85 protein-coding genes and 1 tRNA gene (1 of these 86 running past the window's edge) are annotated in these 110752 nt (G+C 34.0%); 34 read left to right on the top strand and 52 right to left on the bottom strand.

Translation table 11 applies throughout. The annotated features are described in order from the left end of the window. From AAGV28_RS11185 to AAGV28_RS11225, 9 genes are all read right to left on the bottom strand, one after another. Nucleotides 1-203, bottom strand: partial view of a 2Fe-2S iron-sulfur cluster-binding protein gene (locus AAGV28_RS11185; RefSeq protein ID WP_373406894.1) — the 5' portion only. Its footprint begins 130 nt before the window's first position; the window shows 203 of its 333 coding nt (coding positions 1-203); its start codon is at nt 201-203; the stop codon falls past the left edge of the window. A 278-nt stretch (nt 204-481) separates the two neighbouring features. Continuing rightward, a complete protein-coding gene (locus AAGV28_RS11190) occupies nt 482-892 on the bottom strand; it encodes a BrxA/BrxB family bacilliredoxin (protein WP_128193153.1) in 411 nt (136 codons plus the stop codon). Between the two features lie 244 nt (nt 893-1136). Continuing rightward, nucleotides 1137-2291, bottom strand: coding sequence for a lycopene cyclase family protein (locus AAGV28_RS11195; RefSeq protein ID WP_373406895.1), 1155 nt, complete (start codon nt 2289-2291; stop codon nt 1137-1139). A gap of 35 nt (nt 2292-2326) precedes the next feature. After that, entirely contained in the window at nt 2327-2791 is a 465-nt protein-coding gene (locus AAGV28_RS11200; protein ID WP_373406896.1) for a thioredoxin family protein, read from the bottom strand. Between the two features lie 133 nt (nt 2792-2924). Further along, nucleotides 2925-4997 (bottom strand): TonB-dependent receptor plug domain-containing protein, encoded by a 2073-nt coding sequence (locus tag AAGV28_RS11205; RefSeq protein ID WP_373406897.1) that lies wholly within the window; start codon nt 4995-4997, stop codon nt 2925-2927. A gap of 166 nt (nt 4998-5163) precedes the next feature. Then, entirely contained in the window at nt 5164-6372 is a 1209-nt protein-coding gene (locus tag AAGV28_RS11210) for a hypothetical protein (protein WP_373406898.1), read from the bottom strand. Between the two features lie 139 nt (nt 6373-6511). Further along, on the bottom strand, nt 6512-7099 hold the full coding sequence (locus AAGV28_RS11215; protein WP_373406899.1) for a type 1 periplasmic binding fold superfamily protein: 588 nt from the start codon (nt 7097-7099) through the stop codon (nt 6512-6514). A 32-nt stretch (nt 7100-7131) separates the two neighbouring features. After that, the gene (locus AAGV28_RS11220; protein WP_373406900.1) at nt 7132-9516 is read right to left on the bottom strand and encodes a TonB-dependent receptor domain-containing protein; all 2385 of its coding nucleotides are present in this window, start codon (nt 9514-9516) and stop codon (nt 7132-7134) included. 66 nt (nt 9517-9582) lie between these two features. Beyond that, nucleotides 9583-9927, bottom strand: a complete 345-nt coding sequence (locus AAGV28_RS11225; RefSeq protein ID WP_373406901.1) for a hypothetical protein — start codon at nt 9925-9927, stop codon at nt 9583-9585. Nucleotides 9928-10070: 143 nt separating this feature from the next. Between AAGV28_RS11225 and AAGV28_RS11230 the strand changes: the two genes are divergently transcribed. From AAGV28_RS11230 to AAGV28_RS11240, 3 genes are all read left to right on the top strand, one after another. Next, on the top strand, nt 10071-10454 hold the full coding sequence (locus tag AAGV28_RS11230; protein WP_373406902.1) for a Fur family transcriptional regulator: 384 nt from the start codon (nt 10071-10073) through the stop codon (nt 10452-10454). Nucleotides 10455-10540: 86 nt separating this feature from the next. Then, on the top strand, nt 10541-12412 hold the full coding sequence (locus tag AAGV28_RS11235; RefSeq protein ID WP_373406903.1) for an Nramp family divalent metal transporter: 1872 nt from the start codon (nt 10541-10543) through the stop codon (nt 12410-12412). Nucleotides 12413-12505: 93 nt separating this feature from the next. Beyond that, nucleotides 12506-13159 (top strand): metal-dependent transcriptional regulator, encoded by a 654-nt coding sequence (locus tag AAGV28_RS11240; protein WP_373406904.1) that lies wholly within the window; start codon nt 12506-12508, stop codon nt 13157-13159. On the opposite strand, the gene AAGV28_RS11245 is transcribed toward AAGV28_RS11240, so the two are convergent. From AAGV28_RS11245 to AAGV28_RS11290, 10 genes are all read right to left on the bottom strand, one after another. After that, the gene (locus tag AAGV28_RS11245; RefSeq protein ID WP_373406905.1) at nt 13156-13284 is read right to left on the bottom strand and encodes a FeoB-associated Cys-rich membrane protein; all 129 of its coding nucleotides are present in this window, start codon (nt 13282-13284) and stop codon (nt 13156-13158) included. The two genes, AAGV28_RS11240 and AAGV28_RS11245, sit on opposite strands and share 4 nt — an antisense overlap. A 4-nt stretch (nt 13285-13288) precedes the next feature. After that, a complete protein-coding gene (locus AAGV28_RS11250) occupies nt 13289-13774 on the bottom strand; it encodes a PAS domain-containing protein (protein ID WP_373406906.1) in 486 nt (161 codons plus the stop codon). A gap of 64 nt (nt 13775-13838) precedes the next feature. Further along, nucleotides 13839-15938 carry a ferrous iron transport protein B gene (gene feoB / locus AAGV28_RS11255; protein ID WP_373406907.1) on the bottom strand — a complete coding sequence of 700 codons (2100 nt, stop codon included), beginning with the start codon at nt 15936-15938 and terminating at the stop codon, nt 13839-13841. Next, nucleotides 15938-16177, bottom strand: a complete 240-nt coding sequence (locus tag AAGV28_RS11260) for a FeoA family protein (RefSeq protein ID WP_373406908.1) — start codon at nt 16175-16177, stop codon at nt 15938-15940. Before AAGV28_RS11260 ends, feoB begins: the two co-directional genes overlap by 1 nt. A 142-nt stretch (nt 16178-16319) precedes the next feature. Then, nucleotides 16320-16988, bottom strand: a complete 669-nt coding sequence (locus AAGV28_RS11265; protein ID WP_373406909.1) for an SCO family protein — start codon at nt 16986-16988, stop codon at nt 16320-16322. Between the two features lie 48 nt (nt 16989-17036). After that, nucleotides 17037-17981: a DMT family transporter gene (locus AAGV28_RS11270; protein WP_373406910.1), complete on the bottom strand. Its 945-nt coding sequence runs from the start codon at nt 17979-17981 to the stop codon at nt 17037-17039. Further along, a complete protein-coding gene (locus AAGV28_RS11275; RefSeq protein ID WP_373406911.1) occupies nt 17981-18805 on the bottom strand; it encodes an NAD(P)H-binding protein in 825 nt (274 codons plus the stop codon). Before AAGV28_RS11275 ends, AAGV28_RS11270 begins: the two co-directional genes overlap by 1 nt. Nucleotides 18806-18975: 170 nt before the next feature. Then, the gene (locus AAGV28_RS11280) at nt 18976-19293 is read right to left on the bottom strand and encodes a hypothetical protein (RefSeq protein ID WP_373406912.1); all 318 of its coding nucleotides are present in this window, start codon (nt 19291-19293) and stop codon (nt 18976-18978) included. Nucleotides 19294-19792: 499 nt separating this feature from the next. Then, nucleotides 19793-20578, bottom strand: a complete 786-nt coding sequence (locus tag AAGV28_RS11285) for an alpha/beta fold hydrolase (RefSeq protein ID WP_373406913.1) — start codon at nt 20576-20578, stop codon at nt 19793-19795. Between the two features lie 439 nt (nt 20579-21017). Beyond that, nucleotides 21018-21593: a porin family protein gene (locus AAGV28_RS11290; RefSeq protein WP_373406914.1), complete on the bottom strand. Its 576-nt coding sequence runs from the start codon at nt 21591-21593 to the stop codon at nt 21018-21020. Nucleotides 21594-21878: 285 nt separating this feature from the next. Here AAGV28_RS11290 and AAGV28_RS11295 point away from each other — a divergent pair, with 285 nt between their 5' ends. Next, nucleotides 21879-23840 (top strand): transglycosylase domain-containing protein, encoded by a 1962-nt coding sequence (locus AAGV28_RS11295; RefSeq protein ID WP_373406915.1) that lies wholly within the window; start codon nt 21879-21881, stop codon nt 23838-23840. Nucleotides 23841-24065: 225 nt separating this feature from the next. Here AAGV28_RS11295 and AAGV28_RS11300 read toward each other — a convergent pair whose 3' ends face one another. The 3 genes from AAGV28_RS11300 to AAGV28_RS11310 all read right to left on the bottom strand — a co-directional run bounded on the left by AAGV28_RS11300 (nt 24066) and on the right by AAGV28_RS11310 (nt 26943). Next, entirely contained in the window at nt 24066-25103 is a 1038-nt protein-coding gene (locus AAGV28_RS11300; RefSeq protein WP_373406916.1) for an NADP(H)-dependent aldo-keto reductase, read from the bottom strand. A 77-nt stretch (nt 25104-25180) separates the two neighbouring features. Next, nucleotides 25181-26122 carry an OmpA/MotB family protein gene (locus tag AAGV28_RS11305; RefSeq protein WP_373406917.1) on the bottom strand — a complete coding sequence of 314 codons (942 nt, stop codon included), beginning with the start codon at nt 26120-26122 and terminating at the stop codon, nt 25181-25183. 56 nt (nt 26123-26178) lie between these two features. Continuing rightward, complete coding sequence (locus AAGV28_RS11310; protein ID WP_373406918.1) at nt 26179-26943, bottom strand: exodeoxyribonuclease III; 765 nt, start codon at nt 26941-26943, stop codon at nt 26179-26181. 139 nt (nt 26944-27082) lie between these two features. On the opposite strand from AAGV28_RS11310, the gene AAGV28_RS11315 reads away from it, so the two are divergent. Next, complete coding sequence (locus AAGV28_RS11315) at nt 27083-28894, top strand: GNAT family N-acyltransferase (protein WP_373406919.1); 1812 nt, start codon at nt 27083-27085, stop codon at nt 28892-28894. A gap of 72 nt (nt 28895-28966) precedes the next feature. On the opposite strand, the gene AAGV28_RS11320 is transcribed toward AAGV28_RS11315, so the two are convergent. Continuing rightward, nucleotides 28967-29914 carry a 2-hydroxyacid dehydrogenase gene (locus AAGV28_RS11320; RefSeq protein ID WP_373406920.1) on the bottom strand — a complete coding sequence of 316 codons (948 nt, stop codon included), beginning with the start codon at nt 29912-29914 and terminating at the stop codon, nt 28967-28969. A 557-nt stretch (nt 29915-30471) separates the two neighbouring features. On the opposite strand from AAGV28_RS11320, the gene AAGV28_RS11325 reads away from it, so the two are divergent. Then, on the top strand, nt 30472-31512 hold the full coding sequence (locus AAGV28_RS11325; RefSeq protein ID WP_373406921.1) for a glycoside hydrolase family 43 protein: 1041 nt from the start codon (nt 30472-30474) through the stop codon (nt 31510-31512). A 61-nt stretch (nt 31513-31573) separates the two neighbouring features. Here AAGV28_RS11325 and AAGV28_RS11330 read toward each other — a convergent pair whose 3' ends face one another. The 11 genes from AAGV28_RS11330 to AAGV28_RS11380 form a co-directional block, all read right to left on the bottom strand. Next, complete coding sequence (locus AAGV28_RS11330; protein WP_373406922.1) at nt 31574-32170, bottom strand: hypothetical protein; 597 nt, start codon at nt 32168-32170, stop codon at nt 31574-31576. Between the two features lie 181 nt (nt 32171-32351). Further along, nucleotides 32352-33131: a pyrroline-5-carboxylate reductase gene (gene proC / locus AAGV28_RS11335; RefSeq protein WP_373406923.1), complete on the bottom strand. Its 780-nt coding sequence runs from the start codon at nt 33129-33131 to the stop codon at nt 32352-32354. Between the two features lie 21 nt (nt 33132-33152). Beyond that, nucleotides 33153-34505, bottom strand: a complete 1353-nt coding sequence (mgtE, locus tag AAGV28_RS11340; RefSeq protein ID WP_373406924.1) for a magnesium transporter — start codon at nt 34503-34505, stop codon at nt 33153-33155. Beyond that, entirely contained in the window at nt 34495-35274 is a 780-nt protein-coding gene (gene rsmA / locus AAGV28_RS11345) for a 16S rRNA (adenine(1518)-N(6)/adenine(1519)-N(6))-dimethyltransferase RsmA (protein ID WP_373406925.1), read from the bottom strand. The genes mgtE and rsmA overlap by 11 nt, the downstream gene beginning before the upstream one ends. Nucleotides 35275-35665: 391 nt before the next feature. Beyond that, nucleotides 35666-35977, bottom strand: coding sequence for a DUF4286 family protein (locus AAGV28_RS11350; RefSeq protein WP_373406926.1), 312 nt, complete (start codon nt 35975-35977; stop codon nt 35666-35668). Between the two features lie 134 nt (nt 35978-36111). Next, a complete protein-coding gene (locus AAGV28_RS11355) occupies nt 36112-37890 on the bottom strand; it encodes a tetratricopeptide repeat protein (protein ID WP_373406927.1) in 1779 nt (592 codons plus the stop codon). Nucleotides 37891-38012: 122 nt separating this feature from the next. After that, the gene (gene serS, locus AAGV28_RS11360) at nt 38013-39284 is read right to left on the bottom strand and encodes a serine--tRNA ligase (RefSeq protein WP_373406928.1); all 1272 of its coding nucleotides are present in this window, start codon (nt 39282-39284) and stop codon (nt 38013-38015) included. Nucleotides 39285-39600: 316 nt separating this feature from the next. Then, nucleotides 39601-40992 carry a sensor histidine kinase gene (locus AAGV28_RS11365; protein WP_373406929.1) on the bottom strand — a complete coding sequence of 464 codons (1392 nt, stop codon included), beginning with the start codon at nt 40990-40992 and terminating at the stop codon, nt 39601-39603. A gap of 181 nt (nt 40993-41173) precedes the next feature. Beyond that, entirely contained in the window at nt 41174-41713 is a 540-nt protein-coding gene (locus tag AAGV28_RS11370) for a DMP19 family protein (protein WP_373406930.1), read from the bottom strand. 107 nt (nt 41714-41820) lie between these two features. Then, nucleotides 41821-41991 (bottom strand): hypothetical protein, encoded by a 171-nt coding sequence (locus AAGV28_RS11375; RefSeq protein WP_373406931.1) that lies wholly within the window; start codon nt 41989-41991, stop codon nt 41821-41823. A gap of 129 nt (nt 41992-42120) precedes the next feature. After that, nucleotides 42121-42726 carry a hypothetical protein gene (locus AAGV28_RS11380; RefSeq protein ID WP_373406932.1) on the bottom strand — a complete coding sequence of 202 codons (606 nt, stop codon included), beginning with the start codon at nt 42724-42726 and terminating at the stop codon, nt 42121-42123. A 275-nt stretch (nt 42727-43001) separates the two neighbouring features. Between AAGV28_RS11380 and metG the strand changes: the two genes are divergently transcribed. From metG to AAGV28_RS11405, 5 genes are all read left to right on the top strand, one after another. Then, nucleotides 43002-45062 carry a methionine--tRNA ligase gene (gene metG, locus AAGV28_RS11385; RefSeq protein WP_373406933.1) on the top strand — a complete coding sequence of 687 codons (2061 nt, stop codon included), beginning with the start codon at nt 43002-43004 and terminating at the stop codon, nt 45060-45062. A 60-nt stretch (nt 45063-45122) separates the two neighbouring features. Continuing rightward, on the top strand, nt 45123-45809 hold the full coding sequence (locus tag AAGV28_RS11390; RefSeq protein WP_373406934.1) for an HAD family hydrolase: 687 nt from the start codon (nt 45123-45125) through the stop codon (nt 45807-45809). A gap of 45 nt (nt 45810-45854) precedes the next feature. Beyond that, nucleotides 45855-47360, top strand: a complete 1506-nt coding sequence (locus AAGV28_RS11395) for a hypothetical protein (protein WP_373406935.1) — start codon at nt 45855-45857, stop codon at nt 47358-47360. 257 nt (nt 47361-47617) lie between these two features. Continuing rightward, complete coding sequence (locus AAGV28_RS11400; RefSeq protein WP_373406936.1) at nt 47618-48136, top strand: ferritin; 519 nt, start codon at nt 47618-47620, stop codon at nt 48134-48136. Nucleotides 48137-48215: 79 nt separating this feature from the next. Beyond that, the gene (locus AAGV28_RS11405; RefSeq protein WP_373406937.1) at nt 48216-48401 is read left to right on the top strand and encodes a hypothetical protein; all 186 of its coding nucleotides are present in this window, start codon (nt 48216-48218) and stop codon (nt 48399-48401) included. A 63-nt stretch (nt 48402-48464) separates the two neighbouring features. Here the strand turns inward: AAGV28_RS11405 and AAGV28_RS11410 are convergent, their stop codons facing one another. Next, nucleotides 48465-48797: a single-stranded DNA-binding protein gene (locus tag AAGV28_RS11410; protein ID WP_373406938.1), complete on the bottom strand. Its 333-nt coding sequence runs from the start codon at nt 48795-48797 to the stop codon at nt 48465-48467. A gap of 217 nt (nt 48798-49014) precedes the next feature. On the opposite strand from AAGV28_RS11410, the gene AAGV28_RS11415 reads away from it, so the two are divergent. The 5 genes from AAGV28_RS11415 to AAGV28_RS11435 all read left to right on the top strand — a co-directional run bounded on the left by AAGV28_RS11415 (nt 49015) and on the right by AAGV28_RS11435 (nt 54886). Further along, complete coding sequence (locus tag AAGV28_RS11415) at nt 49015-50544, top strand: carbon-nitrogen hydrolase family protein (RefSeq protein ID WP_373406939.1); 1530 nt, start codon at nt 49015-49017, stop codon at nt 50542-50544. A 95-nt stretch (nt 50545-50639) separates the two neighbouring features. Beyond that, entirely contained in the window at nt 50640-51383 is a 744-nt protein-coding gene (locus tag AAGV28_RS11420; RefSeq protein WP_373406940.1) for a hypothetical protein, read from the top strand. Nucleotides 51384-51395: 12 nt separating this feature from the next. Then, nucleotides 51396-51743, top strand: coding sequence for a hypothetical protein (locus AAGV28_RS11425; RefSeq protein ID WP_373406941.1), 348 nt, complete (start codon nt 51396-51398; stop codon nt 51741-51743). A 24-nt stretch (nt 51744-51767) separates the two neighbouring features. Continuing rightward, nucleotides 51768-54176 (top strand): M20/M25/M40 family metallo-hydrolase, encoded by a 2409-nt coding sequence (locus AAGV28_RS11430; RefSeq protein ID WP_373406942.1) that lies wholly within the window; start codon nt 51768-51770, stop codon nt 54174-54176. 80 nt (nt 54177-54256) lie between these two features. Further along, on the top strand, nt 54257-54886 hold the full coding sequence (locus AAGV28_RS11435) for an MCP four helix bundle domain-containing protein (RefSeq protein ID WP_373406943.1): 630 nt from the start codon (nt 54257-54259) through the stop codon (nt 54884-54886). 197 nt (nt 54887-55083) lie between these two features. On the opposite strand, the gene radA is transcribed toward AAGV28_RS11435, so the two are convergent. From radA to panC, 4 genes are all read right to left on the bottom strand, one after another. Continuing rightward, entirely contained in the window at nt 55084-56445 is a 1362-nt protein-coding gene (gene radA / locus AAGV28_RS11440) for a DNA repair protein RadA (RefSeq protein ID WP_373406944.1), read from the bottom strand. Between the two features lie 2 nt (nt 56446-56447). Next, nucleotides 56448-57587, bottom strand: coding sequence for an alpha/beta hydrolase-fold protein (locus tag AAGV28_RS11445; protein WP_373406945.1), 1140 nt, complete (start codon nt 57585-57587; stop codon nt 56448-56450). Nucleotides 57588-57726: 139 nt separating this feature from the next. Beyond that, nucleotides 57727-58077, bottom strand: coding sequence for an aspartate 1-decarboxylase (panD, locus tag AAGV28_RS11450; RefSeq protein ID WP_373406946.1), 351 nt, complete (start codon nt 58075-58077; stop codon nt 57727-57729). Nucleotides 58078-58091: 14 nt separating this feature from the next. Next, nucleotides 58092-58970 carry a pantoate--beta-alanine ligase gene (gene panC, locus AAGV28_RS11455; protein WP_373406947.1) on the bottom strand — a complete coding sequence of 293 codons (879 nt, stop codon included), beginning with the start codon at nt 58968-58970 and terminating at the stop codon, nt 58092-58094. Nucleotides 58971-59049: 79 nt separating this feature from the next. On the opposite strand from panC, the gene AAGV28_RS11460 reads away from it, so the two are divergent. The 7 genes from AAGV28_RS11460 (at nt 59050) to AAGV28_RS11490 (ending at nt 69963) form a co-directional block, all read left to right on the top strand. Further along, entirely contained in the window at nt 59050-59853 is an 804-nt protein-coding gene (locus tag AAGV28_RS11460; protein ID WP_373406948.1) for a glycogen/starch synthase, read from the top strand. Nucleotides 59854-59873: 20 nt separating this feature from the next. Then, nucleotides 59874-61529 carry a DUF4270 domain-containing protein gene (locus tag AAGV28_RS11465; protein WP_373406949.1) on the top strand — a complete coding sequence of 552 codons (1656 nt, stop codon included), beginning with the start codon at nt 59874-59876 and terminating at the stop codon, nt 61527-61529. A gap of 11 nt (nt 61530-61540) precedes the next feature. Next, complete coding sequence (gene glmS, locus AAGV28_RS11470; protein WP_373406950.1) at nt 61541-63385, top strand: glutamine--fructose-6-phosphate transaminase (isomerizing); 1845 nt, start codon at nt 61541-61543, stop codon at nt 63383-63385. 249 nt (nt 63386-63634) lie between these two features. Further along, nucleotides 63635-66517 carry a TonB-dependent receptor domain-containing protein gene (locus tag AAGV28_RS11475; RefSeq protein WP_373406951.1) on the top strand — a complete coding sequence of 961 codons (2883 nt, stop codon included), beginning with the start codon at nt 63635-63637 and terminating at the stop codon, nt 66515-66517. 331 nt (nt 66518-66848) lie between these two features. Further along, nucleotides 66849-68360, top strand: coding sequence for a F0F1 ATP synthase subunit beta (atpD, locus tag AAGV28_RS11480; RefSeq protein WP_373406952.1), 1512 nt, complete (start codon nt 66849-66851; stop codon nt 68358-68360). Nucleotides 68361-68437: 77 nt separating this feature from the next. Then, entirely contained in the window at nt 68438-68719 is a 282-nt protein-coding gene (locus AAGV28_RS11485; RefSeq protein ID WP_373406953.1) for a F0F1 ATP synthase subunit epsilon, read from the top strand. Nucleotides 68720-68781: 62 nt separating this feature from the next. Then, on the top strand, nt 68782-69963 hold the full coding sequence (locus AAGV28_RS11490) for an aminotransferase class I/II-fold pyridoxal phosphate-dependent enzyme (protein WP_373406954.1): 1182 nt from the start codon (nt 68782-68784) through the stop codon (nt 69961-69963). A gap of 55 nt (nt 69964-70018) precedes the next feature. Here AAGV28_RS11490 and katG read toward each other — a convergent pair whose 3' ends face one another. Further along, nucleotides 70019-72349 (bottom strand): catalase/peroxidase HPI, encoded by a 2331-nt coding sequence (gene katG / locus AAGV28_RS11495; RefSeq protein WP_373406955.1) that lies wholly within the window; start codon nt 72347-72349, stop codon nt 70019-70021. Nucleotides 72350-72556: 207 nt separating this feature from the next. Here katG and AAGV28_RS11500 point away from each other — a divergent pair, with 207 nt between their 5' ends. From AAGV28_RS11500 to AAGV28_RS11515, 4 genes are all read left to right on the top strand, one after another. Next, nucleotides 72557-72961 (top strand): DUF2007 domain-containing protein, encoded by a 405-nt coding sequence (locus AAGV28_RS11500; protein ID WP_373406956.1) that lies wholly within the window; start codon nt 72557-72559, stop codon nt 72959-72961. A 65-nt stretch (nt 72962-73026) separates the two neighbouring features. After that, nucleotides 73027-73644 (top strand): dethiobiotin synthase, encoded by a 618-nt coding sequence (gene bioD / locus AAGV28_RS11505; protein WP_373406957.1) that lies wholly within the window; start codon nt 73027-73029, stop codon nt 73642-73644. A 102-nt stretch (nt 73645-73746) separates the two neighbouring features. Then, nucleotides 73747-75018, top strand: a complete 1272-nt coding sequence (bioA, locus tag AAGV28_RS11510; RefSeq protein ID WP_373406958.1) for an adenosylmethionine--8-amino-7-oxononanoate transaminase — start codon at nt 73747-73749, stop codon at nt 75016-75018. Between the two features lie 195 nt (nt 75019-75213). Further along, entirely contained in the window at nt 75214-76380 is a 1167-nt protein-coding gene (locus AAGV28_RS11515; RefSeq protein ID WP_373406959.1) for a beta-ketoacyl synthase N-terminal-like domain-containing protein, read from the top strand. Nucleotides 76381-76478: 98 nt separating this feature from the next. Here the strand turns inward: AAGV28_RS11515 and AAGV28_RS11520 are convergent, their stop codons facing one another. Then, nucleotides 76479-76955 carry a regulatory protein RecX gene (locus AAGV28_RS11520; protein ID WP_373406960.1) on the bottom strand — a complete coding sequence of 159 codons (477 nt, stop codon included), beginning with the start codon at nt 76953-76955 and terminating at the stop codon, nt 76479-76481. Between the two features lie 281 nt (nt 76956-77236). On the opposite strand from AAGV28_RS11520, the gene AAGV28_RS11525 reads away from it, so the two are divergent. The 3 genes from AAGV28_RS11525 to AAGV28_RS11535 all read left to right on the top strand — a co-directional run bounded on the left by AAGV28_RS11525 (nt 77237) and on the right by AAGV28_RS11535 (nt 86178). Continuing rightward, a complete protein-coding gene (locus AAGV28_RS11525; RefSeq protein ID WP_373406961.1) occupies nt 77237-80446 on the top strand; it encodes a T9SS sorting signal type C domain-containing protein in 3210 nt (1069 codons plus the stop codon). Between the two features lie 161 nt (nt 80447-80607). Next, complete coding sequence (locus AAGV28_RS11530; protein WP_373406962.1) at nt 80608-81090, top strand: hypothetical protein; 483 nt, start codon at nt 80608-80610, stop codon at nt 81088-81090. 777 nt (nt 81091-81867) lie between these two features. Continuing rightward, nucleotides 81868-86178, top strand: a complete 4311-nt coding sequence (locus AAGV28_RS11535) for an Ig-like domain-containing protein (RefSeq protein ID WP_373406963.1) — start codon at nt 81868-81870, stop codon at nt 86176-86178. A gap of 211 nt (nt 86179-86389) precedes the next feature. On the opposite strand, the gene bioB is transcribed toward AAGV28_RS11535, so the two are convergent. The 3 genes from bioB to AAGV28_RS11550 form a co-directional block, all read right to left on the bottom strand. Further along, the gene (bioB, locus tag AAGV28_RS11540; protein WP_373406964.1) at nt 86390-87475 is read right to left on the bottom strand and encodes a biotin synthase BioB; all 1086 of its coding nucleotides are present in this window, start codon (nt 87473-87475) and stop codon (nt 86390-86392) included. 264 nt (nt 87476-87739) lie between these two features. Beyond that, nucleotides 87740-88177: a hypothetical protein gene (locus AAGV28_RS11545; RefSeq protein WP_373406965.1), complete on the bottom strand. Its 438-nt coding sequence runs from the start codon at nt 88175-88177 to the stop codon at nt 87740-87742. A 112-nt stretch (nt 88178-88289) separates the two neighbouring features. Further along, on the bottom strand, nt 88290-89219 hold the full coding sequence (locus AAGV28_RS11550) for a bifunctional riboflavin kinase/FAD synthetase (protein ID WP_373406966.1): 930 nt from the start codon (nt 89217-89219) through the stop codon (nt 88290-88292). 210 nt (nt 89220-89429) lie between these two features. Here AAGV28_RS11550 and AAGV28_RS11555 point away from each other — a divergent pair, with 210 nt between their 5' ends. Continuing rightward, nucleotides 89430-92093, top strand: a complete 2664-nt coding sequence (locus AAGV28_RS11555; RefSeq protein ID WP_373406967.1) for a reprolysin-like metallopeptidase — start codon at nt 89430-89432, stop codon at nt 92091-92093. Between the two features lie 193 nt (nt 92094-92286). Here AAGV28_RS11555 and pth read toward each other — a convergent pair whose 3' ends face one another. From pth to AAGV28_RS11570, 3 genes are all read right to left on the bottom strand, one after another. Continuing rightward, nucleotides 92287-92961 carry an aminoacyl-tRNA hydrolase gene (gene pth, locus AAGV28_RS11560; RefSeq protein ID WP_373406968.1) on the bottom strand — a complete coding sequence of 225 codons (675 nt, stop codon included), beginning with the start codon at nt 92959-92961 and terminating at the stop codon, nt 92287-92289. Nucleotides 92962-93143: 182 nt separating this feature from the next. Next, nucleotides 93144-93755, bottom strand: coding sequence for a 50S ribosomal protein L25/general stress protein Ctc (locus AAGV28_RS11565; RefSeq protein WP_373406969.1), 612 nt, complete (start codon nt 93753-93755; stop codon nt 93144-93146). A 145-nt stretch (nt 93756-93900) separates the two neighbouring features. Further along, entirely contained in the window at nt 93901-94842 is a 942-nt protein-coding gene (locus tag AAGV28_RS11570; RefSeq protein WP_373390319.1) for a ribose-phosphate pyrophosphokinase, read from the bottom strand. Nucleotides 94843-95130: 288 nt separating this feature from the next. On the opposite strand from AAGV28_RS11570, the gene AAGV28_RS11575 reads away from it, so the two are divergent. Next, nucleotides 95131-95210 (top strand) — tRNA-Leu (locus tag AAGV28_RS11575). Between the two features lie 242 nt (nt 95211-95452). Here the strand turns inward: AAGV28_RS11575 and AAGV28_RS11580 are convergent. The 5 genes from AAGV28_RS11580 to AAGV28_RS11600 are packed head-to-tail and all read right to left on the bottom strand — an operon-like array spanning nt 95453 to nt 102767. Beyond that, the gene (locus AAGV28_RS11580; RefSeq protein WP_373406970.1) at nt 95453-98134 is read right to left on the bottom strand and encodes a DEAD/DEAH box helicase; all 2682 of its coding nucleotides are present in this window, start codon (nt 98132-98134) and stop codon (nt 95453-95455) included. Nucleotides 98135-98178: 44 nt separating this feature from the next. Beyond that, on the bottom strand, nt 98179-98853 hold the full coding sequence (locus AAGV28_RS11585) for a DUF4276 family protein (RefSeq protein ID WP_373406971.1): 675 nt from the start codon (nt 98851-98853) through the stop codon (nt 98179-98181). A gap of 1 nt (nt 98854) precedes the next feature. Continuing rightward, complete coding sequence (locus AAGV28_RS11590) at nt 98855-99961, bottom strand: AAA family ATPase (protein WP_373406972.1); 1107 nt, start codon at nt 99959-99961, stop codon at nt 98855-98857. A gap of 11 nt (nt 99962-99972) precedes the next feature. Then, entirely contained in the window at nt 99973-100980 is a 1008-nt protein-coding gene (locus tag AAGV28_RS11595) for a virulence RhuM family protein (RefSeq protein ID WP_373406973.1), read from the bottom strand. A gap of 17 nt (nt 100981-100997) precedes the next feature. Further along, a complete protein-coding gene (locus AAGV28_RS11600) occupies nt 100998-102767 on the bottom strand; it encodes a site-specific DNA-methyltransferase (RefSeq protein WP_373406974.1) in 1770 nt (589 codons plus the stop codon). A 512-nt stretch (nt 102768-103279) separates the two neighbouring features. Here AAGV28_RS11600 and lacZ point away from each other — a divergent pair. Continuing rightward, complete coding sequence (gene lacZ, locus AAGV28_RS11605) at nt 103280-106399, top strand: beta-galactosidase, LacZ type (RefSeq protein ID WP_373406975.1); 3120 nt, start codon at nt 103280-103282, stop codon at nt 106397-106399. A 185-nt stretch (nt 106400-106584) separates the two neighbouring features. Further along, nucleotides 106585-110655 (top strand): hybrid sensor histidine kinase/response regulator transcription factor, encoded by a 4071-nt coding sequence (locus tag AAGV28_RS11610; protein WP_373406976.1) that lies wholly within the window; start codon nt 106585-106587, stop codon nt 110653-110655. Nucleotides 110656-110752: the final 97 nt, after the last annotated feature.

Here is a 110752-nt window from a genome sequence, read left to right on the forward strand (position 1 = left end):
GTTGAATTTCCTGTAATTCCGCTTGTTTTTACTACACAGGTTGCACATCGGCCTACGCCGCCACATTCGCCAAAACTTTCCAATTGTAATTCTTCCTTAAGCAAATACATGAGATTAGGATAGCTGCCACGACGCGTTGCAATCGGAGTTTGAATTCCGTTTTCAATAACAGTGAATGTGATGGTTTTGAGTTTCTTTTCCATTTTTTTAAACCGCAAGGTTCGCAAAGTTTTACGCAAAGTTCGCAAGGTTTTTTAAATAAACCATTAAGGCATTAAGTTTAGTTAAGAAGAGTTCTTTTATGTTTTATTTTTTCAGTATTCTTTGCGCAAAACTTAGCGGTTAGAGACTAAATACTAAATTTACTTAATGCCTTAATGGTAAAAAAACAAACCGCAAATTCACATTAAAAAATCTGTGAATCTGCGGTTAAAATCTTTGCGAACTTTGCGTAAAACTTAGTGCTCTTAGCGGTTAAGTATTAACAATATTCGTTGTAAGCATCTTGCAAGTTCTCAGCAATCATTTCAGCTGGACGACCTTCAATGTGGTGACGCTCTAACATGTGAACCAATTCTCCGTTTTTGAACAAAGCCATAGATGGCGATGATGGAGGAAAAGGAAACATGTGTTGTCTTGCAGCATCTACTGCTTCTTTATCAACTCCTGCAAAAACAGTGATTAAATGATCTGGTTTTTTAGCACCTTCTAAGCTCAATTTTGCTCCCGGACGTGCATTTCTTGCAGCACAACCACAAACAGAGTTTACAACAACTAATGTTGTTCCTTCGGCTTTGATAGCATTTTCTACGTCTTGAGCACTATGTAAATCTTGAAAACCAGCTGTAGTTAATTCAGCTTGCATTGGAGTTACCATTTCTTGTGGATACATATCTTTTGTATTTTAATTTGTAATTTTTGAATAGGCAAAGTTACAAAGAATCTGTCGAACTCTTTGGTTTGGATTATAAAGTTTTGTTATAGTTTGATAGTCATTTTCGAAACGATAAAAGCCTATATAAATTTCTTGAAAAAAAGAAATTTTCTTTTTCCCCTTCCCTAAAGGGAGAAAAATTTCTTAAAAAATTCATCAAAATTACACCCTTTAGGGTTGGGGAAATTAATTTTGATGAATTTTAAACAAATCTAAAATAACGTCCTGATTTTAATAATGCTTTTATAAAAAGCATTTTAGGGCATTTTAGAATGACTTTGATATCTTCAAACAATGAAGTTTCTTCGTCCAGAAATTTAAAAATCAAAGCTGGGTTTCCATTTTTGAACATCGAAGAAAAAATACGAGAACCCAATTCGTTTTGTCGGTGTAGAATATCCAGTAAAAGCAAGTCGTAAAACCAGAATCTATTTTTGAGGTGAAATTTTCTAAGATCCGTTTCTTGTTGAAGAAAGGCAATTAATTGTGATGATTTTTTATCAGCGTTTTTAAAAGTATAACCCGTACTGGCTTTTGTCCATCCGCCCGCTGTGCCAATGTTGAGTACGCGTTTGCTGTTTTTTTGCCAAAAAGGATAACAGGTCATAGGGATACTGCCTTGTTCTTTTTCGGTTATTTCGAAATTTTGAATGCCAAGTTTCTGAATGTAATTTTCAATTTCGATTTCGTACTCCTCTTGTTTTAAAAGGTCAGCCGAGAAAAGCGTGTATTCAATCAGCGCTTCGTTTTTGGAAACGGGTAACACATACATGAATCTAGTATTGCCTTTTTGGGCAACCGAAAAATCCATAAAAGTAGCTTGTTCCGGATTGAAAACGGCTTCGGTTGATTGTATACTCCAACCAATAAAATGCTGTTGCAATACTGGGAATTTAGTTTGCTGGACAACAGTTGTTTTGTTGTAAATACTATTAAAAACTTGGTTGCAAGTAAACGAATTGTTTTCAGTAGCCACAAAAACGTGGTTTTCCAATTCATTAATATCAGTTACTTTTTCGGTGAAAAAAGTGATGTTTTTTTGTTTCGAAAGCCATTCGAAAACAAAATTATAAAAATCCAATCCTTGAATTTTATAGTATTGATACGGTTGTAAGTCTAATTTTCGATTAAAATTTTCATTGGCAAACAGGGCATAATCCCATTTTTTTGAAACAATAGAATTCCAGATTGAATTTTCTTTTTCCCAAAAACACCAAGTCCTGTCATTGCTTTTCTTTGGAGATTCATCCAATAAAAGTATGCTTTTATCATTATATTTTCCAGATTGTGCCATTTTATAGACCGTCAATAAAGCGGCTAAACCAGAACCAGTAAAAATATAATCGAAGTGTTTCATAGTATTGGAAGCGAATTCTTCTCAAAAGTAACCAATTATTTTATTTTTTCTAGAATAACAATTAAGTCCTTAGCATTTAGCAGCGAATGCTTTTGAAACACAATCGAAAAATCAGTTTGCAAAATGGTAACTGTTGGATAAACCACTTGCGAATTAATGGTGGCTAATGCTGTGGCGAGTTCGTGAATTCCAATATTTTGTCCTTTTGGTTTGAATTGAAACTTATGATTATTAAATTGAATGTCTTCTTTAGTTTCTGCATCCAATGAAATGAAGTAAAAATTTGAATTTAAAAGACTAATAATTTTAGGGTTTTTGAAAGTGGAATTTTCCATCATCTTACAGTATTTGCACCAGTCTGTATGTGTAAAAACTACAAATGGTTTTGGATTTTCCTTGGATAATATTTCGGCTTCCTCGAAAGTATAGGTTTTCAGTTGAGCAAAACCAGATGGAATTGTCCAAAAGAAAATCAATAGGATGTAAATCGCTTTTTTCATTTAACCTTTTTAGTTTTTTGCTATGGATTTAAATAATTTTTAAAATTCTGTGTAAATCTGCAAAATCTGCGTGCCAATTTTTCTCACGCAGATTTTGCAGATTTACGCAGATGTTAATCTTAAAATTTACTCACTAATAAAAATTATAACGCAATCCAAAGAAACCTCTAATTCCTTGGTTTGGGCCGTAAACATAAGCTGTGTCAAATGTTAATCCATAAGGATTATCAGCTGTTGCTACTACTTTTCCGTTGTTGTCATATTGTACATTTTTATCAAAAGGATCTTGTGCTCTGGAAATCAAGAAAGGATTATTTCGTTTTGGAGTAAAATTAAGCAGATTTTTGATGCCAGCATACAACTCAAAATTTTTCCAGCCTGAATAAGTGCATTGAATGTTTTGTAAACTGTACCAAGGCGAATTTGGATTTCTTGGATCGGTTTCGCTTAATAATGGAAGTTTCATCGGACTGTAAACATTTCCGGTGTAATCAATGGCTACATTAATGGGGGTTATTTTATACGAAACCGTCCAAGTTCCAGTAAAGTTTTCGGTTAGAAGAGGTCTTGTTTTAATCCCGTTTTCAACATTGGAAACATCCATATAAGTAGCACCCAAAATGAATTTTAAACCATTGGTAAAATTAATGTCCGTATTACAGCTGATTCCCTGACTTAAAGCATAACCATCAATGTTGTTGTAAATGATTTTATTGGGGTCGGTTTCATAATCCGATACAATTTTGTTGCTGAATCGGGTGTAGAAAGCTGTAGTTTCAATTCCAATAAAAGTACTATTGTCCAAATAAATTTTCTTGATGTAGTTCAAATTAGCATTGATGGATTTTTCGGGGTCTAGATTTTCAGCAATTTCCACTTTGCGTGAGCCTGTCAAAGCAGCGTGATCTTCGGTAAAGAGATTAACCACCCTAAATCCAGTTCCTGCATTCAATCGAAGAATATTATTGTCATTGAATTTTACTTTATAGGCAAATCTGGGTGTAACAATGTTTCCGTGAATCGAATTGTAATCGTATCGAATGCCTAAAAGCAGTTTATGTTTATCGTTAAAAGTGATTTCATCTTGGAGAAATATTCCAGGAAGCCAGGTTTTTTCAGGATTATTTTCGTTTAAAATTGCCGTTGCTGGCGTATTGTCGTCATAATAGGTATATCGTGAAGCAAGACCAGCCAGCAAATCATTTTTACCTATTTTCTTGTCCCAAGTCAGTTGTAGAAATCCAATTTTTTGATTCGCAATATAAGAAGTTGTTCCGTAGCGACTGTCTTGAAAATGAGCTGTTCCCGAGAAGGAAAGCATTAGTTTTTCGGTGGTGGGTAATTGATAACTTCCGATTAGTTCGCCCCGTTTTGTGTAAATACTTTCGCCATAAATTGCATCACCACCTCGGTATTTTTTCTCCCAACGAACATCGCCACCCCAACGATCTTCATACATTCCGCGAACCGCAACCGTAAATAATCGGTTTTGATTGCGAGAAAAATTCCATTTATTAAAAACCGAAATTCTATTTTGTGCCGTTACATCGGTAAATCCATCATTATCATTATCAATGGTTTGGTCGTAATTGTAATAATTGATTCCTAATAGGGAAGTTGTTTTTTTTACATTGAATTTCACGCCCAAATCCGCATTCGTTTCCAGCCAAGAAGTGGTAAATACATCGGCAGAAAATAGAGGAGCATTGCTTGGGTTTTTGGTAATAATGTTGATTAAGCCTCCCACAGCTTCACTTCCGTACAAAGAAGAAGCGGGGCCTTTCACAATTTCGATGCGTTCTACCAATGAATTCGGGATTCCAGACAATCCATATACGGTCGATAAACTACTAACAATCGGCATTCCGTCAATCAATACGGAAGTATAAGGACCTTCGAGTCCGTTGATGTGAATGTCACCTGTGTTGCAAATGCCACAGTTGAGTTGCGGTCTTACACCGTTTACATTTTGCAAAGCTTCATAAATACTAGCTGTTGGATTTTTCTTAAAAAACACTGGTGTATAGACTTCAACAGGAACGGTACTTTCGAGCCTTCTAACAGGTTTTAAAGTTCCAGAAATCACCACTTCATTCAATTCATTTTGACTGTCTTTTTTAGCAATCGAATCCTTTTCTAGATTTGGAATTTCGCTTTGCGAAAACATTATATTGCCCAATAATAATGCTGAAAATAAATATTTCATTGAAGTAAATTAAATTTTAGACAAATCTAAAAATAATATTTGATTAACAAAACATATATTTAAAATAATTCAGAAAACCAATGGTTTAAGTAAGATAATAGTGTTTTAATATATGAAAAAGGCATACAAAAACTGCATGCCTTTAAAATGTTTATCCTTTACAACATTAATGTGCCACGCTATTTTCATGACCAAAAATGGTGATTCGGTAAGGTGTAGCAGATGTTTTTATTTTCTTCACAGCCAAAGTTGAAAGGTTCACTTGAAGCAATTCTCCAGCAGTTGGTAAAGTGATGTAAGCAAATCGTTCTGTCAATTCCAATTGCGGTTTTTGGGTTGATTTTGTATCAGTTTCGGCAATTATAGTCGCGCTTTTGTCCAATGACAAACTGTTTAAATCAAATAGTTTAAATTCACCTGAATGCAACAAAACACCAAGTTTCTTTTGATTATAGCTTACTTTACCTTGCATGATTGTAGTATTTTCAAAAATTGGAGTCACGCTATTTGCTACAACATCAATCAAGAAAGCTCCTTTGGCAGCAGTAAAACCTACAAATTTTCCTGGGTAAGCCGTTTCTAAAATTGTACCAAACCAAGCCGTCCCAAAATCAGTAGGGTGAGCAATGTATTTTTGATCGCCGTTGCTTTCTACCACAAGAATGCCACTTGATGAACCAAAAACCGCATAGGTTCCATCGGTTGCATTTCCGTGGATTCCTTTGGTTACTAATTTTGCAGCATGAAGTGTTTTCCCGGTGTTATCAATAATTTTTACTTTTTCAGGAAGTGTTCCTGCAATAGAATTGTCTTTTTCAGTAATGGCGTAAGTTCCATTTGAAAAAGTGGCCATTGCACCGTGATGCGCCAAAAGACCTGCGTTAATAGTTGTAAACTTAGCACCTAGAGTATGTACATCAGATTCTTTGGCTACAGCTAAAGTGCCATCACCATCATTAAAAGTCAATATTTCTCCTAATTTACTTTTGAAATGAGTGGGTAAAAGTGAACTCCCTGTCAAGAATCCAAATTTTGGAGTTCCTTTGGTATCTACGTGGTCGCCATGGAATTCAAATCCGCTGTCAAAAGTTTCAACCGTGTTATCGGCTCTGTGGATGATTCCAGCAAATCTGCCTGATTCAGTAGTATATAATGCCGATTTTGGAAATTTAGCATTAAAGAATGTTGCTGTTCCATCGACTGGATTAACCAATGAAAGTTCAGTCGTTTTTTCATCAGAGACTAATATTCTCAGGTAGGTGTGTTCTTGATTGGTTTCTTGCGAATGCTCATCGTGATCGTCATCAGTACTACAAGAGACTGCAAAAGCAGATAAAGCGAATAAAAATAATAGTTTGTGAAATTTGTTTTTCATAAGTAATGGTTTAAATTAAATGTTTATGTTGTTGATTATCAATGTTTTTTATCTTTTTTAGATGTTAAAAATTAGGCATTAGATATCCTCAAGACCTCAAAAAAGGTCTTGTAGGAAACAATCAAAATCAGTTATTTTTTTATAAAACTGAAATAGAGAAAGTAACTTCGGCATCGGTTGAACCGCCTGCATTAGTGATGTCTCCAGAAGCCACATTTGCAGCTGATTTATTCGGCTCGTGTCTTAAAGTGATGGTCAAAGTTCCCGAAGCAGCTTCGGTAGTTACAAAAACGGATTGTAAACCAATTGGTTTTCCATTGGTGTCAAAATTACTAGCCGCAGTACCATAAGTAAAAGCATTTAATGTTCCTGTTGTTTGATAAAAAAGTTGGTGATCTAGTCCTTCTTCAAGAATTTCAGGTGTGATGTCTTCAGCAGGATTTGCTAGATCGTTTTTAAAAGTGACAGTGCCATTGTAGGTTTTGTTTTTTGCAAATGGACCTGAAACTGTAATTACAGGAGCATTTGCACCTTCGCCATCCAAATCTTTGTATTGCAAAGTAATAGCCGTTCCGCCGCCTACTGGAGTGTAAATTGCCGTAACCGTAGTAATTAATTCTTCTTCATTTACTGGCTTTGGTGTGTCATCATCGTTGCTACAAGAAGAGAATGTTAAGGCAGTTACAAGTGTAAGAGCATAAAGTTTGAAATTTTGAATTGTTTTCATTTTGTTTGAATTTAAATTAAAGGTATAAAAGTTTAATAATTGAATTTGAGTTGAATTTGAATGCTTCGCCCGATTTCATCCGCAAAAAAGCGTTGACGGTTTAAATAATCCCGGTACGAAACATTGAAAATATTTTGAACAGAAAAAGCTAATGTTGTGGTTGTATTCTTGAACGTTTTGAATTTCATCTCCGAATAAAAATGCAATAAATGATAGGCTGGAGGAGGCGTGCTGATATCGACCAAAACCGATTCAAATTCGTTGTCTTTGATAATATTGGTAAAAAAATTATTGTCAGGGTATTGGTTTTGTTGAAAAACCACTTCGCTTTTTAGTTCCAAAATAATTGCGTTCCATTCTTTTTTAGAAAAACGAATTTTATTGTTCCAATTCAATGGAGGCATATCAATTAGAGGTTCGTTTTGGCGAATGTCTTTTCCGTTTACATACCCCATCGAAAACGAGTGTTGCCATTGGTTGCTAATATCCCAATGCGTTTGAACATCGATTCCTAAAAGTCGGGCATTAGTTTGCTGGTATTCCCAAACAGGGAAAGCACCACGAATGGTAGTTTCAAAACCAACAGGTTTCAAAAAGATATAGTCCTGAATCTGATTGATATAAGGGTTGATTTCAAAAGAAAATGTATTGATTTTTTTTTGGATGTTTACTGATAATTTGGTCGATTGTTCTTTGTTTAAATTCAAATCACCCAACTCAATCACGCCAGTAGAATGATGCAAACCGTCACTAAAAAACTCTGAAGGATTGGGATTTCTAGAAGCAAAACTTAGATTCGTGTACAATTGCCAGTTGTTTCTCCATTTTTTATGAAAACCTGCACTTGCCGAAGCATTGTGAAAAGTAAAACTCGGTTTGGTAAGCCATTGTGTGCCAAAATCGCCAACTATAAATTTTGAAAATTCCTCATTGAAGCCTCGTTCGTCCCATCTTGATTTTTGGTAAAATTTAGTCGCATCAATTTTCGAAAAATCATACCGCAATCCACCATCGAAAGAAAAACTGTCCGAAAAATTATAATTTACAATTCCGTACGCGCCAAAATCAATTTTGTCATAATTAGGAATCAACGGGCGAATTCCTGTTGCCGGATTCGCATAATTATTTTGTGAACTGGCACTAATTCCTGATTTTAAATCCCAATCGTGTTCCGTTTTCTTATAGTCAATATTTAACGAATGAGTTTTTAAGTCCAAATCTAAAGCAGCAGTATTTTTATAATCGCCTCTTCTTACATCATATTCTAATCTTTTGTTGAATTGAAAAGCATATTGAAATGATACAAATGCCGATTCATTGAAGGAATAATTGAAATTGAATTTGGTAATTTGATGTTCGACATCTTGTTTGGGATTTTTGATGTTAAACGTAAAATCATTGATAACTGATGGCACTTTATTGTTAATCGATTGGTACAAGTCATTCACATTTCCAGTATGCGAAGCACTCAAAATTCCAATTACCGATTTGTAATAGCTATAAAAAGCTGTTGCATTGTATTTTTTTGCTGTGTATTTAATATCGCCCGAAAAGTTGGCTTCTCGATTGCCTGTATTAGATAAAACATAATCTACAGCTTGCTTGTCGCCCATGTATTTGAGAGTGGTCAAAGCATTCCAGCTAAAACCTTGATTGTTTCCTTTGTGAATGCTAGAACTAACCGAACCGCCTTTGCCATTAGAATCATAGTTTAAAATTGTTTTTCCAAAAAGCGTGTCTTTTTTCACACTTACAGGTTCAATAATTACTAAACCACCAATGGCATCGCCGCTGTATTGCAAGCCCGAAGCGCCTTTTATCACGGTAATTTTGCTCGCCGAGTTAACATCAAAGTTGGGTGCATGTTCTGTTCCCCATTGTTGATCTTCTAGTTTCACATTGTTATTAATTACAGGAACTCTGCTTCCGTATAAGCCATTGATGATGGGTTTTACAACCGTATTCCCTGTTTTTAAACTCGAAATTCCAGCTACTTCTTTCAATACATCACCTAAGGATTGATTGCTGTATTTTTCAATAGTTGCTAATTTTATTTGCTGTTCTACGACCGATTTAGTACTGTTATTGTTTTTTTGCTGTATTATGACTTCATGTAGTTTGGTTGTGTGGAGCTTCAATTTAAAATCAATTTTCAAATCGCTTTTTAGGTCAATAATGGTATCTATGGATTGGTATCCAAGGTGTGAAATAAATATTTTTGTTGCGCCATTAGGCAAGTTATTGACACTATAATTCCCTGCAGCATCACTACTACTAATTTTTTGACCAATATGAATATGAATCCCCGAGAAGTTTATGGGTTCGTTGCATGTTATTTTTCCACTTATTGTGTTTTGCGAATAAATACTATTGGCAAACAGAATAAGCGAGAAAAAAACGATAATTTTCTTCGACATTATTATAGTTTAAAATATATAAAAGCAATATCATTTTGGTATAAAATGATTTGTTCTTTAGCTATTTTAAAATATGGGTGGTCCCCGAAGCGAGAAAAGACTGCCTTTAAAAAAAGAGGAAGGTTGTGGAGTAAAGTTTGAAATGGAAGTCCCTACTACATTATTTTTATTGAAAGGGAATACGTAAAAATCAGTGGTAGTGAAAGAACTAAAACTAAAATCGCAAGTGAAACATTTTTCAGAAATGCTGTGATTATTGCTAATATCAGCTTTGTTTTTAGAATGTTGATGCGAATGTTTTGCACCCATTTGTTCAGAATGATGATTATAAGCATGTACTGACTGAAACAGTATTGAGAACAATACTGCTATTGACAGAAGAACATTGATTATGATATATTTTTTTTTCATTCCCGAAAAACGGATAATTTTTTAATCGACTAAAAAAAAGATCAATTATTGTCTTTTCTTGTATATTTGCTTAATGCAATTCTGTTGCAAATATAGAGATCTTATTCTTAAACGCAACAATGTTGCGATTTATTTTGTGAAAAATGAAAAACACTCGAAATACTACTGCTAAATCAGCTATTCTAGAATTGATAAAAAATTCTGAAGTAGCGTTGTCGCATGCTGAAATTCAAAAACTGAATCAGGATTTGTGCGATAGAGTAACTATTTATCGAATTTTAGATCGTTTGGTTGCCGAAGATGTGATTCATAAAATTGCCACTCCTGACGGAACGATTAAATATGCTGCCTGTCATCATCATCATGACAATCATCAACACACACACAATCATGTCCATTTTAGTTGCGAAAAATGCCATTCGGTTACTTGTTTAGATTCCGTTGAACCTTCTTTCAACGTTCCTGAAAATTATTTGGTTAAGGAAGTGAATTTTACATTATCTGGTTTGTGTCCAGAATGTATTTGACATGTTATTTCAATTTTAGACTTGACTAAAAAAAAGATTTGATTAATATAATTTTTATATATTTGCGTAATTAGTTTAGAATTACAATGGGAAAATCACTTGAAGAAGTTCATCAGTCGGTTTCGACACAGAATAAAAAATCTGTTTTTAGAAAGATACTTGCTTTTTTTGGTCCTGCATATTTGGTAAGTGTGGGTTACATGGATCCAGGAAACTGGGCGACGGATATTGCGGGAGGAAGCCAGTTTGGGTATTCTTTACTGTGGGTTTTGTTAATGAGTAATTTAATGGCGTTGTTGTTGCAAAGTTTAAGTGCGCGACTTGGAATCGTTACTCAACGGGATTTGGCTCAAGCTTCAAGAGAAACGTACTCCAAAGGAATTAATTATATATTATACTTTTTAGCCGAAATTGCTATTGCAGCCTGCGATCTTGCAGAAGTATTAGGAATGGCAATCGGGATTAATTTACTATTTGATATTCCATTAATCGAAGGAGTTCTAATTACGGTTTTAGATACTTTTTTACTGCTTTTTTTAATCAACAAAGGCATCCGGAAAATGGAAGCTTTTATTATCGTATTGGTCGCTATTATTGGTTTTTCTTTTATTTTCGAAATGATTTTTGCCCAGCCAGAACTGGATAAAGTAATTTACGGTTTGATTCCTTCGATACCTACTGAAACTGCTTTATACATTGCTATCGGAATCATTGGTGCAACGGTAATGCCGCATAATTTATACCTTCATTCGTCATTGGTACAAACCCGAAAATTTGACCGATCTCGAGCAGGAATCAAGCAGGCTTTGAAATACAATTTTATCGATTCGACTATTGCTCTGAATTTAGCTTTTCTAGTAAATGCAGCTATTCTAATTTTGGCAGCAGCCACATTCTATAAAAATGGCATGTTTGAAGTGGCCGAAATTCAAGACGCACATCAGTTTTTAGAACCACTTTTAGGAAACAAATGGGCTCCTATTTTATTTGCCGTTGCCTTAATTGCAGCAGGACAGAGTTCGACAATTACGGGAACTTTAGCAGGACAAATTGTAATGGAAGGCTATTTGAATTTACGAATCCAACCTTGGGTAAGACGAATTATCACACGCTTAATTGCCATTACTCCTGCTGTAATTGTGATTTTAATTTATGGAGAAAGTGTCACTGGAAAATTATTGATTTTAAGCCAGGTAATTTTGAGTTTACAACTCGGTTTTGCTATTATTCCGTTGATTCATTTTGTGAGTGATAAATCGAAAATGAAAGGATTTCATGTTTCGAAAACCACTCAGGTTGCCGCTTGGATTATTGCTACAATTATCGTTTCATTGAATGCTAAATTGGTGTATAACGAAATAACCGGTTGGCTAGAAATTTCTGAAAACCCGATTATTTTGTGGTTAACGGTAGTTCCACTAGCATTTTTTTTCCTAGGATTGTTACTGTATATTGTTTTCAAGCCTTTTATTACCAAGGCAAAGCAGGACATTCAAAACCATTCGCCACACAATTTAAAACTGCAATTTTCTAAATCAGAAAGTTATATCAAAAAGAATATTGCTGTTTCGGTTGATTTTTCAGATGCCGATGAAATTGCTTTAAATAGTGCTTTTGAATTGGGAGGAATGGATGCAAAATACACTCTAATTCATGTGGTAGAAACGGTTGGAGCCATGGTTTATGGAGAAAATATTGACGATCATGAAACCAGTATTGACGAAAAATTACTGTTAGAATACAAGCAAATACTTTCGGAAAAAGGATTCCATGTAGTAACAGAGCTTGGATTTGGTGCGCCTAACAAAGTGATTCCTGCTGTTGTTAACAAAGGTGATTTTGATGTTTTAGTGATGGGAACTCACGGTCATACGGGCTTTAAAGATTTGATTTTTGGAACTACCGTTGATAAATTGCGTCACAAAATTTCAATACCTTTGTTGATTGTAAAAAAATAAGTTTAAACACAAAGCTCATAAAGAGGGCACAAAGTTCACAATATTCTGTGAAAATCTGCAATCTAAAATCGTTAATCTGCAATCCTAAATCAAATGACTTTTTCAGAAGAAAATTATCTAAAATCAATATACCATTTAACTTCATCGTCTGATGCAGGAGTGAGTACCAATGCTATTGCCGAAATGATGGAAACCAAAGCATCTTCTGTTACGGATATGCTTAAAAAATTGGCAGAAAAAGATTTAGTCCATTACAAAAAATACCAAGGTGTTTCCCTTACTGCAAATGGAAAATTGGCGGCCAAAATGATTGTGAGAAAGCACCGTTTATGGGAAGTTTTTCTGGTCGAAAAATTAGATTTCTCCTGGGATGAGGTACATGATATTGCCGAACAATTGGAACATATAAAATCAGAAAAGTTGATTAATAAACTGGATGATTTTCTAGGTAATCCAACCGAAGATCCTCATGGTGATCCCATCCCAGATGCGCAAGGAAAAATTATCAATACCGAAAAACACTTGCTTTCTGAATTATTGGAAAATCAAAAAGGGATTTGTGTTGGTGTGAAAGATACTTCATCTGAATTTCTAAAATATTTAGATAAACAGGAAATCTCGTTGGGTTCTAAAATTGAAATTATCGGAAAAGAAAGCTTTGATTTGTCTCTAAAAATCAAATTGAACAATCAGGAATTAACCATTTCGAATAAAATTGCGAGTAATATTTTTGTAAAAGTGGTTTAGTTACAACCACAATCGCCACTACCACAATTAGTATCTGATTTTTTCTTTTTGAAAAAGTATTTTTTAATAAGGTATCCAATGGCAATTCCAAGGATACTAAAAGCTATAATTTCTTGAAAACTCATATTTTTAAGAGGCTATTTTTTCTAAAGCAATGTAGTTTTGGAATTTTCCTTTTTGGTCAAACATTGGATAAGCTTCGATTTCACACCAATAAGAATCTCCATTTTTTCGGTAGTTTAAAATAACTTCTTTGAATGGTTTTAAATGGGTTATTGCTGTTTTAATCTTTTCTCTAGTTGCTTTAGAAGTTGCTTTACCTTGAAACATTGACGGTGATTTTCCAATTATTTCATCGGGTTCATAGCCACTAATTTTTGAAATAGTTTTAGAGACAAATACAATTTTAAAATTAACATCGGTAATAATGATTTCTCTGTTATCTTGTTGAGACAGTTTCAAAAAATCCTTTTTATTGCTCCAATTGGACTGCATTTTTTTAAACAAAAAGGCGTCCGAAAAATAGGTTTTTCTAAATTCCCATAACGTCGGTGGTAGCGACTTCAATTTAAGTTTGCTGTAATATCGTGCACAAGCATTTTCGTAATTTCTCATAATACAACGGTTTGTTTTTAAATCTGAATTTACTCGAAAGTGTAATTAAACGAAAGATACGGTTTTATTTTAAAATTTGATAAGCAATTAAAGCCACAAAATAAGCCAGTCCGCTCATAAGAACGAGTTGCATTGCAGGCCATTTCCAGCTGTTGGTTTCTTTTTTAGTGATAGCCAGTGTACTGGCACATTGCATGGCAAAAGCATAAAAAAGCATCAAGGATATTCCTGAAGCAAAATTGAATATTTTTTCACCTGTTTCAGGATGTACTTCGGCTGCCATTTTATTTTTTATAGTATCTTCATTATCGCTGCTTCCTACACTGTAAATCGTGGCTAAAGTACCTACGAAAACTTCTCTCGCCGCAAACGAACTGATAATAGCAATTCCTATTTTCCAGTCGTAACCTAAGGGTTTTATGGCTGGCTCGATGGCTCTTCCCATTAATCCGATGTATGAATTTTCTAGTTTTTGAGAAGCAACTTCATTTTCAAACTGGGTTTTGTCTAAAGTGGTGTTAGCAAATCTTTCTTTTACGATGCTTTCGGCTTCGTTAAAGTTTTTCCCAGGTCCGTAAGATGCTAAAAACCATAAAATAATGGATATTGCCAAAATGATTTTACCAGCACCAACAACAAACGCTTTTGTTTTTTCGACCACATTGATCCCCACGTTTTTGAAAAGCGGTAATTTATAACTTGGCATTTCAACCACAAAATAGGTTTTGCTCTCTAGTTTTAATATTTTATTCAAAATATGAGCCGATAAAATGGCTGTTCCAAATCCTAAAAGATACAGTAACATTAACGATAATCCCTGCATATTTAAAATCCCAAAAACACGTTCATTAGGAATTACCAAAGCAATTATTATAGCATAAACAGGCAATCTTGCCGAACAAGTAGTGAATGGTGTTACCAGAATTGTAATCAAACGTTCTTTCCAGTTTTCGATATTTCGAGTAGCCATAATCGCTGGAATAGCACAAGCTGTTCCTGAAATCAATGGAACGACGCTCTTTCCCGAAAGCCCAAAACGGCGCATGATTTTATCCATCAAAAACACCACACGACTCATATAACCGCTTTCTTCCAGAATAGAAATAAACAGAAATAAAAAGGCAATTTGTGGAATAAAAATCAAGATTCCGCCGATTCCAGGAATAATTCCCTGCGAAAGCAAATCGGTTAGAATACCACTTGGTAATGTTGTTGCAGTCCAACTGCTTAAAGCCGCAAAAGTTCCGTCAATAAAATCCATTGGAATGGTCGACCAACTAAATATCGATTGGAAAATGACAAATAAAATAGCTAAGAAAATGAAATAACCCCAAAATTTGTGCGTCAAAACATTGTCAAGTTTGGCTCTAAAATCGGTTGCGGTTGAAGCGTCAATTTTCAAACCTGCTTTTAAAACATCATTGATAAATTGATATCTTTTGATGGTTTCTTTTTGTTGTAAACGTTTTAGTTCCGAATGCGATTTGGTAAATGTACTTCGGATTTCATTTCGCTCTAAATTCAAAAAATTGACATCTTGTGTAATGACCAACCATAATTTGTACAACAACTGATTTGGAAAAGCTTCCTGCAAACTTTGAAAATATTCCGTGTCAATTACAGAAGCATTCAAACACGGTTCGTGCGGAATGGTTTTATAAGAAACAATTAATTCTTTTAATTCTTCAATTCCTAATCCTTTTCTGGAACTTACTAAGGCAATTTTAGTTTTCAATTGCTCTTCAAGAAACGGAATATCAAGTGTAATTCCTTTGGTTTCCATACGATCCGCCATATTAATGACTAAAATCGTTGGGATTTCAAGGTCTTTTATTTGGGTATAAAGCAGTAAATTTCGTTTCAAATTTTCCACATCGGTAACTACAATAGCTACGTCTGGATATAATTTGTCATTTTTGTTTAGCAACAATTCGATGACTACACTTTCGTCCATCGAACTGGCATTTAAACTATACGTTCCTGGTAAATCCAGAATATTCGCTTTGATATTATGAGGTAGTTTGCAAAAACCTATCTTTTTCTCAACCGTAATTCCAGGATAGTTCCCCACTTGTTGGTTTAAACCCGTCAACTGGTTAAAAACCGATGTTTTCCCTACATTGGGATTTCCAATTAAAGCTACGTTAATATTTTGATGAATCATTAAAGCGCAGTTTTGATACGTTCTACTTCAATTTCTTTAGCGGTTTCTACACGAATGGCTACATGAGAACCATTGACATCTAAGTACAATGGATCTCCAAAAGGAGCAATTTGAAGTAATTCGACAATATTTCCAGGCAAGCAACCCATTTCGAGTAACTTTAACGGAATGATGTCAATATCAAAATCTTTGATAATTGCTTTTTCGTTTTTTTTTAAAGAATGTATAGTGGTTCGCAAGACTTATTTAGATTGAATTAATATTACAAAAATACATATTAAATTGCTAATTTAAATTATAATTGCCAGTTTTATGCTTTTAAACAACGTTAATTAAAGTATAAAACAGACTATTTTTGATTGATGTGTTTTTTTGAATAGATTATTTTTCGTTGCTCAAAAACTCAATATCTTCAATTAGTTTTTGAACTTCTTCTTTTTTAGTTCCATCATAAAAACCACGAACTCTTCTTTTAGCATCCACTAAAACAAAATTTTCAGTGTGAACCATATCGTATAATTCGCTTGGTTTTCCCATTTTCACAGCTAAATAGGATTTCCTTGCCATAGCATAAATTTCTTTTTTATTTCCTGTAACTAAGTTCCATTTACTGTCTACAACGCCATGTTCTTCAGCATAAGCTTTTAATACTTCTACATTGTCTACTTCGGGGAAAACAGTATGTGAAAGCAGCATTACTTTAGGATTATTGATAATAGCTTTTTGAACTTCCACTAAATTTGTTGTCATTTTTGGGCAAATAGTTCCGCAGGTGGTAAAGAAAAAATCAGCTACATAAATTTTTCCTTCGTAGTCTTTTTGAGTGATGGTTTTTCCGTTTTGATTGGTAAACGAAAAATCAGCAATCGTGTGGTATTTGCTCACATATTGAATGGTGCTATCTACTAATTCCGGATTTACATCGGCAGGATTGTATATAGGAAGCATTTTTTCAGGTTTCAAAGCATTATAAAAAAGACTAAGCGTAATTGCCGAAAAAATAAGAAAGATACCAATGAAAATTCGGTATTTGTATAAAACAGATTTCATGATTTTTTTTTGCAAAAATACAAAAACTGTATTGGAAATCAGGAAGCATTACTTAATTAAAATGTTTGTTTTTTTACGGCTTTTTCTCAAAGATCGATTGACTAAATACAAACCAAATAAAGTGACAAATCCTCCTATTGCAATTGAAATGCTTAGTGCTTCGCCAAAAATAATTGAGCCTAAAAGCACAGCAACTACTGGATTCATGTAAGCATAAATACTACTAACTTCGGGCGGAAGGTGTTGCAATGAATAGATGAAAATGGTAAAAGTAATCAGTGAACCCACTACTACCAAATAGGCTATGGCAAGCCAAGTATTTAATGGGATTTCGCTCAAACTCACCGAAATCCCTGTTGCTCCATTATAAGCAAATAAAAGAATACTCGAAATAAACATTTGGAATCCTAAACTGTAATATGGATTGTATGATGCTGCTTTTTTCTTAGTGTACAAAGTACCAAATGCCCAGGTAATAGTCGCTACAACCGACAGGAAAATTCCGAATCTAAAATCGGGAATCAGGAAATCAGACAAGTATTCGTAAAAGATGACACAAACTCCACCGAAGCTAACAAAAACACCAATTACTGCCAATTGAGCAATTCGTTCTCCTCTAAAATACGAAATAATAACTATCCAAATAGGGAAAATAGCAGCAATAATAGCCCCAAGTCCGCTACTAATATATTTTACGCCAGCGGTACTCAAACCATTACTCAGCGAAAAATTAAGAATAGCCAAAATAACAATGGTTTTCCATTGCTTGCCTTTAGGCCACGGTGCTTTGGTAAACAAGAAAAAAAGAATATAAAGTAATCCTGCTGCAAATTGTCGTATGGCTGCCATTTGGATTCCAGGAATATAACGCACGCCTTCCTTAGAAGCAATCCAGGTAGTTCCCCAGAAAAAGCCAACCCAAATAAGTGCTAAAACAGGCAATCCAATAGCATTTATTCTGGTCGAAGCAGCAGTTTTGAGTTTGTTAATCACTACAAATCGGTTTTAGTAAAAGTATAGTTTAATTTTTCAATCAAATAATCACTCGAAATCGTTTTTCCAATAGAAGGAATTTCGTTGTTGAATGTTGGCGGAATCAGATTGGATGCTAAAGCTTTTTCTGTATAATAGTTTTCTCTACTCGGATGAAAAGGCGTCACGGCATTTAACGTGGTATTCCAACAATTTGTAGCTATAATTTTTTGGATAATTCCAATACAATCTTCCAAATGAATTAAATTGATGGGTGCTTCAGGATTGGGAACATTTTCCTTTCCAGCTAAAAATCGCGCGGGATTTCGGTCTTCGCCAATTAATCCACCAAAACGTAAAATAGTAGTTTTAAAATCAGTATTGGCTAATAATAAGTTTTCGATTTCGAGTAATTGCTTTCCACTTTCGGTAACAGGAACAGCAATGGTTATCTCGTCCACTACAGTATTGGCTTCGCCATAAACGGCAGTTGAACTGATAAACAGTACATTTTCTACTGTTGATTTTTGGATAAGTGGCAAAATGTTTTCTATTTTCTTGACAAACGAATTATTTGCAGCATCTGAGTAATCCTTGTTTTTCCCTCTCAGTTTAGGCGGAATGGCAATAATAAGTATTTGACTTCCATCCAAAAAATCACTCAAAGTATCTGGAACTGCGTTAGTTTCTAAAGCCAAAACAAAACTTTGAATTCCGATACTTTCCAAATTTGTCAATTTTTCTACTGATGTTGTAGAACCTTTTACCGAAAAACCGTCTTTTAACAGTGCTTTCGCCAAAGGAAGTCCAAGCCATCCGCAACCTAGAATGCTAATTTGTTTCATTTCTATAATGAGTTATTTCAAGTTGCAAATTTCCCATAATTATTCGAATTTTAGGGTAACAGAAGGTTCTTTTTTTTAAGATACAGTGTTAGAGGAGAATTCAGTATGTAACATAAAAAAAAACCACTCCTTTAGTTGTAGAGTGGTTATGGTAATGAGTGATGTGTTATTTAATTTTTTGTTAGTGTGAGTTTCATTTCCTCACTGTCTAATATTATTTGATCGTCTGTAATAGTACTTTCAAAAGGGAATGGTGTGCCATTATCGTCTTTAATTACAAGGCTTTTTCCTTTTTTTGTCAAAGCAAAAGTGCCATCATTTATATCGTTTTCTATATGTCCTGTAACATGTCCATCTTTAGTGAATGTTAATTTTCCATTAGCTAAGATGTCATTTTTTACAGAATCTACATGAGGTGTTTTGGCTTCTACTTCAGTAATTTTCCAGGAGTCGACCAAATTATTTCGCTTGTTATTACAGGACACCATTAATACTGTCATTAGAACAACTCCAAAAATAAATAGTTTAGATTTTTTCATAATTTTATAATTATTAGGTTATAGTAAGAACAAGTTACAAAAAATATGAATTAAAAACACTTAAAATTCAATTATTTATAGCTCAAAATCCGCAAATATAATAATGAGAAAGAATGTTGTTTAATTGATTTAATGATAGTTTATTAAAAATCCGATAGTGCAGGAATTTGCCTGTGACCACAAAGAGGAGCAAATACAGCAAAAAAGTTGTAGTCCTATAAACGCTACAGCTTTTTTGTTTATTTTAAATGACTATTGGTTCTTATAACAATGCGTTCAGAATGTAACAACTTTGGAAGTGATTTTTGTTAGTTTTGTTTTGACAATCTTTGTGGACAAAGCTAAATTAGCTGTCTAACGATGGTGGTGAAAACTCACTCTCTAAGCCAACTTAAGCCTAAAAGCATCCATAAAATTAGAAGATTTAACAATAAAAAAACAGTACAACTCAGTCTCTCTCCTTCAAATAAGCAATCACTGTTTTATTAAAAATCGCGGCTTGCTCCACATTCACTACATGACCACAGTTTTGAATGATAAAAAGTTGGGCCGTTTTCACATGCTTGGCTACCACTTGCTTTACCGAAGGCAAAAACATATAATCTTCTTCGCCCATAACGTATAATGTTGGGATATTTAGTTCTACTTGTCGGAACCATTTTAAAACAGGATTGATTTCGGCAGTCAATTTGAACCATTTGATAAATTCTTTTTGGTACAACTTCTTGGCTTCGTTGATAAACAGCAAACGGGACTGTTTGTGATTCTTTTTTGGCATAATGACAAAAGCAAAAAAACGATACAAAATCAAGTAGGGCAAGACATATTTAAATGTATTTCCTAATTTCATTAAAATTTGGGAACGAAAATTCATTTTTAAAATAGCGCCACCTAAAATCATTGTTTGTACTCGATCGGGATACATTTCTGCCAATTGACGAATTACAATAGAACCCAACGAAATACCTATAAAATGGGATTTTTCAATTTGTAAATGGGCCAAAACTTGGTGAATATCTTCTGCTATGGTTTTGAAGGTATATTTTTTTTGGATAGCATTTTTTAGTGGATTTTTAGAGCTTCCATGTCCCCGCAAGTCGAGCAATAAAACATTGAAATGCTTTTGAAATTCCCGTACTTGTTTGAACCAGATAGACGAACTTCCTCCTGCTCCATGAACGAAAGTGACCCATTGAGTAGTGGCTGAATTTTGGTGTATAGTGAAGTTAATCAAGAGTTCTAAATTTTCTCAAATATAGTGTTTTTTTGTAGGTACACTGGTTAAACAAAATCTAAATCTTAGGATGCATTAACGTATGTAAAGGAGCCCCCGAAGCATCGCAAACAATGTTATTAAGTGAAGCCGTTTTATTCGCTGCTTCGAATTATTTTATACATGAATGCGATGGTTACAGTGTATAAAATGGCATCGAGCAGTCCTAAAGATAGCAGGCTTTTCGATGCTTCGTTACAATTTTATATCGCAAATTATAACTCAATTCGAACAGATTAATCTTTTTGTATAGGACTTGAGTTAAAACTAAAGATCTATATTTATGCTAAATGCACAATCGCTCGGATGTTAGTCAATTAAATTCCTGATGGAAAACATTTTTGTGTATAAAAAAACCACGCAATTTGCGTGGTTCTCTATAAGTATTTCTAGAAGAATATTAGAATTTATATCCTACAGAAGCTTGAACTCCAAAACGATTGTTTCCTGATTGCCCATAAGCTAAATCTAAGAAGTTATAAATATATCTTGCTTGAATAAATGCTCCTGAGTTAAAATCATAAGCCAATCCTGAAACTGAGGCAACATTATATTTTCTCAAGTTGGTGTTAGCATATACTCCATTTGCTTTAGAATCTATAATAGCACTTGCTTGAGGTCCCACTTCAATTGACAAACCTTTAACAAGATAGAATTTAGCTAAAACAGGTACAGCTATTTCGCTAATTTCTAAATCGCTACCGCTTGTGTTTCCGTTTCCATCAAATTTAAAGCTTGAGAATGAATACAAAGCTTCCGCTTGAAACGAAAATTCATCACACATTTTGAATTCTGCGACTAAACCAGCGTGGTAACCTACCTCTGGACGTAAATCATAAACTGAAACTGCACCAGTTGATAACCAATCGTAATTAGCACCGGCTTTAATACCTAATTTTACACTTTCTTTTGCTTCTTGAGCATTTGCAAATCCAAATGCAAAAACTGCTGCTAACGATAAAATAAATTTTTTCATGTTTTTTTTTTTTTGACAATGCAAAATTAAGTAAAAAAAATCCATAAAACCCAGTGTTTACAAGCGTTTCAAGCATTTTTGTGTAGTTGTCTAAGGTACAGTGTTTTACTACATATAAATAGGAAACAATTAACAAGACTATAAAAAAAGCTTGTAGGGTTTTGGGTTAAAAGTTGTTTTAGAAGCGAAGTGTTTTACTAAAGTTTTAAGTTAAGATTCTCAATCGAATTAGAAAAAGTTGTTATTTTAGCACCACTGCCTACATTCTATATACTCTAATGATCCATGAAGACCAGAAAACAAAAAATATTCTTAGTTACTAAAATAGTAGTTGCCTTTATCGTCATTGCTATTATTGGGATTTTTAGTTTTAGAGAAGCGCTTTTGAAGCAAATTATTGCCAAAACAACGACCAAAATGGAAGTAGACTACAGCAGTCGGTTTTTAGTAAAAAAAGCCAGTTTCGAAGGACTTTCAGGTGTTTATCTTACCGATGTAACTTTGGTTCCCAAAAATGCAGATACCCTTTTCAAGATTCAAAAAATAAGAACGAGTGTTAACATCTGGCGGTTGTTGGTCGGCGATATACAATTAGGAACTTTAGAAATCAAAAATGGTTATGTTCAACTGACTAAAAAAGGAAAAGTAAAGAATTTTGCTGCTTTTTTAAAAAGAAATAAGGACGAGGAAAATTCAACTAACAAAAGAGACTATGCCGCTTTTGCGTACCGAATTATTTCCAGGGTGCTGAATTTAATTCCGACGGATATGGATGTCGAAAACCTGAAATTCAAACTCGATGACAACGGAAAAAAAGCCACAATCGATATTAAAAAATTAGTGTTAGCCAACAAGGAACTCGAAACTTCGATTCATGTAAAAACCAATACGTTTGCCCAACGCTGGAAAATAAAAGGTTTTGCCGATCCTCGAAATAAAAAAGCCGATATTCGATTTTTTAATATTGATACAGGAGCTATCAAAGTGCCTTATTTTGATGAACGCTACAAGTTTATTTCTAGTTTTGACTCCATTCGATTAAATATAGAAAACATTGATAAAAGTGGTGACGAATTACATATTGACGGCTTTACTTCGATAGCCAATTTAAAAATTAATCATACTAGAATTGCTCGGAAAGTTGTGCTAATTAAAAACGCCCGTTTTGACTATCGATTGCTTTTAGGTTCTGTTTTTGTTGCGGTCGATAGCAGTTCAACCATGCAATTCAACAAAGTAAAATTCCATCCCTATTTGGCTTACGAAACCGAAGAAGATACCATTTACAAACTGAAAGTCAACATTCCAAAAATGAAAGCCCAGGATTTTATATCTTCTCTTCCGGATGGTTTGTTTACCAATTTTCAAGGTATGGAAGCCGAAGGCACTTTCGATTATAATTTAAATTTCGAATACAATAAAAACAAACCAAAAGACTTGGTTTTTGATAGTAATCTTAAGAAAGAAAACTTGAAAATTACCAAATACGGCGAAGCCAATCTCAACAAACTCAATGGCGAATTTATTTATCGCGCTATTATAAACAATGTGCTGCAACGACCGGTTTTTGTTGGAGCAGCTAACCCAAATTATACACCGCTAGACCAAATTTCGCCTTATTTACAAAAATGTGTCTTGACTACCGAAGATCCTTCGTTCTTTTCGCATCGTGGTTTTATCAATGAAGCTTTTAAGCAATCCATTATAAAAAACATTAAAACTAAGAAATTTGCTCGTGGTGCTAGTACCATTAGTATGCAATTAATCAAAAACGTTTTTCTAACCAGAGAAAAAACTTTATCCCGAAAACTTGAAGAAATTCTTTTGGTTTACATTTTAGAAAACAACCGAATTGCGAGTAAAGAACGCATGCTAGAAGTCTATTTTAATATTATCGAATGGGGGCCAAACGTGTATGGAATTGGAGAAGCAAGTCAGTTTTATTTCCAGAAAATCCCATCCGATTTGACTTTTAACGAATGCTTGTATCTGGCTCGAATTATTCCCAGTCCGAAAAAATTCATGTATCAATTTAATGAGGAAGGAAATCTAAGAGAATCGGCAGTGCAACAGGTTTCTTTTTTAACCGATTTAATGATTCGAAGAGGATTGTTGACTCCAGATGATACTGTTTTTAAAAGTCAGCCTACTGTTTTAACCGGACCAGCAAAATCGTTACTTCGTATAAAAGTAAAAGATACTACTGTTGTTGATTCTTTATTGGTAAAAGAGGAATTTGAGTTTTAAAATTTTAGTTAACCGCAAACCCGCCAGGATTTTTTTAATAAAAACATAGGAGAAATTAAATTTCATTAAGCGCTATTTTTAAAAAGTTCAAAAAAAACCGCAGATTCACAGATTACAATTTAAATCTGCGAATTTGCGGTAATTTTTTTGAGTATTCCTTTGTGTTTTTTGCGGTTAAGCAAAATAAACTGAATACTAAAAACTGGATACTGATTACTCTTTTAATTAAGGAGCAGGATCAGGAATCACCGCATGAACCGCATTAATTTCTTTGATGGTTTCATCGGATAAAACAACATCAATAGAAGCAATATTTTCTTTTAGTTGTTCTAAAGTTGTTGCTCCAATAATATTACTAGTTACAAAAGCTTGTTGGTTTACAAAAGCCAAAGCCATTTGGGCTAAAGACAAACCGTGCTTTTCAGCAATTTCAACGTATTGTTTGGTGGCTTCCGTGCTTTGTGCGCTGTTGTATCTGGAAAATTGTGGAAATAATTTTATTCTGGCTTTTGGATGACTTTCACCAGTTAAAAATTTACCCGAAAGTACGCCAAAAGCCATTGGAGAATAAGCAAACAAGCCAATATTTTCTCGTTTACAAATTTCAGCAGAGCCCACTTCAAATTGACGATTTAGTAATGAATACGGATTTTGAACCGTTTTAATTTTCGGCAAATTATTATACTTGCTTTCTTCCAGAAAACGCATCATTCCCCATGGTGTTTCATTCGAAAGTCCGATGTGTTTTATTTTTCCTTCTTTGATAAAACCGTCTAAGGTTTCTAATATCAATTGGATATTATCTTCCCAAGCGTCTTCTTGAACCACAAATCCTCTTTGTCCAAAGAAATTGGTTTTTCGTTCTGGCCAGTGCAATTGGTACAAATCAATATAATCGGTATGTAAACGTTGCAAACTTTTGTCCAAAGCATATTTTAAACTTGCTGGTGAAAAATCAAGTTTGTCGCGCATGTAGCCAAAATTAGGATTGGGTCCTGCAATTTTTGAAGCCAAAACAATTGCTTCTCTTTTGCCTGATTTTTTAAACCAGCTTCCTAGGATTTTCTCGGTACTTCCGTAAGTTTCCTCACGTGCTGGTACCGAATACATTTCGGCAGTATCAAAAAAGTTTACGCCATTTTCAATTGCATAATCCATCTGGGCGTGTCCATCTGCTTCGGTGTTTTGTTGCCCAAAGGTCATGGTACCTAGGCATATTTTACTCACTTTTATATCAGTATCGGGTAAAGTAGTGTATTTCATAAAGAGTAAAAGTTATAATAAAGTCGAAAGTCATAAAGTCGAATTCCTTTATGACTTTTGACTTTGGACAAAAAAAATTAATTTATTTCGTTTAACATGTCAGCAATTTCGTCTAATCTTGGCGTTAATATAATTTCGATTCTACGGTTTTTTGCTTTTCCTTCGGCAGTTTCATTAGTAGCTAAAGGCGAAAATTCTCCTCTTCCGGCTGCAGTCAAACTCTTTTTATTAATCGCTTTATTCTCACTCAAAATGGATACAATAGCTGTTGCTCTTTTAGTTGATAAATCCCAGTTATCAGCAATTGGACCTGAACCTCCATAAGGATCATTATCGGTGTGTCCTTCAATAAGTACTGATATATCTGGATTGTCACCTAAAACTTTTCCTAATTCTACTACTGCTTTTTTTCCTTCAGGACCTACTGACCAGCTTCCAGAATTAAACAGCAATTTGTTTTCCATAGAAACGTAAACTTTTCCGTTTTTTTGTTCTACGGTCAGTCCTTTTCCTTCAAATCCATTTAAGGCTTTTGATAAAGTTTCTTTCAGTTTTAGCATTGTCGCTTCTTTAGCAGCAATCATGTCTTCTAGTTCGTTTAAACGTTGTGCGTTTTTATTCAAACGTTCTTGTTCGATTGACAATGCTTTTTGTTTTGCTTCTAGTTCAGCTAATAAATCGCGATTCTTTTTTAGGTTGGCTTGCAAAGATTCGTTGCTGTTTTTTTCCAACGCTTTGTATGAATCTTGCAAAAGAGCCATTTTTTCATGCAACGCTTTTTGGTCAGCAGTCAATTTATCACGTTCTGATTTTAGTTTGCTCAAATCGTTTTTTAGAGCATCTCTGTCTAGTTCTAATTGATTTTTTGCTTTTAAAAGATCGGCGTTTTCGTCGGATAGACTTCTATTCTCTTTCTTTAAATCAGTATACTTGTTTTCTAAATCGGTATATATTTTTTTCGAAACACAGGAAGTCGAAAGTGCTATGACTAACAAGCCTAAGGAGATTTTCTTTATCATTTTTCTTTAATTTTATTTGAATATAACTGTTTTTTGACATTGTCATTGATATTACTCTATTCTATGTCTACAAGAACGGGACAATGATCAGAATGTTTTGCTTCGGGCAAAATAAGTGCTCTTTTGATACGGTCTTTCATAGGTTGACTCACTAAACAATAATCAATTCGCCACCCTTTGTTGTCTGCTCTTGCTGTTTTTACGCGTACGGTCCACCAAGTATAATTTCCAGGTTCTTTGTTTAAATGACGAAAACTATCAATAAATCCATTTTTCAAAAAAGCATCCAGCCAGGAACGTTCTGCCGGAAGAAAACCAGAAACTTTAGCGTTTCTAATAGGATCATGGATGTCGATAGCTTCGTGACAAATATTGTAATCTCCACAAATAATAAGATTCGGGATTTCCTGCTTCAAATTAGTAATGTAGCTTTGGAAATCATCCATAAACATAAATTTATGACTCAATCTTTCAATATTTGTACCAGAAGGTAAATATAGACTCATAACTGAAAAATCATCAAAATCTACACGTAGTGTTCGTCCTTCAAAGTCCATGTACTCAATTCCTGTGCCATAAACTATATTATTTGGTTTAATCTTGGATAAAATAGCAACTCCGCTATAGCCTTTTTTTGTGGCTGGAAACCAATAATGGTAGGGGTATCCAGCTAACTCAAAGTCCATCAACGGAAGTTGATCTGGCGTAGCTTTAATTTCCTGAAGACAAACCACATCGGGTTTTGCTTGTTCTAACCAATTAATAAATCCTTTTGAAATTGCAGCACGAATTCCATTAACATTATAGGATACAATTCTCATTTGTTTCTTTTTTTTTGATTTTCAAAAATACTAAAAAATAAAACGGATAAGCCATAAAATTCTAAAATCAAATAAGGCTCATAGCAGGATAATCGAGTTTTTTTCTATCTTTGTTTTTCGCTCAAAAAATAAAAAATAGATGGGTTTAGTTACCGCCAAAGAAGTTGCAAAAGCAATTAATGTTCAGAAGTACGGGGTCTTAGGGACTTTTTCCGGTTGGTTATTAATGAAGGTACTCAAGATCTCTACCCTAAATAAAGTCTACAATCGCAATAAAAATTTAAAAGAAATTGATTTTTTAAATGGAATAGTCAATGACTTACAAATAAAGTTTGATATTCCCGAAGAAGATTACAAACGCTTACCTAAAGATGGAGCTTATATTACTATTTCAAATCATCCCCTTGGAGGAATTGATGGTATTTTATTGTTGAAATTAATGCTAGAAAGAGAGCCTAATTTTAAGATTATTGCTAACTTTCTTTTGCATCGAATAGTTCCATTAAAGCAATATATTATGCCAGTGAATCCTTTTGAAAATCATAAGGATAAAAAATCGAGTGTTTTAGGAATAAAAGAAACTTTACGCCATTTAAGTGATGGAAAACCATTAGGAATGTTCCCAGCAGGTGAGGTTTCTAGTTATAAAGACGGTCAGCTTATTGTAGATAAACCATGGGAAGAAGGAGCAATCAAGGTTATTAGAAAAGCTCAGGTACCAGTTGTACCTATTTATTTTCATGCTAAAAACAGTCGTTTGTTTTATATGCTTTCTAAAATCAGTGGAACTTTGCGCACGGCCAAATTGCCATCGGAACTTTTTAGTCAAAAAAACCGTGTGATTAGAGTGAGAATTGGAAAACCAATTTCAGTTGCTGAGCAAAATGAATACGAAACGATAGAAGCTTATTCTGAATTCTTGAGAAAGAAAACGTATATGCTCGCTAATCCTTTTGAAAAAGAAAGTAAATTATTAACACCTTCGAATCTAAAAATCACAAGAAATCCTAAAGAAATTGCAACTCCAGCGAATGTAGAAAAAATTATTTCGGAAGTCAATGCCTTAAGAAATACTGATTGCCGACTTTTGCAAAGCAAGAACTACGAAGTTTTTTTTGCTGAAGCAGATAAAATTCCGAGTGTCTTACATGAAATCGGTCGTTTGCGTGAAATTACCTTTAGAGAAGTAGGCGAGGGAACCAATGAATCTATTGATTTAGACAAATTTGACAAATATTACCACCATCTTTTTTTATGGGATGATGAAGCCAAAAAAATTGCAGGCGCCTATCGAATGGGATTGGGTTCAGAAATTTATCCAAAACACGGTATTGAAGGATTTTATCTTAATGAACTATTTCGTTTTGAGCCAGAATTGTATGAAATGATGCATCAATCCATCGAAATGGGGCGTGCATTTATCATCAAAGAATACCAACAAAAACCAATGCCGTTGTTCCTTTTATGGAAAGGAATTATCCATACCACATTGCGTTTTCCAGAGCATAAGTATCTTTTAGGCGGGGTAAGTATCAGTAATCAGTTTTCTGATTTTTCAAAATCTTTAATGATTGAATTCATGAAATCCAATTATTACGATCCTTATATCGCGCAATACATTCATCCTAAAAAAGCCTATAAAGTAAAGCTAAAAGATGCCGACAAAGATTTTATATTCAATGAAACTGAAGCCGACTTGAATAAGTTTGATAAGATTATTGACGAATTAGAACCAGGTATTTTACGTTTGCCAGTACTGATAAAAAAATACATCAAACAAAACGCAAAAGTGGTCGCTTTTAACGTGGATCCTTTGTTCAATAATGCTGTTGATGGTTTAATGTATATTAGAATTGCTGACATTCCAGAAAGCACCATGAAACCAGTAATGGAAGAATTCCAGGCAGAACTGGAGCGAAAATTTAACGAAAAAGGCGAATACCCTATATAACAACAAAAAGTCTCTGTAATTAGAGACTTTTTTATTGGGATCCATTTATAGTGATAGTAATATTTTTTCTAATTATCGACTGTAAAGCACTTTGATTTTATCTACAATTACCTGCGCTAATCGTTCATGACTTTCAAATGTCCAGCCCGCAATATGAGGAGACAATAGTACGTTATCGGCTACTAATAAATACTGAAAAGCTCCTGGTGTATTTTTATCTTGAAATAAAGTTTCAAAAGAAAGTTTTTCATATTCTAAAACGTCTAATCCAGCACCTAATATTTTTCCTGATTGCAAAGCCGTAACCAAATCAGTAGTTACAATGTTTTTTCCTCTTGAAGTATTAATAATCCAAAACGGTTTGGCAAAAGCATTAATATATGCCGAATTGACCATTTTGTCCGTTTCTGGAGTCCAGGGAAGATGTAAGCTTAAAACATCCGTTTTTAGTTGTAATTCAGCTAATGAAACTTGTTTTGCGTTGGCATCGCCCACATTTTCTTTAATGTCATAACAAAGTACCTCCACATCAAAACCTCTTAGTTTTTTAGCAAACCATTTTCCCATATTTCCGTATCCAATAATACCTATAGTTTTTCCGTCTAATTCATGACCGCGATTATTTTCTCTGTTCCAATGTCCGGAACGAATTTCTCTATCGGCACGATTGAGATTATTAAAAAGCGACAAAATCATACCTAAAGTATGTTCAGCTACCGCATTTCGGTTTCCTTCTGGAGCGGCAATTAATTCAATGTTTTTAGACAAAGCATAATCGCAATCAATACTTTCTAATCCAGCACCCACACGAGCTATAAATTGAAGATTTGTTGCTTTGTCCAAGAAAGTTTTATCGATTTTAAATCGGCTGCGAATTACAATTCCGTGATAATCCTGAATTTTTGATTCTATGGTTTCTTTTGACGAAGTAAAATCCTCATGGTTTTCGAAACCTAATTCCTGTAATTGCTGCATCAAAATGGGATTATTACTGTCTAGGTGAAGGATTTTAATATTCATAAGTATTTTTGAGTTGAGTCCTCAAAAATAACAAAAAACCATTTCTAAATTTAGATAAACTTAGAAATGGTTTTGGATGAATTAATCAAACCTAAAGTAGTTTTTTTACATACGCATTTTTTTCCGATACATTTTTTGTTAGTATCTTACCATTTTTTCGTCTCCAAATAGAAAACGAGAAATCTTGTCGTAAAACATGTTGAATAACTTTTTCATAATAATGCTTATTTAATGTTAGTTACTAATTAAACCATTAACAAGAAAAGTTAGGTGTAGACGGGGAATCGTTCTTTATAAAATTACGTCAATTTTTAATTTTATAAAAACAACTCAGCCTATTTTCGATATAAAGCTAATTTAACGGATAAACTGCATGATAATCAGTTAATTGAATTATTTTTTTTACAAATAAATTGATGTAAAACAGTAGGTTTAATTCGTATTTAAAAATTTTACAAAATAAACACGAAATAAACTATATTTACATTCTCGCTTACAAATGTGTATTTCACATTTAATTAAAGCCAATTTTATTACATTTATAAATGTCGATAACCATGATTTTTTTACGCCTGAGTATTCTATTAAGTTTCATTATCAGTACCATGACGGTTCATTCTCAAAAATTGAAAAAGAACCAATTCAATAATCCTTTAGCATTGCAACGGGCCGATCCATTTGTGACAAAAACCCCAGATGGAACTTATTATTTTATTGCCACCGCTCCAGAATACGATCGAATTGAAATACGCAGTTCTAAAACCATCAATGGTATTAAGGAAGCGAAGTCAGTTGTGGTATGGCGTAAACATAATAAAGGTGCTATGGGAAACCACATTTGGGCACCTGAATTGCATCGAATTGATGGGAAATGGTACATTTATTTTGCAGCAGGATCCGCCGAAGACAAATGGAAAATTCGCATGTATGCGTTGTCAAATCCATCCGAAGATCCAACCAAAGGAGAATGGAAGGAAGAAGGTCAGATTGTAACTAAAAAAGACGTTTTTGCTTTAGACGCCACTACTTTCGAGCATAACAAACAACGTTACCTTATTTGGGTGGATAGAGGGCCAGGAAATGTGGTAAATACTAGTTTGTACATTGCAAAAATGACCAGCCCAATTACAGTAGATGAAAAACAAGTGGTAATTAGTCAGCCCGATTACGATTGGGAAATGCACACATACAAAGTCAATGAAGGACCAGCAGTATTGATTAGAAACGGAAAGGTGTTTTTAACGTTCTCTGCTAGTGCTACTGATGCTACTTATTGTTTGGGTTTGCTTTGGGCAAAAGAAGGTGCTGATTTGCTTGATCCAGCTTCTTGGAACAAATTAGATAAACCGGTTTTCTTTACTAACGAAAAATTCAAACGTTACGGGCCAGGACACAACAGCTTTACCGTTGCTGAAGATGGTAAGACAGACGTAATGATTTACCACGCTCGTGATTACGAAAAAATAAAAGGGGATGCTTTATCAGACCCTAACCGTCATACTCGCGCCAGAGTTTTAAAATGGACTAAAGATGGGATGCCTGATTTTGGTCAAGACATGGATGATAATGATATGGCTTTGAAATCGAAGAAAAAATAATCTTAGTTTTTACTATATAAAAAAGGTTTTCTCAGGAAATGAGAAGACCTTTTTTATTTTCTTAAAATGTATATCCAAATCCTATACGCAAATAAGGAATGTATTGATTTCTTTTTTGGGCATCATCAACATTTTGAATATTGCCGTTAGTGTAGTTAGCTTTCAAATACACTATTCTATAACCTAATCCTAAGGCGGCTTCATAAGTAAAATGACTTCGTATTTGGCGTTTAATACCCCATGTTGGAATAATAGCCATATCTGCAGTTTTGGTTACATTATCATTTAGATTAACTACAAACCAATCTGGATGGTAACTTGTTCGAATAGAAAGATAGTTGCCACTATTCTTAGCTATATTTTTTCCTCTAGAATTCCTTTTTGCTAAATTGTAGTAATATCTTGGCTCTATCGTCAAAACGGGTTGTAGAATAAAACCTGTATCGCTATAATGATCACCAACAGTAAAATCATTTTCTAAACCTAACTCACTTCTGAAAGCGATACTATTAGATAATTTACTTTCATTATATATCCAAATCCCAACTCCTGAACCAATTCCAGCTTGTAAACTAAAAAATGATTTTTCAACACTGGCTTCTTGAGCACTTGCTTTTAGATTAAATCCTAAAATAAGTAGTATTATAATTTTTTTCATTTTTCAAATTCGGTATTGTTTTTTTAAAATTAAAAAACAAATATAAAAAATATATTACAAATGATTTGTTTGGGCTAAACTTATTTTTAAATTTTATCCGACAAGTAAATTTATGGTTATTTGTCAAAAAAAAGGGCTTCTCAAATTATCGAGAAGCCCTTTTTGTATTTTTAAGAAAGGATTAAATCCCTTTAATTTTCTTAACCGCAGCTTTAATTCCGCGAATTAATGACGAACTAAATCCGTGAGATTCCATTTCGCTCAATCCGGCAATGGTACAGCCTTGAGGAGTAGTTACTCTGTCGATTAATTGTTCTGGGTGAATTTGTTCTTCCATAACCATTTCAGCAGCTCCTTTTACCGTTTGGGCAGAAATAGCCAATGCCGTTTTCCAGTCAAATCCTATTTCAATTCCAGCTTGCATAGAGGCTCTAATGTAACGCAAAGCAAAAGCAGTTCCGCTTGCTGCTAAAACCGTAGCAGCATCCATTAATTTTTCGTCAATAACTGGAGCTGTTCCTAGATCTTTAAAGATAGTTACTAGTTTTTCTCCTTGTTCAGCATGTTTTTCATTGAAAGAAATACAAGTTGCCGAAGCGCCGTACTGCGCCGCAATATTAGGCATAATTCGAATGGCTTGGTGGTCTTCGCCAATTTTACTTTGAAGGGCTTCAATAGACAATCCGCTTACTCCAGATGCAATTATTTTATTTGAAATAACAGGAAGAATTTCTGCTAAAACAGTATCTACCTGATACGGTTTAATCGTTAAAATAATAATATCAGCCTGTTGTATGTTGTGTTTATTGTCTGAAGAAACGCTAACGCCTAATTTTTCTAAATATAAAATACTTGCGGTGTTTCTTCTGGTTACGGTAACTTGGTGTTCAGTTGAAAATTTAGCCATTCCTAATGCAATAGCAGCGCCTAAATTTCCTCCTCCAATAATATGTATATTCATATTCTTTATTATTTCTAATTATTAAAAACCTAAAATCATTTTGGCAATCGAAAAATAAATTAAGATTCCGCAAATGTCATTGCTTGTAGTGATAAATGGTCCGGTTGCCAGTGCGGGGTCAATTCCAAATTTATCTAACAACAACGGAATAAATGTTCCAATTAATGATGCGATTACAATTACTGATATAAGTGCAACGGTGACTATAAGACCAACGACAACCTCAACATTGAGTAAAAAATGGCTGCCAATAAATAAAATAGTGGCTAGGATAACGCCATTTAATAAACTCAACGAAACTTCTTTGATCAATCGGTTGAATAAGGATCCACTCAAAGTATCATTAGCCAAACCTTGTACAATAATTGCCGAAGATTGTACTCCAACATTTCCTGCCATTGCAGCAATTAGTGGGGTAAAAAAGAAAAGATTGCCATGTTCTAACATCGCCCCTTCAAATAATCCCAACACTCTTACCGTTATAAAACCACCTAATAATGCTAAAACCAACCAAGGCAAACGTGCTTTGGTCAGCTCCATGATACTGTCATCGGCTTCAACGTCTTGAGAGATACCCGCAGCCAACTGATAATCCTGATCGGCTTCATCCTTGATAACATCTAAGATATCATCAATAGTAATTCTACCCACTAAGCGTCCTAATTCGTCTACTACTGGAATAGCCTCTAAATCGTATTTTTGCATGATACGAGCTACTTCAACATCTTCGGCATCAACATTTACATAGTTGAGTTTTCGAATGTACACATCACTAATAGCGGTTTTGGTAGAAGTGGTCAATAAGTCTTTTAGTGATAATCGTCCTTTCAATCGGTCTTCATCATCTACCACATAAATAGAATGTACGCGAGAGATATTTTCAGCTTGGATACGCATTTCTTTTACACAGGTTAGTACATTCCAATTTTCATTGACTTTTACTAATTCCTTGTGCATGATTCCACCTGCCGTATCTTCTTTATAACGAAGTAAGTCGACAATATCTTTGGCATGCTCAACGTCTTGCAATTCTGATATTACTTCGGCTTTAATCTGTTGCGAAAGCTCGGCAATAATATCGGCAGCATCATTAGTTTCTAATTCGTCTAACTCTTCTGCGATTTCTTTTGGCGAAAGCCTACTCAATATGTTTTCACGCAAATCATCTTCTAATTCCAGAAGAATTTCTGCTGTTTTATCACTGTCTAAAACTTTAAAGATGTAGGTTGCATCGTCAAAATCAAGCTCGTCCAGAATTTCGGCAATATCAGCATGGTGAATATCATTCAGGATAACTTCCAGTTTATGGTCGTTTTTTTCTTGAATAAGTTCCTTTACTTCATGTATAAATTCCTTGCTGATTTTAAACTCCATCGGCTTCTATTTTTTGAGTAAGTTCAATAAATTGTGTTACATCCAGTTGCTCCGGACGAAGGTCAAAGATAGTATCTTCTCTTAACTTATCGGATAAATTCAATGTTTTTAAACTGTTACGTAACGTTTTGCGTCTTTGCTGAAAAGCTGTTTTTACTACTGTAAAGAATAGTTTTACACTACAAGGCAAACTATAATCTTCTTTTCTACGCATGCGCATCACGCCCGATTTTACCTTTGGAGGTGGATTAAAAACATGTTCATCTACGGTAAACAAATATTCGGTATCATAGAATGCTTGTGCCAAAACAGATAGAATTCCGTAGGCCTTACTTCCTTTTTTCTCGCAAATTCTTTCGGCCACTTCTTTTTGAAACATACCAGAGAATTCTGGAATCTGGTCTCTCAATTCTAAAGTTCTAAAAACAATTTGGGTTGAAATATTGTATGGAAAATTCCCGATTATAGCAAATTGCTTGTTTTCAAAAACTTCACTGATATTGTATTTCAAAAAATCCTGAGAAATAATTTTACCATGTAATTTTGGATAATTGGCTTCCAAATAAGTCACCGATTCGGTATCGATTTCAATTACATAAGTGGTGGTAGGTTTGTCCAACATATATTTGGTCAAAACCCCCATTCCTGGTCCTATTTCTAATATATCATCATATCCTTCTAAGCTTAAGGTGTCTGCAATAGCTTTTGCAATACTTTCGTCTTTTAAGAAATGCTGTCCGAGGTGTTTTTTGGCTTTTACTTTATCCATGTTGTTGTTGCGAGGCACGAAGCAATCTCGAGTGTTTTATTTAGTTTATTTTGCCACGAAGGCAAGAAAATTTAATTGGTTTTACATCAAGAAGTTTTTTAGACATTCTTGTATATAAAAGATTAGAAACGTATTTAAAGCAAAAGACACACCCTGGGACGCTGTTTTATTGCTAAAACTGTAGCGTGGTGTGTACTGTCGGTACAAATTTACCAAAAAAACATTCCAAACAGCAATAAATTATCTTTTTGTAAATGGGAATCATTATATCTATATCCAACGGATTAAAATCCGTTGCTACAATATGATTCGTTCCTACGGAACTTTACTTATTTCAAAGAGCCTTCGGCTCGATATATTTTGTAAGGCTGGACTTTAGTCCAGTTATTCTCTAGTGCTCCGAAATCACTTGTAGTTCCGTTTTAAAAGTGAGCATTTTTTCGCCAAAGAGTTTTTGCCCTTCCGCTTGAAATGTAGCGTCTTCTTCTTGATAGAATTTCTCTAAAGTAGCCAAACTATCGGTAGTAAATTGAGCTGAATAAGTCACACCGCCCATTTCTTCTTTTACTAAAACCCGAACTAATTTAGCGTTAGTAAATTTGCCCGTGGCAAGCATTTCAGGAATGTGTTTGTGTTGCATCCAAATCATCCATTGATCGTGAACGCTTTCGTGTATGTTAGTGGTAACGTTGTATAGTATCATTTTCTTTGTCTATTTGGTTAATCGGTTATTTAATTAAAATTACAAACCGATTACAATTATATTTATTAGTTAAATTGAGATTTGAATCTTAGAAATCTGCAATCAAAAATCGTTAATCTTCAATTAAAAATCTTTTAGAGGTTTTTATCTCCCCTTAACTCCCTATATTTCTTGCGGGCTTCGACAAAATAAATACTGTCCTGATGATTAAAAATAATCTTCTCATACAGTGGTTTTGCTTTTTCAGGCTCGCTTAATTTTTTGCTGTAGATTTCTGCCGAAAAAAACAGCGCTTCATCAATATAAATTCCGTCGCTATGCTGTTCCATTATTAATTGGTATTGGCTTAAAGCCAAATTGTATTCGCCTATTTTTTCATAGGTTTTTCCCAGTCGCAATTGTGTTACAGCTTCAATTTCTTGCTCTTTAAATGTTTTTAAAACCAGTTGAAATTGGGTAATGGCTTCCTGATCTCTATTTTGATACAATAAATAATCGCCTTTGGCAAAAGCCTTCAAAGCGGTTTGTGTCGAATCGGCTACGGTGTTGTCATTAATCAATAAAAAATATTCTAAGGCATCATTAGCAATCAACTGCGTGTTTGCCGATTTCATTTCCTTAAATTGTTTCAACGCCCAAGGAAAATCGCCTTTAAAATAACTCGTTTTAGCTGCTTTCAAACTCGCTTCATGAGCCACGACATCATTTTTTAAATCCATTTCAATTTGCGAATAATACAACAACGCCTGATTGAATTTTTCTTCGAAAAGCAAAATATCAGCCAGTTCCATTTTGGCCTGAGCCACTTCGTAATTATTCAGTTGCAAGTCCAAAGCTTTTTTTACAATTGCCTTGCCTTGTTCTGGTTTTTTTAGATTAAAAGCCACAAAATGTGCCTGAATCAGCTGCAAAGATAAGGTAAAAGGACTGATTTCATATTCTTTTAGTAAAGCCTCAATTTCGGAGTTGATGGTTGCGAAATCTTTTTCGGTAGCTTTTTTGATTTTTAGTTCTATCAAATAGGAATGTGCCTGAACTAATAATCCTAAATCTTTGGAGTTTTCAATTACAAAAGCTAGAATTTCCTGAGCTACTTCCTGATCGTCTTCTTCAATGGCTAAGTTTGCCAAATTCAGAATAGTAGAAAGTGACTCAGGATTGCGTTTGTAAATGGCTTTTTCCTGAATAAAAGCTTTCGAAAATTCTTTTTGTTGGACATAAAACCAACTCAAATACTGATTCCAAAACAAATCTTGATTTTTTTGAACTTTTAGAATTAAAGCTTTTCGCAAAGCATTGCTAAAACTCACATCTGTTTCATCCGTCATAAAACGCGACAATTGATTCTGAATCATTATAGAACTTTGAGGACTCGCAAAGGATTCGTCTAAGAAAGTATTAATCATCATTTCAAAATTGCCCAACTGTCCGTAAAGCAAACCTTGTTGGTAATTAAAATTGTAATTGGGCTGAATTTCGGTAGCGGTTTGATAGGCTTTTAAGGCATATTCTAATTGTACTTTTCGTTCAAAAGAACTAGAAATTCCATATACTTCATTTGGATTTTTACGAATGCGTTCTATAGCTTGGTCATAATAACTTTTAGCTTTTGCATCGTTTTTTTGCAATTGGTAATTATAACCTAATTCGACTAAAAGATTGCCCTGATTGTATTTGGTCAATCGGTTTTGGATGGCTTTTTCGGCAACATCAAACTGCTGTAATTGCTGGTAACAATCTATGGTTCGAAGAAAATATTGCATGTTTTGAGGAACGTTTTCTAACAATTCCTCATAACTGATTTTGGCTTTTTCAAAATCGCCTTTGTCGTAATAATACTGTGCTAATTGTTCGTTTTGAGAGAAACAAATTAATGAAAAAAACAAGGTGATATGTAGAAATAGTTTTTTCATTATTCATTTTTTTGCTAAACACAATTAGTTCAAAATTATTTAACCGCAAATTCGCAAATTTTATTTTATTAAACTTATTAAAAATAATTTGTGAATTTGCGGTAAATGAAAACAAACGAAAGTTAGTTTATAATATCAAATCCGCAGTACGGACGTAAAACTTCCGGAATTACAATTCCTTCTGGAGTTTGGTAATTTTCAAGAATTCCAGCTAAAACTCTAGGCAAAGCCAATGAACTTCCGTTTAGGGTGTGTGCCAATTGGTTTTTACCATCTTTATCTTTGAAACGTAATTTCAAACGATTTGCCTGGAAAGTTTCAAAGTTAGATACAGAAGAAATTTCTAACCAACGGTCTTGCGCTGTAGAAAACACTTCAAAGTCATAAGTCAAAGCCGATGTGAAACCCATATCGCCACCACAAAGACGCAAAATTCGGTATGGCAATTGCAACTCGTTTAAAATTTCTTTTACGTGTTCTACCATTCCGTCTAAGGCTTCATACGATTTTTCAGGATGCTCCACACGTACAATTTCTACTTTGTCAAATTGATGCAAACGGTTTAATCCACGAACGTGCGCTCCGTAAGAACCTGCCTCACGACGGAAACATGGTGTGTAAGCCGTTGTTAGAATTGGCAACTCATTTTCATTTAAGATTACATCTCTAAACAAGTTGGTTACAGGAACCTCAGCTGTAGGAATCAAATATAAATTATCCGTCGCATCATGGTACATTTGTCCTTCTTTGTCTGGCAATTGTCCTGTTCCATAAGCCGAAGCTTCGTTTACCATGTGAGGAACTTGCACTTCATTGTAACCAGCAGCGGTATTTTTATCTAAAAAATAATTGATTAAAGCACGTTGCAAACGCGCTCCTTTTCCTTTGTAAACTGGAAATCCAGCTCCTGTGATTTTATTTCCTAATTCGAAATCAATGATGTCGTATTTTTTCACCAATTCCCAGTGTGGTTGTGCTCCTTCGTGCAAAACCGGAACTTCGCCAGCTTCAAAAACATTTAGGTTATCGTCAGCCGATTTTCCTTCGGGAACAATATCCGCAGGAAGATTAGGTAAAGTGTATAGTTTTTCAGTAAGCTCGGCAGTAATTGCCTCAGCAGTTTCGGCTAGTCTCTTACTTTTTTCTTTATTACTAACAGTTTTTTCTTTTAAGATGGCGGCTTTGGCTTTTTCGCCTGCTTTCATCATTTCTCCAATGTCTTTGGATAATTTATTAGATTCGGCTAAAATGTTGTCTAATTCTACTTGCGTAGCACGACGACGCTCATCAAGTTCTACTACTTCTTCCACCGTAGTTTTAGCGTCTAGATTTCTTTTGGCTAAAGCTTCGATTACTTTTTCTTGATTTTCTCTAATAAATGCAATTTGTAACATAGTTGGATTTTTATAACTATAAAATTTCTAATAACGGTAGCAAATTTAAGGAAATGTTTGAGACTTATGAGACAAAGTTTTGAGGAAATGTTTTGTGAAAAAATATTTCGCAAAGTCGCACAAAGTTAACACGGAGATTCGCAAAGTTTAATTTAAAAATTCTTTGTGAGTCTTTGTTTTTTTTTCTTTGAGTATCTCTGTGGAATTTAAAAAAACAATGTTGCAAAGTTGCGCAAAGTTTTCATTGATACTTGCAAAGTTTAATTAAAATTTGTTGAGACGCTTTGTGTGATAAAAGGTGTTTTCAAGGCAAAAATTAAATAGGATTAGGAATGGTAAACTTAAAATTACTTCCCTTACCAATTTCACTTTCCACCCAAATTTTACCACCATGTTTTTCAATAAAATCTTTACATAACATCAACCCTAAGCCTGTTCCAGTTTCATCATTGGTTCCAGAAGTTGTGTTTTTATGATTGATTGCAAATAGATTGGTGATTGTTTCAGCAGCTATACCAATGCCGTTATCTTGTACAGAAAATACAATTTGATGGTTTTCTTTTGTCATAGAGAGTTTGACTTCTCCGTTGGTTTTAGTAAATTTTATGGCATTCGAGATTAAATTTCGAAAAACAGTTTCTAGCATATTCTTGTCGGCAAAAGCATATTCACCGTTTATGATTTCAGATTGGATACTGATGTTTTTATTTTTAGCAATATTAACTAAGAGACTCATTGTTTTATCTATAATTGGACTTATTTGAATTTTTTTAGGACTAAATTCTAGGTTTCCTGTTTGAGATTGAGCCCAGGTTAAAAGATTGTCCAGTAAGGAATAGGCGTTTTTTGAAGATTGATGAATGAGATGGACAAACTCGTTAGTTTCTTTAGCGTCTAATTGATGATTTTTTTCCAATAGTAATTCTGTAAGTCCAATAATTCCATTGAAGGGGCTTCTTAGATCGTGGGCAATGATGGAAAAGAATTTGTCTTTGTCATCCAGTAATTTTTTGATTTGTATTTCTTTTTCTTCTTGTAATAAAAGCAAATAACCCACTCCACTAATAATCATCATTAGAAATATAATCAAAAAGATGATTTTTTGCGCAGGATCTATCGAGTACAGCGTTGTTGAGGTTTTGAAAAGAGGATATATAGTTCTGAAAGTCAATACTGCTAATAATATGATGTAATTAAAACCCAATATTTTTTTGAATAAACTGCTTCGTGTTTCTGTTAAGAATCGCAAAGTGGGAATAATCAACAGTATGAAAATAGAGAGCGATGCTAATGCTATACGAATGTTGTCTTTAGATTTGATCCATACAGCACAATAAAAACACATAAGTACAATTGCTAGTAGTATGGTTTGTATTCGATAGGCTTTTTTAGATTTGTCTTTTACCATCATTAACATAGCAATGGATTCCAGATAATAACTAGTAAGGACTAATGTATTGGGGATGATGATATTTATTGGGTTGAATGTGGCGGTATCCGTTCGAAGGAAAAAAGCCAACCACGCAAAGGACTGAAAGATTTTAGAAAAACCAAATATTAATAAATGAGTTTTGTTATCCTTGCTAAAAAGGGAAAAACGAAAGGTAAAAACTAAAGTAGCTAAAGCAAAATTACCCCAGAATAATAATCCCATTGTATTGCGAATATCCAATACAAATAATTTTGAAAATTGATTCAGGCATTCCATAAGCTATCTCAAGTTTGTTCTAATTGTCTAAGAATCTAATTAATACAAAAATATATTTATTTTGATAGTATTTAAAAAAAGTAGGAATTTATTTTTACATCAGGAGCTAATTTATTTAAAAAATTGAAATTTTATTTCTTAGGACTTTGTTTTAAATGATTTAATTATACTTTAGCCAAAATCATGCTCTTTTAATTTCACGACCTATAAAATCTTCTAATCTAGTAAACATATCGTCAACCGAAAGGACTTCGGTGTCGGGATGGTTTTTTAAGAAAGCCGCATTGAGTACTATTATATTTTCTTCCAATTCAAAAAAAGTATCGTTGTTCAATACATCCCGAGTGGGATTAACACCTTCTAGTTTGCCTTGCAAAAATTTATTCAGTTTTACACTGCTCATCAAACGGACTTTTTTAGCCTGTTGTTGGAATAACTCTAAATGTTTTTCGGCGCCAATAATTTGCAAACCTTCTTCAATCAATTCATTCAATTCTTTGTTCCAGCCTGATTTGTAAACAAATTGCGCAAAATTACCTTCAATGTGTTGCGCGACATAGTAATCTAAATAATAACTCATTAAAGCATCTTCATGAATCAAATCGTCGTCAATTTTTTCCTCACGCATTAAATTAATTACCGAAATGTTTGAATTGATAATGTCTTGTGGATTTTCGCTTTTGGCTGCGTTTTCTGAGATGATGATTTTGCCGAATTCCATTATGAGTTTTTTAAGGAGTAGTTTGCAAATTTCGGTGAAATAATTGAGTTTGTTTTGTTTTTAACCACAAATTACACGAATTGACACGGATTTTTCAATGCCAAAAATCATTCAGCACTAGATTCATCATTTTTCTTTTGCTGATTCACTTTGGCAACCAAAGCTTTCAATCGTGCTGCTTTTGCTACTTTTTTTTCTTGCAGTTTCGTTTTTTTCCGATTCAATAATTTGGTATGTAAAGCCTTGTTCTTGGTGTTTTTTTCGGGTCCTTTGGGCATGGTTTACTATCTTTAAATCTGTTTGTAAAGATATAGAAAATCGATTTCTTATATTAATTTTTCTTTTAATGAAGAATAAATCATTCTACATGATACCGCTATTTTAATACTACATAGCTATAATAAAAACTAATATTCTTTATGGTATCCTATTCCTAAAGAAATTCCCAAACCAATGAAAGTAGTTTTGGAAACATTGCCAATAAATTTAAAACCCACGCTATTCCCAAAACTAGTATTTTTTGTAACTGGTATCACTCCATAAATTCTATAGGGTTCTTTATTTCTTTTAAACCAATTGATATCTATTTGAAAAGGAAATCCAAGTGCATGAGAACTATCAAAATAGTAATTATTATTTTCATCTACTTTCTTAATTTCTCTTTTTATTGAGGCTAAGCCTACTGAAAAGCTCCAGGCTTTATTAGTATGAATATATCTTTTGCCTGCCAAAATCCCATATTCTGTAATGATTTCCTTGGTGTCTAAATAAGGTATTGGCAAAAATGGAGAGACATATGACAATTTTGAATTAGAAAATTGTGTAGTTCTTAAAGTAAATAAATTTTCTTTTTTTTGGTAATTTAGAGAACCCCCAATCATAAATCCACTAGAATTACCTCCAGCAAAACCAAAATTTCCATCAAAATAGATAATCGGATTTGTTTTTTCTTGTGCATGAGTTTCGAAAATCGCCATACAAAAAAACAAAATAATCAAAGTAGTTTTTTTCATTTTAACAAGAATTAACTTTTTACAAATAAACAAATACTTTGTGTTGATTTGACAAGAACTTGAAAAATAACACAATAATAAACTAAATTTATTTTTAAAACCCAAATTCCTAGCCTCTACCTATCTGCAGACACGCAGGTAGTTGTGAAAATCCTTTTGTACCGATGTTCGGCACAAAAGATTGTAACGAATAGCGGGACATCGAAGATTCAGCGAAGCTAAATAGCCCCAAATAAAATTGGATTCCTTATTTTTGCAGCCAATTAATTTGAATTATGCTACAGAATCCAGAAAGATATACCATTACGGCGGCGTTGCCTTATACTAACGGACCCATACATATTGGGCATTTGGCGGGAGTTTATGTTCCTGCAGACATTTATTCGCGTTATTTGCGTTTGCAAGGAAGAGACGTTTTGTTTGTTTGCGGAAGCGATGAGCACGGAGTTGCCATTTCGATGAAAGCCAAAAAAGAAGGAATTACTCCTCAGCAAGTTATCGATAAATACGATGGAATTATCCGTAAATCGTTCTCTGATTTTGGAATTGCATTTGATAATTATTCTCGAACTTCGGCTAAGATTCACCACGAAACGGCTTCAGAGTTCTTTAAAAAATTATATGAAAAAGGGGATTTTATCGAAGAAGTAACCGAACAATTGTATGATGCTAAAGCAGATCAATTCTTGGCAGACCGTTTTGTTGTTGGAACTTGCCCGAAATGCGGCAACGAAGAAGCGTATGGCGATCAATGCGAAAAATGTGGTTCGACTTTGAATGCCACCGATTTGATTAATCCAAAATCGACTATTACAGGAGAAACTCCTATTTTGAAATCGACAAAACACTGGTTTTTACCATTGGACAGATACGATGCATTTTTGAGAGAATGGATTCTTGAAGGACACAAAAACGACTGGAAACCGAATGTTTACGGACAAGTAAAATCCTGGATCGATGGTGGATTAGAACCTCGTGCGGTAACTCGCGATTTAGATTGGGGAATTGATGTTCCTGTAGAAGGTGCCGAAGGAAAAAAATTATACGTTTGGTTTGATGCGCCAATTGGTTACATTTCGTCAACCAAAGAATGGGCTGCGAGAGAAGGAAAAGATTGGGAACCGTATTGGAAAGATGAAAAAACGAAATTAGTTCACTTCATCGGGAAAGACAATATTGTTTTCCATTGCGTGATTTTTCCAGCAATGTTAAAAGCCGAAGGAAGTTATATTTTACCTGACAATGTGCCTGCAAATGAGTTCTTGAACTTGGAAGGGAATAAATTATCGACTTCTAAAAACTGGGCGGTTTGGTTGCACGAATATTTGGAAGAATTCCCAAATCAGCAGGATGTTTTGCGATATGCTTTGACTTCGAATGCTCCTGAAACTAAGGATAATGACTTTACCTGGAAAGATTTTCAGGCTAGAAATAACAACGAATTAGTAGCTATTTTTGGAAACTTCATCAATCGTGTAGTAGTTTTAACCAATAAATATTACGAAGGAATTGTTCCTGCTCCAAACGAATTTTCAGAAGTAGATGAACAAACTTTAGCAGAATTAAAAGCCTATCCAGCTGTGATTTCGAGTTCACTGGAAAGATACAGATTCCGTGAAGCTTTAGGCGAAATGATGAATGTAGCTCGTTTAGGAAATAAATATTTGGCTGACGAAGAGCCTTGGAAAATGGTTAAAACAGATTCTGAACGTGTAAAAACCCAAATGTATGTGGCTTTGCAAATTGCTGCTGCTTTGAGTTCACTTTGCGAACCATTTTTACCTTTTACTGCTACAAAATTGACTCGCATCTTAAAAATCAAAGATAAATTAAACTGGAATACAATTGCTGAAACTTCAGATTTGCTTCCTGCAAATCACCAAATTGGTGAAGCCGAATTGTTGTTTTCTAAAATTGAAGACGAAGAAATTCAGAAACAAATAGAAAAACTAGAAGCGACTAAAACAGCCAATATTGCTGAAAACAAAAAAGCAGAACCACAAAAAGATTTGATTCAGTTTGAGGATTTCGCTAAAATGGATTTGCGTGTTGGAACCATTTTAGAAGCCGAAAAAATGCCAAAAGCGAACAAGCTTTTAATTTTAAAAGTGGATACCGGAATTGATGTTCGTACGATTGTTTCTGGAATTGCCGAAAGCTTTAAACCAGAAGACATCATCGGAAAACGTGTGACTGTTTTAGTGAATTTGGCTCCAAGAAATCTTCGCGGTGTAGAAAGTCAAGGAATGATTTTGATGACCAATAACGCCGAAGGAAAATTGGTTTTCGTGAATCCAGATACGGATGGTGTTGGGAATGGAGAGACGATAAATTAAAAATTAGATAAAAAACTCTATCCCGGTTTTAAACCCTGATAGAGTTAAATAAACAATACAATGAACCTAAAAGTAATTGCTTTCGACGCTGATGATACGCTATTTGTGAATGAAACTTATTTTCTAGAAACCGAAGAAAAGTTTTGTGAATTAATGTGTGATTATCTTTCGCACAAAGGAATTGCGCAGGAGCTTTTTAGAATTGAAATCTATAATTTAAAAATTTACGGTTACGGTATCAAAGCTTATATTCTTTCGATGATTGAAGCGGCAATGACTATTTCAAACAATACCATTCCAGTTGAGGTTATTGAAAAAATCATTCAGTATGGGAAAGAATTATTAGAAAAACCCATCGTTCTTTTAGATGGAGTAGAGGAAACTTTGGAAGCTCTGCATGGAAAATACAAATTGGTTGTGGCTACCAAAGGTGATTTGCTAGATCAAAGACGTAAATTACACAATTCAGGATTAGGGAAATATTTTCACCATATCGAAGTGATGTCTGACAAACAGGAACAGGATTATCTGGATTTGATTAAACGTTTGGAAATTCAACCTTCTGAGTTTTTCATGATTGGAAATTCTTTAAAATCAGATGTTTTACCTGTTTTAGCCATTGGCGGACACGCTGCACATGTGCCATTTCACACTACTTGGGCACATGAGAAAATTGATCATGAAGTAAGACATGAAAACTTTAGTGCCTTTGAAAAAATTACTGAGGTTTTGAAAAAATTAAAATAATAAGAAAAACTAAAAAACTGGAATAGTTATTGTGCGTAAAAACACATGAAAAAATTATTCCAGTTTCTGTTTGTGTTTTATTCATCAATACTGTTAAGTCAAACAGTATTGACTTCTCATCCTATAGATTTTAAAAAATCAAATGAAAATAAAGCGAAACTAAATATTGAGAAATTAAGAACACTTGATGAAGTGCTTCTCTCTGCAACATCTGATTTTAAAAATTCGAAAGAAAACAATCAAATTCTAAATATTGAAAATGAAAATACCCATGAAGTATTTGTTTTTATCAAGGACAGCGAGAAGATTACGATTCTAAAATACAATCGTGCCTTATTTTTAAATAGCGAATATGTCTTTCCGCTGCAAAATTTAGAAGACGTACAATTAACCGGATGCAGTTTTAGTAAAAATGGAAAGCTAAACCTTTATCTATCGCCTATTTTACCTGGCAATAAAGCTCCATTAGCTTTTATTTTAACTTTAAAATTTGATTTAGAAAATAAAACGCATACACTTTACAGCACTAAACTACCTCCTACCGAGGTTGTTGTAACAACTTTCCAAATGAATAATTCCTTTCATATTTTGGCACAGCATCGCATTATGCAGACATTGATTGTCTACAGTTTTGAGGAACCTAAAGTCGCTAAGAAAGTTTTTGATTTATCCTCTTTTACTTTTCAGGATAAAAATGGTAAAATGCAAAACTTTAATAGCCTTACAAATGCTTATCCAATTGAAAAAATGGACGTTAATGACTATAATCTATTGGATAAAACGGCTCAGAAAAGCAAGGTTTATATCCAGAATAATCACATTGTTCTAACCTTAGATTACAGCCCTAAAAATACGCAGGCCTTTGATCTTAATTTGGAAAATGGTTATTTATCTGAAAAGAACTTCCCCCAATCTGTTCTTCAGGATGCAAAGAAAAAGAGTAATTCCTTTTATCACCGCGGAAAACTGTATCAGATTAATGTAAGCGAATCTGAACTTTCATTGGACATAAAAGATTTTAATTCAGGAGAAACACTTAAAAAAACTCGTGTTTTAAATGAAAGTGATCAAGAATTTAAAAACATTCCTCTTTTCATTCAAAAAGATTCCAGAAAACCTAAAGACATCAAAAAACCAAAACAATTTTTACAGCATCTGAATGATTTAGATGTAGGACTGACCGTTTATAATACTAAAAGAAAAACTTATATTTCTATAGGAGGAATTCCAATGGCAGAAAATAAAGAAAATCTTTTTCAAGCTAATGCATCTTATAACAGTTTCCTTTATGACGAGTTTTCGGATATAGATTTTGCGCCAATTTATCATTTTAAATATGCTTATTTTGAGAGTATTCTGGATCAAAATCTCGAGCTTGTTGCTCGTGAAGAAACACCTCTTGCTATTGATAAGCTTCACTATTTTGTTAACACTACTAAAAAGACAACACTAACAAGTGTTTTAAAATATAAGGATTATTACATTTTAGGCTATTACGATAAAAAGTCAAAACAATATATAATGCGTAAATTTACTGACGGATTCAATTGATAAAAACAGTGGGTATAGACCACAAATCCATGATTTATTTTTAAAATCTTCTCATAATAGATGAAAATCTCATTGATTTCAAAAAAATCACTGAAATCATGCCATGATTACAGTAAGCCAATCTGAATTTATTTACTTTTTTAAAGACTTAGATTCAATTAAAACTACTGTTAAATAAAAATCAAATAGGGTTTTATACAAGATTTTTATACGATTTTTAGTAACTTTACCTCACGTTTAACAAAAAACTCACGATTATGTTATCTAAAAATATAGAAACCGCATTAAACAAACAAATCCGCATTGAGGCTGAATCTTCTCAAACTTATTTATCTATGGCTTGTTGGGCTGAAGTAAATGGCTTGGAAGGAATTTCACAATTCATGTATACTCAATCTGATGAAGAGCGTGCACACATGCTTAAATTAATTAAATATGTAAACGAGCGTGGCGGCCACGCACAAATTACCGATTTAAGAGCGCCTAAAACTAGCTACACTACTTTTAAAGAAATGTTTGAAGCCTTGTATGAGCATGAAATTTTTGTTTCGGATTCAATTAACGAATTAGTTCATATTACTTTTGAAGAAAAAGATTATGCTACACATAATTTCTTACAATGGTATGTGTCAGAGCAAATTGAAGAAGAAGCTACAGCAAAAACAATTTTGGATAAAATTAACTTGATTGGTGATGATAAAGGAGGATTGTACCTGTTTGATCGCGACATTCAGCAATTAACAGTAACAAGCTCTGTTGCTATAAATCCAAAATAAAAAAGTTAAAGTTTATTTAGAATATATAAAAATAATAATTTTTCTTTTATATTTGTCTCAGTTTTAAACTCGTACAAAGGTGAGCAAGAAAGATAAAGAAAAAGACAAGAAAAGTAAGAAGAAAGACAAAAAGAAAAAAGAAGCTCTTAATGTCATTAAAAAAGTGGAAAACTGTAAATCTTCTTGTTGTGAAAAATTCAAAAAGTCAGAAAACAAGCGTTGCAAACGTTGTCCAATGTATGATTTGATTAAAAAAGTAGCTTAAATTTATATATAAAAACCCATTCGCCACGGCGAATGGGTTTTCTGTTTAAATTCAAGTTTTAAACTATTTTCCTAAAAGCAACACTTCATTGACAACCACTTCAGTAACATAGCGTTTTTCACCATTTTTATCTTCATAGCTGCGGTGTGTCAATTTGCCTTCTATGGCAATTTCTTTTCCTTTGGTTGCATATTTTTCGATAATTTCGGCTGTTTTTCCCCAGGCTACTAAACGATGCCATTGGGTTTCTTCTACTTTTTCTCCTTTATCGTTCTTGTAACTTTCATTAGTAGCCAATGTGAAATTGGCTAACTTTTTACCTCCGTCAAAATTTTTGATTTCTGGATCATTTCCTAAATGTCCAATCAACTGTACTTTGTTTCTTAATGCATTCATGGCGTATAAAATTTAATTGTTAATGAATAAAATTGATTTCAAAATTGTTATTTGTATTGAAATTGTCATTGCTATTGTTGCTTTTCGACGGTACAAAGTTGCAAACAACGCAATGCTTTATTCGGTTGATAGTTACTTACTTTCGGTTGTAAATATTTGTAAACGTTTGTAAACGGATAATGTTTTTTTTGTATCTTGCAGAAAATCAAAATGTTTTATGCAAGCAGAAATCAACAAAGTTGAACTAAGGAATCTAAAAATAGCAGACTACAAAGAATTAAAAAATTCGATGATCGAATCCTATCCAGAAATGGTAGACGATTACTGGAAAGAAGCCGATATTAAAAAATTACTCAAAATATTTCCCGAAGGACAACTGGTTATTCTGGTAGATGACATCGTGGTGGGCTCGGCTTTATCACTTATTTTAGATGAGGATTTGGTCGAAAAAAACCATGATTATGCTAAAATTACCGGTAATTATACTTTTTCAACACATACACCTACGGGTGAAGTTTTATACGGAATAGATGTTTTTGTGGTGCCAAAATACCGTGGTTTGCGTTTAGGACGCCGTTTGTATGATGCACGAAAAGAAATTTGCGAACAATTGAATCTAAAATCCATTGTGTTTGCAGGACGAATTCCGAATTACAGTCAATATGCTCAAGAACTCACGCCTAAAGCTTATATTGACAAAGTAAAAAGAAAAGAAATTCACGATCCTGTTTTGTCGTTTCAGTTGAGTAATGAGTTTCACGTGATGCGAATCATGAAAAACTATCTTGAAGGCGATAGAAAATCCAAAGAGTTTGCGGTTTTATTAGAATGGAACAATATTTATTATGATGAAAGTCCGCAAATTATCAATATTACTAAAAGCGTCATTCGACTGGGTTTGATTCAGTGGCAAATGCGACCTCTGGGAAATTTAGAAGCCTTGTTTGAACAATCGGAATTTTTTATTGATGCCGTTTCTGGTTACGGTAGTGATTTTGCCGTTTTCCCCGAATTGTTTATTGCACCTTTAATGGCTGATTATAATCATTTATCTGAAGCAGATGCCATTCGGGAATTGGCTAAATACGCCGAACCTATTAGGAAACGTTTTCAAGAATTAGCCATTTCTTATAATATCAACATTATAACGGGAAGTATGCCTCATTTAATTGACGGAACCTTATACAATTCAGGGTTTTTATGCAAAAGAGATGGTACTTATGAAACTTATACAAAAATACACATTACGCCAAACGAAGTTTTTCATTGGGGAATTACAGGAGGAAATGGCATTCAAACTTTTGATACTGATTGTGGGAAAATAGGAATTATCATTTGTTATGATGTTGAATTCCCTGAATTATCGAGATTAATGGCCGATGAAGGCATGAATATTTTATTTGTTCCTTTTTTGACTGATACACAAAATGCTTATACCAGAGTCAAACATTGTGCGCAAGCCAGAGCGATAGAAAACGAATGTTATGTAGCTATTGCGGGTTGTGTGGGGAATTTACCAAAAGTGAATAACATGGATATCCAATATGCGCAATCGGCTGTTTTTACACCATCTGATTTTGCTTTTCCAAGTAACGGAATCAAAGCCGAAACTACTCCTAATACCGAAATGACTTTGATTGTGGATGTCGATTTGGATTTATTAAAAGAATTACACGAACATGGAAGTGTGAAAATTCTAAAAGACCGTCGTCATGATTTGTATCGAATTAAAAAAGGAAGAAGTTAAATGTGAAAAACAAGCCATCTGACTTTAAAACAATTAAAAGTTACGATAGATAACATAAAACATTGATTTTTAAGAAATGCAAAAAAGGTTAAATTATGAGAGAAATTATTAAAATAGGTAAGCAAGAATTTAAATTTAAAAAAGATGCCTTACTTTATTATAAGAGTATTTTAAATTCATACCATTTCGAAGAATTACTAAATAAAGAACACTTTAATGATATATTGAGTTTGTTAGAATATGATTATGCTTTTGAGATAGAAAAATACAGAAGACAGGGGCAAAAGGCATATAACATAATCGAATATTCTAAAATAAAAAATATTAAAATCAGTAAAGTTCAATTCAATACCAAATGTTTTGAACTTCTTTTTGAAGATTCATCAAGCAAACAGATTTCGTATACTTACATTATTAATCGACCAAAAATTACAGCAGATTCAACTTTTAATATTGCCTGTAGAAATACAATCATTAAAGATATGAATTTGGTAAAAAGAAAATATTTTGAAACCCATTCCATTAATGGACAAGTAAAATGTCAGGAAACAAATGAATTTTCGAAATGGGAAGATTTAGTAGTTGATCATAGACAGCCCAATACATTCTCAATAATTGTGGATCGTTTTAAAGAAGTAAGCAAAATTGATTTAGAGAAAATTGAATATTTTACAGATGCAAATAATTTTCTTCTATTTAAGAATGAAGAACTAAAAGAAGATTTTAGAAATTATCATAAACAGAAAGCGACATTACGAGTTGTTAAAAAAGAATGTAATTCAAGTAGGGCTGGAATGGCGAAAATCAAAAAAAACACAAAAGATTTATCAATTGATTAATATATACTAAATATGAAAAACTGTTTAGAATGTGATGAAAAAATTATAGGTCGGGAAGACAAGAAATTTTGCAGTGATGGTTGTAGGAACGCCTACAATAACAAGATCAATAAAGACAGCAATAATTTTATGCGGAATGTCAATAACAAATTGCGCAAAAATTATCGAATTCTCTGTGAATTGAATGTGGAAGGAAAATCCAAAACAACCAAAACAAAATTACTAAGTAAAGGATTTGATTTTGATTTTTTTACTAATATTCTAAAAACCAAAACAGGAAACACCTACTACTTCCTATATGATCAAGGGTATATGTTATTAGAAAACGATTTGTATATCCTTGTAAAAAAAGACAATTAGTAATCTCTCCCAAATTTACCTAAGATGAAAAAAGATTTTCCTTCCATTTTTTCAGTGCTGTTTTTTATAGCTGTTTTAACTTTTGTTTATTTCAGTATGATGCCGCGATGGGCTGTTGATGATGATAAACCACTTGCAGAATTTTCGACCAAAAGAGCTTTGATTCACATCAAAACAATCAGTCAAAAACCGCATTATGTAGGTTCTGAAAACCACAGTCAAGTCGCTAATTATTTAAGGTATGAATTAACAAAACTCGGATTGGAAACCCGTTTTCAAGAGGGATATACCTTAACCGATTGGGGAAATTTGGTCAAATCTAAAAATATCTTGGCTCGAATAAAAGGAAGCCAAAACGGAAAAGCCTTATTATTACTTTCGCATTATGATAGTGCACCACATTCAGCTTCTCCTGGAGCCAGTGATGATGCCGCTGGAATCGCTACCATATTAGAAGGCGTACGTGCTTTTTTGCATAATAAAACCTCGCATAAAAATGACATCATTATTTTATTTACTGATGCCGAAGAATTGGGACTCAATGGTGCAGCGCTTTTTGTAACCCAACATCAATGGGCAAAAGAAATAGGTTTAGCACTTAATTTTGAAGCACGAGGAACATCGGGACCAAGTTATATGTTGATGGAAACCAATAATGGAAATGCAGGAATGGTTAAAAATTTCGCTACCGCAAATCCAACTTTTACAGTTTCTAATTCGTTAATGTACAGCATTTACAAAATGTTGCCTAATGATACCGATTTGACTGTTTTTAGAGAACAAGGCAGTATTCAAGGTTTTAATTTTGCTTTTATTGATGGGCATTACAATTACCACACCGCTCAGGACGATGTACACCATTTAGATGTTAATTCGGTAGCGCATCAAGGTTCTTATTTGATGCCTTTGTTGCATTATTTTTCCAATGCCGATTTGAATAGTACAGCAGCAATGGAGGATTATGTTTATTTTTCGATTCCTTTTAGTTTCATCAGCTATCCTTTTAGTTGGGTAGTTCCAATGTTGATTATTGCTTTTTCGTTGTTTTTTTTCTTTATCTTTTTAGGAATTGCCAAAAAAATAGTAACCGTCCCGAGAATGTTACAGGGTTTTATTCCGTTTTTGGGTTCGTTATTTTCTGCAGGATTGATTACTTTTTTAGGTTGGAAAATTATAGTAGCAATTTATCCGCAATACAATGATTTGCTCAATGGTTTCACCTATAACGGACACGCTTACATAGCTGCTTTTGTGTTGTTGAGCCTTGCTGTTTGTTTTGGGTTTTATCGCTTTTTTACACCCAATAAAATTAGTGCCAATCATTTTGTAGCTCCATTATTCATTTGGTTATTAATCAATGCTGGAATTGCTTTTAGCATGCAAGGTGCTGGATTTTTAATTATTCCGGTGTATTTCGGGATTTTTGCATTTGGGTTTTATATCCTCACTCAAAAGTACAGCCCCATTTTAAACTTAATTTTAAGTATTCCCGCTTTGTTAATTATTGCTCCTTTTATTCAAATGTTTCCAATAGGTCTTGGATTAAAAATATTGTTTGGGAGTGCTATTCTTACTGCTTTGTGTTTTGGATTGCTGTTGCCTACTTTGGGAAATTTTGTCCAAAAAGGAAGTTGGTCTATTCTCTTCTTATTGGCTTCGATCGGTTTTTTTACCAAAGCACATTTGGAATCCGATTACGAGAAAGGAAAAGCAAAATCAAACAGTTTAGTCTATCTTTTGGATGTCGATACAAATTCTGCACAATGGTTAACTTATGATAGAAATCTGGATTCTTGGACGAAAAGTTATTTAGGAGAAAACCCAACAACTCCCAAAGGTCTAGAAGCAGTGCCGCTTTTCAGTAAATACGATTCCGAATTTACTTTTGCTGCAAAAGCACCAATAAAAAACATTCCACAGCCTACAATTGATTTCTTAACTGATAGCATTTCGGACAATCAAAGGTATTTGAAGATTCGCATTTCGCCTAATCGAAAAGTCAATCGCTATGATATTTTTGCAAATGAAAAAATGCAGCTTTACAACATTAAGGTAAATGGCGTTACTCATTTGGAACAAAAAGGAAAAATTTTCGAAAGAGAGGGCAAAAAACTACTGAGTTATTATGTAGTTGATAATGATCCGCTGGTTTTAGAATTTAACATCAATGCAGCCACGGTTTTTGATATGCAATTATTAGAAAGTTCGTTTGATTTGATGCAAAATCCTTTGTTTAAAATGATCCAAAGAGCCGATTGGATGATGCCAACGCCTTTTGTGTTGAATGATGCGGTAGCAATCAAAAAAACAATCAAACCCAGTCCTAGAGTTGTTCCAGAACCTAAAGTTGATGTTGTAACACCTAAACCGAATGCTAGAAGCCGGTTTAAAAAGCCCATTAAAATTGCTGTTGATAGCACGAAAGTAGAGTGACAAACTACTTTTGCACTGTTTAATTAATCTTTTTTAAATTAAAAAGAAAGAGGTATCTTTCCTAATTAATTTATCTGATTATGAGAGATATAAATACGATTAATAGTAAAACAAAAGCGGCGGCGGTATTGATTTTAGTAACTATTTTGCTTTTGATAAGCAATTATTTCATTGGTTTGAATTCTAAAAAAACCAACGAAAATATGAAAGCCATTTATAATGACAGATTAATGGTGAGTCATTATATTTTTCAGTATACTAATGCAATTCATCAAATAAAAACACATATAATTGAAGCTAATCCCAGTGGTTTTGAAAAGCAAAATTTTGTTTCAAAACGGTTGGAAAACACCAATACTATTGACAAAAAGTATTTAGCAACTATTTTAACTGCTGAAGAAAAAAAACAATTTAAGAATTTCCAAAATCAATGTGTTGCGATGCAAGTGGCGAATCAAAAAAAAGATTGGAAAGAACTAACCCAATTAATTGAGCAAAGTTTAGAAACGTTAGAAATATTAGCTCAAATTCAAATTGATGAAGGTAAAACAGCATTCACTACAGCTAACGCCTTGCATAATGGAAACAAGATTTTTGCTCAATTTGAGATTGCTTTATTCATTATTTTAGCTTGTCTTTCGGCTTATTTATTAGTGCTGAAAAAGATGAAAATAAAAATAAAAATCCCCGAAGCACCCAGTATGAATTAATTGTCTACTGTTTTATTGTGTTTATAATTTTGAATTGTCTCCAGCTTCAGCTGGAGGACAAAAGAAGTCAATATCGGATGGCTTTAGCCGAAAGTTTCTGTTTTGGCTAAAGCCTTTTAAATAATCTCTTATTTTATTCCTCCAGCTGAAGCTGGAGGCAATTTATTATTCAGATTTCTATATAATGTTCTGATTTTCTACCCAAAAAGCATACTCGCTACATCTTCAATTTTAGCAACTAATTCGATTTTAATTCCAGTGTTTTTCAAGGCTATTTTATTGTATTTGGATACAAAAATGGTTGAAAATCCTAGTTTTTCGGCTTCCTGAATGCGTTGGTCTACACGGTTTACTGGACGAATTTCCCCTGAAAGTCCGACTTCGCCAGCAAAGCAAAAATCCTTATTTACAGGAATGTCTTCATTCGAAGATAAAATAGCGGCTACTACGGCCAAGTCAATTGCGGGATCATCAACTGAAATTCCTCCGGTTACGTTCAAGAAAACGTCTTTGGCTCCCAGCCTAAAACCCGCTCTTTTTTCCAAAACCGCTAAAATCATATTCAGTCTTTTAGCATTATAACCTGTAGTGCTGCGTTGTGGTGTTCCATAAACCGCAGTGCTGACTAAGGATTGAATTTCAATCATCAACGGGCGCATACCTTCAAGTGTGCTGGCAATGGCAGTTCCAGATAATTCTTCGTCTTTGTGCGAAATCAATATTTCTGATGGGTTAGAAACCTCTCTTAATCCGCTGCCTAACATTTCATAGATTCCAATTTCTGCAGTAGAACCAAAACGGTTTTTTAGTGAGCGTAAAATGCGATACACATGGTTTCGGTCGCCTTCAAATTGCAAAACGGTATCGACCATGTGTTCCAGAATTTTTGGTCCGGCAATATTTCCGTCTTTGGTAATGTGACCAATTAAAATCACAGGAATATTGGTTTCTTTGGCAAACTTAATTAACTCGGCAGTAGTTTCTCTAATTTGAGAAATACTTCCCGCTGTCGATTCGATATAATCAGTATGCAGCGTTTGAATCGAATCGATAATCACGATTTCGGGCTTAATAGCTTCAATTTGTTTAAAGATATTTTGTGTTTTAGTTTCTGTCAGAATGTAGCAATTATCACTACTTGGCGTAATTCTTTCGGCACGCATTTTTATTTGTTTCTGACTTTCCTCGCCCGAAACATATAAGGTTTTGTAGGGTAGTTTTAATGAAATTTGGAGTAAAAGTGTACTTTTTCCAATTCCTGGTTCACCGCCCAAAAGTATAAGAGATCCTGGAACAATTCCGCCTCCCAAAACGCGATTCAATTCGTTGTCAGTAGTGTCCATTCGGATTTCCTGAGTCGAATCAATTTCGTTTATTTTTAAAGGTTTTGGAGCTCTGCTGCTTGGTGTTGGTTCACTTTTCCAAGCTACTTTATCTTGTTTTTGAATGATTTCTTCGGCAATGGTGTTCCATTCTTTGCAGGCGTTGCATTGACCTTGCCATTTGGCATAAGATGTTCCGCAACTCTGGCAGAAAAAAGAGGTTTTAACTTTTGACATTATTATTTAACAGTTAAGCTTTTCATATCATCGTACTTATTGTACATCATTTCTTTGGTCAAATCGCCAATTTCTTCTAATTGTGAAGCACGTTGGTATTTGTTAGCGGCTTTTTTTGTATCACCTGTTTTTTCATACATTAATCCCAATTCGTAATCAGCAAGCATTGATTTTGGATAATTTTTACTGGCAATTTGAGCTAGTTTTTCAAGTTCATCGTAGGCTTTGTTTTTTAAAATAGCAGCTTCGATGGCCTTAAAATCATTGATTCGAACAGGGATGTTTAAGCCTAATTTTTCGTTTGTGTTGTCGTATTTCTTAATCAAATAATCCACATAACCAGATGGTAAAACCACAATTTTTTCGGTAAATTCAGTGGAAGAAATAGGTTTATAGCTATCGAAAATTTGGTACAAAGCATTTGGAATCGAATATAGAACTAGAGAATAATGCGAGGCATTGTTGAAATTGTCGTATTTGTAATTGACTAACGGATTCGTTATCAATTTTATGTTGCTGTCCAGCTCTTCTATTGGTACTCGTAATTGTTTGATGTCTCCATCGGCAGAGGATTGATAGTAGAATACGTTTTTTTTGGTATTGGTTAAACTCGTAGCAATTTGGTTTTCCATGCCGGGAGCGAGTTCAGGACTCAATGAAATATAGGCATTAAAAAACGAATTTTCTTTGTAAAGAAAGAAATTTAAAAAACCTGCAGTGGTGTCATGTCCGGCAATAATTCGAAAAGGAGCCACACGATATTTTTTTTCGATAAAAGGTATCAATTCTTCGCCAATAAAGTTGTAAAACGCGGCAGATTTTTTTGTTGGTGTGCCCTCAATTTCATCAAAACCACAGTCGTCCATTCGGCTGTTTTTTTGTTTGATTCCTATAATAATGGTTTCTGGTAAGTCGTCCCAATATTCGCCATATTCTAATGCGCCTTGAAAGGGTTCGAATAAATAATCTCCATCTAATAATAATAAGATAGGATATCTTTTGGTTGGATTGCTTTCGTAAGAAGAAGGCAGGCTTACTATTACTTCTCGTGTTTCTCCCAGTTTGGTAGATTTGATTAATTCAGTAGTTTTTTGAGCAAATAATGAAATGGAAAAAAAGAATAAAAGTAGTGTTTGTTTCATGATTTGGGTGTTTTAAAAATTGAATTCTAAATGGAATAGCAAGATACTAATTTTTAACCAAAGTAAGATATAGCCTAAAAACAAGAAGCGCTTCTTTTAAGGAAACGCTTCAATTATTTGATGTTTTTTAAAGGCTAATTTAGGTCAGTGAATTGTCATTTTCATTTGGAAAAATAATCCACGGTTGGAAGGTTTTAGCTTCTTCGAAGTCAATAGTTGCATAAGAAATGATAATGATAATATCGTCTCTTTGTACTTTTCTGGCTGCTGGACCATTTAGTGTAATTTCGCCTGAATTTCTTATTCCTTTTATTGCATAAGTGTCAAAACGTTCTCCATTGTTGATGTTAACAATAGATACTTTTTCTCCTTCAATAATATTTGAGGCTTCTAATAAGGCTTCGTCTATGGTGATGCTGCCTATATAATTTAAATCGGCTCCTGTTACTTTTACCCGATGAATTTTTGATTTTAATACTTGAATTTGCATGGCACAAAAGTAAATTATTTTAGTGAAATGGTATCAATCAATCGGATATTATTAACAAATACGGCTATAAATGCACGATAATTTTTATCTTTTGATTGTTCGGTACAAGTGGTAAGGGTTTCTTCATCAGCGATTTCAAAGTATTCTAAATCAAAAATACTATTGGAGTTAAATACTTCGTTTACCCATTGTTTTACTTCATTACAATTATGGGTTTTGAATTTTTCTTTCGCTTCAACTAAGGTTTGGTATATGATGGAAGCTTGTTCTCTTTCGGAAGCAGATAAGCGTTCGTTTCTAGAACTCATGGCTAATCCGTTAGATTCTCTGAAAATTTCACAACCAATAATATTTACTGCCAAATGATTTTTGAAAACCATTTTTTTTACAATTTGCAATTGTTGAAAGTCTTTTTCTCCAAAATAAGCATTGGTTGGCGAAACAATTTCAAACAGACGTTTTACAATTGTTCCTACTCCGTTAAAATGTCCAGGTCTGAATTTGCCTTCCATTTGATTTTCTAATCCGTCAAAATCAAAATCCTGCGATACTACTTTTCCTTCGTAAATATCATCTACTTGGGGTGCGTAAATAATTATATTTGCATTTAAATTGAAAATCTTTTGAGTATCTTCTTCTAAGGTTCTTGGGTATTTTTTTAAATCTTCAGTATTGTTAAATTGAGTAGGATTGACAAAAATACTAACTACAGTATTGTTGTTTTCTGCTAGTGATTGTTGCATTAGCGAGAGGTGTCCCTGGTGTAATGCACCCATTGTTGGAACAAAGCCAATAGTGGAATTTGGAGTTTTAAAGGAATCTAAAAATTCGATTAAAGCTGCTTTTCCATGGAAAATAGGCATGATTATTTTATTAAAATTAAATGCAAACATAATATATTAGTTAATAACTGCATAAAATTTTGTAATTTTGCGTGGTTTTTATTACCAACTAAACTAAGCAATTTATAATATGAAAGATAAGAGGATATTATACGTATCATCTGAAGTGGTGCCCTATTTGGCTGAAAATGAGGTTTCTTTAATGTCTTACGATGTTCCTAAGATGATAAATGATCAGGGAGGACAGATTAGAATTTTTATGCCAAGATATGGAAATATCAATGAAAGAAGACACCAGTTGCATGAAGTAATTCGACTATCTGGAATGAATTTGGTAGTAAATGATTTAGATATGCCTTTGATAATTAAGGTAGCATCCATCCCAAAAGAAAGAATTCAGGTTTATTTTATTGATAATGATGAATATTTTAAGCGAAAAGCCACCTTTGCTGATGAAGACGGGGTAATGTATCCTGATAATGACGAAAGGGCAATCTTTTTTGCAAAAGGAGTGGTTGAAACGGTGAAAAAATTAAATTGGGTACCTGATATTATTCATGTTCATGGCTGGATGGCAGCAATGTTGCCTGTGTATATGAAACATTTTTATAAAAACGAAGCCTTGTTTTCTGAAACTAAGATAGTTACTTCGGTATATGGACAGTCTTTTGATGGAACTTTAGATGTTGAAATGATGAATAAAGTAAAGCTTGATGGTGTGCCACAAGATGCTATTGAAATGCTTTCGACACCAGATTATGAGAATATTATCAAGTCAACCATAATGCATTCTGATGCTGTAATTGTTGCTTCTCCAAATGTTAGTTCAAGTTTAACAAAATTTATTGAAACTTCAGGGAAACCTTTTTTACCTTTCGTCGCTAAAGATGCTTTCGCAGAAGCGTATAGCAATTTTTATAGAGAAATGCTTTAACCTCACTTTTATTATTAAATATGCGCAATAATTCTTTTTTTAAGATCATTCTAATAGCAATAACTGTCGTTTTTTTTACATCCTGTGATAAGGATTTTAATACCATTGGAGGTGATTTAATTGGAAATGAACATTTTGGTTTAGTAAATTCTAACTATAATGTGATTTCTTATAATCAAAAAATAGGTCCTATTCAGTCTAATAATTTGCCTGTAAATGCCTTAGGTGTTTATGAAGATGCGGTTTTTGGAACAACTGAAGCTAGTTTTGCTACTCAGGTTATTTTGTCTCCATCAAACCCAGTTTCAGTAAATCCAGTTATTGGTAAAAACCCAGTAATAGAAAGTGTGATTTTAAATATTCCTTATTTTAGTACTGTAACTAAAACAGATCCAACTAGTGGTGAAAGTACCTATAGATTAGATTCTATTTATGGACCTGAAAAATCAAAAATAAAATTAAGTGTTTATGAGTCGGGATATTTTATGAGGGATTTGGATCCCTTGACTGGTTTTTTAGAGCCTCAAAAATTCTATACCGATCAGGCTGACGATTTTAATAATCTGATAGCATCAGCACGTTTGAATAATGATACGGATGTGTCTCAAAATGATGCTTTTTTCTTTAACCCTGACGAGCGCAAAGAAACTACTACAGTTGACGAAAAAGAAACCGTTACAAGATTTGCACCTGCCATGCGTTTGTTTTTAAACAAAGATTATTTTAAAACAAAAATAATTGATGCTGCTAAAAAAATTGATGGTACTGATCCAGGAAAATTAACAACTAATGATGTTTTTAAAAACTTTTTTAGAGGTTTGTATTTTAAAGTAGAAAAATCAGGTTCTAATATAGGTCAAATGGCCATGATGAATTTTAAAGGAGGAACTATTACAATAAAATACAAAGAAGATTCTTCTGCAACGGAAGGGGAAAGAGTAGAGAAATCTATAGTACTTAATTTAACTGGAAACACAGTAAATTTGTTGTCAAATACAAATGCTACAGATTATACAAATGCAACTAATCCAAGTGTTATTGATACTATTTCCGGAGATACAAAATTATATTTAAAAGGAGGCGAAGGGGCTATGGCTGTTTTAAATCTTTTTGGTAAAACAGATGTCAGAGGCTATGATGAGGATGGGAAACCAACTGTTGGTTCTAATAATGTTCCAGATGAATTAGACGATCTAAGAAATCCTACAGATAAGAAAAAATTATTGATCAATGAAGCTAATCTTATTTTTCATGTTGATGGAGCTGTAATGGGTACAAATAAGTTGCCAAACAGAATGTATCTTTATGATTTGAAGAATCATAGGCCAATATTGGATTATGTAGCTGATGGAGCTGGATTGTTGGTTTATGGAGGTGTTTTGAACGCGACTAAAGTGGATGATAAAACCTATAAATTTAGAATTACTAATCATATTAGAAATTTAATTAATAATAAAGATTCCACCAATGTAAAATTGGGAGTTGTTGTCACTGCGGATATTAATAATAGCGCAATGAATATATTGCGATTGCCATTAAAGGAGGGAACGACTTTGACAAGAGCACCTCAAGCATCAGTAATGAGTCCAATGGGTGTTGTACTCCATGGAGGAACAGCAAATGTTCCTGAAGATAAAAGATTGAAATTAGAAATTTATTACACAAAACCGAATTAATATAAAATTATATGTGTGGAATAGTTGGTTATATAGGTCACAGAGAGGCATATCCTATTGTCATTAAGGGATTGAAAAGACTAGAGTATCGAGGATATGATAGTGCTGGTGTAATGATTTATGATGGTACAATTAAAGTTTGTAAAACCAAAGGGAAGGTAGTTGGACTTGAGGAGCTTGCTTCAAAAGAGATTGCAACAAATGGAACTATAGGAATAGGTCATACAAGATGGGCAACTCACGGTGTTCCTAATGATGTAAATTCGCATCCTCATCTTTCAAATTCGGGTGAGATAGCAATAGTTCATAATGGTATTATAGAAAATTACGCTCCATTAAAAGAAGAGTTAATCAAGCGTGGTTATGTTTTTCATTCCGATACTGATACTGAAGTATTGGTAAATTTGATTGAAGAAGTTCAGAAAAAAGAAAAATTAAAAATAGGAAAGGCAGTTCAGTTGGCATTAAATCAAGTGGTTGGTGCTTATGCTATTGCAGTTTTCGATAATAAAAATCCTGACGAAATTGTAGCCGCACGTTTGGGAAGTCCATTAGCAATTGGTGTTGGAGAAGGGGAATATTTTATTGCTTCTGATGCTTCGCCTTTTATAGAGTACACCTCTAATGCTGTTTATCTTGAAGACGGAGAAATGGCTAATATTAGCTTAAACAAGTCGATTAAGATTAGAAAAATTAAAGATGATAGTTTAGTTGATCCTTATATACAAGAACTTCAAATGAATTTGGAGCAAATTGAAAAAGGTGGTTTTGATCACTTTATGCTAAAAGAAATCTATGAGCAGCCTAGTGTTATAAAGGATACCTATAGAGGAAGATTACATGCTGATAAAGGGATTATTCAAATGTCTGGTGTTGAAGATCATTTAGAGAAATTCTTAAATGCTGATAGAATAATTATTGTGGCTTGCGGTACTTCATGGCACGCAGGTTTAGTGGCAGAATATATTATTGAGGAGTTTGCTCGTATTTCGGTAGAGGTAGAGTATGCTTCTGAGTTTAGATATAGAAACCCGATTATCAATAAAAATGATGTGGTTATTGCTATTTCACAATCAGGTGAAACGGCTGATACTATGGCAGCTATTAAATTAGCTAAAGAGCATGGTGCTTTTGTTTTTGGTGTTTGTAATGTGGTTGGTTCTTCTATTTCTAGAGAGTCGCATGCGGGTGCTTACACTCATGCAGGTCCAGAAATCGGAGTGGCTTCTACTAAAGCATTCACAACTCAAATTACAGTGTTGACCATGTTAGCTTTGCGTTTAGCAAAAGCAAAAGGAACATTATCTCATTCTGATTTCCACCGATATTTGTTGGAATTAGAGTTGATTCCTGAAAAAGTGAAAGAAGCTTTAGGAACTATTGAAACAGCAAAAGAAATCGCTGCTAAATTCAAGGATGCACCTAACTGTTTGTATTTAGGTCGTGGATATAATTTCCCAGTAGCTTTAGAAGGAGCTTTGAAATTAAAAGAGATATCCTATATTCATGCAGAAGGTTATCCTGCTGCCGAAATGAAACACGGGCCAATTGCTTTGATTGACGAACAAATGCCTGTTGTGGTAATTGCTCCAAAACAAGGTCATTATGATAAAATAGTAAGTAATATTCAAGAAATTAAGTCCAGAAGCGGTAAAATTATTGCTGTAGTTACTAAAGGAGATACTCAAGTGAGAGAATTAGCCGATTATGTTATCGAAATTCCAGAAACTTCAGATGCTTTATCGCCTTTGATTACTACTATTCCGTTGCAATTGTTATCGTATTATATTGCAGTGTATAGAGAATGTAATGTAGATCAACCTCGTAACTTGGCTAAATCAGTAACAGTAGAATAATTTTTTTATTTTAGTTTATATAAGAAAGCAAGGCAAATCGCCTTGCTTTTTTTATGGAAATTTTTTAAAATTCAATCAATTTATTAAAAATTGAATTTACCGATACCTTTTTTGTTAAATTGTTATTTTTATTGCTTAAATTTAATTAATTAAAAAGAGTTGATTTTTTTGATTATGCTATTAATGTAAAGGTCGATGTAAAAGTTGATGGCTTTTTTTGTGATGTTTAAATTAATAAAACTAAATCATATGAAAGCGTATTTATTTTTTTTATCATTGTTTTTCTGTAGTGTACTTTATGCGCAGAATTCTATTAAAGGTGTGGTTACTGATATAAATAATTTGCCAATTATTGGAGCTAATGTTAAGGTAATTGGTGAGTCGGTGACGACAGTAACGGATAGTGACGGAAAATTTCTTTTGATTACCTCTCTTAATCTTCCGTATGAAATTGAAATTACTAGTGTTGGTTTTGAATCAAAAACGACAGTCATCAATTCGAAAACACAATTAATTAATGTTGTTCTTAAAGAAGAGCAAAATGTACTGGATGAAATTGTTGTTTCGGCATCCAGAACACCTGAAAGAGTTTTTGAATCGCCAGTTACAATTGAGAGAATGGGAATTGCAGATGTTAAAAAAACGGCTTCTCCTACTTTTTATGACGGTTTAGAAAATATGAAAGAAGTACAAATGAACACCAGTAGTTTGTCTTTCAAATCCATCAATACACGTGGTTTTGCAACAGTAGCCAATTCTCGGTTTTTACAATTAGTTGACGGAATGGATAATGCTTCTCCATTGCTAAATTTTGTTTTGGGGAATATGATTGGGATTTCTGAAATTGATGTTCAAAGTGTCGAGTTGTTGCCAGGAGCTTCTTCTGCATTATATGGTGCAAATGCTTTCAATGGAATTTTGTTTATGAATAGCAAGAGCCCGTTTATGTACCAAGGAATCACCGCTTATGCAAAATACGGGCAAACGAGCCAAAAAGCCGCTGGTACTAATGATTTTGTGGACTATGGAATTAGAATGGCTCATGCTTTTAGTAAGCATTTTGCCGCTAAGGCAAATTTTACTTACATGAGAGGTACTGATTGGTTTGCGACTAATTATGATGATAAAACCAATTTGGGAAGAGATCGTTCGCATCAAAATTATGATGGTATAAATGTATATGGAGATGAGGTTTCGACTAATATTTATACTGTAGGACAAACAATGGTGGCTAACAATTTATTACCGGCTAATCTGGCGGCATTATTACCTAATGAGAGTGTGTCCAGAACGGGTTACAATGAAATTGATTTAACAGATAATAAAGCGAGTAATACAAAAATTGATTTTTCTTTGCATTTTAGACCTTTTGGAGATGAGAAATTAGAGGTGATTTGGCAAAGTAAATTTGGTTTTGGAAATGCAGTATATCAAGGAGCTAACCGATATTATTTGAATAATTTTTTTATGCAACAGCATAAAATAGAGTTCAAAGGAAAGAATTTTTTCCTAAGAGGTTACACTACATCCGAAGATGGAGGGCAGTCTTATGATATGCAATTCACGGGAATTAATATTAATAGGATTTGGAAATCAGATAATGATTGGTTTGGGCAATATGCAGGTGCTTATTCTCAGGCTTTTGCTGGATTATTTGGTCCCTCTTTTGCAGGAAATGCAGGAGCTTCGCATGCTTTTGCCCGTGCAGCAGCCGAAACAGGCAGATTAGTTCCGGGTACAGCGGCTTTTAATTCTGCTTTTAATCAAGTGATTTCAAATCCAGATGTATTGTCAGGATCAAAATTGGTAGATAATTCTAAAATATACCATTCAGATGCTAACTATAATTTTAAAGATTTGATTTCGTTTGCCGAAATTCAAGTGGGTGGTTCGTATCGTAAATATCAATTGAATTCATTCGGAAGAATTTATACTGATGCCAATGGCCCAATTAATTATGATGAATATGGTTTTTATAGCCAAGTGCAAAAGAAATTTTTAGAAGAACGATTGAAGTTTACAGGTTCATTGCGTTATGATAAATCTCAAAATTTTGATGGAAATTATTCACCAAGGGTTTCCTTAGTTTATGCTGCGGGTGAGTCAAGAACACATAATTTTAGAGGATCTTTCCAGACAGGTTTTAGAAATCCAACTACCCAGGATCAGTATATTGGTTTTAATGTAGGGAATGCGGTTTTGATTGGTTCGGCACCGGATAATTTATTGCGTTATTCAGAGACGAGACCAGTTGCCAATGGTACTCCTGCTGTAGGACAATTGTATGCAGGTGGTTCTTCGGTAACGATGACAGGTGAAAATGCCTATAATAATTCATATACTGCATCTTCAGTGATGGCTTTTGCGGCTTTTGCAGCTGCTAATCCAGGAAATACGCCAGGTGCAGCTGCCTTATTGCGAAAAACAAATGTAAATTATGTAAAACCTGAAGAGGTAAAAGCGTTTGAATTAGGCTATCGTTCCAGAATTAATGATGTCAATATCGATATTAATACCTATTATAATATTTATAATAATTTTATTGGAGCAGCTAATGCCGTTGCTCCACTGTATGGAACAGCATCTAATACTTTTGATTTTACAGTAGGAGCACCTACTTATGTTACAAATCCAGAGGTTCAATCTTTGCATGCTTTAGCTAATGGGAATTTCAGAGCCTATCAATTGTATACTAATACGAGTATAGAAATCAAATCATTTGGATTTGGTTTGGGACTTTCCAGAAAAGTATATAAAGATTTTGAATTTGGTGTAAACTATAATTTTGCCGAGTTTAATTTTGATCAAGCTAAAGATCCAAGTTTTGAAGCCGGCTTTAATACACCGAAACACAGAGTGAAAGCATCATTTGGAAATGAAAAAATGTTTAAAAACTTTGGTTTCAATGTTAGTGGAAGATGGAATAGTGAGTATTTATGGCAATCGTTTATGGTAGATGGAATGGTAGATGCAGCTACCGTTTTTGATGCGCAAATTAATTATACTATTCCAAGTCTTAAATCAACATTAAAAGTAGGTGGTTCTAATATTGGTGGAAGAGAATATATGCAGGTTTTAGGTGCTGGTTTAATTGGTCAACAATATTTTGTTTCCTGGACAGTAAATCCATAACGAATGGTCTTTTAGAAAATAAGATAGGGAATCTATCATTTTTATTTATTATTTTGTTGTGGGATATATTAAAAAAAAGAGTCTATTTTGGTTAAGAATCATTTGTTTTTCTAGTGCAGTTGTTTTTACTTTTTTTAAGTAATTCTATTTTCCAAAGGTAGTTTCATAGCTATTTTAAAGTGTTGTTTTATTTTTTCATGTTTTTTAAATAAAATTGTTGATTTTTTATTTTAAAAAATTATCTTTGCGCTCTGAAAAAACACCTAAATCATTGAATTTTGATGTGGTAAGTTTTGTAAACCTAAATAGCTGTTTAATAAATACATAAGTAATGTCTAAAGTAATAGGAAAAGTTGCCCAAATCATTGGCCCAGTAGTTGACGTTGTTTTCAACGGTAAGGATGTTGAACTTCCAAAAATTTATGATTCATTAGAAATCACTAAAAAAGATGGTACTAAATTAATCCTTGAGGTTCAATCTCACATTGGTGAAAATACAGTTCGTACCATTTCGATGGATTCAACAGATGGTTTGAGTAGAGGTTATGAAGTAGTTGGAACAGGAAATCCTATTCAAATGCCAATTGGAGCAGATGTTTACGGACGTTTATTCAACGTAGTTGGAGACGCTATTGATGGTTTACCAGAATTGCCTAAAACAGGAGAGAACGGAATGTCAATTCACCGTCAGGCGCCAAGATTTGAGGATTTATCAACTTCTTCTGAAGTTTTATTTACAGGTATTAAAGTAATCGATTTGATTGAGCCTTATGCAAAAGGAGGTAAAATTGGATTGTTTGGTGGTGCTGGAGTAGGTAAAACAGTATTGATTCAGGAGTTGATTAACAATATTGCAAAAGGTCACGGTGGACTTTCAGTATTCGCAGGAGTAGGAGAAAGAACGCGTGAAGGAAATGACTTGCTTCGTGAGATGTTAGAGTCAGGAATTATAAAATACGGTGAGGAATTCATGCACTCTATGGAAAATGGAGGATGGGATTTGTCTAAAGTAGACTTGCCAGGAATGAGAGAGTCTAAAGCTACTTTCGTTTTCGGACAAATGAATGAGCCACCAGGAGCACGTGCACGTGTGGCACTTTCTGGATTATCTATTGCTGAGTATTTCCGTGATGGAGCTGGATCTGATCAAGGTAAGGACGTATTGTTCTTCGTTGATAATATCTTCCGTTTTACACAAGCAGGTTCTGAGGTATCGGCACTTTTAGGTCGTATGCCATCTGCGGTAGGTTACCAACCAACATTAGCAACAGAAATGGGTGCGATGCAAGAGCGTATCACATCAACAAATAAAGGTTCTATTACATCTGTACAAGCGGTTTACGTTCCTGCGGATGATTTAACGGATCCGGCACCAGCAACAACGTTTGCTCACTTAGATGCTACTACAGTATTGTCTCGTAAAATTGCTGAGTTAGGTATTTATCCAGCGGTTGACCCGTTAGATTCTACTTCAAGAATTTTGACTCCTCAAATTTTAGGAGCAGAGCATTATGACTGTGCACAAAGGGTAAAAGAGATTCTTCAAAAATACAAACAATTGCAGGATATCATCGCTATCTTAGGTATGGAAGAGTTATCTGAAGAAGATAAGTTGGCTGTATCTAGAGCGCGTCGTGTACAACGTTTCTTGTCTCAACCGTTCCACGTTGCTGAGCAATTTACAGGTATTCCAGGTGTATTAGTTGATATTAAAGACACTATTAAAGGATTTAATATGATTATTGACGGTAAATTAGACCATTTGCCAGAATCAGCTTTCAACCTTAAAGGAACTATCGAAGAAGCTATCGAGGCTGGAGAAAAAATGTTAGCAGAAGCGTAATTGGTTGTTAGTTGTCAGTTGTTAGTTGTTCGAAAACAACCATCAACCATCAACCATCAACTATTAACTAAAAAATTATGATTTTAGAAATAGTATCACCAGAAGTGTCTTTGTTTAAAGGAGAAATAACATCAATCACATTACCAGGTGTTGATGGAAGTTTTCAAATTTTAAACAATCACGCTCCAATAGTATCCTTACTTCAAAAAGGAACTGTAAAGATTACAGCGCCAAGTTTTACCTTTAGTAAAGAAGCAGCAAAATTGTTTTCGAAAGTAAATGATCAAAACTACACTTTAGCTATTTCTTCGGGGACTATTGAAATGAAAGACAATAAAGTAATTGTTTTAGCAGACTAAGACAATTTAGATTTATACAAAAACGTCAAGCTTTGCTTGACGTTTTTTTTTACTTTTGATTTATGAGAAATCTACCTAATATTCTTAAAGCAAAATTAGAATCCAGAATTCAAAATAATGCGTTGCGTCAATTGCCTACTGACGCTAATTTAATCGATTTTACGTCAAACGATTATATTGGGCTTTCTAAGAACAAGTTTGTTTTTGATGCTGCCCATCAGTATTTGGTGAGTAACGATTGCCTCCAAAACGGTGCAACAGGTTCTCGATTAATTTCAGGAAATCACAAGGTATATCTGGAAACAGAAACGTATGTTGCTGAATTCCATCAAGCAGAAACAGCATTGATTTTTAATTCTGGTTATGATGCCAATGTGGGTTTTTTTAGTTCTGTTCCTCAAAAAGGCGATTTGATTTTGTATGATGAATTGTGTCATGCTTCCATCAGGGACGGAATTCAATTGTCGTATGCTAAAGCCTATAAATTCAATCACAATGATTTTGAAGATTTAGAAAGAAAGATTATCAATTTCAATGGCAATAACAATAGCAATTTCAATCAAAGACCTTCAACCATTTACATTGTGACTGAAAGTGTATTTTCGATGGATGGAGATACTCCAAATTTAGAAGAATTAGTTCATTTGTCTGAAAAGCACCGCTGCTATTTAGTACTTGACGAAGCACATGCCTTGGGGGTTTTTGGTGATCCCGAAACTTCGGGAGGACAAGGATTGGTTCAGGAATTTGGATTGCAAGACAACATTTTTGCCCGAATTATGACTTTTGGTAAGGGATTGGGTTGCCATGGAGCGGCTATTCTAGGAAGTTCAGAATTAAAACAATATTTAGTCAATTTTGCTCGAAGTTTTATTTATACTACAGGATTATCTCCGCATTCGGTTGCTACAATTTTGATTGCGTATCAGTATTTAGAAAAAGAAAACAAGGATATTAAGTTACTGCGAGAGAATATCATTCATTTCAATCAGCAAAAGAATGTATTGGGCTTAAAGCCAATTTTCGTTCGAAGTAAATCGGCGATTCAATCGGTTATCATTCCTGGAAATGAAAAGGTAAAATACATTGCAAAACAACTTCAAGAAAAGGGTTTTGACGTGAAAGCTATCTTATCTCCAACCGTACCAGAAGGACAGGAAAGACTGCGTTTTTGTTTGCATTCGTATAATACTAAGGATGAAATTACTGCGGTGTTGCGATTTTTATATGAGTTTTTTTTATAAAACTAATCCGCTGCTTAATAGGCAGCGGATTATCAATTTATTTCCAATTGGATTTTTATTTCTTCAAATCAAAGCGATCTAAATTCATCACTTTAGTCCAAGCCAATACAAAATCATTTACAAATTTTGATTGAGCATCATTTGTTGCATAGGCTTCGGCAACAGCTCTTAATTCTGAATTAGAACCAAAAATCAAATCAACTCGACTAGCAGTCCACTTTAATTCATTTGTTAAAGTATTGCGTCCTTCAAAGATTTCATTGGTTTCGTCTTTTGCTTTCCAAGTTGTTCCCATTTCTAATAAGTTCACAAAAAAATCATTAGTAAGTTTCTCTTTTTGGGTAGAGAAAATTCCGTTCTGACTATTGTCAAAATTAGCATTTAGAGCTCGCATTCCACCTACTAATACAGTCATTTCTGGAGCTGTTAGCGTTAATAATTGTGCTTTGTCAACTAATAAAGTTTCCGTAGGGATGCTGTATTGGGTTTTTAAGTAGTTACGGAAACCATCAGCTATTGGCTCTAAAACCGTAAATGAATTTACATCCGTTTGTTCTTGTGTAGCATCCATTCGACCTGCGTAAAAAGGGACGTTCACGTCAAATCCTGCATTTTTAGCGGCTTGTTCAATACCTACATTTCCCGCTAAAACTATTAAATCGGCCATTGAAATCAGAGAACCCTTAGACTTTGTATTAAAGTCTTTTTGAATTTCTTCTAAAACGGTGAGTACCTTTTTTAATTGGGTTGGATTGTTTACTTCCCAATTTTTTTGTGGCTCTAATCGAATACGGGCACCATTTGCACCACCTCTTCGGTCAGAACTTCTATAGGTGGAAGCCGAAGCCCATGCCGTAGTAACCATTTCGCTGATTGTTAGCCCAGATTTTGAAAGGGTTTCTTTTAATTTTAAAATTTCTTTATTGCGAACTAATTTATGATTAACAGCAGGAATTGGATCTTGCCACAATAAATCTGTTTTTGGTGCTTCTGGCCCTAAATAGGTTGTTTTTGGTCCCATGTCACGATGGGTTAATTTAAACCATGCACGAGCAAAAGCTTCGTTAAAGGCCTCTGGATTCTCTAAAAAATTACGGGAGATTTTTTCATAAACTGGGTCAAATCGCAATGATAAGTCGGTGGTAAGCATTGTAGGCTTCTGTTTTTTTGTTTTATCAAAAGCATCTGGAATGTTTAAATCGTTTGTCTTTGCAACCCACTGATGTGCACCAGCTGGACTTTTGGTTAATTCCCATTCGTAGCCAAAAAGATTTTTAAAGTAATCCTGATTCCATTGGTCTGGGGTAGAGGTCCAAGTTACTTCTAATCCGGAGGTGATTGCATCAGTACCTTTCCCTGATTTATAACTACTTTTCCATCCAAAACCTTGTTCTTCTATTCCTGCAGCTTCGGGAGCAACTCCTACGTGTTTTGCGTCACCAGCTCCATGTGTTTTTCCTAATGTATGACCACCAGCAATTAATGCAACGGTTTCTTCGTCATTCATACCCATTCGGCCAAATGTTTGTCTTATGTCAACTGCTGCCAATACTGGATCAGGAACTCCATTAGGACCTTCGGGGTTTACGTAAATTAGTCCCATTTGTACAGCGGCTAATGGATTTTCTAATTTTCGGTCAGCAGTAAAACGATTGTCGTCTAACCACTTGGTTTCTGAACCCCAATAAACATGTGATTCGGGTTCCCAAACATCTTCTCTTCCTCCAGCATATCCAAAGGTTTTGAAACCCATAGATTCAAAGGCTACGTTTCCAGTCAAAATCATTAAGTCTGCCCATGAAATTTTGTTCCCATATTTTTGTTTAATTGGCCATAAAAGTCTTCTGGCTTTGTCTAAGTTAGCGTTGTCTGGCCAACTGTTTAGTGGAGCAAATCGCTCTTGTCCTGAACGAGATCCGCCACGTCCGTCACCGGTGCGGTAAGTACCTGCGCTGTGCCATGCCATACGAATGAATAAGCCTCCATAATGACCAAAATCAGCCGGCCACCACTCTTGAGATTGTGTCATTAATTCCTTAAGGTCTTTTTTAAGCGCTTGATAGTCTAATGATTCAAATTCCTTTTTGTAATCAAAATCAGGGCTCATTGGATTTGAAAGGGATGAGTTTGTACGTAGTAAGCTCAAATCCAGCTGATTTGGCCACCATTGTTTGTTTTGATCCGATTGACTTCCTGTTCCTCTATTCGTTACGGACGCATGTGGATTTGAAGACATGTTGTGATAATCGCTTGGCTGCTTACGATCTTGATTTTGTACTTCTTTTCCATTTACGTAAGTTTTTCCAGTTACAGGGCAGGTTCCCGTTTGTTGAGAAAACCCTAAAGTTCCTAGAAAAAGAAATGTTGATAGTAATAGTTTTTTCATTTTATTTTAATTATTTTGTTTGGACAAATTTCAGTTTTAATCCGCTGTTTTTTTCTGTATATTGAACGATATTGTTTATTTTATGATAGTTAAAAACAATTAGTTTTGTTTTACATATCGATTTTAATTATTTTTTAAAAAGCAATTGTAAGTAGTTTGTACGATAGTTAGTAATTTAGGTTAGTTTAGTTTTACCTTTTAAAAGATATGGAAGAAGTTTTTAAGTTAATCGGAAGGTATCAATATTCATCACAAGCGATAATTCTTAAAGGAAAATTAGAAGCTGAAGGAATCTCGGTTTTTATGCGTGATAACAATACTGTGGATGCAAATCCTTTATACAGTAATGCTATAGGCGGAGTTAAGCTTTTTGTAAACAGTGATGATTATCCAAAAGCAATAGAAATTTTTTCTCAAGTTGCTAAGTATTCATTAGATAACGAAAATCAGTTGATGAAATGTCCAAATTGTGGAGCTGAACAAATTGACTTAGTTACTACTATAAAAGATTTGAAATCACTTTTTATTTATGTTTTTTCATTACTTCTAAGTTTGTTCCCCTTTTATTTAAAGCATAAATACAAATGTGGCAAGTGTAATTTTGAATTTTAACTCGTCTTCAAAATAAACTTTGCGAATCTTCTTTTAACTTTGTAAATCTTAGCGAAACAAAAAATATGAAATTATTTATAACGGGAATTGGAACCGACGTAGGCAAAACGATTGCCTCAGCCATTATAACAGAAGCTTTACAAGCCGATTATTGGAAACCCATCCAAGCGGGTGATTTAAATGCTTCTGATAGTCATAAAATAAAAGCCTATTTATCGAATGAGAAGACAGTAATTCATCCAAATAGCTATGCGTTACAAACGCCAGCGAGTCCACATTTGGCAGCTCAATTGGATAATATTGTTATTGATATAACGAAAATAACAGAACCGCTTACGGACAATCATCTAGTGATTGAAGGTGCTGGTGGAATTTTTGTTCCAATAAACAATCAAGATTGTGTGATTGATTTAATTAAGTCGGATTATAAAGTAATTGTGGTTTCTCGTCATTATTTGGGAAGTATCAACCATACTTTACTAACTATTGAAGCTTTGCAAAACAGAAATATTGTCATTGCAGGAATTTTGTTTAATGGTAAAGAAAATCAATCAACAGAATCCATTATTTTGAATAAAACAGGCATAAAATGTATTGGAAGAATTGATGAAGAACCCTATTTTGACCAAAATGTAATTCTTGAATATGCTGATTTTTTTCGAGAAAAATTAATGAATTTATAAGAGAGCAAAGAGAATAGAACAAAGAGGATAGACTTTCTTATCTTTGTCAAAAATTATAGCGTTTAGTCTTTTTTCTATTCTCTATTTTCTATATTCTACCACATGAACTTAACAGAAAAAGACCGCCAATACCTTTGGCATCCTTATACCCAACATAAAACGGCTCAAACTCCTATTGCTATCATCAAAGGCGAAGGTGCTTTGCTTTGGGATGAAAATAATAAACAATATATCGATGCAATTGCTTCCTGGTGGGTAAATCCTTTTGGACATAGCAACAAATTTATAGCCGATGCGATTTACAAGCAATTAACGACTTTAGAACACGTGCTTTTTGGTGGATTTACACATGAACCAGCAGTAAAAGTTGCCGAAAAATTAATGGAAATGCTGCCTGAAAATCAGCAAAAAATATTCTTTTCCGATAATGGTTCGACTTCGGTGGAAGTAGCCATCAAGGTCGCCTTGCAATATTTCTTCAACAAAGGTGAAAAACGAACCACTATTATTGCTTTCGAAAATGCCTTTCACGGCGATACTTTTGCGGCTATGGCCGCCAGCGGAATTTCGTTTTATACCCAAGCTTTTCAAGGAATGTTTATTGATGTGGTGAGAATTCCCGTTCCGGTTAAAGGCGAAGAACAAGCCAGCTTTGATGCTTTGCGAAAAGTAATTCAAGACAACAATTGTGCGGCTTTTATCTTCGAACCATTAGTACAAGGAGCTGCCGGAATGGTGATGTATGAACCAGAAGCTTTAGACGAATTAATCCAAATTTGTGTAGCAAATAAGGTGCTTACTATAGCCGATGAAGTAATGACTGGTTTTGGTAAAACAGGAAAAACTTTTGCGATGGATTATTGCCAGCATGTTCCTGATATGATGTGTTTGTCCAAAGCCTTGACTGGAGGGACGATTCCGATGGCGATTACCACTTTCACCCAAGAAATATTTGAAGCTTTTTATGACGATGATATTAATAAAGCCTTGTTTCACGGGCATACTTTTACAGCCAATCCTACAGGTTGTGCAGCAGCGTTGGCTAGTTTTGAATTGTTGCAAACTCCTGAAATGCAAGCCAATTTAGCTCGGGTAAATGCCCGTCATTTGGCTTTTCAAGGACATATTAAGAATCATCCAAAAGTCACTACTACTCGGGTTTTAGGAACTATTTTTGCCTTGGAAATCAAGAAAGAAAGTGAAGAAAGTTATTATGGAACGATGCGGACTAAATTGTATAATTTTTTTATTGAAAACGGTGTTATTTTGAGACCAGTAGGAAACATTGTTTACATTTTGCCTCCTTATATTATTACGGACGACCAATTGCAAAAAGTGTATGAAGTGGTCGAAAAAGCATTGGAAATAGTTTAACGTTTAACCATAAAGTTCACTAGGGTTGTACTAAGCACACTGTTTTTTATCTGTTTAATTTACTTTCAATTTTCAGCTATCTGATTATTTAGGTTTTAAGACAAGAGAACTTAGAGAGCCTTGTGTCTTCTTTGTGAACTTTGTGGTTAATTTTTTTAAAAAACTTCACGACCTTTGCGGTAAAATAAAATAGCCTTGTCGAAAATCATCTCTATTACAGCTCTAGCCTCTATTTCTCCATTAGGAAATAACCCGAAAACCATTTGGAAAAATTACCTTTCTGAAAAGCATTGTTTTTCTAAAAAGGTTTTAGATAATCAGGAAACTTGGGTTGCTGAGTTGGATGAAGGTTCAAGAAAAATAGTTGCTGAATTACAGCAATCGGATGTTAAATACAAATCATTAGACAAATCGGTTTTGTACGCTATGGCCGCTTCGCGCCAAGCGGTTGAAAATGCAGGATGGGATACTGCTTCCGTTTTTGGAATTAATATTGGTTCATCGCGTGGCGCGACAGATTTATTCGAAAAACACTTTCAGGAATATTTAGAAACGGGCAAAGCGCAAACATTGGCTTCGCCAACAACAACTCTGGGAAATATTGCTTCCTGGGTTGGACACGATTTGCAAAGTACAGGGCCTGAAATCTCGCATTCTATTACCTGTTCTACTGCCTTACATGCACTTTTAAATGGCGTTGCTTGGTTGCGAGCTGGAATGGTCGATAAATTCCTTATTGGCGGAAGTGAAGCTCCTCTAACCGATTTCACCATTGCTCAAATGCGAGCGTTGAAAATATATTCTCATAGTGAAGAAGAATATCCTAATCAGGCGTTGCATTTAGATAAAAAACTCAATTCGATGATTCTGGGTGAGGGAGCATCGGTTTGTTGTCTCGAAATAGGGAAAAAAGACAATGCTCTGGCTATTATCGAAGGAATAGGGTATGCTACTGAAATTTTAGAACACAATATTTCTATCTCGGCTGAGGCGACTTGTTTTCAAAAATCTATGAAAATGGCTTTGCAGAATATTAGCCCAGAAGAAGTTGATGTAATAGTCATGCACGCGCCAGGAACTAAAGCAGGAGACTTAACGGAGTATAAGGCAATTCAGAAAATCTTCGGAGAAAATCTTCCTTTATTGACTACCAATAAGTGGAAAATTGGACACACTTTTGGCGCTTCGGGAATGTTGAGTATTGAATTGGCCGTTTTGATGTTGCAACACAATCAGTTTATTGGAGTTCCTTTTTTAGACAACCCTTTCAGGGTTCAAAACCCTGAAAGGGTAATAAAAAAAGTTTTGGTCAATGCGGTAGGTTTTGGTGGAAATGCGGTGAGTGTTTTGTTAGCTATTTAACCACAAAGCTCACAAAGAACACACAAAGTCCACAGTTTTTTACGGATGATTTATTGTTTTTTTGCTAATGACTTTTATAACTGAACACTAAAAACTGATTACTGGTCACTAGTTTCTAACTCCCTAACTTTCTCGTAAACTAAGTTGCTTTCAAATCCGCGTCTTAGCATAAAGTCGCAAAATTTCTTTCTTTTCTTTAAAGTGTTTTTTTCCTGAGTGGATTCCCAATGTCTATTTGCTAAGGTGTCAAAAGTGGTATAATATTCTTCAGGGCTAATCTCTTTTAAAGCGATAGTAATTAAAGTTTGGTTGATACCTCTGAATTTTAATTCATTGGTAATTCTGATTTTTCCCCAATGTTTCATACGGTGTTTTCCTCTTGCAAAACTACAGGCAAAACGTTCTTCGTTAAGGAAATTATCCTGAATTAAATGTGCAATTATTTGGTCTATTTCATCCGAATCCATTTTCATGCTTCGCAATTTTTGCTCCACCTCTTGATGACAGCGTTCCTGATAAGCACAATAATGCTCTATTTTATGAATGGCTTCTTTGATGGAAAATACATCTTTCATTTTTTAAATTTCCAATTGTGTTTGCATAGTCTAAGCCATAAAGGTACTTATTTCTATTAAAAGAGTTTGTTTGTCCTTAAAAAAGGCTTTTTGAAGGATCAAAATAAGCTGAAATAGTACTGAATAGAATGATTTTCAAACGGTTATTTTTTGTAAAGAAAAGCGGATTGGCGACAAAACATGTTGTTTATCGATTTATTTTGCATCCTGATTATCAATGGTTTAATTTAATAATTCAGTTTTTTGAATCCTGAATTGTTTCAACTTATAATTTCCAACTTATGAGGCTATTTTTACTTTCTATTGTTGTGTTTTTTATTTCTTCTAATGGTATTGCACAATTTACCATCACAGGTTCGGTAAATTCGAGTTCTTATTCTTGTGCCAGTTTTTTGGGAAATAGCACCATTTACATTGGTGATGGAACTACCCCCACTAATTTGGTGATGAATCAAGACCTGAATTTACATAATTCATGCGCTTTAGGGCCAATTCATTTTGTGATACGAGCAAATGCTACAGTAGATTTTTCTCCGGGAAATAATAGGCTGACTTTGCCAGCGGGATCTTCGATAGAGATTGAACCAGGTGGAGGTTTTGTAGAGGGAAGTTGCACTGCGTCAGAAAGAATTTATATAGGAACTACATTGCTGGCGAGTTGTAATGGTAAGGCTACTGCTTTATATGATTTTGATGAGTTAGTAGCTAATGGGGGTTATAATTTTGTTAGTTATTCGGTAGCGCCACTTTGCGGTCCAGGTACGGCTACCATAGCAGTTTCAGTTGCGCCTACTCCATCGGCTTCTACTACTTATAATTTGTTTACCGCAGCCAGTGGTGGTAGTGCTATTGCTACGGTTACGGCAAACACAAGTCCGTATTCCGCTAGTATAGTTACACCTTCCATTTCCTCAACAACTACATATTACGTATCAGCCACTACTGGCTCTGCCACAACTCTAAGGAGAGCAGTAGTGGTTACTGTAAACCCGCTTCCTGTTATAACTACGCAACCGCTCAACCAGCTCGATTGCGAGGGGGCTACGGTACGGTTTAGAGTCATTGCTTCTGGTGCTGGATTGACCTATAGTTGGCAGCGAAAAAGACCATCCGATGCTGATTTTGTAACGATGACAGATGCCGAAAGTAATACCGATTATACTCAAACGGATAACCTAAGAATTGGCAATGTAGGAAGCACTCAATATCCTGAAGGAACCCAATTTCGTGTTATTGTTTCTAGTGGCAATTGTAGTCTGATTTCCAATACCGCCACGCTTACGGTAAACGAAATTACCGATGTCAGCGGAGCAACGAATGCAACCCAGTGCTCAGGAACTAACTATTCTTATACAGTATCAACTTCGCATCCAGCTAATGTGGTCACTTATCGTTGGAAAAAATCAGTCACCTCTGGAGTTTGGGATGATATTACTGATGGAGGTGCTTATTCGGGTGCTACAACGGCTACTTTAACGATTACTGGAGGTACGCCAGCCGAATCTGGACTATATCGAGCTTATGTTAGTTTTCAGTCTTCGGGTACTGATTGTAATGTAAGTAGTACCACTAGAAGCAGAAGAATTACTTTTTTGCCTGATTTGGCTACTCCAGAAACCACTATTACACAACCCAATTGTGTGTTGAATACGGGAACAATAGTTGTAACTATCCAAAATTTAACAGATACTTATAGCTTTGATAACGGTCTAAACTTTCATTCGAATAATGTTGCTACAGGATTGACTCCAGGAACTTATTCGGTTATGGTTAGAAACCAAACGGGTTGTATATCTCCAGCAAGAATTTGTCAAATAGTTAGTGCTGTTACCACCTGGGACGGAACAAACTGGCTCAATGGAAATCCTGATGCAACTAAAGCAGTTGTTTTTGAACAAAATTTTAATTCTACTACTAGTATAGAGGCTTGTTCTTGTCAAATTACTAATGGCGCCAGTGTGGTCATTAATCCAGAACACACCTTGACAGTTATTAATGCGGTTGCGGTACTAGATGGTACGCTCACTTTTGAAAACAATGCGAGTTTGGTTCAAATTAATGACGCCGCTGTCAATACGGGTAGTATTCAATACAAACGCCACACTGCGCCAGTAAGGCGTCATGATTTTACCTACTGGTCGTCGCCGGTGGAGGGGCAAACATTAAAGAATTTATCACCTAATACACTTTATGATAAATACTACAGTTATAATAACGGTTGGGTAATTTCTTATAGCGGAATAGCCAATATGGATAAAGGAAAAGGCTACAGCATTCGTGCGCCTCAAACCTTTAGTCTTACCACTCCTGAAATTGATTACAGCCCTCTTTTTGTAGGTGTTCCTCATAACGGGATTGTTGCTTTAAACCTGATTCCTAGTCAGTCCTACTTATTGGGAAATCCCTATCCATCGGCTATTGATGCTGATGCGTTTTTAGATTTTAATATAAATGTACTCGAAGGCACATTGTATTTCTGGACACATAATTCGCTTCCTAGTACTGATTTTTCGGGGGCAGCAAAGTACAATTATTCCTCAAGTGATTATGCTATGTATAATAGAACTGGCGCTGTAGGAACACGTATTTCAACAGCAGTTGCAGCCACTACAGGAGTAGAAGTACCTACTGGTCAAATTGCCGCTGGTCAAGGATTTTTTGCGCCTGCAAGTGCTGCTGGAGGAACAGTAGTCTTTAACAACAGTATGCGTGTTGCCGGAGGAGTTTTGGGGACTAATAATTCCCAATTTTTTAAAACCGAAGCAGTTGCTAAAGCCACCCCGCTGGCAGAAACCACAAAAAACCGTATTTGGTTGAATTTAACTAATAACCAGGGTGTTTTTAAGCAAATGTTAGTGGGTTATGTCCCTAAAGCCACTAATGATTATGATGCTGGTTTTGATGGAGTGACTTATAGTGGTCATTCGGTTGTAGATTTTTACAGTCTAAATAATGCCGTAAATCTCTCTATTCAAGGGCGGGCTTTGCCTTTTACAGCAAAGGATTCGGTGGTTTTAGGATATAAATCAACGCTTCAAGGTCAATTCCAGATAAGTATTGATCGTGCTGATGGGGTTTTGGCAAACCAAAATGTTTTTCTCGAAGATACGCAGTTGCAACTGCTTCATGACCTAAAAAAAGAACCTTATAAGTTTCTGACAGAAAAAGGAACGTTCAACCAGCGGTTTGTATTGCGTTATGAGGATGCCAATGCAGAAGAAAATTTGGCTCAAGAAACGTCTAGCCCGCTTGCCTCGGCGGTTTGGGTTACTGCAAAGTCAGGCAGTGTAGCCATACATACATCAGAAATTCTACTAGACAAGGTGGCTATTTATGATGTAACGGGTAGAAAATTATACCAGAAAGACAAAATAGGAGAGCAGCAGCTTGATGTTTCTCTTAACAAACAGATACACAAAGTGCTACTAGTGGTGCTCTCCTTGCAAGATGGAACAAAATTAAGCAAGAAGTTACTTTTATCGGCTAAATAGCACACACCACTTTAGCCTTTAATCCTTTTAAGGTTTTAAACCCTACAAAGGTTAGGTTCAAATAAAATAGCATTGTAGTATTTTGTTTGGTAATACTGGTACTGTGATAAGAAAAAATTTATATATTTGAATTGTTATAAACCAATTAAATATAAATTAGTATGCCAAAATTAGTGACCACAATTCCATCGGCGGCAATTATAACTGCTTTTACCACTGCGGTTAACAATGCTCTTACGCCATTGAACCCTTTTAAAATTAATCTGACTAATGAGCAAAAAACAGGAACGCGCTCTATGGCAGAGGGCAGAGAAGGCTATGCCCGATTAGTTTCTCGAATTGCCAATCAGTTTCCTAACTCCCTGAGTCGGGTGGATGTTCCTACAGAACTTTCAGGCTTATTAGACTATTACAACGGTCTTGAGGCAAACCGAATGGCACTGCTGCAAGCCATGGAAACCATCGAGGAAATGCAGCTTGCTGCCGCTACCGATGTCATGACACTCGTTGACCGCTATGCCGCCAGCCTACAAATTTCAAGAGGGAATGAAGGTGCGCTAGACCTTGCTATGGGCGAAGTCGACCAATGGAACAAGCGTTATGCTAACAAGAAAGAGGCTGATGAAATACCTCCAGCAGAATAAAAAGACCAACCCTTAAACAAACCCTAATCATTGCAAAAACCAGACGGAGGTATATCCAGTCTGGTTTTTTTTATGGCATAGCACGCCATACTAAAACTATGGCTCGCCTAGCTATTTTTTAGGCAGTAGCTTCCATTTGCCTAGGCACGCCTTTACTTTTGGTAGGCGCGCCTAGCTTTTTTGTAGGTGTCGCCTATAAAAAAGCTAGGCGAGCCTTCGTTTTTTATAGCCTTGCCTAGCCTTTTAGTAGGCTGAGCTTTTACAAAGTTTAGGCGAGCCATAGTTTTAGTATGGCACGCCTATGGTTTAGGTGGGCGTGCCTATGATTTAGGTAGGCTCGCCTTTAGTTTTGGTAGGCGCGCCTATGGTTTAGGTAGGCGCGCCTATAGTTTTGGTAGGCGCAGCTTTTACCGTTAACTCTTTTAGGGTTTTAAACCCTAAAAGGATTAACCTAAGAAAAAAATTCGTCCCGATAGCGATCGGGATTCTGTTCCATCCGTGGTCTATTGCTGCATTGATTCCGCTAAGCCTACAGTCGTTTTTATTTTTCAATGTTTTTAAAAACCAAAATCCCAATTTTATCGTATCTAAAAAAAAACACTAAAACCTTGTTGTTCAATACGCTGGTGGTACTGGCTTAAACGCCAATGTTAATACTAAAAAATGGTAGATTACCGACTAAAAATGCAGATAAACGACTTTATTATTTTTTTGCTCAGACTCTATGTTAATTTATACTCAAATTTAAAGTGCCCCCTTTACTTTTAAACCTACTTTATGAAGCAAATTTTACTTAAGAAATCTTTTTTTATATTTATAATTCTACTTATTTCAACTGTTGGATATTCTCAATGCTCTATTACTGCATCAAGAAATACTTCTGGACTAAGTTGTGGTAATTCTCCTTTAAGTACTTGTGGAGGAGTTTTATACATAGGTGATGGAACTAATGCCATGACTTTAATAATGACTTCCAATTTAAATCTTTCTTGCTTAGGTCCTATACGTTTAATAATTAGAAATAATGCTACCGTTGATTTTTCTTCAGGAAATTTTGATTTGCAATTGGCTGCTGGTTCTTCTATCGAAATAGAGAATGGAGGGCAATTAGGAGCTGCAACTAACTGTAGTGCTTCAGATTTGATTAAAATAGGGAATGTAAATGTGGCATCTTGTAATGGAGGCGGAAGCGGAGTATTAACAAGTTTCCCAGGTTTGGTTGCAAGTGGTGGCTATAGCTCAATTAATGCTACAGCAAGTCCAAGTTCGATATGTAATTCAGGCAATACAACCTTGACGGCAACAGCATCTCCTTCAAGTGGAGCGACTTATAGATGGTATAATACTCAAAGTGGTGGGACTCTTTTGCATACAGGAAGTACTTATACTCCTTTTCTAAATACAACAACAACTTATTATGTAGATGCTTCCTATACATCTCCAACTTATACAACCATAAGAAGGGCAGTTACTGTTACGGTTAATCCTAACAGTGTTGGAGGTACTGCTTCAGCTAGCCAGTCTATTTGTAGTGGAAGTACTCCTTCAAATATTAGTTTGTCTGGATATACTGGTACAATCCAATGGCAGGTTTCTACTAACAACAGTACTTTTACTAATATTTCCGGAGCTAATAGTGCTACCTTAACTAGTGCTCAAATGGGTACTTTAACAGCAACTCGATATTATAGAGCAGTTGTAACAAGTGGCAATTGTTCTTCATCAAATTCAAATACTGTAACAGTCACCGTAAATGCAACTCCTTCTGTTCCGAGTACAGCAAGTCCATATAGTGCTACGTGTTCAGGTTTTACAGCTCAATGGGGTTACGCATCTAATGCTACTAATTATATTTTAGATATAGCTACAGATTCTGGTTTTACTAGTATTGTTTCAGGATATAATAATTTGAGTGTTGGGGATGTATTGAGTTATGTAGTAACAGGTCTTAATCCGGCTACAACTTATTATTACAGAGTAAGAGCATCTGGTTGTAGTACAAGTGCCAATTCAGGTACTATGAGTATTGCTACTTCTACAGTTGCTATTCCAAGTATAGCAAGTCCATATAGTGCTACTTGTTCAGGTTTTACAGCTCAATGGGGATATTCTGCTAATGCCACTAATTACATTATAGATGTAGCGACAGATTTTAGTTTTACTAGTATTGTATCAGGTTATAATAATTTGAGTGTAGGTAATGTTTTGAATTATGCGATAACAGGACTTAATCCAGCAACAACATATTATTATAGAGTAAGAGCATCTGGATGTAGTACAAGTGCAAATTCAAGCACAATGAGTAATACTACTTCTACAATTGCAATTCCAAGTACAGCAAGTCCATATAGTGCTACTTGTACTGGTTTTACAGCACAATGGGGATTTTCAGCTAATGCCACTAATTACATTATAGATGTAGCAACAGATTCTGGTTTTACTAGCATAGTATCAGGTTATAATAATTTGAGTGTAGGTAATGTTTTGAATTATGCGATAACAGGACTTAATCCAGCAACAACATATTATTATAGAGTAAGAGCATCTGGATGTAGTACAAGTGCAAATTCAGGTACAATGAATTATACAACTTCTCCAGTGCCTGCTTCTATTCCTGTTGTAATAGGTGCTTCAAATTCGAATTGCTCTAACGGTTTACAATTAAATTGGAATCAAGTAACAAACGCTACAGGTTATTATTTAGATATTTCAACAAATAATAGTTTTTCTAGTTTTGTTTCAGGTTATAATGGGTTTAATATAGGGTATCAAACTAGTAGTTTTTATGCAGGTGGACTTTCTTCTGGATTAACTTATTATTATAGAATTAGAGCTTACAATAGTTGCAGTACAACTGCAAGTTCTAATGTGGTTTCATTTTCTATTGGATCTGTAGGAGGAACAGTTACAGGTAGTACAGCAGTTTGCTCAGGAATTAATAGTACTGTTTTAACACTATCAGGTCATACAGGAAATATTGTAAGATGGGAATCTTCTTTGAATAATTTTGCAACAGCAGGAATTACAATTGCTAATACAACGACAACATTAACTGCAACTAATTTAACTGCTACAACATCATATAGAGCTGTTGTACAAAATGGTTCTTGTTCAATGTTAAATTCTACAATAGCAACAATTGCGGTAACTTCTCTTTCTACTCCAATAGCATCAACCCCAACTAATCCTAGCTGTAAGGTGCCAACAGGGAGTGTACAATTAAGTGGTTTACCAAGTTCAGGGACTATTGTTCAAACAGGAGAGCGTAGTGAGAATATTGTAATTTCGGGCGGAGGTTCGCAACTAATAACAGGGCTTCATCCCGGTACTTATTATTTTGCAGTTTCTTATGGAGGCTGTACCTCAGCAACAGTAACTGTTGAAATTATTGCTCCAGATACAAATACTTGGTCAGGTTCTTGGTCAAATGGAACTCCTACAATCAGTCAAAGATTAGTTTTTGCTACCCATTATACAAACGCAAATGATGTTGATGTTGAGGGCTGTTCTTGTCTGGTTACGGGATCAGCTGAAGTTACCATAAAATCAGGACATACTTTAAAAATTGAAAATGGGGTTGAAGTTCAGCCTAATGCAAAATTAACTTTTGAAAACAACGCCAGTTTAGTTCAAATCAACGATGATGCAGTAAACTCTGGAGATATTCATTACCATCGTCATACCGCGCCAGTAAAACGTTTTGATTTTACGTATTGGTCTTCGCCAGTAACTTCTTTAGTTGCGCCACAAACCTTAAAAAAATTATCCCCTAATACCCTTTTTGATAAATATTTCAGTTACAATAACGGTTGGGTATTAGAAAAAAATGGAGTTGCTACGATGACAAAAGGGCGAGGCTATATCATTAGAGCTCCTCAAAATTTTAGTACCACTGTTGCTGCAATTGATACTATTCCAGTGTTTGTAGGAGAACCACATAATGGAGTTTGTTCATTTCCTATTACCGGAAATCAAGTCCACCTTTTAGGAAATCCTTATCCATCTGCATTAAATGCTGATTTATTTTTAGATGAAAATGAATTGATATTAGAAGGAACATTATATTTTTGGACTCATAATACTGCGCCAAGTACTACTATAGTCGGAGCTAATCTTTATAATTACACGTCTAATGATTATGCTACTTACAATAGGACAGGTGGAGTTGGAACTCGCATGTCTAGCGCTGAGGCTGCTTATTTAGGAGGAGCTGTACCAACAGGAAGAATTGCTGCGGGACAGGGGTTTTTTGCGCCCGCAAAAGCAACTGGGAATATAGTATTTAATAATAGAATGAGATTAGGTACAGGAGGGGTTTTATTAGATAATTCGCAGTTTTTTAAATTGAAAACTAGCGCAAAGGAAAGCGCAAATACCACAGTAAGAGAAAAGAGCCGTATTTGGTTGAATTTAACAAACAAGCAAGGTGCTTTTAAACAAACACTTGTAGGTTATGTTTCAGGAGCTACTAACGATTATGATGGTGGTTTTGATGGAGTGAGTTATGATGGCAATCAATTTGTTGATTTTTATAGTGTAAATAATGCTACAAATTTAGCAATCCAAGGGCGTGCTTTGCCTTTTGTGAAGCAAGACAGTATTGTTTTAGGATATAAATCGGCTATTATAGGTGAATTCCAAATTAGTATCGACCGTACAGATGGAACTTTAGCTACTCAGAATGTGTTTTTAGAAGATAAAGTTTTGGCAGTACTGCATGATCTTAAGAAAGAGCCTTATACTTTTAGTACAGAGAAAGGGATTTTTAATAATCGTTTTGTGTTGCGTTATGTAGATAAAAACGCAGTAGTAGAGGAAGTAATTGAACCTACATTGCCTGTTGAAGAGCAAAGAAGTAAAGAAGTAGTTGCATCTGTTAAGAATTCTAAAATTACCATTAACTCAGCTGAATCTAACTTAGAGGCAGTTGTTGTTTACGATAGTGCTGGAAGGCTGATGTATCAAAAAAATAATGTGGCTAATTCGGTATTAGTTATTTCTAATATAATTTCGAGCCAACAAGTATTATTGATAACTATTGAATTAGAAAATGGAACTAAAGTGAGTAGAAAGGTTGTTTACAATTAACAACATTTATTAGATAAACAAATTAGTCCAATTCTTTTTTGTCACATCTAGCGCAGTCAAGATGCTATAATGGTTCTCGAATGCGCTCGAATTGACAATAAGGTCAATTTAAATTTATATCGATTCAAATAAAAAAACCCGTCTTGTTCATTTAAACAAGACGGGTTTTATATTAAAAATTAAATCAAGCCATAAAAATAAATCAAGTGATTTATTTCCCTTTGATTGACGCTTCTATATTACGTTCAATAGTGTGTCCTGGACGAGACCATTTTGGTTTTTCACCCAAAGGTGCATATTGAGAATCGGATGCTTCAACCGTTTGCGGTTGTGAAACTTTTGTAAAAGGTTTTTGCGGATTCAAACCTAACATTTCAAACATTTTCATGTCTTCGTTAACATCAGGATTTGGAGTAGTTAACAATTTGTCACCAGCAAAAATAGAATTGGCACCAGCAAAAAAACACATGGCTTGTCCTTCACGGCTCATATTTGTTCTTCCAGCAGACAAACGGACTTGAGTTTCAGGCATAACTATACGTGTAGTAGCTACCATTCGAATCATTTCCCAAATTTCAACTGGTTTTTCTTCTTCCATTGGAGTTCCTTCAACAGCAACTAGTGCATTGATAGGCACTGATTCTGGTTGTGGATTTAGCGTAGAAAGTGCTACTAGCATACCAGCACGGTCTTCGATGCTTTCTCCCATTCCAATGATTCCTCCGCTACAAACCGTTACATTGGTTTTACGCACATTTTCTATGGTTTCTAAACGGTCTTCGAACCCTCTTGTCGAAATCACATCTTTATAATATTCTTCAGAAGTATCTAAATTATGATTGTAAGCATATAAACCTGCTTCTGCCAATCGTTGCGCTTGATTTTCAGTAATCATACCTAGCGTGCAACATACTTCCATGTCTAGTTTATTAATGGTACGAACCATTTCTAAAACTTGGTCAAATTCAGGGCCATCTTTAACATTTCTCCAGGCTGCTCCCATGCATACACGAGAAGAACCTGTGGATTTAGCACGCAAAGCCTGTGCTTTTACCTGACTAACACTCATTAAATCATTTCCTTCAACACCAGTGTTATAGCGTGCTGCCTGAGGACAATAGCCACAATCTTCTGGACAACCTCCTGTTTTTATGGATAATAAAGTAGACACTTGAACCACATTTGGGTCGTGGTGTTCTCTATGAATGGTTGCCGCTTCAAAAAGCAAATCCATCATAGGTTTATTGTATATGGCAATAATTTCTTCTTTAGTCCAATCGTGTTTTGTACTACTCATTGAATTGTATTTTTTAATGGCTCAAAAGTAGTTAAATTGTTCAAAATGGCAATGCAATGAGCAGGGCAAACGCACGATTTTTATTTTTGACATGAATTATACTAATTTGTACCATGTTTACAGCCTTTGGTCGATTCGGTTGCTTTTATGACATCTCAATTTGTGTGTGTAATTTGCGGCTAATTTTTTTTATCCGAATTGCTGCGTTTGCCCTAAATGCAGTAGCCTTTAAAAGGGATGGGATAAAATGAAGCTTTTTTTGAATTAATCGGATGGATATTTCTTTTTCCAAAGCAACATTGACGAAAAAGTTACAATTACAGCCGAAACAATTCCCTCAATAAGTAGTGAAATAGTATACGTCATCACCGAAGGACTTCCTACAAACAATAATGATTTTGAGAGTGTTAGAATGTAAGTGTCTCCACCTTTAGAATATATGTAGGCAACTAAGCCTATTATGCTTAAAAGCACACCGGTTAAAGAAGTTATTAATGCTGAAATGGCATTGTCAGCAAAATTAATTTTTCCTTCAATAAAATTAGATTTTAAGGTTTTGTTGACACCGTAATAGATAAATACGATATTGAAAAGTCTTAAGTAAAATAAATTAGAGAGCTTAAAAAGTTCCATCAACACAAAATAAAGAGCAATACTTATAAAAATAATAACTCCATTATATAATTCTTTTGGCAGTTTCATACGTTTAATTTTTTAAGGTTAAAAAAATAATTGTTTGATAAACAGGGTGTTGTCTATCAAATTTACGTAAAAAACAGGAGTTATTTAATAAAGAGGATGTTTTTATTTGACTTTAAAGTTCCTTAATGTAAGAAAGGGTATGAATTTTATCGTTTTCAATCTGTTCTTTTAATGCTGCCATAGAATCAAATTTTTCTTCACCTCGGATGCGGTTTAATATTGAAACAGTGATTTTTTGATTGTATAGATCGCTATCAAAATCTAAATAATGAATTTCAATAGATAAATCTTCGACACCTACAGTAGGGTTTACACCTATATTCATCATGCCATATACTTTTTGATTGTTGATTAGGCTTGATACAATATAAACTCCTTTTAGTGGAATTAGTTTATAATCTTCTTCAATAGCAAGATTGGCCGTAGGGAAACCTATAGTTCTTCCTAGTTGTTTTCCTTTGATAACGGTTCCAGTCAAAAAATAGTCGTATCCCAAGTATTTGTTTGCTAAAATCATATTGCCTTCTTGAAGTGCATTTCTAATTTTAGTGGAGCTTACCGAAATTTCGTTGATTTCCTGAGCCGATATTTGTTCGACTTCAAAGTTGTATTTTGCTCCAAATTCAATCAAATTATTAATGTCAGCCGTTCTGTTTCTTCCAAATCGATGGTCGTAACCAATAATTATCTTTTGAATTTTAAATTGTTCTACCAATACCGTTTTTACAAATTCTTCGGCAGTTAATCTTGAGAAACTTTCATCAAAAGGATGAATAACTAGATTTTGTATTCCTAATTGTTCCAATAGGCTTACTTTTTCAGAAATAGTGTTGAGTAATCTTATTTCTGAATGTTCTTGTAAAATCATTCTTGGGTGTGGAAAAAAGGTCAATACCAGACTTTCGTATTCTTCCTCAAGGGTGTGTTGAATTACTTTTTCGAGTATTTTTTTATGTCCAAAATGTACCCCGTCAAAGGTGCCTAAAGTAAGGATTGTTTTTTTGGGAGAACTGAAATCTTTTATAGAATGAAAAATCTTCAAAGCAATTATTTTATAATAGTGCAAATTTATGCTATCTTATTTGAATTTCAGGATATGCTGATTCTATTTTTTGAAGTATTTAAATGAATTCTAGCAAAAAAGGGAATATTATCTAATTAATCAATCGTTTTTCTTGGCTTAATTAAAACCAATTTGATGAATATATTATGATTTAAATACTTTATTTTTGGATTTTAAATCTAACTAGTCATGAAAATAAAAAGTTTATTCGTATTTCTTTTATTGTGGTGTTCAGGTATTCATGCTCAAGAGCAGGAACCATGGAAAAGAATCAGTACAACTACGAATAAACTGATTGGTAAAAATGAGGCAACGACTGCTGTTTTATTTCAATTGGACGAAGAAGTTTTAAATAAAAAATTGAAATCCATTCAGGATAACAAAGTATTAAATAGCACTATCGAAATTACAATTCCAAATGCTAATGGCGTTTTAGAAAAATTTTCAATTCACGAAGATTCTAATTTCGACCCCGAACTTCAAGCAAAATATCCTGATATTCGTTCTTATTCAGGAATTGGTATTACCGATGCAACTGCTTTCTTGAATTTTAGTATGTCTCCGCTAGGAATACAAACCATGATTGCCAGAAATGGAAATCAGATGGAATTTATTGAAAAAGATGCCGAAAATAAAGATTTATATGTTGTTTTTGATTCTAAAAATAAATTAAAAGAGCGTTTGCCTTTTAGTTGTACTACTGACAATGTGGTTAATTTGAGCAAAAAAACAAACAGTCAAAGTGCAAAATTAGTTTCGAGCAATAAAACCTTTAGAACCTTACGATTGGCATTGTCTTGTACTGGAGAATACGCTGTTTTTCACGGAGGTACTGTTGATGGCGCTTTAGCAGCTATGAATGCTACTATGACTAGAGTAAATGGAATTTTCAATAGAGATTTAGCCGTAAAATTACTTTTGATAGCTAATAATAACCAGATTATATATACTAATGCTGCCACAGATCCTTATTCGGCAGCGAGTGCAGGTGTAGGAACTTCAACTACTCCTGGAGCATGGAGTACGGAATTACAAAATAATTTAACGTCTGTTATTGGTAGTGCTAATTATGATATTGGTCATTTGTTTGGCGCATCTGGTGGTGGAGGAAATGCAGGTTGTATTGGTTGTGTTTGTGATACCAATAAAGGGAGTGCTTATACCTCGCCATCAAATAGTACCCCAAGAGGAGATGCTTTTGATATTGATTTTGTAGCTCATGAAATGGGACATCAATTAGGAGCCAATCATACTTTTTCTCATGAAATTGAAGGCACAGGTGTGAGCGTGGAGCCTGGAAGCGGTTCTACTATTATGGGTTATGCTGGTATTACAACAGATTATGATGTAGAACAACGTTCTAATGATTATTTTTCTTTTGCAAGTATTGCTCAAATCCAAAATAATTTGGCAACAAAAACTTGTCCAATCCCTACAATAATTAGTGCTAATGAGCCTGTTGTAAATGCTGGAGCTGATTATACTATTCCAAAAGGAACTGCCTTTGTTTTAAAAGGAACGGGAGCTGCTTCATCGTTGGTTACGTATGTTTGGGAACAAAACGATTCGGCTACATCCACAAGTGGAGATTCCAGTATTGCTTTGAGTTCTAAATCTAATGGGCCATTATTTCGATCACTCCCTCCTGTGAATACGCCTGTTCGATACATGCCTAGTTTCGAAAATGTTTTGGCGGGTAGGTTGACAAGCAGATGGGAATCAGTACCTACAGTTGCTCGTACGCTCCATTTTGTTTTAACGGCTAGAGACAATGCCGCTGAGGGATTGGCTCAAACTATTTCAGATGAAATGATCGTTAATGTAAGTGGAACGGCTGGGCCATTTGAAATTAGTTCTCAAAATATAGACAATTTAAGTTGGTTTCAAAATTCGAATCAAAATATTACTTGGAATGTAAATGGGACTAATAGTTTGCCCGGTGCTTCTAGAGTAAATATCAAACTTTCTATTGATAATGGGGTTAGTTTTCCCATTACTTTGGCTTCGGCTGTTGCCAATGATGGTTCTGAAACGATTACCGTTCCTGATGTTTCGGCTCAGTTTTGTAAAATTTTGATAGAACCTACCGATAATATTTTTTATGCCATAAATAGTAAAACCTTTGCAATAGGATATGTAACCGAATCAAGATGCCAGACTTTTGATTTTCCAACACCATTTAATATCCCAGAGCAAGGGAATTTTGCTACTAGAGAAGTTGTGATTCCTACAACCAGTTCTTTTATTTCGGATGTTAATGTTAATGTAGATATTTCTCACGCTTATTTTTCAGATGTTCAAATGGAATTAGTAAGTCCAGAAGGAACGATAGTAAAGTTGTTTTATAACGGTTGCGGAACTACTGACGGGCAATTAAAGATCAATTTTGACGATGCAGGTGGAGTTTTGTCTTGTGGAAATGCGACTTTGCAAACGGTAGCTCCTTTGGGTGTTTTGGGTAATTATAACGGCGAAAATCCACAAGGAACTTGGTTGTTGCGCATTCGGGATATTTTTACAAATGATACAGGGATTTTAAATGCAGCCTCGGTTACTATTTGTACTCAGGATTATACCTTACTATCAAATGATGCGATAAATAAGGATTTAAGAGTAAGTTCTAAGACTAATGATGGTAATTTTAATGTAAAATACATCAGTACTTCTTCTGCTAGTGAGGTAGAGATTTTGGTTTATGATGTTTCAGGGAAAAGATTGTTTGATGAAAAATATCCAAATAACGGAAATATTAATCAAGACGTTCAATTGCCGAATAAACCTCAAGCGGGGATTTATTTTGTAGTTTTAATTGATGGAGGTGTTAAAAAAACAGCCAAAATAATTATCATATAAGAGCCTGTTTAAATTTATTTTTTTAATAAATTTTCTTTTTCCCCGTCCCTAAAGGGTGAAAAATTTATTAAAAACTCATCAAATATTACACCCTTTAGGGTTTGAGGAAATTAATTTTGATGAATTTTAAACAGGCTCTAACTCGAGATTCTTATTATGAAAAAGGCTGAAAATTTCTGTTTTCAGCCTTTTTTTATTTTCCATTAAAAGAAGTCATGGTGTTTTCTAAACCTGCTGTTCCAAAAGATTTGATAATTTCAGAAGCTACTTCTAGTCGTTCGGGGAGTGCTTCATTTTCGGCAGCATTCCATTCTCCTAATACATAATCGACTTGTTTTCCTTTTTTAAATTCATCACTAATTCCAAAACGAAAACGAGTGTATTCAGTTGTATTTAATGTGGCTTGAATGCTTTTTAAGCCATTGTGTCCACCATCGCTGCCTTTTTTTCTGATTCGTATAGTTCCAAAAGAAAGATTCAAATCATCGGTAATTACCATAATATTTTCCAGTGGAATTTTCTCTTTATCCATCCAATATTGAACTGCTTTACCGCTCAGGTTCATATAAGTATTGGGTTTCAACAACAGGAATGTACGTCCTTTGAATTTATATTCGGCTAAAGAACCTAGTTTTACGGTTTCGAAGTTAATGCCTTCTTTTCGAGCTAAAAAGTCTACTATTTTAAATCCAATATTGTGACGTGTATTTACATATTCGGCACCAATATTACCTAATCCTACAATTAAATATTTACTACTCACGGTTTTTAGATTGTTTTTTTGGTATTCGTGGACTTCCGGTTTCATGTTGTCCATGTTTTCTTCTTTTGCTGTTGATGAAAACAGTTTAGTAATCCATTTTATCATGTTGCAAAAATAAGTATAAATTTCAATTACAAGTGTCAATTTCGATTTCAATAATCAACTTAATGTGCATACTGTGGTTTGCTTTTGTTTTTATATCGTACTTACACTTAATTTGTGGTTATTGTTTCAAAAAAAAAGCACCAACCTTTCGATTGATGCTTTTAAGTATGATTGAAAAAAGATTATTTTTTCTTTCCTTTTGCAGGTGCTTTTGCTGCTTTTGCTGCTTCTTGAGCTGCTTTCATAGCTGCACGAGAGATCTTCACTTGACAAATAACAGTGTTATCTGGGTGCATGATTTTGAAATCAGGCGTAGGTACTTTAGTTACATATAACTTGTTACCCATGTCTAGTGGAGTAATATCAGCTTCAACAAAATCAGGAAGATTTTTAGGCAAAGCTTTAACTTTTAATTTACGGTTGTTGATACGTAAATCACCACCAGCCATAACTCCTTTAGATTTACCAATAATTTTTACAGGAACTTCAATAGTGATTTCTTTGTCATCATACAATTGAAAAAAGTCAATGTGTAAAATTTTGTCAGAAACTGGGTGAACCTGAATGTCTTGTAAAATTGCATTGAATGATTTTCCGTTCTCAAGTTCAATCACAACCGTGTGAGCGTTTGGAGTGTAAACCAAGTTTTTGAATGCTTTTTCTTCTGCTGAAAAATGAACTGGTTGATCTCCTCCGTATAACACGCAAGGAACCGCTCCAGCATTACGTAAGGCTTTAGTTGCAACTTTGCCCACGCTTTCTCTTTCTGATCCTTTAATTGTAATCGATTTCATTTTAAATATTTATATAGTTATTAATTAAACTCTTTTTTAGTGATTAGTGACTGGTAATTAGTTGTTAGTTAATACTTGCCGCTAATTTTGAATTATTAGTTTTAGTAATTTAGTTTTGACTATTCACTAAGGACTAATTACTTTTTTACATGATAAACTTCCCACTAATAGAATTGTTGTGTTGTACCATTTGCATTACTTCGGCAAAAAGTGGTGCACAACTTACAACTCTAATTTTTTTAGATTCTTTCTTTAATGGGATAGAATCTGTAACAATTAGTTCGCTTAGTTTTGATTCTTCTATTCTTTCGTATGCTTTTCCAGATAAAATAGCGTGAGTACAAATGGCCCTAACGCTTAATGCGCCTCTTTCGATCATTAAATCGGCTGCTTTTGCTAATGTTCCACCGGTGTCAATCATATCATCAACTAGAATTACATTGCGACCTTTTACTTCGCCAATTAATTCCATGGTATCAATGATGTTAGCTTCTTTTCTTTGTTTGTAGCAAATAACCACATCCGATTCTAAGAATTTAGAATAAGCATACGCTCTTTTAGAACCTCCCATGTCAGGAGAAGCAATGGTTAAATTTTCTAATTTTAAGCTTTCTACGTACGGTAAAAATATAGTGGAAGCAAAAAGGTGATCTACTGGTTTTTCAAAGAATCCCTGGATTTGATCTGCGTGTAAATCCATGGTCATGATTCTTGTTGCACCTGCTGCTTCAAGCATTTTGGCAATTAGTTTTGCTCCAATTGGAACTCTAGGCTTGTCTTTTCGGTCTTGTCTTGCCCATCCAAAGTAGGGCATAACTGCGGTAATGTGTCTTGCCGATGCGCGTTTTGCAGCATCAATCATTAATAACAACTCCATTAAATTATCCGTGTTAGGGAATGTAGAGCAAACAATAAAAACGCGTAGTCCTCTGATTGATTCTTCGTAAGAGGGTTGAAATTCGCCATCACTGTAGTGTGACATAGAAACTTTTCCTAACGGAATTCCGTATTCTTTGGAAATTTTTTCAGCTAGATAGACACTTTGTGAACAAGCAAAAATTTTAGCTTCTGGTTCTTTTTGTGACATTTTATTTATTGTTTTTGTTCCAATGTACGCTATACAGTTAGGCTTTTATGTTTTTTAAAAGCAAAATGATGTATAAATACCTCGGGTGGAGTTAGTTAGTATATGCTGTTTTAACGAGCTGCAAATTTAGAAAATTAATTTAACTGTGAAAGTAAAATTTCCATTAATTTTATTAGAAACTTTAATAAAATTTTTTACATTTGCACCGTGTTAAAGGAAAAAGTTATTTGACTACCATTAAATAACTCTTTATTGCGTGAGACAATTGTTTTTGTCTCTGTCTGCTAAGCCCGGATGGCGGAATTGGTAGACGCGCTGGTCTCAAACACCTGTGGGAAACCGTGCCGGTTCGACTCCGGCTCCGGGTACTTAAAAGCCTCTTAATCTTAGGATTAGGAGGTTTTTTGCTTTTATAGGGTGGCTAAAAGGGTGGCTGAAATTTTATTTATAGTTTCTCAACTTTAATATTTCTCAACTCTTTTTAGTAGGTTAGCTAATGATTTTTTGATTTACAAAATATATTAAAACACAAACTCCCAATACCATAAGTAATGAGAGTTTGTCTGTTATTGGCTTTAAGCCATTATATTATTCTTAGAGGAGTGTACACTTATAAAGCACTAATAATATCCAAAAAACTCTTAGCCGTATAACATCCATCAACATTTTTACTTTCAAAAACCATAAAGTATTTATAGTTGTCGCCTGATTTTTCAGCCCATTTTTTGCCTAAAATGTTTTTAGCTTTGCTGTCGTCATTATCTAGAAAATCGCCTTTAGTTTCAACCAATACAATGTTTCCTTTTTCAGTGTACAGAATAAAATCAGGATAATGGTTGTTACTAAATCCGTTCAGGTAAAATCCTTTGTCTTTATTGTCTGAATTTCTATGCCAAAAAAGAACATTATCCAATGATGCTACATCCATTATCAGACTTTGTTCAAAATTATTCATAATGCCTTCACGCTCATAAAGAGATTTGTTAATCATAGCTCCCTCTTTAGTATGAACTAATGAATCTTTAAATTTAAAACTTGGTTTAACAATAATTTTATTGGTGTCTAATAATTTTTTGAATTCTTCTTTAGCGTGTTGGTTTGCTAATTCTAGAATTTTAGCCTTTATTTTATAAATGTAATTGTATTCATTGTTTACAGCATCAATGATTTCTTCGGTTGAAAAATCACTAAAAATTCGTTCGATGTATTTTTTGATTTCTTGCTCCGCTATGGGAGTCATGTTGCCAATTTTACTAACCATAATACTGGTAATATCTTTGATTTGCTTCTCTTTTGGTTTGGCAACGATGGTATCAACAAGTATTTTTTTGGCTTGAACGCTAAATTTAGAAATTACGGCATCTTTTCGCTTTTCGTCATAATCTACTTTTACTACTTCTGCACTAACACTATTAAAATCTATTTCTGTGTTTTTAGTAGAAAGTTTGAAAGTGCTTAGCAACTGGTCTCTATTTAGGAAAACTTCTCCTTGACTTAATTCTTCAAAAACTAATTCTTGATTTAAGATGTTTTCTTCTAGCTTTTTATAGAATTGGGGTAATGCAATATTTTCAGCCACTTGATGAAAATGTTCTACAATTTTATATCGTTTTGGTTCTTTTCCCATTTCTCTTAAAAGATATTCGGTGCTGTCTCCAGCATCTTCGGTTAGTCTATTCTCAAAGGCCTTTCCTTCTTCAATTGCTTTTTGAGTAATTTGAGAAATAGCTGTATTTGAAATAGGTGCGACTTCATTTGCCGTAGGATCAAAGCTAATGGCATCTACATTGATATTTGTAATATCTGCGTCATCGAAGTGGGTTGTTACTTCTTCAGTACCTCCAAATAATTCTCTGTTTAGAGCCTCTTTATCTGTGAAAGGAATTTCTTCGGTGATAATTTCTTCAGCATAGTAGTCTTTATTACTAAAGCCAGCATCTTGTAAACCTTTTACAATATTGTCTAGTGTTTCATTGAATTTAGCGGAAGCAGTAAGAACAAAGGATAAATTTAATAATGGTTCTTTATGTTTAAGTACATAAGGCTGTCTTAGAACTCTACCTAAAATTTGTTCTACTTCAACAGCCGATGATTTATCGGCCAATGATGCTAGAATATATGCAAATGGACAGTCCCAGCCTTCTTTTAATGCATTAACAGTTATGATGTATCGCACAGGACAATTTTCGGCCATTAAATCAATTCCTTTCAATTCATCTAAACCACTTACTTTGATTTTGATTTGTTCTTCGGGAATTTTTAACTCGATTAATTTTTCTTTGATCTTTTGATAAGTAGTATTATCACTCCCTTTGATATTGGATTGCGCTTGAAATAAAATGATAGGTCTTATTTTCTTGCCTCCATCTAAACTTTCTTGAATTGCTAATTGCTCTAATTGTCTTTGTAAATGTAAAGCACTATTGATTACTTCTTCTTTACGGCTATGGTTGTAAACAATAACAGGAAGCTTTACCATGTGTTCCTTTTTTAGCTCAATAGCATTCACATAGCTTACAATATTGCTATTCTTTTTTGGAGTAGCTGTTAAATCCAATACAAAGGATGGATTTAAGTTTTGTAGCATTTCTACACTTAAATCACTTTCAGCATTATGACTTTCATCAACAATTACCAATGGGTTTAAGCTTCTAATTATATTTATTAAAGCACTTTCGTCTGTGTCTGGTAAAACTAAATCTTGTTCTACAACGATATCTCTAAAAGCTTCCAAAGCTCCGTTTTGTTGATATATTTTACGATCATCTTTTTTCTTTGAATTGATTCGTAAACTGCTAAAATTGAAAACAAAAATATTCAGTTGTTCTGATACCGAAGTAGGGTTAAAGTTTGCTCCTTGTAAAAGAGCTTCCTTTTCATATACTTCAACACTATGATTGAAAAGTGTATTTAATTTTTGACGATAAGGATGCGTTGGGTCAGATAAGTTATTAGCGGTTTGCTGCAATAAGTTACTCCAGGGAACTAACCAAACAACCGCTTTTGGACGACTGCTATCATAGGTGCTGAAAATTGAATGTATGGCATTACAAGCAATAAATGTTTTTCCTCCAGCTGTTGGAACTTTTATGGCTATGTGTGGTGTTTTGAGAATATTGTTCTTGTAAGGAGTCATTCCGCTGTAAGTACCGTCTAATTTTAATTCGTAAGCACCTACTTTGTCTTCCCAATAATTTTTAAAAGCAAGGGCAGGAGTAGGATGTTTTTTTAGGTATTCTAAAAAAATATCTAAATCGTTTATTACTTGCTGTTGGTAAGATTTTAACTCCATTTATAATTTTTGAATTGTAGTTTATAGTTTAACCTTCTTTACTTTTAAATATTTTCAAGCTTTGTCATCCACTGATTAAATCGGTGACATTTAGCTCTGATTTTTAGGAGTCCAATGTCATGAGATAATAATGAACCATACAAAACTTTGTGATTATCATTGTCTGAATAGTAACCTTTGATGATTCTAGCTAATCGTTTTGATGGAGCTGTTTCAGGGCTGTCATTTATCGTTTCAGGATTTGGATTTGAATTTATCGTTTGTTCTAAATAACTATAATCTAAAAATTCATTATCTTCAAAATTGTTTTGATACACAGTAATATCGCTAAAAAGGAGTGCCTCAAATTCATATAACTGTATATAAGGTATAAAACGATTTTGCAATTCTGGTGGTAAATTATCTTTCATGCCTTGCTCCATTATATTCATTCCAATGCTTTTATCTGCTTGCTGTTTTGCTTGTTCCCAAAATGGATATTTATGATGTGCATGAATCCCGTAAAAATCTATTAAAGTTGTTACTATAACAGTAGGGTCTTTTTTTAATGTTGTATTTATTTGAAATTTTAATGCTTCCCAATTTACAATGCCTCCTCCAGTTTTTTCAATGGTGGGATAATGAATATAAATATTTTTTGAATTAAAATGAAACTGTAATACGTCATTGCAAAATTGTTGTTCTGTTTGCCCTTCGCAAATAATGATAATTCTTTTCATACTATCTTTTTATAAAAGGTTGTCCAGAATTAATAATATTTCGTTCCCATAAATCACCTAAAGTGAATTCTTGAAGCCACACTTTTAAATCCTCAGAATTGAGTCTTTTGAAAATAGTTTGATTCTCTTCTATACTACGATCAATTGCAATAATGTCTTCAGGTTTGAAATTGCTGATTAAACCTGGTGATTGTGTAGCAACAATTATTTGAGCTTTACTTGATGCTACTTGTATCATTCCTGATAAAATATTTATAGCAAATGGATGCAAACCTAATTCAGGCTCGTCAATAATGACTACTGAAGGAGGGTTCGGTTGAAGAAGTAATGTAGCTAATGCTATAAAACGTAGTGTTCCATCAGACAATTGATAGGCAGAAAAATTACTTTCGGAATCCCCTTTATCTATCCATCGTAATGCAATTTCATTTTCGTTAAGGCGGTTAGGTTCTAAAATGAATTTATCGATATATGGAGCGATAGATTGAATTGTTTTCTCAATTCTACCGAATATTTTGGGATGATTTACTTTTAATAAATACAAAAATGCAGGTAGGTTTCTTCCATCTTGTTTTAAATATAAATTATCGTTAATATCACATTCTCTCCTTAAAAAAGATGTTGAAGATGTATCGTGAAAATGAAAGACTTGGATATTCTTTAAATGTTCTCTTAAATAATTATTTCTATAAGAGAAGTTTTTGGGAATATTGCTTTCTAATAAATTGTGTAAAGTATAGTAGCCAGAAGTTCTGTTTTCTCGAAGAACATTATATCCTGATGATTCTGCTTCAAAATACAAACTTCCTTCTTTTGTTTGGGCAAGATTAAAACAATACGCATTGTTATTTCCATTTCCACTATTGAATATCAATTTTCCGAATAGATATTCAGTAGTTTTTCGACCATAATAAAGTAAATTATCTGCTTTTTCTTCCAATACGTATTTCTGTAATCGTTCATTGAAAATAGCATTGATTAACTTGAAGAATGAAACGAAATTACTTTTCCCAACACCATTACTCCCTATAAGAATGTTAATTGGCTTCATTTCCAATTCTAAATTCTTAATAGATTTATATCCTTTTATTTCTAAGTAATCTATCATGATTGTAATTTTTATTTCTTCCCTTTTTTCAAGCCTTTTACCACTTTGTCAAAATCAGAAATTATTTTCTGGGTTTTATTAAAAGTATCGTATTCTTTGATTGCTTTTTTATCAGCGGTAATCTTCTTTAATTTTCCCTTTCCTTCCAATACTTTGTAATCGTTAAAAGAAAGAAATTTGTTTACACTGTTTGCTAGTTGTACCATAGTAAAGGTGTGTTCTCTTTCGATTAAACCCTCAATATAATCAAAATAACTAGTAACGGTTCGTTCTAATTGTTGTATCTCCTTTTGTTCTAAATAGTTCTTTGCGATAATAACATCTTGTTTTAAAACCCTGCCATCTGGTGCGTTTTTCCAAGTTGTCAAACCCATATTTTCCTTTTTGCTATCGGCAGATTTGTATATGATTTCGGCTGCCGTTTTGCCTGTTATTGCAAAATGAAATTTATTTTGAACCATAGCATAAAAACCTTTGGTTATTTCGGCATTCTTATCGTAATCAATACAACACTCTGCAAAAATATCGGTTACTTGTTGGTATATTCTTCTTTCGCTCGCTCGGATGGAACGAACTCTTTGTAATAACTCTCTAAAATAATCTTTTCCAAAGAGTGTTTGTCCTTGTTTCAATCTTTCATCATCTAGTACAAAACCTTTTATGATGTATTCTTTTAAAGTGTTGGTAGCCCAAATTCTAAACTGTGTGGCTTTGGTCGAATTTACTCTATATCCAACTGAAATAATGGCATCAAGATTATAGTATTTTTGATTTCTTGCTACTTCTCTTTCGCCTTCTTTTTGAACTTGTAAAATTTCTTTACAAGTTGCCTCTTGCTCTATTTCACCTGATTCGTATATGTTTTTTAAGTGGATAGTTATATTTTGAGGTGTTGTGTCAAATAGCACTCCCATAGATTTTTGAGTGAGCCAAACAGTTTCGCCCTCTAAAAAAACATCTACTCTTACTGCTCCGCTTGGTGCGGTATATAATATAAATTTACTTAATCCTTCTTTCATAATTCAAATGCTATAGTCTAAAATCTAGTTATATCTCTTGGTATTTTCTTGAAAATAATATGATGTTTCAGCATAAAATCCTTTTCAAGTAAGCAGTTGTCAGCATAAATGATGTATTGGCTGGCTTTGTGTTTTATTTTAGCCATAAAATCATAATCAACTGTAGTTTGTCCGTCAATTAAATAGTAAAAATAATAATCGGTTTGGTCTTTTGAGCCTATTCTGTAGTTTGCTTCTGCAAGGTCTGGAACAGTGGTAAATTGAGTTCTCGTTTCAGAATACCAAATGTATTTCAAGATGTTTTCTATCCCTACAGATTCATTCAAAATATCTTCTTCAAGAAACAAAGGTTCGCCTAACTCATAATAATTAAAATCACCACCTGTGCCTTCAATCTTTTTATCATCTTCTCCGTAACCATTGATGACTCTTTTTACTCTTTCAGCAGTAACGTTGTTAGAATAGTCTTCCATTTCTATCAGAATGAATTTTCTGTTACCATCGTCTTCTTTGTTAAGTTCTAAAGTAGCATGAGCTGTTGATCCTGAACCAGCAAAGGAATCAAGTATAATATCATCAGGCGATGTTAACGCCCTTATAACTTCACTTACTAATGATAAAGGTTTAGGATAATTGAATTTTTTAGTGGAGAAAATTTCATTCAAAAGTGTTGTCCCCTTGACAGAGTAAAATTCTTTTTCCAACCAAACAGTAGGAATATCACTTCCGACTGTTTTGTTTTCGCCAAAAGTCAATGTTGGTGAATTATTTTCTTTTCCGCTTACGTTTAATGTTCCTTTTTCAATTTTCTTAATTATTCCTTCGGGCAAATATTGGATACTGTATTTATTTAAACTTGTCATTTGACGATTATGACTGATTTTAATATAACCTTTTTTCCAATCACTAAACAATCTGTTTGGAGATAATCTCCAAACACAATCTTTTCCTTTACTTGTAATTGGCCATATTGCTACAGTTCCTTCAGGAGCTTCATTAAAATTATAAATGAAATCAATTAATTCTCCAGTATAGCTACCATTTTTAATTCTTTCCTGAAGTGATTCACCAATGCTGTCAATGCAATTGGTTTCTGTATTTATAAAAATTGGATAAGTCTGATTAGGTCTTTGAGTTTTATCAAATGTTGCAAGTGTTAAACCCTCAAATGGAGTTCTTTCTTTGCCACCTGTAAAACTCATAGGATTTGCTTCAAAATCATTTGGAACAATAAAAATTAAATATTCATGTTGATAGTTAAATGAACCCGAAGGTTTTCCTCCAGAAGTTTGAACTGTCACACATCCTATTTGTTTTGAACAAAATAATTCTTGAACGATTTGCATTAAATTAAAAACTTCTTGATAACCAATACTAATTACAAGAGAACCATTTTTAGCCAGAAGTTTTTTTAGTAATTTTAATCTTGGATACATCATGCACAACCACTTATCATGTCGTGTTAAATCTTCGCCATCTTTACCTACGACTTCGCCTAACCATTTTTTAATTTTAGGATTATTTACATTGTCATTATACACCCAGCTTTCGTTTCCTGTATTGTAAGGTGGGTCAATATAGATGCACTTTATTTTGCCTTCGTATTCTGGCATCAAGCTTTTTAAGGCTTCAAGGTTGTCACCGTGAATGATCTTATTACCGCTATTGTTGGGTTCGGACTGTTCTATACCATTTGTAAAACCGTATTGCGGTTCTAGTATTTTGTAGGGTACATCTTGATGATGGTTGATTACTTTTTCTTTTCCTATCCAGTTTAATGTTGGCATTGTAATTTGCTAGTTTTATTAAGTTGGGTAAAAATAGGATATTATTGCTAAATATACATTAATCTATGTAGATTTGAAAAATGATACAATCCTTGAGCGGCCGTCTAAGTTGAAAAAGAGAAGCCTCATTTTTTGTTTGGATATTTTTTTGTTGTGGTTTTTTGTTTAAAATAGACTTTGCCTAGAAGTTTGATTTGAAATAACAAGCAAAATAACTTTTCCCTACTAGAATAGTTTTAACATTTAATTGGGTTAAAAATTTCAATTTAAGGTGTGCTTACAGCTTTTTTATGGAATTACCCCTTTTATTGTACTGAATTACCCCCTTTGTCTTTTAAAGTGTTGATTAAATTTGTAATCTTGATATCCTGTTTTTATTTAGCTAGTTGTTTTAAGTTGAATTAGTGCACTTTTTTTAGGTGTTTTTCAATTATTACCGATACAGTTATTTGAGGATACAATTTCTAAAAATATTTAAAATTTAAAAATCCGAGTAATAAAATAAAATGATAATGAAGAATATTGTAGTAGCGCTTGCTTTGTTTTTAAGTCTGCAAAATGGTTTTGCTCAGGCAAATGAATGGGAGAATCCTCAAATTGTGGATAGAGGAAAAGAAGAAGGAAGAAGTTCCTTTTTATTATTTAGTAATGAAGCGGAGTTGAAAGGCAATAATCCTCAAAAATCAGAATTGTATCAAAGTTTAAATGGGAACTGGAAATTTAATATTGTTAAAAATCCATCTCAAAGACCAATGGATTTTTACAAAACAGATCTGAATGATAGCAATTGGAACAACATTCAAGTGCCTTCTAACTGGGAAATACAAGGTTATGATATCCCAATTTATACTAATGTCACTTATCCATTTCCTAAAAATCCTCCATTTATAGCTGGAGATTATAATCCTGTAGGGACATACAGACGCAGTTTTACAGTTTCGGATTCTTGGAAAGACAAAGAAATTATACTTCACTTTGCATCCATTTCTGGATATGCCAGAGTCTTCCTGAATGGAAAAGAAGTTGGGATGACAAAGGCCTCTAAAACCCCTGCCGAATTTAATATTACTTCTTTTTTAACAAAAGGCAATAATTTGATTGCTGTGCAAATATTTCGTTGGCATGATGGAAGTTATTTAGAAGATCAGGATTTCTGGAGATTAAGCGGAATCGAGCGTGATGTTTATTTGCAAGCCATGCCTAAAACTACTATTTGGGATTATTTTGTAAAAAGCGAATTAGACAATCAATATAAAAACGGAATTTTTAATTTGGATGTTACCTTAAGATATTTCGAAAATAATACCATAAAAAATCCTGCGGTAAAAGTAGAATTGTTTGATAATGAAGGAAATGTTGTTTTTTCTGAAAGTAAAAAAGTAAGACCTAAAGAACAAAAAATTAGCTTTGCAACAACCCTTGACAATGTAAAACAATGGAATGCCGAAACGCCAAATTTATACCGATACACCATTACTTTGCTGGATAATAAAGGAAAAACAAACCAAATTGTTTCTAAAAAAACAGGTTTTAGAAAAGTTGAAATTAAAGACGCTCAATTATTAGTTAACGGTAAAGCAGTTTTAGTAAAAGGAGTAAATATTCATGAACATAGTGATACAAAAGGACATGCTCCAGATGCTGAATTAATGGTAAAAGACCTTCAGTTAATGAAGGAAAATAATATTAATGCTATCAGAATGAGTCATTATCCGCATGATACTCATTTTTATGATTTATGTGATGAATATGGGTTTTATGTAGTGGACGAAGCCAATATTGAAACCCACGGAATGGGAGCTGAGTTGCAAGGTTCGTTTGATAAATCAAAACACCCTGCTTATTTGCCAGAATGGGCACCAGCGCATTTGGACAGAATTAAAAGAATGTTTGCTTTTGATAAAAATCATCCGTCAATTATTATTTGGTCTTTAGGAAATGAATGTGGAAACGGCCCTGTTTTTTATGATGCTTACGATTGGTTAAAACAAATAGATTCTACTCGTCCAGTTCAGTTTGAACAGGCTGGAGAAAATAGAAATACTGATATTGTAGCTCCGATGTATCCCGGTATTAAGAGCATGAAGGATTATGCTAGTGCCGACAAAAAGCGTCCGTACATTATGTGCGAGTATTCACATGCGATGGGGAATAGTAATGGAAATTTTCAGGCATATTGGGACATTATTAATAGTAGCAAACACATGCAAGGAGGTTTTATTTGGGATTGGGTGGATCAAGGTTTGAAAACTAAAAATGAAAAAGGAATTACGTTTTGGGCTTATGGAGGAGATTTAGGCGGAGAAAAATTACAAAATGACGAAAATTTCTGTGCCAATGGTTTAATAAGTGCCAATAGAATTCCGCATCCAGGTTTGTTTGAGGTTAAAAAAGTATATCAAAACATTCAATTCCAGTTGGATGATAAAGCTAATTTAGCAGTGACGAATCATTTTAATTTCACCAATCTTTCTAATTATACTTTTAAATGGGAATTAATTCAAAATGGTAAAAAAGTAAAGTCTGGAGAGTTTAGTTTAGACGTAAATCCTGAAGAAACGAAACAAGTAGCTTTAGATTTAGGTTTGCTTGATGGAAATTCAGAATGTTTTTTAAATGTTTTTGCAGTTTCAAAATTGGACATGCCTTTAGTTGCAAAAGGCCATGAATTTGCCCGAGAACAATTTGTAATTGGAAAAGGTAATTATTTTGAAAACACCCTGGCTCCAGCAAAAAGTAGATCAAAATTGAAGTATTCGATTAAAAAGAATGTGCTTTTATTTGAAAACGAAACCATTACAGGGACATTCGATTTAAAAAAAGGAGAGATTTTGAAATATGGATTAAAAAAAGGAGAGGAGACTATGGTTAACCATTTTCCAACACCTTATTTCTGGCGTGCTCCCACGGATAATGATTTTGGAAATAAGATGCAAAATAAATTAGTAGTTTGGAAAGAAGCCTCAAATAATCCCACTGTTGTAAGTGTCAATTTAGATAAAAAATCTCCAGAAGGATTGCTTATAAAAGTAGTTTATCAATTAGCAAAAGTTGAAGTTCCGTATACAGTAGATTATTCAATTCAAAGTGACGGTTCAGTAAAACTTACTGCATCTATTGATATGACAGGGAAAGATTTGCCTGAATTGCCTCGTTTTGGAATGCGTTTAAAATTAAATGGAACTTATGATAATTTGAAATATTACGGAAGAGGACCCTGGGAAAATTATTCGGATAGAAATACGGCTTCCTTTATTGGCACTTATTCTGACAAAGTGATTAATCAGTTTACAAGAACCTATATTCGTCCTCAAGAATCGGGTAATAAGACAGATGTTCGCTGGTTGGTTTTAGAAAATGATAAAGGGCAAGGTTTAAAAATTACTGGGCAACAGCCAATAGGTTTTAGTGCATTAAATATTCCAACAGAAGATTTGGATCCTGGCAAATCTAAATCGCAGCGCCATCCTTCTGATTTGGATTTGAATTCTAATGAAGCAGTTTATCTGCATATTGATTACAAACAAAGAGGTGTTGGTGGAGATGATAGTTGGGGACGCTTGCCGCATGACGAATATCGATTGCTGGATAAAAAATACACTTATTCTTATGTAATATCATTGGTTGATTAATTTAGCGTTTTTTTGTGTTTCTTTGATAAAACCTATGAGATTTGTTCATAGGTTTTTCTAATTTTAGGAATTAAACCACCGCCTTTTATACTATTGATATTAAAGCGAATCATAAAATTTGAATTAAAAAATATACCAACCCAAAACCAAACTATATTTTGATAAATAGATTCCTGTCATTTTTCATGCTTTTTATCTGTTCTACGGTTAATTCTCAGTTTGTGAATGGTTTATCTGTGCCAAATGATAGTCAAGAAAAATATGAAATAGGATATATCGGTATTGAAAATGGATTGGCTAATAATGCAGTAACTTCAGTTTACAAAGACAAACGAGGCTTAATGTGGTTTGGAACTTATGATGGAATAAGCAGGTTTGATGGTTACAATTTTCTGAATTATAGAAATGAACCCAATGATGTTAATTCATTAATCAATAATAGAATTGTAAGTATTTGTGGGACTCAAAATGAAATTTGGATTGGTACAAAAGGAGGAATCAGTGTTTATAATTATTTGACTAATAAGTTTAGTACAAGGCATTATATTAATCCCTTAACAGCTAATAATGAAGTGATTGCTGTTGCAATTAATGAGATAAAAGATTATAAAACAAGTATGTACATTGCCACTGCGGGTAAGGGGTTACTTTATTGTTCAGAAAAAGAACCTAAAATCCATCCAGTTCCACTTTATGTAAACGGAAAAGTACAGTGGGATTATCATGTTCAGGGAATTGATTTTGATCAATCAGGTAGATTGTGGGGTTTTGTTCAAGGAGTTGGACTTGTGATGATGGAGTCTTCTACAAAAAAATTATCGGTAGTTTATTCGGATATTTTAAGTGGGGGCTGTGTGTTTTATGATGGATTCTCAAATGTATGGGTGGCTACCGAAGCTGGTTTGTTAAAGTACAACACGGTAAATAAAACGTATCGAGTGTATCATAATCAAGAGGTTCAGTATCTTATTGCTGATTTTATGTATAAACCTGATACAAAGGAACTTTGGATAGTTACTAATGGTAATGGAATTGTAAAGTATAATTTTGTTTCAGATACTTTTTCATTGTTAAGTGCTAGTTTTAATACTGAAAAATTGAACAGTAACGCTATTACTTCTTTGTATTTAGATAGTGGAAATCGAGTTTGGATAGGTACTTTAAGAGGTGGTGTGAATAAAGTAGAAAGTAAAAAAAGTCCTTTTTTAACAATTTCCAGAAATGAAAAAATAAGCAACACACTGCCCAGTGATTTTATTCTATCGTTATGTGAACAAGATAAGGATCATCTTTGGGTAGGTACAGATGGAGGTGGGGCTAGTTTATGGGATAAAAAGAACAATGTATTTACAAATTATTCTTATAATCCAAATAATCCTAATTCACTGGCAAATAATTTTGTTGCTTCTATTGTAAAAGATGATAAAGGAGTGTGGTTTGGAACCTATGGAGGAGGAGTTTCACTTTTTAATTCTAAGACCCGAAATTTTAAGAGGTATCAGCTTTTTAATCTCAGGTATAATATTGTTCAAAGAAATATCTGGGTACTCTTTAAAAGTAAAGAAGGTGTTTTATGGGCTGGTTCTCCAGATGAAGAAGGATTGTATCGCTATAATGATACTACGGATCAATTTGATTTTGTAGATGCAAAAATTAGTGGGATTATTTCGATGGCGGAAGATTCAAACGGTAATCTCTGGTTAGGGAATTTTACTAAATTAATTAAACTCAATCCAAAAACTTTGAAAAGCCAGAGTGTTGAGGTAAAGTATCCTGTGCGATCTATTGTTTCTATTTCTAAAACTAAAATGCTGGCTGGTACAGAAGGAGGTGGTTTAATGATTTTTAATCCTCAAACTTTTACAAAGAGATTCCTGACTCAGCGAGATGGACTTTCCAATAATTCAATTTTAAATATTGTTCGGGACAATCAGGGTGCTTATTGGTGTAGCACTTATAATGGGATTTTTGTATATAATATTAGTAATAATAAAATTACCAGTTATCATGATGTTGATGGACTTCAAAGCAATCAGTTTAATTATAATGCGGCGCTTAAACTTTCTACGGGGGAAATAGTTTTTGGAGGAATTAAAGGTTTTAATATTATTGACACAAAAATTAATAGTCAAACTCATGATTTCCCTAAACTAATTATTACTTCGATAAAAGTGAATAATAACACTATTGAAGAATCAGGATTAACCGCTTTTGGAATAGATAAACTAACCCTTCCGTATGATGAATCGATGCTTAATATTGAATTTGCAGCATTAGAGTATAGTTTGCCCGAAAAAATATCGTATGCTTATTTTTTAGAAGGATGGGATTCTCAGTGGCATTATGTAGATAACATAAGAACTGCAAATTATTCCAGATTGACTGAAGGCAATTATACTCTGAAGATTAAGTCTACAAATGCAGAGGGAATTTGGAACTCTAAAACCATTTCAATGCCTATTACCATATTGCCACCCTGGTACAGAAGTAATTTGGCTTACTTTTTATATGTTTTAGCTATCGCTTTTGTAATTTATGTTGTTGATAAATACCAAAAGAAGCAATCCCAACTTAAATATGAAGTACAACTTTCTCAAAATTTGGCGAAACAGGAAAAAGAATTGAACGAGAAAAAGTTAACCTTTTTTACCAATATTTCTCATGAGTTCCGGTCGCCATTAACCATGATTATAAATCCTTTGAAGGAGATAATTTATGGCAATAAACAGCAAATAGATCCAAGTGCTATAGAAATGGTTTATAGCAATTCGAGAAGATTATTGAGCTTAGTAGATCAGTTGCTGCTTTTTAGAAAAACAGAAACAGAAACAGGAAAACTTAAAATTGCACAAATTGATATTGTAGAACTTGGTAAAGAAGTGTTTAGTTGTTTTGTGCATCATGCCAAAACAAAAAAAATAGATTATAGTTTTAGTATTTCTGAAGAAAAACTATACGTTTACATCGATCGAGAAAAAATGGAAATGGCATTGTTTAATTTGATTTCGAATGCCTTAAAATTCACAGAGAAAGAAAATGGAGCAGTTGCTGTAAATATACGTTGTTTAGATAACGAATTGATTATAAGTGTTGTTGATAATGGAGAAGGTGTCTCGGATGATGATAAAGACAAAATATTTAATCTGTTTTATCAATCCAATAGAAATATCAAAAATAATCGCAAAGGATTTGGTATAGGTCTTTATCTGGTAAAGCAATTTGTCAATCAACATCATGGAGAAGTACGCTGTTATGATAATCAAAAAGGCGGAGCTACTTTTGAAATTAGATTACTTTTAGGGAAAGAACATTTTGGAGATATAGAAATACGTGAAGATTTAAGCGACAGAACTTTGTTTTTAGAAGAATTTCTACAGGACAAAACATTAGAGGAAGATGTTTTAGAAGATAATCAAGAATCTGAAATTACAGAAGACTTAATAAAAGATGCAAAAAGCATTTTAGTTGTGGACGATAATCCTCAAATAAGAAATTATCTGAAGAAAATATTAGCGCCTAAATACAGCGTTGCAGCTGCCGAAAGTGCCGAAAAAGCATTGGAAATAATTAGAAAAGTGCAGCCGGATTTAATTATTTCGGATGTGGTAATGGGCGATATGAATGGTGTGGCTTTTTGTAAACATGTCAAATCTGATGAGGAGTTAAAACACATCCCGATAATATTGCTTACCGGAGGAACTTCGGAAGAGGTGAAACTGAAAGGTGCCGAAGTAGGTGCTGACGATTATATTACAAAACCATTTGATAATGATTATTTGTTGGCGCGAATTAACGGGATACTTAGCCGACGTGATAGTGAACAGAATTATTTGCTTAATTCTGTTACTAAAAATGTTGTAAGTTCAAAAATATCCGATGAGGATAAGAAGTTGATTGATAGAATTGTTGAGGTGATTGATGCTAATTTAGATCAAGAAAATTTCAATGTGCAGGATTTGGCTCTTGAGTTAGGGATGAGTCATTCATTGGTTTATAAAAAAATCAAAAAAATTACTGGTAAGTCGGTTTCAGAATTCACAAGAAGTGTGCGTTTAAGAAAAGTGGCTACTTTGTTAATTACAACCGATTTGCAGATAAGTCAGGCAGCTTCATTGGCAGGTTTTGGTGATATTAAATATTTTAGAAAACAATTCCAGCAGTTTTATGATATGAATCCTTCGGAATTCAAAAAGAAGTATCAAAATGTAAAAGATAATAAGTACATATTGAATGAGAGTTTCTGGAAATCAACTTGATCTTTTTCTTGCAAATTTATACATTGACTGATTGAAAATAATAAAATAATAAAATAATAAAATAATAAAATAATAAAATAATAAAATAATAAAATAA

Origin of the sequence: Flavobacterium zubiriense (assembly GCF_041729725.1) — a bacterium.
Classification (GTDB): Bacteria; Bacteroidota; Bacteroidia; order Flavobacteriales; family Flavobacteriaceae; genus Flavobacterium; species Flavobacterium zubiriense.

Excerpts from the sequence above, each read along its gene's own strand:
- AAGV28_RS11415 (WP_373406939.1), top strand. The coding sequence starts at position 49,015 with ATGCAAGCAGAAATCAACAAAGTTGAACTAAGGAATCTAAAAATAGCA.
- AAGV28_RS11365 (WP_373406929.1), bottom strand. The coding sequence starts at position 40,992 with ATGGAATGCCTGAATCAATTTTCAAAATTATTTGTATTGGATATTCGC.
- feoB (WP_373406907.1), bottom strand. The coding sequence starts at position 15,938 with ATGATTCATCAAAATATTAACGTAGCTTTAATTGGAAATCCCAATGTA.
- AAGV28_RS11190 (WP_128193153.1), bottom strand. The coding sequence starts at position 892 with ATGTATCCACAAGAAATGGTAACTCCAATGCAAGCTGAATTAACTACA.
- AAGV28_RS11500 (WP_373406956.1), top strand. The coding sequence starts at position 72,557 with ATGGAAGAAGTTTTTAAGTTAATCGGAAGGTATCAATATTCATCACAA.
- AAGV28_RS11250 (WP_373406906.1), bottom strand. The coding sequence starts at position 13,774 with ATGAGAAATTACGAAAATGCTTGTGCACGATATTACAGCAAACTTAAA.
- AAGV28_RS11215 (WP_373406899.1), bottom strand. The coding sequence starts at position 7,099 with ATGAAAACAATTCAAAATTTCAAACTTTATGCTCTTACACTTGTAACT.
- radA (WP_373406944.1), bottom strand. The coding sequence starts at position 56,445 with ATGTCAAAAGTTAAAACCTCTTTTTTCTGCCAGAGTTGCGGAACATCT.
- proC (WP_373406923.1), bottom strand. The coding sequence starts at position 33,131 with ATGAATATACATATTATTGGAGGAGGAAATTTAGGCGCTGCTATTGCA.
- AAGV28_RS11435 (WP_373406943.1), top strand. The coding sequence starts at position 54,257 with ATGAGAGATATAAATACGATTAATAGTAAAACAAAAGCGGCGGCGGTA.
- AAGV28_RS11390 (WP_373406934.1), top strand. The coding sequence starts at position 45,123 with ATGAACCTAAAAGTAATTGCTTTCGACGCTGATGATACGCTATTTGTG.
- AAGV28_RS11220 (WP_373406900.1), bottom strand. The coding sequence starts at position 9,516 with ATGTCGAAGAAAATTATCGTTTTTTTCTCGCTTATTCTGTTTGCCAAT.
- AAGV28_RS11370 (WP_373406930.1), bottom strand. The coding sequence starts at position 41,713 with ATGGAATTCGGCAAAATCATCATCTCAGAAAACGCAGCCAAAAGCGAA.
- AAGV28_RS11545 (WP_373406965.1), bottom strand. The coding sequence starts at position 88,177 with ATGAAACTGCCAAAAGAATTATATAATGGAGTTATTATTTTTATAAGT.
- AAGV28_RS11595 (WP_373406973.1), bottom strand. The coding sequence starts at position 100,980 with ATGAAAGAAGGATTAAGTAAATTTATATTATATACCGCACCAAGCGGA.
- AAGV28_RS11195 (WP_373406895.1), bottom strand. The coding sequence starts at position 2,291 with ATGAAACACTTCGATTATATTTTTACTGGTTCTGGTTTAGCCGCTTTA.
- AAGV28_RS11200 (WP_373406896.1), bottom strand. The coding sequence starts at position 2,791 with ATGAAAAAAGCGATTTACATCCTATTGATTTTCTTTTGGACAATTCCA.
- rsmA (WP_373406925.1), bottom strand. The coding sequence starts at position 35,274 with ATGGATAAAGTAAAAGCCAAAAAACACCTCGGACAGCATTTCTTAAAA.
- AAGV28_RS11530 (WP_373406962.1), top strand. The coding sequence starts at position 80,608 with ATGCCAAAATTAGTGACCACAATTCCATCGGCGGCAATTATAACTGCT.
- AAGV28_RS11525 (WP_373406961.1), top strand. The coding sequence starts at position 77,237 with ATGAGGCTATTTTTACTTTCTATTGTTGTGTTTTTTATTTCTTCTAAT.
- AAGV28_RS11475 (WP_373406951.1), top strand. The coding sequence starts at position 63,635 with ATGAAAGCGTATTTATTTTTTTTATCATTGTTTTTCTGTAGTGTACTT.
- AAGV28_RS11205 (WP_373406897.1), bottom strand. The coding sequence starts at position 4,997 with ATGAAATATTTATTTTCAGCATTATTATTGGGCAATATAATGTTTTCG.
- bioB (WP_373406964.1), bottom strand. The coding sequence starts at position 87,475 with ATGAGTAGTACAAAACACGATTGGACTAAAGAAGAAATTATTGCCATA.
- AAGV28_RS11410 (WP_373406938.1), bottom strand. The coding sequence starts at position 48,797 with ATGAATGCATTAAGAAACAAAGTACAGTTGATTGGACATTTAGGAAAT.
- panC (WP_373406947.1), bottom strand. The coding sequence starts at position 58,970 with ATGTTTGCATTTAATTTTAATAAAATAATCATGCCTATTTTCCATGGA.
- AAGV28_RS11570 (WP_373390319.1), bottom strand. The coding sequence starts at position 94,842 with ATGTCACAAAAAGAACCAGAAGCTAAAATTTTTGCTTGTTCACAAAGT.
- AAGV28_RS11430 (WP_373406942.1), top strand. The coding sequence starts at position 51,768 with ATGAAAAAAGATTTTCCTTCCATTTTTTCAGTGCTGTTTTTTATAGCT.
- bioA (WP_373406958.1), top strand. The coding sequence starts at position 73,747 with ATGAACTTAACAGAAAAAGACCGCCAATACCTTTGGCATCCTTATACC.
- AAGV28_RS11315 (WP_373406919.1), top strand. The coding sequence starts at position 27,083 with ATGGGTTTAGTTACCGCCAAAGAAGTTGCAAAAGCAATTAATGTTCAG.
- AAGV28_RS11225 (WP_373406901.1), bottom strand. The coding sequence starts at position 9,927 with ATGAAAAAAAAATATATCATAATCAATGTTCTTCTGTCAATAGCAGTA.
- lacZ (WP_373406975.1), top strand. The coding sequence starts at position 103,280 with ATGAAGAATATTGTAGTAGCGCTTGCTTTGTTTTTAAGTCTGCAAAAT.
- AAGV28_RS11280 (WP_373406912.1), bottom strand. The coding sequence starts at position 19,293 with ATGGTGTCCTGTAATAACAAGCGAAATAATTTGGTCGACTCCTGGAAA.
- AAGV28_RS11485 (WP_373406953.1), top strand. The coding sequence starts at position 68,438 with ATGATTTTAGAAATAGTATCACCAGAAGTGTCTTTGTTTAAAGGAGAA.
- AAGV28_RS11600 (WP_373406974.1), bottom strand. The coding sequence starts at position 102,767 with ATGCCAACATTAAACTGGATAGGAAAAGAAAAAGTAATCAACCATCAT.
- serS (WP_373406928.1), bottom strand. The coding sequence starts at position 39,284 with ATGTTACAAATTGCATTTATTAGAGAAAATCAAGAAAAAGTAATCGAA.
- AAGV28_RS11565 (WP_373406969.1), bottom strand. The coding sequence starts at position 93,755 with ATGAAATCGATTACAATTAAAGGATCAGAAAGAGAAAGCGTGGGCAAA.
- AAGV28_RS11520 (WP_373406960.1), bottom strand. The coding sequence starts at position 76,955 with ATGAAAGATGTATTTTCCATCAAAGAAGCCATTCATAAAATAGAGCAT.
- AAGV28_RS11555 (WP_373406967.1), top strand. The coding sequence starts at position 89,430 with ATGAAAATAAAAAGTTTATTCGTATTTCTTTTATTGTGGTGTTCAGGT.
- AAGV28_RS11395 (WP_373406935.1), top strand. The coding sequence starts at position 45,855 with ATGAAAAAATTATTCCAGTTTCTGTTTGTGTTTTATTCATCAATACTG.
- glmS (WP_373406950.1), top strand. The coding sequence starts at position 61,541 with ATGTGTGGAATAGTTGGTTATATAGGTCACAGAGAGGCATATCCTATT.
- AAGV28_RS11445 (WP_373406945.1), bottom strand. The coding sequence starts at position 57,587 with ATGAAACAAACACTACTTTTATTCTTTTTTTCCATTTCATTATTTGCT.
- AAGV28_RS11355 (WP_373406927.1), bottom strand. The coding sequence starts at position 37,890 with ATGAAAAAACTATTTCTACATATCACCTTGTTTTTTTCATTAATTTGT.
- katG (WP_373406955.1), bottom strand. The coding sequence starts at position 72,349 with ATGAAAAAACTATTACTATCAACATTTCTTTTTCTAGGAACTTTAGGG.
- panD (WP_373406946.1), bottom strand. The coding sequence starts at position 58,077 with ATGCAAATTCAAGTATTAAAATCAAAAATTCATCGGGTAAAAGTAACA.
- mgtE (WP_373406924.1), bottom strand. The coding sequence starts at position 34,505 with ATGGAGTTTAAAATCAGCAAGGAATTTATACATGAAGTAAAGGAACTT.
- AAGV28_RS11245 (WP_373406905.1), bottom strand. The coding sequence starts at position 13,284 with ATGAGTTTTCAAGAAATTATAGCTTTTAGTATCCTTGGAATTGCCATT.
- metG (WP_373406933.1), top strand. The coding sequence starts at position 43,002 with ATGCTACAGAATCCAGAAAGATATACCATTACGGCGGCGTTGCCTTAT.
- AAGV28_RS11230 (WP_373406902.1), top strand. The coding sequence starts at position 10,071 with ATGAAAAACACTCGAAATACTACTGCTAAATCAGCTATTCTAGAATTG.
- AAGV28_RS11535 (WP_373406963.1), top strand. The coding sequence starts at position 81,868 with ATGAAGCAAATTTTACTTAAGAAATCTTTTTTTATATTTATAATTCTA.
- AAGV28_RS11300 (WP_373406916.1), bottom strand. The coding sequence starts at position 25,103 with ATGAAATACACTACTTTACCCGATACTGATATAAAAGTGAGTAAAATA.
- AAGV28_RS11420 (WP_373406940.1), top strand. The coding sequence starts at position 50,640 with ATGAGAGAAATTATTAAAATAGGTAAGCAAGAATTTAAATTTAAAAAA.
- AAGV28_RS11490 (WP_373406954.1), top strand. The coding sequence starts at position 68,782 with ATGAGAAATCTACCTAATATTCTTAAAGCAAAATTAGAATCCAGAATT.
- AAGV28_RS11460 (WP_373406948.1), top strand. The coding sequence starts at position 59,050 with ATGAAAGATAAGAGGATATTATACGTATCATCTGAAGTGGTGCCCTAT.
- AAGV28_RS11325 (WP_373406921.1), top strand. The coding sequence starts at position 30,472 with ATGATTTTTTTACGCCTGAGTATTCTATTAAGTTTCATTATCAGTACC.
- AAGV28_RS11580 (WP_373406970.1), bottom strand. The coding sequence starts at position 98,134 with ATGGAGTTAAAATCTTACCAACAGCAAGTAATAAACGATTTAGATATT.
- AAGV28_RS11240 (WP_373406904.1), top strand. The coding sequence starts at position 12,506 with ATGACTTTTTCAGAAGAAAATTATCTAAAATCAATATACCATTTAACT.
- AAGV28_RS11610 (WP_373406976.1), top strand. The coding sequence starts at position 106,585 with ATGCTTTTTATCTGTTCTACGGTTAATTCTCAGTTTGTGAATGGTTTA.
- AAGV28_RS11380 (WP_373406932.1), bottom strand. The coding sequence starts at position 42,726 with ATGAAAAAAACTACTTTGATTATTTTGTTTTTTTGTATGGCGATTTTC.
- pth (WP_373406968.1), bottom strand. The coding sequence starts at position 92,961 with ATGATAAAATGGATTACTAAACTGTTTTCATCAACAGCAAAAGAAGAA.
- AAGV28_RS11235 (WP_373406903.1), top strand. The coding sequence starts at position 10,541 with ATGGGAAAATCACTTGAAGAAGTTCATCAGTCGGTTTCGACACAGAAT.
- AAGV28_RS11310 (WP_373406918.1), bottom strand. The coding sequence starts at position 26,943 with ATGAGAATTGTATCCTATAATGTTAATGGAATTCGTGCTGCAATTTCA.
- AAGV28_RS11375 (WP_373406931.1), bottom strand. The coding sequence starts at position 41,991 with ATGCCCAAAGGACCCGAAAAAAACACCAAGAACAAGGCTTTACATACC.
- AAGV28_RS11290 (WP_373406914.1), bottom strand. The coding sequence starts at position 21,593 with ATGAAAAAATTTATTTTATCGTTAGCAGCAGTTTTTGCATTTGGATTT.
- AAGV28_RS11305 (WP_373406917.1), bottom strand. The coding sequence starts at position 26,122 with ATGATAAAGAAAATCTCCTTAGGCTTGTTAGTCATAGCACTTTCGACT.
- AAGV28_RS11275 (WP_373406911.1), bottom strand. The coding sequence starts at position 18,805 with ATGAAACAAATTAGCATTCTAGGTTGCGGATGGCTTGGACTTCCTTTG.
- AAGV28_RS11400 (WP_373406936.1), top strand. The coding sequence starts at position 47,618 with ATGTTATCTAAAAATATAGAAACCGCATTAAACAAACAAATCCGCATT.
- AAGV28_RS11585 (WP_373406971.1), bottom strand. The coding sequence starts at position 98,853 with ATGAAAAGAATTATCATTATTTGCGAAGGGCAAACAGAACAACAATTT.
- AAGV28_RS11350 (WP_373406926.1), bottom strand. The coding sequence starts at position 35,977 with ATGATACTATACAACGTTACCACTAACATACACGAAAGCGTTCACGAT.
- AAGV28_RS11320 (WP_373406920.1), bottom strand. The coding sequence starts at position 29,914 with ATGAATATTAAAATCCTTCACCTAGACAGTAATAATCCCATTTTGATG.
- AAGV28_RS11465 (WP_373406949.1), top strand. The coding sequence starts at position 59,874 with ATGCGCAATAATTCTTTTTTTAAGATCATTCTAATAGCAATAACTGTC.
- AAGV28_RS11590 (WP_373406972.1), bottom strand. The coding sequence starts at position 99,961 with ATGATAGATTACTTAGAAATAAAAGGATATAAATCTATTAAGAATTTA.
- AAGV28_RS11295 (WP_373406915.1), top strand. The coding sequence starts at position 21,879 with ATGAAGACCAGAAAACAAAAAATATTCTTAGTTACTAAAATAGTAGTT.
- AAGV28_RS11425 (WP_373406941.1), top strand. The coding sequence starts at position 51,396 with ATGAAAAACTGTTTAGAATGTGATGAAAAAATTATAGGTCGGGAAGAC.
- AAGV28_RS11265 (WP_373406909.1), bottom strand. The coding sequence starts at position 16,988 with ATGAAATCTGTTTTATACAAATACCGAATTTTCATTGGTATCTTTCTT.
- bioD (WP_373406957.1), top strand. The coding sequence starts at position 73,027 with ATGAAATTATTTATAACGGGAATTGGAACCGACGTAGGCAAAACGATT.
- AAGV28_RS11210 (WP_373406898.1), bottom strand. The coding sequence starts at position 6,372 with ATGAAAAACAAATTTCACAAACTATTATTTTTATTCGCTTTATCTGCT.
- atpD (WP_373406952.1), top strand. The coding sequence starts at position 66,849 with ATGTCTAAAGTAATAGGAAAAGTTGCCCAAATCATTGGCCCAGTAGTT.
- AAGV28_RS11330 (WP_373406922.1), bottom strand. The coding sequence starts at position 32,170 with ATGAAAAAAATTATAATACTACTTATTTTAGGATTTAATCTAAAAGCA.